At 67.5% G+C, this 98,170-nt stretch carries 80 protein-coding genes, 1 tRNA gene and 1 pseudogene; 53 read left to right on the top strand and 29 right to left on the bottom strand.

Translation table 11 applies throughout. The annotated features are described in order from the left end of the window. Positions 1 to 141 precede the first annotated feature (141 nt). The 5 genes from GORHZ_RS07160 to benA all read right to left on the bottom strand — a co-directional run bounded on the left by GORHZ_RS07160 (position 142) and on the right by benA (position 8,205). Positions 142 to 2,808 (bottom strand): helix-turn-helix transcriptional regulator, encoded by a 2,667-nt coding sequence (locus tag GORHZ_RS07160; RefSeq protein ID WP_040530527.1) that lies wholly within the window; start codon positions 2,806 to 2,808, stop codon positions 142 to 144. A 132-nt stretch (positions 2,809 to 2,940) separates the two neighbouring features. Continuing rightward, positions 2,941 to 3,147 carry a cold-shock protein gene (locus GORHZ_RS07155; protein WP_006331564.1) on the bottom strand — a complete coding sequence of 69 codons (207 nt, stop codon included), beginning with the start codon at positions 3,145 to 3,147 and terminating at the stop codon, positions 2,941 to 2,943. A 304-nt stretch (positions 3,148 to 3,451) separates the two neighbouring features. Then, positions 3,452 to 6,214: a benzoate 1,2-dioxygenase electron transfer component BenC gene (gene benC, locus GORHZ_RS07150; protein WP_006331557.1), complete on the bottom strand. Its 2,763-nt coding sequence runs from the start codon at positions 6,212 to 6,214 to the stop codon at positions 3,452 to 3,454. A gap of 10 nt (positions 6,215 to 6,224) precedes the next feature. Then, positions 6,225 to 6,752 (bottom strand): benzoate 1,2-dioxygenase small subunit, encoded by a 528-nt coding sequence (gene benB, locus GORHZ_RS07145; protein ID WP_006331556.1) that lies wholly within the window; start codon positions 6,750 to 6,752, stop codon positions 6,225 to 6,227. Between the two features lie 79 nt (positions 6,753 to 6,831). After that, a complete protein-coding gene (gene benA, locus GORHZ_RS07140; RefSeq protein WP_006331555.1) occupies positions 6,832 to 8,205 on the bottom strand; it encodes a benzoate 1,2-dioxygenase large subunit in 1,374 nt (457 codons plus the stop codon). 228 nt (positions 8,206 to 8,433) lie between these two features. Between benA and GORHZ_RS07135 the strand changes: the two genes are divergently transcribed. From GORHZ_RS07135 to catA, 4 genes are read left to right on the top strand one after another with little or no spacing between them, the layout of a single operon-like run. Continuing rightward, positions 8,434 to 9,339, top strand: coding sequence for a LysR family transcriptional regulator (locus tag GORHZ_RS07135; protein WP_006331554.1), 906 nt, complete (start codon positions 8,434 to 8,436; stop codon positions 9,337 to 9,339). Then, positions 9,336 to 10,439, top strand: coding sequence for a mandelate racemase/muconate lactonizing enzyme family protein (locus GORHZ_RS07130; RefSeq protein WP_040530525.1), 1,104 nt, complete (start codon positions 9,336 to 9,338; stop codon positions 10,437 to 10,439). Before GORHZ_RS07135 ends, GORHZ_RS07130 begins: the two co-directional genes overlap by 4 nt. Positions 10,440 to 10,467: 28 nt before the next feature. After that, on the top strand, positions 10,468 to 10,752 hold the full coding sequence (gene catC / locus GORHZ_RS07125; RefSeq protein WP_006331552.1) for a muconolactone Delta-isomerase: 285 nt from the start codon (positions 10,468 to 10,470) through the stop codon (positions 10,750 to 10,752). A gap of 53 nt (positions 10,753 to 10,805) precedes the next feature. After that, positions 10,806 to 11,678, top strand: coding sequence for a catechol 1,2-dioxygenase (gene catA / locus GORHZ_RS07120; protein ID WP_006331551.1), 873 nt, complete (start codon positions 10,806 to 10,808; stop codon positions 11,676 to 11,678). A 159-nt stretch (positions 11,679 to 11,837) separates the two neighbouring features. Here catA and GORHZ_RS07115 read toward each other — a convergent pair whose 3' ends face one another. Next, positions 11,838 to 13,421, bottom strand: a complete 1,584-nt coding sequence (locus GORHZ_RS07115) for an AAA family ATPase (RefSeq protein WP_006331550.1) — start codon at positions 13,419 to 13,421, stop codon at positions 11,838 to 11,840. 159 nt (positions 13,422 to 13,580) lie between these two features. Between GORHZ_RS07115 and GORHZ_RS07110 the strand changes: the two genes are divergently transcribed. After that, a complete protein-coding gene (locus GORHZ_RS07110; RefSeq protein ID WP_006331549.1) occupies positions 13,581 to 14,123 on the top strand; it encodes a hypothetical protein in 543 nt (180 codons plus the stop codon). A gap of 247 nt (positions 14,124 to 14,370) precedes the next feature. Here the strand turns inward: GORHZ_RS07110 and GORHZ_RS07105 are convergent, their stop codons facing one another. Together GORHZ_RS07105 and pruA are read right to left on the bottom strand one after the other, a co-directional pair. Next, positions 14,371 to 15,321, bottom strand: a complete 951-nt coding sequence (locus GORHZ_RS07105; RefSeq protein ID WP_006331548.1) for a proline dehydrogenase family protein — start codon at positions 15,319 to 15,321, stop codon at positions 14,371 to 14,373. A 142-nt stretch (positions 15,322 to 15,463) separates the two neighbouring features. Further along, the gene (gene pruA / locus GORHZ_RS07100) at positions 15,464 to 17,101 is read right to left on the bottom strand and encodes an L-glutamate gamma-semialdehyde dehydrogenase (protein WP_006331544.1); all 1,638 of its coding nucleotides are present in this window, start codon (positions 17,099 to 17,101) and stop codon (positions 15,464 to 15,466) included. Positions 17,102 to 17,204: 103 nt separating this feature from the next. On the opposite strand from pruA, the gene GORHZ_RS07095 reads away from it, so the two are divergent. After that, entirely contained in the window at positions 17,205 to 18,815 is a 1,611-nt protein-coding gene (locus GORHZ_RS07095) for a PucR family transcriptional regulator (RefSeq protein ID WP_006331542.1), read from the top strand. A 155-nt stretch (positions 18,816 to 18,970) separates the two neighbouring features. Here GORHZ_RS07095 and GORHZ_RS07090 read toward each other — a convergent pair whose 3' ends face one another. The 3 genes from GORHZ_RS07090 to GORHZ_RS07080 form a co-directional block, all read right to left on the bottom strand. Next, positions 18,971 to 21,142: a glutamine synthetase III family protein gene (locus GORHZ_RS07090; protein ID WP_006331540.1), complete on the bottom strand. Its 2,172-nt coding sequence runs from the start codon at positions 21,140 to 21,142 to the stop codon at positions 18,971 to 18,973. A gap of 159 nt (positions 21,143 to 21,301) precedes the next feature. Then, positions 21,302 to 22,699 (bottom strand): MFS transporter, encoded by a 1,398-nt coding sequence (locus GORHZ_RS07085; RefSeq protein WP_006331539.1) that lies wholly within the window; start codon positions 22,697 to 22,699, stop codon positions 21,302 to 21,304. A 16-nt stretch (positions 22,700 to 22,715) separates the two neighbouring features. Then, positions 22,716 to 23,780 (bottom strand): FUSC family protein, encoded by a 1,065-nt coding sequence (locus GORHZ_RS07080; RefSeq protein ID WP_051998787.1) that lies wholly within the window; start codon positions 23,778 to 23,780, stop codon positions 22,716 to 22,718. 128 nt (positions 23,781 to 23,908) lie between these two features. On the opposite strand from GORHZ_RS07080, the gene GORHZ_RS07075 reads away from it, so the two are divergent. From GORHZ_RS07075 to GORHZ_RS29430, 4 genes are all read left to right on the top strand, one after another. Next, positions 23,909 to 24,406: a MarR family winged helix-turn-helix transcriptional regulator gene (locus tag GORHZ_RS07075; protein ID WP_006331536.1), complete on the top strand. Its 498-nt coding sequence runs from the start codon at positions 23,909 to 23,911 to the stop codon at positions 24,404 to 24,406. Between the two features lie 52 nt (positions 24,407 to 24,458). Beyond that, positions 24,459 to 25,124, top strand: a complete 666-nt coding sequence (locus tag GORHZ_RS07070) for a nitroreductase family protein (protein WP_040530522.1) — start codon at positions 24,459 to 24,461, stop codon at positions 25,122 to 25,124. 41 nt (positions 25,125 to 25,165) lie between these two features. After that, positions 25,166 to 25,381, top strand: a complete 216-nt coding sequence (locus GORHZ_RS07065; protein ID WP_006331534.1) for an SRPBCC family protein — start codon at positions 25,166 to 25,168, stop codon at positions 25,379 to 25,381. 132 nt (positions 25,382 to 25,513) lie between these two features. After that, entirely contained in the window at positions 25,514 to 25,981 is a 468-nt protein-coding gene (locus GORHZ_RS29430) for a UbiA prenyltransferase family protein (protein ID WP_006331533.1), read from the top strand. Between the two features lie 23 nt (positions 25,982 to 26,004). Here GORHZ_RS29430 and sigC read toward each other — a convergent pair whose 3' ends face one another. Next, the gene (gene sigC / locus GORHZ_RS07055) at positions 26,005 to 26,568 is read right to left on the bottom strand and encodes an RNA polymerase sigma factor SigC (RefSeq protein ID WP_006331532.1); all 564 of its coding nucleotides are present in this window, start codon (positions 26,566 to 26,568) and stop codon (positions 26,005 to 26,007) included. A gap of 112 nt (positions 26,569 to 26,680) precedes the next feature. On the opposite strand from sigC, the gene GORHZ_RS07050 reads away from it, so the two are divergent. Further along, entirely contained in the window at positions 26,681 to 28,945 is a 2,265-nt protein-coding gene (locus tag GORHZ_RS07050; RefSeq protein WP_245551363.1) for a heavy metal translocating P-type ATPase, read from the top strand. A gap of 31 nt (positions 28,946 to 28,976) precedes the next feature. Here the strand turns inward: GORHZ_RS07050 and GORHZ_RS07045 are convergent, their stop codons facing one another. Continuing rightward, positions 28,977 to 30,968 carry a cytochrome c oxidase assembly protein gene (locus tag GORHZ_RS07045; protein ID WP_051998786.1) on the bottom strand — a complete coding sequence of 664 codons (1,992 nt, stop codon included), beginning with the start codon at positions 30,966 to 30,968 and terminating at the stop codon, positions 28,977 to 28,979. A gap of 221 nt (positions 30,969 to 31,189) precedes the next feature. On the opposite strand from GORHZ_RS07045, the gene GORHZ_RS07040 reads away from it, so the two are divergent. Both GORHZ_RS07040 and GORHZ_RS07035 read left to right on the top strand, forming a co-directional pair. Continuing rightward, positions 31,190 to 32,647, top strand: a complete 1,458-nt coding sequence (locus GORHZ_RS07040) for a PepSY-associated TM helix domain-containing protein (RefSeq protein WP_006331527.1) — start codon at positions 31,190 to 31,192, stop codon at positions 32,645 to 32,647. Beyond that, on the top strand, positions 32,644 to 33,306 hold the full coding sequence (locus GORHZ_RS07035) for a DUF5134 domain-containing protein (RefSeq protein ID WP_006331525.1): 663 nt from the start codon (positions 32,644 to 32,646) through the stop codon (positions 33,304 to 33,306). The genes GORHZ_RS07040 and GORHZ_RS07035 overlap by 4 nt, the downstream gene beginning before the upstream one ends. Before the next feature lie 44 nt (positions 33,307 to 33,350). Here the strand turns inward: GORHZ_RS07035 and GORHZ_RS07030 are convergent, their stop codons facing one another. The 4 genes from GORHZ_RS07030 to GORHZ_RS07010 all read right to left on the bottom strand — a co-directional run bounded on the left by GORHZ_RS07030 (position 33,351) and on the right by GORHZ_RS07010 (position 37,300). Further along, positions 33,351 to 34,037 (bottom strand): zf-HC2 domain-containing protein, encoded by a 687-nt coding sequence (locus GORHZ_RS07030; RefSeq protein WP_083877210.1) that lies wholly within the window; start codon positions 34,035 to 34,037, stop codon positions 33,351 to 33,353. Positions 34,038 to 34,365: 328 nt separating this feature from the next. Beyond that, entirely contained in the window at positions 34,366 to 35,457 is a 1,092-nt protein-coding gene (gene nicT / locus GORHZ_RS07020; RefSeq protein WP_006331521.1) for a Nickel transporter NicT, read from the bottom strand. A gap of 404 nt (positions 35,458 to 35,861) precedes the next feature. Continuing rightward, positions 35,862 to 36,539: a 3-oxoacid CoA-transferase subunit B gene (locus GORHZ_RS07015; RefSeq protein ID WP_006331519.1), complete on the bottom strand. Its 678-nt coding sequence runs from the start codon at positions 36,537 to 36,539 to the stop codon at positions 35,862 to 35,864. Next, positions 36,536 to 37,300, bottom strand: a complete 765-nt coding sequence (locus GORHZ_RS07010; protein ID WP_006331517.1) for a CoA transferase subunit A — start codon at positions 37,298 to 37,300, stop codon at positions 36,536 to 36,538. The genes GORHZ_RS07015 and GORHZ_RS07010 overlap by 4 nt, the downstream gene beginning before the upstream one ends. 170 nt (positions 37,301 to 37,470) lie before the next feature. Here GORHZ_RS07010 and GORHZ_RS07005 point away from each other — a divergent pair, with 170 nt between their 5' ends. Further along, entirely contained in the window at positions 37,471 to 38,250 is a 780-nt protein-coding gene (locus tag GORHZ_RS07005; protein ID WP_040530515.1) for an IclR family transcriptional regulator, read from the top strand. On the opposite strand, the gene GORHZ_RS07000 is transcribed toward GORHZ_RS07005, so the two are convergent. The 3 genes from GORHZ_RS07000 to GORHZ_RS06990 all read right to left on the bottom strand — a co-directional run bounded on the left by GORHZ_RS07000 (position 38,194) and on the right by GORHZ_RS06990 (position 41,368). Beyond that, positions 38,194 to 39,480: a cytochrome P450 gene (locus GORHZ_RS07000; RefSeq protein ID WP_006331514.1), complete on the bottom strand. Its 1,287-nt coding sequence runs from the start codon at positions 39,478 to 39,480 to the stop codon at positions 38,194 to 38,196. The genes GORHZ_RS07005 and GORHZ_RS07000 overlap by 57 nt on opposite strands. A 65-nt stretch (positions 39,481 to 39,545) precedes the next feature. Then, the gene (locus tag GORHZ_RS06995; protein ID WP_006331512.1) at positions 39,546 to 40,505 is read right to left on the bottom strand and encodes a PDR/VanB family oxidoreductase; all 960 of its coding nucleotides are present in this window, start codon (positions 40,503 to 40,505) and stop codon (positions 39,546 to 39,548) included. A 101-nt stretch (positions 40,506 to 40,606) separates the two neighbouring features. Continuing rightward, positions 40,607 to 41,368: an IclR family transcriptional regulator gene (locus GORHZ_RS06990; protein WP_006331510.1), complete on the bottom strand. Its 762-nt coding sequence runs from the start codon at positions 41,366 to 41,368 to the stop codon at positions 40,607 to 40,609. A gap of 308 nt (positions 41,369 to 41,676) precedes the next feature. On the opposite strand from GORHZ_RS06990, the gene GORHZ_RS06985 reads away from it, so the two are divergent. From GORHZ_RS06985 to cobF, 3 genes are all read left to right on the top strand, one after another. Further along, positions 41,677 to 41,752, top strand: a tRNA-Arg gene (locus GORHZ_RS06985). A gap of 150 nt (positions 41,753 to 41,902) precedes the next feature. Further along, positions 41,903 to 42,724 (top strand): SDR family oxidoreductase, encoded by an 822-nt coding sequence (locus GORHZ_RS06980; RefSeq protein WP_006331508.1) that lies wholly within the window; start codon positions 41,903 to 41,905, stop codon positions 42,722 to 42,724. 7 nt (positions 42,725 to 42,731) lie between these two features. Beyond that, complete coding sequence (gene cobF, locus GORHZ_RS06975; RefSeq protein ID WP_006331507.1) at positions 42,732 to 43,490, top strand: precorrin-6A synthase (deacetylating); 759 nt, start codon at positions 42,732 to 42,734, stop codon at positions 43,488 to 43,490. Between the two features lie 74 nt (positions 43,491 to 43,564). Here cobF and GORHZ_RS06970 read toward each other — a convergent pair whose 3' ends face one another. Beyond that, positions 43,565 to 44,305 carry a 3'(2'),5'-bisphosphate nucleotidase CysQ gene (locus GORHZ_RS06970; RefSeq protein WP_006331506.1) on the bottom strand — a complete coding sequence of 247 codons (741 nt, stop codon included), beginning with the start codon at positions 44,303 to 44,305 and terminating at the stop codon, positions 43,565 to 43,567. Between the two features lie 25 nt (positions 44,306 to 44,330). On the opposite strand from GORHZ_RS06970, the gene GORHZ_RS06965 reads away from it, so the two are divergent. Together GORHZ_RS06965 and GORHZ_RS06960 are read left to right on the top strand one after the other, a co-directional pair. Beyond that, positions 44,331 to 45,218, top strand: coding sequence for an Fpg/Nei family DNA glycosylase (locus tag GORHZ_RS06965; RefSeq protein WP_006331505.1), 888 nt, complete (start codon positions 44,331 to 44,333; stop codon positions 45,216 to 45,218). Positions 45,219 to 45,419: 201 nt separating this feature from the next. After that, a complete protein-coding gene (locus GORHZ_RS06960; RefSeq protein WP_040530541.1) occupies positions 45,420 to 46,091 on the top strand; it encodes a response regulator transcription factor in 672 nt (223 codons plus the stop codon). Here GORHZ_RS06960 and GORHZ_RS06955 read toward each other — a convergent pair. Beyond that, complete coding sequence (locus GORHZ_RS06955) at positions 46,070 to 47,548, bottom strand: sensor histidine kinase (RefSeq protein ID WP_245551362.1); 1,479 nt, start codon at positions 47,546 to 47,548, stop codon at positions 46,070 to 46,072. The genes GORHZ_RS06960 and GORHZ_RS06955 overlap by 22 nt on opposite strands. A gap of 301 nt (positions 47,549 to 47,849) precedes the next feature. Between GORHZ_RS06955 and GORHZ_RS06950 the strand changes: the two genes are divergently transcribed. From GORHZ_RS06950 to GORHZ_RS06930, 5 genes are all read left to right on the top strand, one after another. Then, the gene (locus tag GORHZ_RS06950; RefSeq protein ID WP_006331501.1) at positions 47,850 to 49,523 is read left to right on the top strand and encodes a thiamine pyrophosphate-binding protein; all 1,674 of its coding nucleotides are present in this window, start codon (positions 47,850 to 47,852) and stop codon (positions 49,521 to 49,523) included. After that, positions 49,520 to 50,182 carry a hypothetical protein gene (locus tag GORHZ_RS06945; protein ID WP_006331500.1) on the top strand — a complete coding sequence of 221 codons (663 nt, stop codon included), beginning with the start codon at positions 49,520 to 49,522 and terminating at the stop codon, positions 50,180 to 50,182. The genes GORHZ_RS06950 and GORHZ_RS06945 overlap by 4 nt, the downstream gene beginning before the upstream one ends. After that, complete coding sequence (locus GORHZ_RS06940; protein WP_006331499.1) at positions 50,179 to 51,210, top strand: 3-oxoacyl-ACP synthase III family protein; 1,032 nt, start codon at positions 50,179 to 50,181, stop codon at positions 51,208 to 51,210. Before GORHZ_RS06945 ends, GORHZ_RS06940 begins: the two co-directional genes overlap by 4 nt. Then, a complete protein-coding gene (locus tag GORHZ_RS06935; protein WP_006331498.1) occupies positions 51,207 to 52,256 on the top strand; it encodes a pyridoxal phosphate-dependent aminotransferase in 1,050 nt (349 codons plus the stop codon). The genes GORHZ_RS06940 and GORHZ_RS06935 overlap by 4 nt, the downstream gene beginning before the upstream one ends. Before the next feature lie 109 nt (positions 52,257 to 52,365). Then, positions 52,366 to 53,115 (top strand): SDR family oxidoreductase, encoded by a 750-nt coding sequence (locus GORHZ_RS06930; protein ID WP_040530514.1) that lies wholly within the window; start codon positions 52,366 to 52,368, stop codon positions 53,113 to 53,115. On the opposite strand, the gene GORHZ_RS06925 is transcribed toward GORHZ_RS06930, so the two are convergent. Continuing rightward, positions 53,096 to 53,761, bottom strand: coding sequence for a hypothetical protein (locus tag GORHZ_RS06925; RefSeq protein WP_245551361.1), 666 nt, complete (start codon positions 53,759 to 53,761; stop codon positions 53,096 to 53,098). The two genes, GORHZ_RS06930 and GORHZ_RS06925, sit on opposite strands and share 20 nt — an antisense overlap. A 19-nt stretch (positions 53,762 to 53,780) precedes the next feature. On the opposite strand from GORHZ_RS06925, the gene GORHZ_RS06920 reads away from it, so the two are divergent. Then, positions 53,781 to 54,314, top strand: coding sequence for a hypothetical protein (locus GORHZ_RS06920; RefSeq protein WP_040530511.1), 534 nt, complete (start codon positions 53,781 to 53,783; stop codon positions 54,312 to 54,314). A gap of 121 nt (positions 54,315 to 54,435) precedes the next feature. Here the strand turns inward: GORHZ_RS06920 and pgi are convergent, their stop codons facing one another. Together pgi and GORHZ_RS06910 are read right to left on the bottom strand one after the other, a co-directional pair. Continuing rightward, positions 54,436 to 56,127, bottom strand: coding sequence for a glucose-6-phosphate isomerase (pgi, locus tag GORHZ_RS06915; RefSeq protein WP_006331488.1), 1,692 nt, complete (start codon positions 56,125 to 56,127; stop codon positions 54,436 to 54,438). Positions 56,128 to 56,182: 55 nt separating this feature from the next. Next, positions 56,183 to 56,527, bottom strand: a complete 345-nt coding sequence (locus tag GORHZ_RS06910) for a chorismate mutase (RefSeq protein ID WP_040530537.1) — start codon at positions 56,525 to 56,527, stop codon at positions 56,183 to 56,185. A 46-nt stretch (positions 56,528 to 56,573) separates the two neighbouring features. Between GORHZ_RS06910 and GORHZ_RS06905 the strand changes: the two genes are divergently transcribed. Beyond that, the gene (locus GORHZ_RS06905) at positions 56,574 to 58,448 is read left to right on the top strand and encodes a hypothetical protein (RefSeq protein WP_006331486.1); all 1,875 of its coding nucleotides are present in this window, start codon (positions 56,574 to 56,576) and stop codon (positions 58,446 to 58,448) included. Between the two features lie 16 nt (positions 58,449 to 58,464). Here the strand turns inward: GORHZ_RS06905 and GORHZ_RS06900 are convergent, their stop codons facing one another. Then, positions 58,465 to 60,057, bottom strand: coding sequence for a hypothetical protein (locus GORHZ_RS06900; protein ID WP_040530510.1), 1,593 nt, complete (start codon positions 60,055 to 60,057; stop codon positions 58,465 to 58,467). 173 nt (positions 60,058 to 60,230) lie between these two features. Here GORHZ_RS06900 and GORHZ_RS06895 point away from each other — a divergent pair, with 173 nt between their 5' ends. Continuing rightward, entirely contained in the window at positions 60,231 to 62,744 is a 2,514-nt protein-coding gene (locus GORHZ_RS06895; RefSeq protein ID WP_006331484.1) for a UvrD-helicase domain-containing protein, read from the top strand. Between the two features lie 86 nt (positions 62,745 to 62,830). On the opposite strand, the gene GORHZ_RS06890 is transcribed toward GORHZ_RS06895, so the two are convergent. Next, positions 62,831 to 63,913, bottom strand: coding sequence for a M23 family metallopeptidase (locus GORHZ_RS06890; protein WP_040530509.1), 1,083 nt, complete (start codon positions 63,911 to 63,913; stop codon positions 62,831 to 62,833). A gap of 431 nt (positions 63,914 to 64,344) precedes the next feature. On the opposite strand from GORHZ_RS06890, the gene sucC reads away from it, so the two are divergent. From sucC to GORHZ_RS06870, 4 genes are all read left to right on the top strand, one after another. Next, a complete protein-coding gene (gene sucC, locus GORHZ_RS06885) occupies positions 64,345 to 65,508 on the top strand; it encodes an ADP-forming succinate--CoA ligase subunit beta (RefSeq protein WP_006331482.1) in 1,164 nt (387 codons plus the stop codon). A gap of 13 nt (positions 65,509 to 65,521) precedes the next feature. Further along, the gene (gene sucD / locus GORHZ_RS06880) at positions 65,522 to 66,412 is read left to right on the top strand and encodes a succinate--CoA ligase subunit alpha (RefSeq protein ID WP_006331481.1); all 891 of its coding nucleotides are present in this window, start codon (positions 65,522 to 65,524) and stop codon (positions 66,410 to 66,412) included. A 245-nt stretch (positions 66,413 to 66,657) separates the two neighbouring features. Next, the gene (locus GORHZ_RS06875) at positions 66,658 to 67,398 is read left to right on the top strand and encodes a hypothetical protein (protein WP_006331480.1); all 741 of its coding nucleotides are present in this window, start codon (positions 66,658 to 66,660) and stop codon (positions 67,396 to 67,398) included. Continuing rightward, the gene (locus GORHZ_RS06870) at positions 67,391 to 67,852 is read left to right on the top strand and encodes an RDD family protein (RefSeq protein ID WP_040530504.1); all 462 of its coding nucleotides are present in this window, start codon (positions 67,391 to 67,393) and stop codon (positions 67,850 to 67,852) included. The genes GORHZ_RS06875 and GORHZ_RS06870 overlap by 8 nt, the downstream gene beginning before the upstream one ends. 26 nt (positions 67,853 to 67,878) lie before the next feature. Here the strand turns inward: GORHZ_RS06870 and GORHZ_RS06865 are convergent, their stop codons facing one another. Then, positions 67,879 to 68,340: an SRPBCC family protein gene (locus GORHZ_RS06865; RefSeq protein WP_006331478.1), complete on the bottom strand. Its 462-nt coding sequence runs from the start codon at positions 68,338 to 68,340 to the stop codon at positions 67,879 to 67,881. 100 nt (positions 68,341 to 68,440) lie between these two features. Between GORHZ_RS06865 and GORHZ_RS06860 the strand changes: the two genes are divergently transcribed. The 4 genes from GORHZ_RS06860 to GORHZ_RS06845 are packed head-to-tail and all read left to right on the top strand — an operon-like array spanning position 68,441 to position 71,623. Beyond that, positions 68,441 to 69,871, top strand: coding sequence for a carboxyl transferase domain-containing protein (locus tag GORHZ_RS06860; RefSeq protein WP_006331477.1), 1,431 nt, complete (start codon positions 68,441 to 68,443; stop codon positions 69,869 to 69,871). Continuing rightward, positions 69,868 to 70,266, top strand: a complete 399-nt coding sequence (locus GORHZ_RS06855) for an NUDIX domain-containing protein (RefSeq protein ID WP_006331476.1) — start codon at positions 69,868 to 69,870, stop codon at positions 70,264 to 70,266. The genes GORHZ_RS06860 and GORHZ_RS06855 overlap by 4 nt, the downstream gene beginning before the upstream one ends. A gap of 45 nt (positions 70,267 to 70,311) precedes the next feature. Continuing rightward, complete coding sequence (locus GORHZ_RS06850) at positions 70,312 to 70,938, top strand: nitroreductase family protein (protein WP_006331475.1); 627 nt, start codon at positions 70,312 to 70,314, stop codon at positions 70,936 to 70,938. 52 nt (positions 70,939 to 70,990) lie between these two features. Further along, positions 70,991 to 71,623 (top strand): TetR/AcrR family transcriptional regulator, encoded by a 633-nt coding sequence (locus GORHZ_RS06845; protein ID WP_006331474.1) that lies wholly within the window; start codon positions 70,991 to 70,993, stop codon positions 71,621 to 71,623. Positions 71,624 to 71,793: 170 nt separating this feature from the next. Here the strand turns inward: GORHZ_RS06845 and GORHZ_RS06840 are convergent, their stop codons facing one another. Further along, a complete protein-coding gene (locus tag GORHZ_RS06840) occupies positions 71,794 to 75,357 on the bottom strand; it encodes an indolepyruvate ferredoxin oxidoreductase family protein (RefSeq protein ID WP_006331473.1) in 3,564 nt (1,187 codons plus the stop codon). A gap of 220 nt (positions 75,358 to 75,577) precedes the next feature. On the opposite strand from GORHZ_RS06840, the gene GORHZ_RS06835 reads away from it, so the two are divergent. From GORHZ_RS06835 to GORHZ_RS06750, 18 genes and pseudogenes are all read left to right on the top strand, one after another. Next, positions 75,578 to 77,188, top strand: coding sequence for a carboxyl transferase domain-containing protein (locus tag GORHZ_RS06835; RefSeq protein WP_006331472.1), 1,611 nt, complete (start codon positions 75,578 to 75,580; stop codon positions 77,186 to 77,188). Positions 77,189 to 77,192: 4 nt separating this feature from the next. Next, positions 77,193 to 79,304: an acetyl/propionyl/methylcrotonyl-CoA carboxylase subunit alpha gene (locus GORHZ_RS06830; protein WP_006331471.1), complete on the top strand. Its 2,112-nt coding sequence runs from the start codon at positions 77,193 to 77,195 to the stop codon at positions 79,302 to 79,304. Then, complete coding sequence (locus tag GORHZ_RS06825) at positions 79,304 to 80,449, top strand: acyl-CoA dehydrogenase family protein (RefSeq protein WP_006331470.1); 1,146 nt, start codon at positions 79,304 to 79,306, stop codon at positions 80,447 to 80,449. The genes GORHZ_RS06830 and GORHZ_RS06825 overlap by 1 nt, the downstream gene beginning before the upstream one ends. Beyond that, the gene (locus GORHZ_RS06820) at positions 80,446 to 80,931 is read left to right on the top strand and encodes a MaoC family dehydratase (protein WP_006331469.1); all 486 of its coding nucleotides are present in this window, start codon (positions 80,446 to 80,448) and stop codon (positions 80,929 to 80,931) included. The genes GORHZ_RS06825 and GORHZ_RS06820 overlap by 4 nt, the downstream gene beginning before the upstream one ends. A gap of 2 nt (positions 80,932 to 80,933) precedes the next feature. Further along, a complete protein-coding gene (locus GORHZ_RS06815; protein ID WP_051998784.1) occupies positions 80,934 to 81,830 on the top strand; it encodes an HpcH/HpaI aldolase/citrate lyase family protein in 897 nt (298 codons plus the stop codon). Between the two features lie 44 nt (positions 81,831 to 81,874). Then, on the top strand, positions 81,875 to 83,506 hold the full coding sequence (locus GORHZ_RS06810) for an AMP-binding protein (protein ID WP_006331467.1): 1,632 nt from the start codon (positions 81,875 to 81,877) through the stop codon (positions 83,504 to 83,506). A 46-nt stretch (positions 83,507 to 83,552) separates the two neighbouring features. After that, positions 83,553 to 85,511 (top strand): acetoacetate--CoA ligase, encoded by a 1,959-nt coding sequence (locus tag GORHZ_RS06805; RefSeq protein ID WP_051998783.1) that lies wholly within the window; start codon positions 83,553 to 83,555, stop codon positions 85,509 to 85,511. A gap of 113 nt (positions 85,512 to 85,624) precedes the next feature. Then, the gene (locus tag GORHZ_RS31305; protein ID WP_006331465.1) at positions 85,625 to 86,821 is read left to right on the top strand and encodes a hypothetical protein; all 1,197 of its coding nucleotides are present in this window, start codon (positions 85,625 to 85,627) and stop codon (positions 86,819 to 86,821) included. A gap of 168 nt (positions 86,822 to 86,989) precedes the next feature. Beyond that, positions 86,990 to 88,426, top strand: coding sequence for a cell division protein PerM (locus GORHZ_RS06795; protein ID WP_006331464.1), 1,437 nt, complete (start codon positions 86,990 to 86,992; stop codon positions 88,424 to 88,426). A 123-nt stretch (positions 88,427 to 88,549) separates the two neighbouring features. Continuing rightward, positions 88,550 to 89,128: a phosphoribosylglycinamide formyltransferase gene (gene purN, locus GORHZ_RS06790; protein WP_006331463.1), complete on the top strand. Its 579-nt coding sequence runs from the start codon at positions 88,550 to 88,552 to the stop codon at positions 89,126 to 89,128. Further along, on the top strand, positions 89,125 to 90,726 hold the full coding sequence (gene purH, locus GORHZ_RS06785; RefSeq protein ID WP_006331462.1) for a bifunctional phosphoribosylaminoimidazolecarboxamide formyltransferase/IMP cyclohydrolase: 1,602 nt from the start codon (positions 89,125 to 89,127) through the stop codon (positions 90,724 to 90,726). Before purN ends, purH begins: the two co-directional genes overlap by 4 nt. A 12-nt stretch (positions 90,727 to 90,738) precedes the next feature. After that, on the top strand, positions 90,739 to 91,482 hold the full coding sequence (locus GORHZ_RS06780; protein ID WP_006331461.1) for a sulfite exporter TauE/SafE family protein: 744 nt from the start codon (positions 90,739 to 90,741) through the stop codon (positions 91,480 to 91,482). A 364-nt stretch (positions 91,483 to 91,846) separates the two neighbouring features. Further along, entirely contained in the window at positions 91,847 to 93,685 is a 1,839-nt protein-coding gene (locus GORHZ_RS06775) for an AMP-dependent synthetase/ligase (RefSeq protein WP_040530500.1), read from the top strand. 328 nt (positions 93,686 to 94,013) lie between these two features. Further along, positions 94,014 to 94,391: an ArsR/SmtB family transcription factor gene (locus GORHZ_RS06770; protein ID WP_006331459.1), complete on the top strand. Its 378-nt coding sequence runs from the start codon at positions 94,014 to 94,016 to the stop codon at positions 94,389 to 94,391. After that, positions 94,388 to 94,882, top strand: coding sequence for an SRPBCC family protein (locus GORHZ_RS06765; protein ID WP_006331458.1), 495 nt, complete (start codon positions 94,388 to 94,390; stop codon positions 94,880 to 94,882). The genes GORHZ_RS06770 and GORHZ_RS06765 overlap by 4 nt, the downstream gene beginning before the upstream one ends. 3 nt (positions 94,883 to 94,885) lie before the next feature. Beyond that, complete coding sequence (locus tag GORHZ_RS06760; protein WP_006331457.1) at positions 94,886 to 95,464, top strand: maleylpyruvate isomerase family mycothiol-dependent enzyme; 579 nt, start codon at positions 94,886 to 94,888, stop codon at positions 95,462 to 95,464. A gap of 74 nt (positions 95,465 to 95,538) precedes the next feature. Then, a complete protein-coding gene (locus GORHZ_RS06755; protein ID WP_006331456.1) occupies positions 95,539 to 96,984 on the top strand; it encodes a sigma 54-interacting transcriptional regulator in 1,446 nt (481 codons plus the stop codon). 31 nt (positions 96,985 to 97,015) lie between these two features. Continuing rightward, positions 97,016 to 98,170: pseudogene (locus tag GORHZ_RS06750) on the top strand (hypothetical protein); the annotation flags it as partial.

The raw sequence follows: 98,170 nt of genomic DNA, 5'->3' as shown, positions 1-98,170 counted from the left end.
TCGACTCGCCCCCGCTGGTCGACTCGCCCCCCGCTGGTCGATACGCCGGCTCGCAAGCTCGCAGGCTACTCGACCAGCGGACGGGGTGCTCCTCGATCGGGTGGCGGCGAACGGAGTGAGTAGCGAGTGGGTGGTGAGCTGTCAGCGCAATGACGCCGCGAGTTCGGATCGTGACCGCAGGCCGAGCTTCGCATAGATCCGAGTCAGGTGATATTGCACCGTCTTCGGGGAGATGTAGAGTTCGGCGGCGACCTCTCGATTGGAGAGGCCGCGCGCGACCAGAGCGGTGACCGCTTCTTCCTGCGGGGTCAGCCCGACTCGGTCCGGATCGACGCGCGAGGTGGTGAGGCCACCCGCCTTGAGTTCGCGCTCGCACCGCTCGACATAGGTGGTGGCGCCGAGCGACAGATAGATCTCGCGAGCCGTGCCGATGACAGCATCGGCGGCCCGGCGTTTGCCTGCCCGGCGCAAGGTCTGTCCGTATGCGAAGTTGACTCGCGCCAGGTCGTAGCGCAGGGGCAGCCCGTCGAGGAGCTCCAACGCCTCATCGAATGTCCTTCTGGCAGCATTGATGTCGCCGGTGGCGCCAAGGAGGCGGCCGCGCGCATATTTGACGCGAGCACCCGCGGATCGGTGGCCGCGTTCGGCGATCCGGTCCTCGTATGAGCTGAGCAGGTTGTCGGCGGCATCGAGGTGACCGTCGACGACGAGCGCGTTGGCCAGCACGTCGACCCAGGGCCACCAGCCCGGCTCGGCGAGAGCCGGCACGTCCTGGGCCATGTGGACCAACGGCTCCAGGGTCCGACGGACCTTGCCGTAATCGGCGGCGGCCTCGGCGAGGTGCGCTCGGGCGAGCACCGCGGGGATGCGCATGATCTCGTAGTCGCCGATGCCCGTGGACGCCTCCGCGATGCTGCGTTCGGCGTCGTCCCAGTTGCCTCGCAGCGAATGGATCTGGGTGGCAGTCCAGTTCAGCAACGGGGTGGCGAGTTCGATCCCGCTGGTACGGGCGATGGCGCGTCCCTGCTCGACCGACAGCAGCGCTGGATCCCAGTCGCCGGTGAGAAACTGCACGCGCGCCAGCCATCCCAGGGCCCACAGCGAGATCCTTCTCGAACCACCGAGATTGGCCATCGACACGGCTGTCTCCAGGTGGCTGCGCGCGGCGTCGACATCGTCGAGGCCGAGTTCGAGCCAGCCGCGACCCATCGTCGCGCGTTGCGCCTGGGCGCCGAACTTGATGCGGTCGGTGAGTGACGTGTATTCGGCGACGGCTTCGTCGGGATGGCCCGACCAGGCCAGCCCGAGACCGCGGATTGCGGCCGCCTCGATGCCGGCCGGGGACTGGCTCCCTGCCATCGCGATGGCCCGGTCGGCCCATTGCACGAGTTCGGATCCCTGACACCGGACCAGGTTGTGCAATACATAGCGTTGCGCGATCACGGCGGCCGTGTCAGGTTCGCGTTCGAAGTTGACGATCGACCAGGCGCGGTCCAGCCGGACCCGAGCTTCTGCCGATCGGCCTCGCAGAATTGCGAGATACGCCAGGGTGGCGTTGCGCATCGGGGTCTCCCGAAGACTCTCCACCAGCGGAACCAACGCACCGGCGCCGACACAGTCGCCCGCGGCCAACAGCGCGTCTGCCGCCTTGGTGACCCGCACATCGTGGAGGAGTGGGTCGGCAGTGAGGCGGCCGGCCTGCCGGAAGAGTTCGGCTGCCTCGGCCCACGCGCCCTCGGCGCCGCGCTGCTGGGCCAGTCGATCGAGATCGTCGGCCAGAGCCGGATCGGCAGTGGGTGTGGCGGCAACCTGGTGATGCAGGCGGCGCGCGGGGTCGGTGACGATCGACGCGGCACGTCGGTGCGCGTCTCCGACCGCACGGACACCCATGACCTCCAGGATGGCCGTCTGGACCATCGAATCAGCCAGGTGTGGTTGGGTTTCCGCGGGTGTCAGGCCAACCGGATCGACGACGAGCCCGCTCGCGAGCGCTTCGTCCATTGCGCTCAGTGGATCAACGTCGATCTCGGCGAGTGTCACGGCGGTGTCGAGCGTGTCGGCATCATCGAGGATCGCCAGCGCCTCGACCAGTGAGCGTGCGGGCGCACTGCACGCCGCGAGTCGCGCACGGATGTCGTCGACGACGTAGGAGGGAGCGGGTAGCTCCTGATGGGCACTCGACCACACAGAGCTGGGCAATTCGTCGAAAAGGGCGATGACGGCCCGCGGGTTGCCGCCGGTGTGGCGGGTCAGGATGTCGACCATGGTGGGGTGAAGGGCGAGTCCGCGGGTCGCGGCGAGTTCGGCGACAGCGGTGGTGTCCAGCCCGGTGAGGTGGATCTGGTCGGTCAGGAGATCGGCGAGTGGCATGGTCGCATGGGTCATCGCCGCGACGATCAGGAAGCGGAGCGATCGGTGGGTGCGCGTCAGGCTGATGAGTGATTGAAGTGATTCGGCATCTGCGTGCTCGGCGTCGTCGATGACGATCAGGGTCGGCTCGACCTCGTCGAGAAGGGTCCCCAGGACGTCGACGGGGTCTGTGTCCCCGGAAGGCCCGGCATCCTGGATGAGCTGGCCCAGGATGCCTCCCGCGTTAGCGGTCTCCCACGGCGCGGCCTGTGCCCACAGCGTGCGACCCGTGTCGCGTCGATCCTGGTGCAGCCGCGTGAGTCGAGCAAGCAGCGTGGTCTTGCCAATCCCGGCCTCCCCGCGTACGAGGACGAGATCGGGGCCCGTGGACGTGTCGAAGCGGGCCTGGAGTTCGCTGAGCTCTCGTTCCCTCCCAACACATTCCGACGTGACCATCATCGCTTCATCTTACGATGAACGGTCGATCACATCGGATGGATCAATGCGGAAGTTGCTGCGCGAACGAAGGGACAGAACAACAAAACGCCGCGCGAGACGAGTCTCGCGCGGCGTTCGAAGTGTGTGTGATCCTTAGAGCACGGTCACCGATGTCGCCTGAGGTCCCTTGGGGCCCTGCTCGACTTCGAATGTGACACGCTGCTGCTCCTCGAGGTTGCGGAATCCGCTACCTTGGATCGCCGAGTAGTGGACAAAGACGTCCCCACCGTTGCTGTCATCGGGAGCGATGAAGCCGAAGCCCTTTTCGCTGTTGAACCACTTGACGGTTCCTTGAGCCATGATTCTGGATACTTCTCTCTGAATATGCACGCGGTATTCATGTGAATGTCGCGGCTAGAGCATGGCAGAATTTCGGACGAAAAGCAAAATCGGAGGGATTCCGATCTTCTGAAGCGGCATCTCTTCGCGCGCTACCCGAACTCCAATTCCTCAGCGAGATAGTCGTTTTCGCGTTTGGCCACCCGATTCTCGTCCTGGGCGCATGTGAAATTCTCCAAGAACACACGGAAATTGGGATCTCGAATCGGCATGTCAGGACGTGCGCCGCCGGCCGGACGAGGCCACCGACCGGCGACGCCGGGGATCAGCCCAGATCACCGCCCGCCACCGGGAGAACGGTCCCGGTGATGTAGGACGCCTCATCCGACGCCAGGAAGCAGATTGCGGCGGCCTGCTCGTCGAGCGTGCCGTAGCGGTGCATCAACGACGCCGACAACGTCTGGTCGATATGGGCCTGATACCAGTCGGCCTCGGTCGCGGTGGTCGGCTGCGGCGTCCCGCGTGAGATGCGACGCGGCGGCGCCTCGGTCCCGCCCGGCGCGGTCGCGACGACGCGGATACCCGAGTCGGCGTATTCCATGGCCAGCGACGCGGTGATCGCGTTGATGCCACCCTTCGCCGCCGAATACGGGATGCGGTTGATACCGCGCGTCGCCGCCGACGACACGTTCACGATGACACCACGGCCACGGTCGATCATCGACGGCAGGACCGCGCGACAGGCGAACAGCGTGGTCATGAGTGAACGGTCGATCTCCGCGCGGATCTGCTGATCGGTGAACTCGGTGAACGGCTTGAAGTTGATCGCCCCGCCGACGTTGTTGATCAGCACGTCGACACGCCCGTACTCCGCGATCGCGGCGTCGATCACCGCGCCGGCGCCGTCGTAGTTTTCGAGGTCGGAGATCGCGGCGATCGCCCCCGGCCCGGTCGACGCGAGTTCGTCGGCGATCTCCCCGACGTACTCGGACCGGTCGGCCAGCACGAGTCTGCCGCCCTCGGCGCTGATCCGCCGCGCGGTCTGGGCGCCGATACCCTGTGCCGCACCCGTCACGACGACGACCTTGCCGGCGAACCGACCAGGCGTCACGAAACGTGGCCGACGGGCGGCCATCTCGTCTTCCATCGCACGACGCATGGTCTGCTTGGAACGGTCGGCGTGCGCAGTGATGAGCGCGCGGGCCGCATCCCGGTCGCCGGACTCGAAGGCCGCGACGATGTCAATGTGGTCCTGCGCGCACAGCGGATGACACCAGGTGGCGTTGCGCAGCACCTCGCTCATCCGGCCCTTCACCCCGAGTGCCGAATACGCCTCGAGCAGATGACTGTTGCCGGTGAGGGTGAACAGGTAATCGTGGAAGTTGGCGTTGGTCTCGGTGTACTCGGCGGCGTCCACAAATCGGTCACCGTCGACGAACGGCAATGTCGCCTCGGCGAGCAGCCGGTATCCGGTCAGTTGGCGGTTGGTGAGACGGCCGAAGGTCAGCTCAAGCGCACCGAGTTCGAGGGCGGCTCGCGCCTCGAACAGCGCATCGGACTCGTGGACTCCCGGATGCTCTTCGCCGATCTGGTAGCCCTGGGACCCGACCGTCGCGGTGCCCGGAACCGACTCTGCGACAACCTCGTCGGCCGGCGGCGGGGGAGCGGCGCTCGGTTCGGAGGCGTGAAGCGGATCGATCTGGCGCGCGCCGAAGACCTCCTGGCCGGCGATGGCCCGCGCCGGGACGGGAACCAGCGCGCCCTCATCGGGATCCAGCGTCGACTCCGAGGCGTCGGCGGTCCAGACCTGCTGTCCGGCGATCCGCAACCGGGTGTCGTCGTCGGCCGGGACTCTCGCCGACACAGGCCAGGGCTCGATGTCGGTGGGCGGCAGCGTCATCTGTCCGGCTATCGCGCGCGCGTCGCCGACCGGGAGGATGGCCTCGTCGGCGCCTGCCGTCGTCACCGATACGGTCGTGTCGGAGGGGATCTCGGCGACGGCCGCCGCAGCGGGAACGGCCAGCGCGAACTTCTCGTAGTAGAAGCCGACCGGCTCGATCTCGGCGTCGGCGACGTGCTTGCGCACCGACTCCACCATCGGTGGGGGGCCGCAGAGGTAGATGGCGACGTCACCGTCGTAGAGGTGCTCGGGCTCGATGAGGCTCATCACGTAGCCCTTGTTGACCGCCGAACTGTTGGGGTCGGAGACACAGTGATCCCAGCTGAATCCGGGGAGTTCGCGGGTGAAGTTCTCGATCTCGTCGAGGGCGACGAGATCGGTGTCGGTGGACACCCCGTAGATCAGGTGCACTTTGCGTCGGCTGTTGTCGTCGTGCAGTTTGCGCAGCATCGACAGGATGGGTGCGAGCCCCGTACCGCCGGCGAGCAGCAGGATCGGACGGACCGACTCACGCAGGAAGAACGATCCATGCGGTCCGGTGAAGGTGATGGACTCGCCACGCTGCGCCCGTTCGGTGAGATAGGTCGACATCGCGCCACCCGGCGTGATCTTGACCAGGAAGATCAGGCGTTCCTCATGCGGACCGTTGGCGAACGAATACGACCGGGTGACGTTGCCGCTCTCACCGTTGTCGGTGCCGGGCACGGCGATGTTCACGTACTGGCCTGGTAGGAACGCCAGATCAGCCCGATTGGGGATGGTGATGCCCACCCGCATCGTCGACTCCGACAACCGATCGAGCTCGACGATGGTCCCGGTGAACGTCGCGGCCTGGGTCTTGGCGATATCGGAGGTCGCCGAGATCTGCAGCACCAGGTCCGACTTGGGTTTCATGCAGCAGGGCAGGGCGTACCCGGCGGCGGATTCGTCGTCCGACAGTGCATCGGAGATGTAGGTTCCGCCGTCGTAGTCGCCGGATTCGCAGAACGCCTTGCACGTTCCGCAGGCACCGTCGCGGCAGTCGAGCGGGATGTTGATGCGCTGTCGGTAGGAGGCGTCGGCGACGGTCTGGTCCTCGCGGCAGGTGATGAACCGGGTGACACCGTCCTCGAAGGCGAGTGCCACCTGATGGGACGGGGCATCGGTGCCGGCAGGTGCCGTGGCGTCGCGGTCTGTGGTGACGGTCATCGGGTGCGTCCTAGAAGTGGTAGATGTCGACGACGTGATGGATGTAGTCGTTCTTGAGCACGATCGTCTTGCGTCGGATCAGTGGTGATTCACCCGAGAAGTCGATCGTGTAGAACGACGTCCCGTAATAGGGGTCGATGGTGTTGTAGCGGAAATACATGGTGTGCCAGTTGAATCGGACGTCCACGAGGTCGCCGCGACGCTCGATGACCTCGACGTTGGTGATGTTGTGGCTGGTGCGCGGCTCCGGCAGCGAGGTCGCCGACGACCGTTCGGTGCGGATGCGGAACACCCGATCCTCCAGACCGCCCTTGTTTCCGTAATAGATGAGGGAGATCTCGCGCTGTGGGTTTTCGGTCAGTCGGTCGCTGTCGTCCCACGACGGCATCCAGTAGACGACGTCGTCGGCGTAGCACTCGAGCCACTTCTCGAACTCGCGGTCGTCGAGATAGCGGGCCTCGCGATAGAGGAACTGCTCGATCATGTTCTGGGTGATGAGCTTGTCGGTGTTGGTGGTTGTGGGCTGGGTGGAGGTCATCGAATCATCCTGTCTGCGAGATGTCTTCGGGGAGTGGTCTCGATACGCCGCTCCTTCGTCGCGGCTAATCGACCAGCGGTCAGGAGGCCGCTGCTTCTTCCGCGTCGGCGGCTTTGCGCATGGTCTCGAGCCAGTAGCCGTGTTGCACGGGGTAGAGGCCCTCGTCCTCGTTTTTCACACCGGCGGAGACGATTCCCGTCATACCCAGGCTTTCGGCCACCGGGTCCGGCCCCGAGAGCCAGTGCTCGGCACCGCGACTCATGTCGTTCCACGGCGCGGCCTGTGCCCGGAAGGTGAGCTGGCAGGAACGGAACTCCTCGAGATCGTCGGGCGTCGCCATGCCGGAGGCGTTGAAGAAGTCCTCGTACTGGCGGATACGGTGTGCGCGTGCCGCGTCGCTCTCTCCCTTGGGTGCGATGCAGTAGATGGTCACCTCGGTCTTGTCCGGCGCGATCGGTCGGAAGTGCCGGATCTGCGTGGAGAACTGGTCCATCAGGTACACGTTCGGGTACAGGCACAGGTTGCGCGAACCCTTGACCATGAACTCGCCCTTGGCATCTCCGAACTTCTTCTTGAGTTCGTCCATCTTGTCCCACAGTGGCCGGTCCTGGGGGTTGGCGGCCCAGGTCCACAAGCAGAGATGACCGTTGGGGTAGGACCAGTAACCGCCACCGGATTTGCCCCACCCGCCGGCGTCGAGTGCCTTGGTGTCGTTCTTGGACTCGCCGGTGCTGCGCCGGGAGGTGGTCGCGGCATAATTCCAGTGCGTCGCGGTCACGTGGTAGCCGTCGGCGCCGTTCTCCGCCTGCACCTTCCAGTTTCCGTCGTAGGTGTAGGTCGACGCACCGCGCAGCACTTCCAGCCCCTCGGGCGACTGATCGACGAGCATGTCGATGACGACGCGGGTATCGCCGAGGTGGTCGTCGAGTTCCTGTACGTCCGGGTTGAGGCTGCCGAAAAGGAATCCGCGGTAGTTGCCGAACTTCGCGACCTTGGTCAGGTTGTGGGAGCCATTGACGTTGAAGGTTTCCGGGTAGCCGGCGCCCTCGGGATCCTTCACCTTGAGCAGCGTGCCGTCATTACGGAACGTCCAGCCGTGGAACGGGCATGTGAGGGTCATACGGTTGTCGGTCTTGCGGCGGCAGATCATCGCACCGCGGTGCGCGCACGCGTTGATCAGGCAGTGCAGCTCGCCGTCCTTGTCACGCGTGATCATCACCGGCTGCCGGCCGATGTAGGTGGTGAAGTAGTCGCCCGGGTTGGGTACCTGGCTCTCGTGTGCCAGGTAGATCCAATTGCCCTCGAAGATGTACTTCATCTCCAGTTCGAAGATGTCCTCGTCGGTGAAGATCCGACGGTTGGCCCGGTAGATGCCGGCTTCCCGGTCGTCGATGACGGCATCGGCCAGGACGGAGTGCACGTGCTGCAGGTTGTCGGTGATGGACGCTGTCATGGTCTACCTCCAAGGATGTGGGCTGTCTCTTGCACCTTTCCACTGCGTGGCATCAGTCACACCGGGTTAATTACTAGTCCTGACCTAGCATGCGATTGATAATAAGAATCGATCAATAACGTCAACACCTGTCCTTGTCTCGTATGGATCAACGTCCTACGGTGGATACAAGCGTGGCGCCGATCACATCGGGGATGCCACCGTGTTCAGGACAGAGGAGGTCGGTCGTTGGAGCTTCGGCACCTACGCTACTTCGCGGCCGTGGCCGAGACCTGTCATTTCGGGCAGGCCGCGGTGCAACTGCACGTCGCGCAGCCGGCGCTGTCCTACGCCATCCGGCAGCTCGAGGCGGAACTCGACGTCACACTGTTCACCCGCACCACCCGTCAGGTGTCGCTCACGCCGGCCGGTGAGTACCTGAAGGTCGAGGCCACACGCATCCTGGCCGACGTCGACGACGCGGTCGACGGTGTGCGACGAATTGCGGCGGGCCGTAGCGGACTGGTCCGCGTCGGCCTCACGGGTATCGCGGCGTTCTCGCACCTCCCGCGCATCGCGCGGGCGGTCAAACGCGAGTTGCCCGACGTCGACCTGCAGGTGCGCTCGGACATGCTGACGCCCGTCCAGTGCGAGGGGCTGCGGAGCCTGGAACTCGACCTCGGCCTGCTGCGTCCGCCCGTCGTCGGTGAGGGCATCGCGGTGCGCACCATCGACATCGAACCGATGGTGCTGGCCGTGTCGGTCGATCATCGACTCGCCGTCGAGCCCGTCGTCTCCGTCGACGACCTCCGCAACGAGATGTTCGTGATGTACGACAGCCGGGATTCGGCCGTCAACGACGCGGCGATCCGCAGCTGTCACCGCGCCGGTTTCGTGCCGCAACGAGCCCACGAGGCCTCGGGGACCTCGGTCCTGCTGGCGCTCGTCGCCGCGGGTCTGGGCGTGGCCGTGCTGCCGGGATCGGTGCGGTCGCTGCCGCTGGAAGGGATCGTGATCCGGGAACTGGTCGACGGCGGCACAGTCGAACTGGCATTGGCGTGGCGCACCGGCGAGGACAACCCCGTCGTCGAAGGTGTCGCCGATATCATCATGTCCGCCTTCGCGCTCGAGGCAAACGTGGGAGAGAACCTGTGAAAATTACTGCGGTGGAGGCGATTCCGTTCGCAATCCCGTACATCAAGCCACTGAAATTCGCATCCGGCGAAGTGCATGTCGCCGAGCATGTGCTGGTGCGAGTACACACCGACGACGGTGTCGTGGGGGTCGCCGAGGCGCCACCTCGGCCGTTCACCTACGGCGAGACGCAGGACGGCATCATCTCCGTCGTCGAGAAGATCTTCGCCCCTCAGGTGATCGGCCTGACTCTCCTCGAGCGCGAGGTCATCGGCGCGCGAGTGGCCCGCACCGTAGGGAACCCGACCGCGAAAGCGGCACTGGACATGGCGATCTGGGATGCGCTGGGCAAGACGCTGGGCCTGCCGGTGACCGATCTGCTGGGCGGCTACACCGACCGCATGCGGGTCAGTCACATGCTCGGGTTCGACGATCCCGCCACGATGGTCGCCGAGGCGCAGAAGATGCGCGACACCTACGGCATCAGCACCTTCAAGGTGAAGGTCGGACGCCGGCCGGTGGGCCTGGACATCGCGGTGGTCCGCGCGCTGCGCAACCATTTCGGCGACGACGTGGAGCTCTATGTCGACGGCAACCGCGGGTGGACCGCAGCCGAATCCGCGCGAGCCATGCGGGAGATGGACGATCTCGGGCTGCTGTTCGCCGAGGAACTCTGCCCCGCCGACGACGTGCTCGGACGCCGCTGGCTCGTCGGGCAGATCGATGTACCGTTCATCGCCGACGAATCGGTGCCGACCGCGGCCGACGTCACCCGCGAGATCCTGAGCGGGTCGGCCACGGCGATCAGCATCAAGACCGCCCGCACCGGCTTCACCGGGTCACGTCGTATCCACCACCTCGCCGAGGGACTCGGACTGGAAATTGTAATCGGCAATCAGATCGACGGTCAGGTCGGCACCGCGTGCGCGCTCGCGTTCGGCGCGGCATTCCAGACGACCTCGCGCTACGCCGGTGAACTCTCCAACTTCCTGGACATGAGCGACGACCTGCTGGCCACCCCGTTGCAGATCCGCGACGGCTTCCTGCACCGGTCGTCGCGGGCTGGCATCGGTTTCGAGATCGACCCGGACAAACTAGACCACTACCGACAAGACCGGTGACCCAGCGAGATTGGAGTACGACACGACCATGCTCTTCCACGTACGGATGGACGTCGAGATCCCTCACGACCTGGACCCGGATATCCGGGCCGAGACCGTGGCACGGGAGAAGGCGTACTCGCAGGAGCTGCAGCGGTCCGGTAAGTGGCCGCACATCTGGCGGATCGTCGGCGAGTACTCGAACTTCTCGATCTTCGACGTCGCGGACAACGACGAACTGCACGCCATCCTGTCGGGGCTTCCGTTGTTCCCCTACATGAACATCAAGGTGACCCCCCTGGCCACCCACCCATCTGATATCGCTGCGGGCTGACCGGCCCTCACCCGAAGCGTCAGCCCTCAGGCCAACACAAAGGAGTAGCAACAATGAGCACAAGTTTCGAATCCGAAGTCACCGCGAAGGCCGCCGAGTCCGGTGCCGAGGCCTCGGCGCGCTTCCAGGAGCGCATGGCCGCGGCCGGTGGACGGTCGGGCGTCGTCGACACCGCGCGCGTCAACTATCTGGCCAGCAAGGTCATCAAGGGCCTCAACGACATCGTCATCGAGGACAAGGTCTCCTACGAGGAGTACAACGCGCTCAAGGCGTGGCTGATCAAGGTCGGCGCCGACGGCGAATGGCCGCTGTTCCTCGACGTGTGGCTCGAGCACTCCGTCGAAGAGGTGGCCAGCGCACATCGCGAGGGCAGCAAGGGCACCATCGAGGGGCCGTACTACCGCGAGGGTTCACCAGAACTCGAGTGGAACGGAACCATCCCGATGCGCGACGACGAGCCCGGCAACCCGCTGGTGTTCTCCGGACAGGTGCGCGCGGTCGACGGAACCCCGTTGTCGGGCGCCAAGATCGAGCTCTGGCATGCCGACGATCTCGGCTTCTACTCGCAGTTCGCGCCCGGACTTCCGGAATGGAACCTGCGCGGCACCTGGATCGCCAATGAGGACGGCCGATTCGAGATTCACACGCTGCGCCCCGCGCCGTACCAGATCCCGACCGACGGTGCGTGCGGTCAGCTCATCGCCGCCGCCGGCTGGCATGCGTGGCGTCCGGCGCACCTGCACTTCAAGGTGAGCGCTCCGGGCTACGAGCTGATCACCTCGCAGCTCTACTTCCCCGGTGACCCGCACAACGAGGACGACATCGCCTCGGCGGTGAAGCCCGAACTGATGCTCGACGTGAAGGACAACCCGGCCGGCGAGGGCTTCGTCACCGAGTACGACTTCGTGCTCGATCCCGAGAGCTGATCGCACGACAGCGCGGGCCCCTTCGTCGGTGACGAAGGGGCCCGCGCTCTGCTGTTGTGGCGCAGGTGGATACGTCTCTCATTTCGTTCGCGCGCTTTCCCGCTGATCGAGTAGCGTCCGAGGCGCCAGCCGAGATCGAGACCACTTCCCAGCGGCGAACTACTTACGCGCAGACGACGGAACGTAGTGCAGCCCACGGAACCTGGCGCTGCTCGCGAACACGGATGAGTCGGGCTGGACGCCGCGGTGTCGGGCCATCCGCAGTGCCAGACGAAGCAGCATCTTGATGTCGCGCGGGGTGATGTCGGGGAAGCCGCCGACCAGGTCGTCGAGGAGATCCTCGTCGAGGGTCACGTCGTTGCCGGCTGCGAGGATCTGCCAGACCTGCCGGGCGTCCTTGGGTCCCGGCGGCTGGTACTCGATGACGGCCGCGCATCGCGCCAGGATGGCCTCGTCGACGCCGTCGATGCGGTTGGTGGTGAGGAACAGCAGGCCGTCGAAATACTCCAGGGTGCGCAGGAATTCGGCGACGATCGCGTTCTGGCCGAGGTCTAGTCCGCGCTCCATCACGAACACGTCGGCCTCGTCGAGCAGCAGGACGGCATCCCAGCGCTTCGCACGGTCGAAGATCACCTCGAGGTTCTTGCGCACCAACTCCGCGGTGATGCCCAGCGAGCCCGAGTGGATCGAATACAGAGGCCGGCCGGTGACCTCGGCGTAGACCTCTGCGGTGAGTGTCTTCCCCACGCCGGGGCGACCCTTCGCCAGAATCACGTTGCCGGCGGACTTGCCGTCGATGATGTCGCCGGTGAAGACCGAGATGTCGGTGGTGAGGATGTTCAGCAACTCGCGCTGGTCGTCGGGCAGGACGAGTTTGTCCTGCAGGTGCGCGTCGTAGGCGTACTCGGTGAGGTCACCGGTGTTCACGTCCAGGAAGTCCTGCGCGCCCAGATCGAAGACCCGCACCGCGGTGATCACCGGCACTGAGCCGTACTCTTCGGCCGAGAAAAGGATCGACGGTGCCACCATCCGGAGCGCGGCGATCTCTTCGGGTGCGACGTCGTGGACGACCTTCCGGTTCTCGCGTTTGTTCGGTGCGCGGTAGTCGTCTGTGCGGATGGCGCGGCCGCTGAAAGTGTACTGCTGTCCGAAACCGTCGTCGATGATGCTCTGATACTCGTCACGGCGGGCCTGGTATTCGGCCTTCAGGTCCGCGGTTTCCTTGTACGCACCTCCGGCGACCAACACATCGGCAGGCGATTTCCCGACGATCTCGGTCTCCTCGAAATACAGCACACGAGGTTTGCGGGAGGGGCGCTTGACGGTGGCGTTGTCGGCCTCCATCGTGAACTTGATCCGCGGTCCGTGCGTACGGTCCGCGTGCTCCATCGTGAGATTCATGACGAGATAGGGATGTAGATACCCGTCGGACTCGCGGACATACAGCCAGCCGTCGATGAGGTCGTGACGCAGAAAGCTGCGGAAGATCTCGGTGGCCGCGTCGATGTGCGGGATGACCGGGAAGCTGCCGGCCCGCGCGGCTTGGATGGCGGTCACCGCACGGGCGAACGAATCCTCGGCGGTCTCCCGGGCGGTGGCCACGAGGTCGGCCAGCGCGGCGTCGGTGAGGTCCCGGTCGACGATGGCCATCTCCGGCGACCGCCACGATCGGGCCTGTGTGCGGGCGGCCGCGAGATCGTCGGAGGACGTGGCCGCGACCAGGCTGGTGGGTGCAACGAGCATGGTGTTCCTTCGTCGGGCGGCCGTGGCGGCGGGCGGGTATCCTGCCAGGCTATCCACAGGATTTGTTCTGCACCAGTATTCAATTTGCGCGTCACTGATACACGTTGTTTATGAATGGCGGGGGCGGTCGGGCCGGACTGATCCACCTATGCTGGCCGTGTGGAATACCGCTTCGAGATCGTGGCGCTCTTTGTGTCGCCCGCGCACGCTTACTTCGGGCGGCCCAAGGACGGACCGGCGGATGCCGCCGAGACGTTCGCGCCGGATCAGGTCGATGTCGTGGCGGACAAGGGGATTCGTGGGGACCGGTTCTTCGGCGTGCGCGCACACACCGAGGCTGCGGCCACGTTTCTCGCCATCGAGGCATGGCAGGCGGCGGCCGGTGATGTCGATCCGGTCGTCGCGCGCCGCAACATCGTGGTTCGCGGTCTCGAGCTTGATCCGCTGCGCGGACAGGACTTCGAGATCGACTCCGGTGATGGTGGCATCCTCTTCCGAGGTGGTCGTCCCGCGCATCCGTGTGCCTGGATGGACACGATGGCGGGCCACGGTGTCCGCAAGGCACTCATAGGTCGCGGTGGCCTACGGGCACAACCGCTGTCGTCGGGGGTGCTGCGTCGGGGGCTCGCGGTGATCAGAGTCGACGTCGAACTCGATGCAGCTCGGGCCGCCGCCCAGGTGCGGCGCGCGCAACCCATGTGAGTCGAGCGCAGCCGGGTCTCCCAAGAAGTGGGTACGAGCTCCATCCCGTGCACGATCGGCGCCGGGGCGCGCACGGTCGACGAATCCGAACTCGTCGACCGTGCACAGTTTTACGTCGACCGTGCGCCCCCGACTTGGCGCGGGCGCACGGTCGACGGTGGGGTGCGCACGGTCGACGGAATTCGCCTGGGGAGGTGTGCGCGGTGGACCGGGTTGGGGGAAGTGTGGGCTGGTGCGGGTGTGCGCGTCAGCCGACGAGCGATCGGAGGAAGAACTTCAGGTTCGCCGGCTTCTCGGCCAGGCGGCGGACGAAGTAGCCGTACCACTCGGTTCCGTAGGGGATGTAGACCCGCACACGACGCCCCTCGGTCGCCAGTCGCACCTGCTCGTCAGTGCGGATGCCGTAGAGCATCTGGTGTTCCCACGAGTCCGGAGCGCGATGGCATTCGGTCGCGAGTTCCTGCGCAGCGCCGACCATCGTCGGGTCGTGGCTGGCCACCATCGGATATCCGTTGCCTTTCATCAGGATTCGGAGGCATCGCAGGTATGATTCGTCGATTTGGTCGCGTCCGGTGAACGCGACGGTGGGCGGCTCGGCATAGGCCCCCTTGCACAACCGGATCCGCGCCCCCGACGACGCGAACTCACGGCAATCGTCCTCGGTGCGACGCAGATAGGCCTGCAATACCGTACCGAGATCGTCGAACTCGCGTCGCAGCGACCGCACGATGTCGAGTCGTTCGTCGACGCTGGAATGGTCCTCGGCATCGACGGTCACCAGCACCCCGGCGGTCCGAGCCTCGGCGCAGATCATGTGCGCGTTCTCCTCGGCGATCTTGCGGCCGTGCCGGGGCAGGGTCTGGCCGAGGGCGGTCAGCTTGAGCGAGACCTCCAACGAGCCCGGCGCGGGCGCAGGGAGCTGTGCCATCTGCCGGATCAGGGAAAGGTACGCCTCCACGGTCGCGGTGGCCTGGGCCTCCTCGGTGGTGTCCTCGCCGAGGTGGTCGATGGTCACCGACAACCCCTGCTCGAGGGACTCCCGGATCGCCGCCAACACGTCGTCCTCGGTCTCGCCGGGCACGAACCGCTCGACGACGCGCCGGGTCACCGAGAGTCGCTGTGAGGTTTCCTTGATGCGCTCGCTGCCGGCGGCGGCGGTGATCATCGGACGCAGGGCGGTGTCGAAAAAGGTGCTCATGGGGCGTCTTTCGGTGTCTGAGGGAGTGGTCTCGATACGCCACTCACTTCGTTCGCGGCTACTCCGCCGGATCGAGTAGGTACCGAGCGAAGCGAGGCACCATATCGAGATCGACCGGCGGGGTGGATCACTTCGCTTGTGGCTACTCGACCGGCAATTGGTGTGTATAGCCGGATTCGGTTGGGGGGACGAAGGTTTCCTTAATCGTGCGGGTGGACGTCCACCGCATCAGGTTAGCCTTGGAACCGGCCTTGTCGTTGGTCCCCGAGGCGCGGGCTCCGCCGAAGGGTTGCTGTCCCACGACGGCACCGGTCGGCTTGTCGTTGATGTAGAAGTTGCCGGCAGCCTGCCGCAGCCTCCGTGAGGCCGTGGCGATCGCCGCGACGTCACCGGCGATCACGGATCCGGTCAGCGCGTACTTCGCCGTCGAATCCACCAGCTGCAGTGTCGGTTCCCAGTCATCGTCGTCGAAGACGTGCACCGACAGGATCGGCCCGAAGTACTCGGTCGAGAACGCCTCGTCGGTCGGATCGTCCGACAGCAGCACGGTCGGGCGGACGAAGTAGCCGACGCTGTCGTCGCACTCGCCGCCGACGGCGACGGTCATGTGCGGCGCGGTCTTCGCCCGGTCGATGGCCGCGACCTGCTTGTCGAAGGCGCGGCGGTCGATCAGCGCGCCGCCGAAGTTGCCCAGATCCCGCACGTCGCCGTAGGCCAGTTCGTTTGCCTCGGAGAGTAAATCGTCACCCATCTTCTCCCACACCGACCGCGCGATGTAAGCACGGGAGGCGGCCGAGCACTTCTGCCCCTGATATTCGAAGGCGCCACGGATCATCGCGGTGCGCAGCACATCGGGGTCGGCGGAGGCGTGCGCGACGATGAAGTCCTTCCCGCCGGTCTCGCCGACGAGTCGAGGATAGTTGCGGTACCGGTCGATGTGGCTCCCGACCTCGCGCCACAAGTACTGGAAGGTCTTGGTGGACCCGGTGAAATGGATGCCGGCGAGGTTCTCGTCGGAGAGTGCGACATCCGACACCGCGACGCCGTCGCCGTGGACCAGGTTGATCACCCCGTCGGGTAGCCCCGCGGCGCGCAGCATCTCCATGGTCAGCTGTGCCGAATATGCCTGCGTCGGGGACGGTTTCCAGACGACGGTGTTGCCCATCAGCATCGGCGCGGTGGGCAGATTCCCGGCGATGGCGGTGAAGTTGAACGGCGTGATCGCGAGCACGAAGCCGTCCAGTGGCCGGTGGTCAAGGCGGTTCCACACCCCGGGTGCGGAGTTGGGCTGTTCGGCGAGAATCTCGCGGGCGAACGCGACGTTGAAGCGCCAGAAGTCGATGAGCTCGCACGGCGCATCGATCTCGGCCTGCTGGACGGTCTTGGACTGACCCAGCATCGTCGCGGCCGCGATCTTCTCCCGCCACGGACCGCTCAGCAGGTCGGCGGCGCGCAGCAAGACCGCCGCACGGTCGTCGAACGAGGTGTCGGCCCACCCGGGTGCCGCGGCCATCGCGGCGTCGACGGCGGCGCGCGCGTCGTCGTGAGTGGCATTGGTCATCGTGCCCAGCACCTCGCGATGGGCGTGCGGCTGGACGACGCTGATGCGGTCGCCGCGACCGACCCGAGGAGAACCGCCGATGAGGTGGGGCAGCTCGACGGGTTCGGCGGACGACTGCGAGGTCAGCTCGGCGACGATGCGTGCTCGTTCCGGTGCTCCGGGCGCATAGGTGTGGACCGGTTCGTTGGCGGGGCGTGGGGGAGAGGTGATCGCGTCCATGACGACAGTTCACCCGGCCGCGGCGGCGAAGACCATGTCGGATCGGCAAAACCACGCCCCAGATGATTGTCCGATCAGACAAACACCGTGGATACTGGTCCGTATGACCACACCCGGCGGCGTGACCTTGGGACGGTTGCTGCTCGCTCTCGACCGCACCGTCGCAACGCTGCTCACCGCCCCGCGCGGGCTCGATCAGCGCGTCTCGTCGGCGGCGCTGCTCGACCTCGACGACATCCATCTGGGTCTCGGCCGTGCCGCCCGTGGTGCCGAGCTGTTTCTGTTCGTCGGGGTCCCCGACGACGCGGTGCTCACCTGGCTGTCCGGGCTGGGCACACATGTCCCCGTGGCCATCCTGTGCAAGGCGCCGACGGACGCGGTGATCGGCCGGGCCGAGTCGGTCGGTGTCGCGGTGGTCGGAGTCGACCCGCACGCCCGGTGGGAGCGGATCTATCACCTGGTCACCCGCGTGCTCGACGCCGCGGGCATCGGCGAGGCGACGCCCGGCGAGGAGTCGATGAGGTCCGGGGTCACCGGTGATCTGTTCGAACTCGCCGCGGAAATCGCGCGGCAGACCAACGGGCTGGTCAGTATCGAGGACGAACGATCGCATGTGCTCGCCTACAGCAGCGCGGGCGACGAGGCGGATGAGCTTCGGCGGCTGTCGATCCTGGGCCGCGAGGGTCCGCCGGAGATGATGGCGTGGCTGCGTCAGTGGGGCGTCATGGACGTGCTGCGGACATCGGCGGCGGAGGTCGTCACCGTGGACGAACGCGCGGATCTGGGGTTACGACCACGGCGGGCGGTGGCCATCCGCAGCCCGCGGTCGGTCGGTCCGGGCGAGTTCCTGGGCACGATCTGGCTGCAGCAGGGGCCCTCAGACTTCAGCGACGACACCGACGAGGTGCTCGTGGGCGCGGCGGCGGTGGCCGCCCGGATGATCTCACGACGACGTGACGCCGGGTCCGGGCACGCCGACCTTGTGCGGCGGCTGCTCGGTGTGTGGGGCGAGGTCGTCGACGCGGAGCATCTCGGTGCCGAGCTGGGGATCACCGCCGGCGCTCCGGTCGTCGTCGTCGGGTTCGCGACGCCCATCGATTCCGAACCGGAGGTCGCCGGGGTGGTGTCGGCGGTGACGTTGCACGCCAGCGCCTTCAGCCCGTTGTCGGTGACCACCACGATCCGTTCGAGGATCTACGTGGTCGCCCCGACCGTCACCGTCGACGCCACGGTGGCGTGGGCCGAGTCGGCCTCGGCCGCGGTGTATCGGCATTTCGGGGTGCGGCTGCGGGCCGTCGTCGGCGGGCCGGCCGTGGGGCTGGCCGCCGTCCCGACGGTGCGCACCCAGATCGATCGGGTGCTCGATGCGGCCGCAAACGAGAGTGAACTCATCGCCGACGTGACGACCGTGGCCGATTCGCAGACCGGTGTCCTGCTCGGCGAGATCGTCGCCCATCTGGCCGCCAACCCGGACCTGGTGGACAGCCGAGTCGTCGAACTGGCGGATCTGGACGAACGCACCGGTAGCGACTTCAGCATGTCACTGAGGGCGTATCTCGATCACTTCGGCGATGTACGTTCGGCCGCAAGGGCATTGCATGTTCATCCCAACACGCTGAGGTACCGTATCCGACGATTGCAGGCCCTGACCGGGATGGACCTCGACGACCCGGCGACCCGCCTCGTCGTCGCACTGTCGTTGCGGACCCGGTGACGCCGACAGCGCCACGACCCTCGCGGGTCTGGGCGCTGTCGATGGTCGGCTGCTGAAAGTGGCGCTGTGAGGGCCGTCCGAGGGGATATCCCCTCGGACGGCCACGGCGGGGCCACTTTCAGTCGGCCTAAACGGCCCCGCTCAACCGGCAACCGTCAGAGGATGGTGAGCATCTCGTTGTAGGTCGGCAGCGGCCAGAGGTCGTCGGCGACAACGCCTTCGAGCTTGTCCGTGATCGCGCGTACCGCGGTCATCGCCGGGATCAGCTTCTCGAGCGCGTACTCGGCCTCCGCTTCGACGGTGTCACCGTGGAAGCTGTCGATGGACTCCTCCAGCTCGTTCATCGCCGAGTAGAGATCCTTGATGCTCTTGGTCACCGACATCAGGACCGGGTTCTCCGCCTCGATACCGGCGGCCTTGAGGCTGGCCGCCGTCCCGGCGAGCTCACCCTGATAACGGCTGGCGGCCGGCAGGATCATCGTCTTGGCGATCTCCAGCGTCTCTTTCGCCTCCACGAGCAGCGCGAGGGCGTACTGCTCGAGCACGACCTCCTTGCGTGCCAGCAGCTCCCGATTGCTCAGGATGCCGTAGCGGCTGAGCACATCCTTGATCGCGGGTTCGTCGAACTGCGCCATCGCGTCGACGGTCGTACGCAGGTTGAGCAGGCCGCGTGTAGCAGCCTCCTCCTGCCACTCGTCGGAGTAGCCGTTGCCGTTGAACACCACCTTGCCGTGCTCGATGATGATGCCCTCGAGCAGCTTCTGCACCGCGGCGTTGAACTCGGTGCCGGCTTCGATCTCCTTCTCGAGGAAGCTCGCGACATAGTCGAGCGAATCGGCCAGCATGGCGTTGATCGCCACCATCGGGTCGGCGATGGACTGATTCGAACCCGGTGCGCGGAATTCGAAGCGATTGCCGGTGAAGGCGAACGGGCTGGTCCGGTTGCGGTCGCCGGCGTCGGCCTTGAGCGGCGGAAGCGTGTCGACGCCGAGTTCGAGCACCCCGGTCTCCTTGCTGGCCTTGGCGCCGCCCTTGGCGATCTGGTCGAAGACGTCCGCCAGCTGTTCGCCCAGGAAGATCGAGATGATCGCCGGCGGGGCCTCATTGGCGCCGAGCCGGTGATCGTTGGACGCCGACGCGATCGATGCGCGCAGCAGGCCGCCGAACTTGTGGACACCGCGAATGATCGCGGCACAGAAGACCAGGAACTGCTCGTTCTCATGCGGGGTGTCGCCAGGATTGAGCAGGTTGCCCTGGTTCGAGTTGCCCAGCGAGAAGTTGACGTGCTTGCCGGACCCGTTGACACCGGCGAACGGCTTCTCGTGCAGGAGACAGACCATTCCGTACCGCTCCGCGACGGCCTTCATGGTCGTCATCATCAGCTGCTGGTGGTCATGGGCGAGATTGGACTTCTCGAACACCGGCGCAAGCTCGAACTGGCCGGGCGCCACTTCGTTGTGTCGGGTCTTGGCGGGGATACCCTGCTTGAACAGTTCACGGTCGAGTTCGATCATGAACGCCAACACGCGGTCGGGGATCGCACCGAAGTAGTGATCGTCGAACTCCTGGCCCTTGGAGGGCTTCGCGCCGAACAGGGTTCGGTTCGAGGTCATCAAGTCGGGCCGGGCGAAGTAGAAGTGGCGGTCGATCAGGAAGTACTCCTGCTCGGCGCCCGCGTAGGACACGACGGTGTCGATGTCGTCGTGACCGAAGAGCTCGAGCACCCGCATCGCCTGCTTGCTCATCGCCTGCTGGCTGCGCAGCAGCGGGGTCTTCTTGTCGAGGGCCTCACCGGTCCACGAGATAAAGATGGTGGGGATGCACAGCGTGTTGCCGTTTGGGTTCTCCAGGATGTAGGCCGGGCTGGTGATATCCCAACCGGTGTAGCCGCGGGCCTCGAAGGTGCCGCGGAGGCCGCCGTTGGGGAAGCTCGATGCGTCGGGCTCGCCCTGCAGCAGGGTCTTGCCCTGGAATTCGGCGAGGGAGGCGCCCGACGAGTCGGGCTCCAGGAAGGAGTCGTGCTTCTCCGCGGTGAACCCGGTCAGCGGGTAGAAGACGTGGGCGTAGTGGGTGGCGCCCTTCTCGATCGCCCAGTCCTTCATCGCCACCGCGACATAGTCGGCCAGCGTCGGATCGAGCGGCGCACCCTTGTCGATGGTCGCGGACACGGCCTTGAACACGTGCTTGGGCAGCCGGGCCTTCATCACCGACAGCGTGAAGACGTTGCGGCCGAACGTATCGGCGAGGGGTTCGGGGAAACCGTCGGTGTCCACCGCATAGGTCGTCACTGCTTCGATCGCCTGTCGGCGGGACATGCTGCCACTCATGGGATAACTCTCCTCGTTCGTTTCCTCGGCGCTCGTTTCCTCGGCGGATACGCGAGGTTTCGATGACGTTTTGCAAGCGATACGACGCTATGAGCGTGACGTACCCGGTCCGTTTCCCTTGTGTGACGGGCATGAAAACAGGTATCGCGGGTGTGCAGATCACATTCGGCCCAGCGAGCGCAGCCCGACCACCGTCCCGACCAGCGCGAGCAGGGCGAACCCGAACATCAGAAACCGGGCCGACGACACCTCGGAATCACCGAGGCTGACCAGCAACCCCGCGGCCGCGGTACCGAACGTGTTGGCGATCATCTGCACGGTGTTGACGCCCGCCGAAGCCCGCGCGGCCTCCGCCTCATCATCCGTGATGGTCATCGCGGCGGCGGCCACATGCGGGAACGCCATCCCGATCCCGGTTCCGGCGAGCCCGAGCGTGACGAACCAGCCGATCATCGCCACCGGTGAGGTGTACGCCTGCATCAGGCCGTAGCCGGTGAGGCCGGCGGCGAGTGCGAGCGGGCCGACGACGCGGACCGCATTCGCCCGTCGGCCGGTCGCCCAGGTCGAACTCACCAACTGCGCCACCGTCCAACCCCAGGAGAGGGCGGCACCGAGGAGCCCGGCGACGAACGGCGACATGCCACCGATCCGCTGTCCGAACAGGGGGATGAACAACTCCGACGTCGAGCCGATCGCGAGGATCGCGATGGACAGATAGATCCATTTCAGCGGGTTGACGATGCGGAAGGCGAGCCGGGGAAGCAGACCGATCCGGCGTCGTCGATCCGCGACGAGGAACTCCCCGAAGAGCAGCACGCCGATCACGACCAGCAGTGTGGTGGCGCTCCGGGTGTGCACGACCGCCGCCACCGAGACCGCGGCCGTCGCCGCCGCGACGAGGAGCAGCGACGTCAGCGGCAGTGGCTGCGCCGCGGGTGTCGACGGCGGCCGCTCGGGGATCGCACGCGTCACCGGCACGGCGACCGCGACGGTGACGAGCACCAGCAGCCAGAACGATCCGCGCCACAGACCGATCTGCGCGAAGAAGCCACCGGTCACCGGGCCGACCAGGTTGCCGACACCCCACATGGCCGAGAACAGGCCGACCGCCCGCAGCCACAGCACCTCGGGCAGCGCCACCCGCACCACCGCGAACGCCAGACCCGTCAACAACCCGCCGCCCAACCCCTGGATGGTCCTGCCGCACAGCATGATCGGCATCGTCGGACTCAGCGCACACACCGCGGAGCCGAGGCCGAACAGGCCGAACGCCCACAGGTAGGCACCGCGCGGCCCGGCCTGCTGCAGCACGCGCGTGACCGTCATGGACGCGACGACGGAGGCGAGCAGGTAGACGGTGCTCACCCACGCGTAGAGCGACTGTCCACCGATCTCGGCGATCGCGCTCGGCAGAGACGCCGCGGTCAGGTAGGTGTTCATCGCGAACACACCGATCCCGCCGGCGAAGACGATCACGACACCGCGGTGCCCATGACCCAGCAGCGCGCGCCACGAGTCGGCCCGGATCTCGGGGGCCGGCTCGCCCGCATCGCTCATACGGTGATTGTCGCGGCTACGAGGGCGAACCGACCAGTCCGTGGGCGTCGTCGGCGGCGATGGTGAGCGCGGCGACGACGATTCCCACGATCACTCCGATCGCGGTGTCCACGGCACGATCGACCGCGACCTCCGGGGAGAGTCCGACGTTCAATCCGGTCAGCAGCAGTGCCATCGGGGTGACCGCGAGGGTGGTGATCGTGTAGTTGATCGTCGAGGCCACCTCGGCGACGATCTGGAACACGACGATCGCCGCGACGGCACCCCAGTAGCCTAGCGGGACGGCGAGCATGGCCGCGGCGATGACAGCGCCGAGGACGTTGCCGATCAGTCGTTGCACACCCCGGGTGACCGTCCGGTGATAGGCGACGCCCTGCATCGCGGCCACCGCTCCCATTGCCGCCCACAGCGGGTGTGACAGCCCGGCGGCGCCGGCGAGGGCGGCGCTGACCGCGGCGGCGGCGGTGACGCGCATCCCGGTGGCGAGAAGGGCGCGGTCGGTGACGCGGGCCAACGCCCGCCAGACCGATTCGTGCTGCGGGCCCGCCTCCGCCCGGGTTCCGAACCCGGCCGCGATCCATGGCGCGAGTGAGGCAAGGACGCCACATGTTGCCCCGATTGCGGTGGCGACCAGCACCCGTGTGACATCGGTGGCGGTGTGCGCGAATCCGGCGGCCCCCGTGGCGGCGAAGGCGAAGATCACCGCACCCGGCCCCACGATCCGCAGTGCCGACAACACGACCACCGCCACCCCGGCGAGCTCCGAGATGACGGCAACCTCGGTCGGTGCCGAGGCGTCGGCGACACCGACGGCGGCGCCGACCGCGACCGCGATGACGGTGGCCACGGCGAGGACGACAAGTCGCGGCCACCGCTGCGGGTAGGGGTCGGGCCGGCAGAACGCCGACACCAGCGCGCCCAGGGAAGCGAAGCCGGCGACGTCGTGGTGCCCGAGCAGTCCGCCCGCGACCAGCATCAGCGCGACCGCGACGCCGACGCGGACGGGTGCTCCGATGCCGACCCGGCCGATATCCAGCGACATGGCGTCGCGCCACACCCGGGGCCGGACGGCATGGGTCATCGCGACGCGGACCCGAACGGGTCGCGGGAAAACGGTGGTGGGGAAGGGCACGGTTGGTAAAGGCACGGGGAAGTACTTTACCACTATTTTATCTATGAAATAAATGTCGTGGGTCCTACCATGGGTCCGTGAATACAGCAGGCGCGCCGGACCTCGTCGACCGCATCCAGCGCGAGTGGCAGCTGGCCTACCCGGGTCTCGACATGCGCCCGATCGGAGTCCTGAGCCGCATCCAGCACATCGCCACGCTCAGCAACCACCGGCTCGATCGGAGCCTCGAACCGCATGGTGTGAGCCGCTCGGAGTACGACGTGCTCGGTGCGCTGGCCCGGGCCGACCGCCCGCTGCGGGCGAGTGAAGTGGTGTCGACGACACTGCTCTCCGGGGCCTCGATCACCAAGATCACCGAAACCCTCTCGCGGCGAGGGCTGCTGGAACGACGCAGGTCCGAACGTGACGGCCGGGTGGTGTTGCTCCAACTCACCGACGAGGGTCGCCGGGTCGTCGATGTCGAACTGCCCCGACGACTTGCCGACGACGAACGTGCGCTGTCGGGCCTGACCGCCGCCGAACGGGAGACACTGTCGACCCTGCTGCGCAAGGTGTCGTCGGCATTCGGAGGTTGAGGCTCCTGAGGCGCAGCCCTCGCTCCGGCCGCTGCGCGGCATAGTGGGACCCATGGAACTCGATGAGGTCATGCGCACCACCTTCGCCGCACGGGAATTCACCGACGATCCATTACCCGACGACGTCCTCGGGCAGATCCTCGACAACGCGCGGTTCGCCCCGACCGGCGGCAACCGGCAGGGGGCGCACATCGTCGTCGTCCGTGACCCCGGCACCAAGTACCGGCTGAGCGAACTGGGAGAGCCGACGGTGCGGCGCTACGTCGCCCAGAAGAAGGCCGGGGAGTCGCCGTGGAATCCGGTGCGGCCCTGCGCGGTTGCGCAGGACGTCATCGACGCGACGCGGGTGCCGGACAGCTTCGTCGAACCGATTCGGCGGGCCCCGGTGGTGTTGGTCGTCTCCGTCGACCTGTCGGTGGTGGCCGCGGTCGATCAGGACCTGAACCGGGTGGGTCTGGTGAGCGGAGCGTCGGTGTATCCGCTCGTGTGGAACATCCTGCTCGGCGCGCGGCAGGCGGGTTTCGGCGGCACCATCACCTCGATGGCCGTTCCCCAGGAAGGCGAGGTCCGCGACCTGCTCGGCCTGCCGGAGACCCACGCCCTGGCCGCGGTCGTCCCGCTCGGCCGACCGGTGCGGCAACTCACCAAACTGCGACGCCACCCGGTCGACGAGTTCGTGACACGAGAGCGCTTCGACGGCCTACCGTTCACCGTGTGAAGATCTGACTACATATATGGTCAGATGTATTCGTTCTCCGGGTGGTCGGGGAAGTTCAGCCGAAAGGAGTCACCGCGGCGACGATCTGGCGGTTCGCCGACGCCGAGGGTGGCACCGAGGTCGACGTGGAGTTCGAATACCGACTGCCCGGTGGACTGGCCGGACGTGCACTCGGCACCCTCCTGGAACCCTTCATCGGGCAGGCGATCCGACACACCGAGTCGAAGCTTGCCGAACAGGTCGGGCGGCTCGGCTGACCGTCGACTTTTCTCACCTCTCGGCGCGCGAAGAGGATCATGGACAGCGGAGGGCGCGCATCGGGAACCTCGTCGCCCGGTGTTCCGACTGATATACCGATGGTTCGGGCAGGCGGGCGTGGAGGAGCAGCAATGATCTCATCGGACCACTTCGACGTCCCGATGGCCAAGATGTTGCGGAAGATCGAGCGCGACGTGTTGGCGGAGGTGCCGCTGCAGCGCCGCGCGGTCACGAAGGTGTCCGCGTCGACCGCGGTGCTCCTCGCCGTGTCGGTGGGTGCGTGGGCGCTCTGCGCGGGTACGACGCTGTCGATGGTCGCGGTCGCCATCGGGTGCGCTGCGGCGGTGGCATCGACGGTGGCCCTGCTCCGACGCCGTTTCCTGTGGTGCTGGCTGGCCTCCGCGATCAGCGGGATCGGGGTGCCGCTGTCGATTCTGGGATTCTGGTCGGTGCAGACCGGGGAACCGGGCCGGCCGTGTTACTGGCTGCTGGTGTCGGCGATCTGCCAGATCCACCTCGTGGCGAATTGGGTGCAGTGCGGGCTGCCGCCGCAACGGCACATGCCGAGTCCCTCCGGTGTCGCTCACCCGCGCGGGTGACGTCCGGTCCTGGAGACACACCACTAGCCGGTGGTGCGGTGCTCGCCGGCCCGATAGGCGGCCTGCAGGTCGTCGCGGGCCCGCGCCACCCGTGAGCGGATCGTGCCGACCGGGCAGCCGCACACCGCGGCGGCCTCGGCGTAGCTCATCCCGAGGATCTGGGTCAGCACCAGCGCCTCGCGGCGCGGTTCGTCGAGAGCATCGATCAGCATGCGGAGTTCGACGTTGTCGTCGTGCCGTTCGGTCAGTGAAGTGATCGAGGCGATCGTCTCCGACGACGCGTGCAGGTCCATCCGTGGTCGCGACGTCTCGTAGCGGATGTGGTCGACGACGACCCGCCGCGCGATCGACAGCAGCCACGTGCGTGCCGTCGACCGGCCGGAGAACCGGGCCAGGGACTTGACGGCGCGGAGATAGGTCTCCTGGGTGAGATCGTCGGCGTGGCGGTCATCGCTGAGGAAGCGCACGAAACGCCATACATCGTTCTGGGTCGCGCGGATGAAGTCGGTCAGTGCCCGAGCGTCGCCACGACCGGCGGCAAGGGCGAACGCGGTGATCTTGTCCTCGTCGCCACCCCGGTTTTCCACAGGCCAACCCTAACTCACGGCTGACGGGAACTTTCCAACCAGGTCCTCCGACCTGTACCAAGAAGAGAGGTCTGCCGCAGGGAAGGGCCGATTAGTGAACGTGGGAGGCACGGTGGCAACCGCCATCTCGGGACAGATCGGGTCTGACCACACGAAACGTGTGGAACTCGATGTGTCGGGTATGACTTGTGGTGCCTGCGCGGCACGCGTGGAACGCAAACTCAACAAGGTCGAGGGTGTCCACGCGTCGGTGAACTACGCCACACGGGTGGCGACGATCGACGCTCCGGACTCGCTCGGCATCGACGATCTGTGTTCGGTCGTGGACACGGCCGGTTATGCGGCGACCGAACGCGTTCGTGCGGCATTCGACCCCGACGACGACCCCGATCGCCGCTACGCGGCCTCCATCTTCCGCCGCCTCGTCGTCGCCCTGGTGCTGTTCGTGCCGCTGGCGGACCTGTCGATCATGTTCGCGACGGTCCCCGCCACCCGCATCACGGGCTGGCAGTGGATACTGATCGCGCTCGCCGCCCCAATCCTGACGTGGTGTGCGTGGCCGTTCTACAAGGTGGCCGCGCGCAACCTGCGCGTCGGTGCGCTGTCCATGGAGACGCTGATCTCGGTCGGCGTGCTGGCGGCGACGGTCTGGTCACTGATCTCCATGTTCGGCGAGCAGCCGCCGACGTCCGACGACGGCGTGTGGCAGGCGATCCTCGGCAGCGACTCGATCTACCTCGAAGTGGCCGCCGGTGTGACGGTGTTCGTGCTGGCCGGACGCTATTTCGAGGCGCGGGCCCGCTCGCGCGCCGGGGGTGCGTTGCGTGCCCTCGCCGCCCTCGGCGCCAAGAACGTGTCCGTGCTGCTGTCCGACGGCACGGAGATGCGGCTACCCGTCGAGGAACTCAAAGAGAACCAGCGGTTCGTGGTGCGGCCCGGCGAGACGATCGCGGCCGACGGGCTGGTCATGTCGGGTACGGCGTCGATCGACATGAGCGCGATGACCGGCGAGTCCCGCCCGACCGACGTCGCGGAGGGCGACAGCGTCATCGGCGGCACTGTCTCGCTGAACGGCCGGCTCGTCGTCGAGGCCGCCAAGGTCGGCGACGACACCCAGTTCGCCGCGATGGTGCGGCTGGTCGAGGAGGCACAGAGCGGCAAGGCGAAGGCGCAGCGGCTCGCCGACCGCATCGCCGGGATCTTCGTGCCCGTCGTCATCCTGATCGCCATCGCGACGGTGGGGGCGTGGCTGCTGGCCGGCGCCGACACGGACAAGGCCTTCGCCGCAGGTCTGGCGGTCCTGGTCATCGCGTGCCCCTGCGCGCTCGGACTGGCGACGCCGACTGCGCTCATGGTCGCCTCCGGTCGCGGCGCCCAGCTCGGCATCTTCCTCAAGGGTCATCATGCGCTCGACGCGTCCCGCGAGATCGACACGATCGTGTTCGACAAGACCGGCACCATCACCCGCGGTGAGCTGACCGTCGTCGGCACCTTCGTCTCCGCGGGCCACGACGCCGACGACGTGCTGGCGACGGCCGCCGCGGTCGAGGTCGCCTCCGAGCACGCGGTCGCGAAGGCGATCGTCGACGCCACGACAGCCGATGCCCGCCCCGAGGTCCATGAGTTCGTCGCCGACGCCGGCAAGGGGGTGTCCGGTGTGGTCGACGGACACCGGGTCGTCGTGGGTTCGCCGCGCTGGGTGGCGCGTGGGATCGCCGTCCCGGCAGATCTCGCTCGGGCCCGGCGCGACGCGGAGGAGCACGGCCGCACCGTCGTCTATGTGGCGATCGACGGCGCCGTGTGCGGTGCGATCGCGGTGTCCGACACCGTCAAGGACTCGGCGGCGCCGACGATCACCGAGCTGCGCCGCCTCGGCATCCGGACGCTGATGGTGACCGGCGACAACGCCGCCGCCGCGCAGGCCGTGGCCGACGAGGTGGGGATCGACGAGGTCCTCGCCGAGGTACTGCCGAGCGAGAAGGTCGCCCGCATCGAACGGCTGCGCGGTGAAGGGCGCGTCGTCGCGATGGTCGGCGACGGCATCAACGACGGCCCCGCCCTGGCCACCGCCGACCTGGGGCTGGCCATCGGCCGCGGCACCGACGTCGCGATCGCCGCCGCCGACATCATCCTGGTCCGCAACGACCTGGGTAGCGTCGTCGAGGCACTCGGGCTGGCCCGCGCCACGCGGCACACCATCCGCACCAACATGGTCTGGGCGTTCGGCTACAACGTCGCCGCCATCCCGATCGCGGCCGCCGGACTGCTGAACCCGCTCATCGCCGGTGCGGCGATGGCGTTCTCGTCGTTCTTCGTGGTGTGGAACAGCCTGCGGCTGCGTCGCTACGCCGGCGAATCGCGCTGGGAAGGGAACTGACGCCCCGACGCCGACCCGACCCGGAATCGGGTCAGCCGCGGTCGCGCGACATCTCCGCGAGCATGCGGTTGTAGGCGTCGAGCTCGTCGTCGTGGTAAACGTCCACGCGACGATCCTGCTGCTTGGCCTGACGCCGATCCTGGCCGGCCCACTGGCTGACCAACGCGATCACCACCAGCACCGCGGGCACCTCGCTGGAACCCCACGCGATCGCGCCCCCGAGGAACTGGTCGCGGGACAGATCGGCGAGCCAGGGCAGGTCCAGGTACCGGTAGAAGGTGCCGCCGATGATCGAGTTCATCGTCATCGTCGCGATCCCGAAGAACGCGTGGAATGGCATGACCGCCAGCAACAGGCCGAGCCGGGCGAGGTAGGGGAGGCGTTTGGGACCCGGGTCGGTGCCGATGATCACCCAGTAGAACAGATAGCCGGTGATCAGGAAGTGCAGGCTCATCAAGTCATGGCCCCAGTGATACCGCGCGAGGGTGTCGAACAGGCTCGTGAAGTACACGCCGTAGAGCGACAACACGAAGATCAGCAGCGCGACGACCGGATTGGTCAGGATCTGCGTGAACCGGGAGTGCACCATCCAGACGATCCATTCCCGCGGGCCGGGCAGTGCGCCGTGCTGCGCGGTCGGGAAGACCCGTAGCGCCAGTGTCACCGGGGCGCCGAGCACCAGCAGGACCGGGACGAACATGTTGAGTGCCATGTGTTCGGCCATGTGCACGCTGAACATCGCCATCCCGTAGGTCCGCACCCCCGACGACGTCACGATCAGCAGCGCCACACAACCGGCGAGCCACGACGCGGTGCGGCCCATCGACCACTCGACGCCCTGTTGCCGCAGCCGCACGACGCCGACCACATAGGCGGTGCCCAGCACGATCGCGCCGACCCCCAGGAACATGTCGACGCGCCAGTCGAGCGCGAGCGTCGCCACCGTCGGCGGGTCGGGCAGCTCGTAGCCGAGGAACACATCCCAGGCGGTGAACTCGTGCAGCAGCAGGCCGGGCGCGGTGCGCGTCGCCATCGCGGCCAGGGCCGCCGACAGCAGGGTGCCCAGGGCCGCGCCGACCATGAGCGACGTTCCCGCCGAGACCGGCAGCGTATCCGTGCCACGAACCCGGCGCCAGGCGACGATGTCGACGATCAGCCCGGCGACCAGCAGTGCCGCGGCGACGAGCGACCAGCGTCCGTAGGCCGTCGTGGCGAACTGCGACAGCGGCACCAGGAAGGTGAGCAGCAACGCGCCGTACACGACGCCGATCGATTCCAGCGCGATGGCGACGCCGAGCACGCGACGGGCCACCGCGGGCCGGTCGGCGGGCGGGGTGTCACGGCCGACGGTGACCGCGGCGGCGATCTTGAGCCCGATCATCGCGGCCACGGCCGCGGCGAAGACGATGACTGCGCTGGTCGTGTAGTCGTGATTCGGGCCCTGACCGGCGTTGCCGGCGACCGGCAGCGTGACGGCGGCGATGAACCCGGGGATCAGCATCAACGCATGGCTGACCCAGGTCAGCTTCAGCCGCGTCACGATGGTGATGATCAGCGCGAAACAGCCGGCGACGATCCAGGCGACCGACTGCTCGGAGGCGTCGATGACTGCCATCGTTCCGGCGTTGGTGAGCAGGGTGCCCACCGGGACGCCCGAACGATCGGCGGCGGTGACGACCACCATGACCGCGCAGACGAGCAGCCAGACCGGTGCTGCCCATTCGACGATCCGGTGGGCGCGGAACGTCTCGACCCCGATCGTGCCGTCCTTCTCCGGGCGAGCGCAGAGCACGACGTAGGCCAGCGCACCGAAGACCAGCGCGCCGAGGAAGGAGCCCATGAAGAACCCGAGCGGCGTCGCCACGGCCGTGAACCATCCGGGGAAGCTGTCGCCGGTCTCGACGAACCTCGACGACCCCGAGATCAGCGAGTAGACGACCAGGCCGAGCGCGCCGACGGCGGCCGCACCGACGATCACCGTCGAGGCGGCGGGCCGAGACGCCCGGAGTGCTGAAACAGACATGTGACCTACGTAACCATTGTTCCTTTGACCTGCAGCGTTCGCAGAGGTCGCCCGTCCAGACTACGACGCGTCGTCGTTGCCTCCCAACCGCGCTTCCGGTCAGCTCGGTCGATCCGTGGGAACCAGGTCGGCAAGCGGTCCGACCACTGGTGAGAACGCCGGGCGAAACGGCGCCGCCACCGATGGCTCGTGCCGGCCATCCAGACCCTCAGGGAGATCGAGTGACCGCGACGCCGCCCACCGACACCGGGCCCGCGCCAACACCGACAACGGAGCCCCCGAGCCCACCGGCGGATCGCGGTGCCTGGAACCGATGGCGGCCGCTATTGCTGCGCTGGCACTTCTACGCCGGGATCCTGATCGGACCCTTCATCCTCGTGGCGGCGGTGACCGGGCTGCTGTATGCGGTCATTCCGCAGGTCGACGCGGCGGTCTACCGCCACGAGCTGACGGTCGACCATGTCGGCACACAGCGGATACCGCTCGGTGAACAGATCGCGGCCGCGAGGTCGTCCCATCCGGAGGGCACCATCACCGCGATCACGCCGGCGACCGCCGCCGACGACACGACCCGGGTGATGCTCGCGGTCGACGACGTACCCGTTGACCACGGGCGGACCGTGTTCGTCGATCCCTACACCGGTGAGGTGCGAGGTGCGCTGACCACCTATGGCCAATGGCTGCCGGTCCGCGCCTGGTTCGACGAGTTGCATCGGACCCTGCATCTGGGGGAGATCGGTCGCAACTACAGCGAGTTGGCGGCCAGCTGGCTGTGGGTGGTCGCCCTCGGCGGGTTGGTCCTCTGGATCGGGTACCGGCGCAGAACCCGCAAACTACGGCGGTTGCTGGTGCCTGACCGGGCCGCGCCGACCCGGCAGCGGACCCTCAGCTGGCACGGTGCGGTCGGTGTGTGGATCGTCGTCGGATTGATCGTGCTGGCCGCATCGGGGCTGAGCTGGTCACGCCATGCCGGTGCGAACATAGCGGATCTGCGGTCCGCGATGGCATGGACCACGCCGTCGGTGTCGACCTCGGCGGTCGAGCCGGATACCGCGGACACCGGACACGACGGTCACGATCATGGTGGGGCCGGCGGCCCATCGTCGGAGGGGGACGCACTCGAGGGGGTCGATGCCGTGGTGCGGACCGCCCAGGAGGCCGGACTGCAAGGCCCGATGAACCTCACCCCACCGTCGGAGCCCGGCGCGGCGTGGGTCGTGAAGGAGAACAAGCGCGACGCCCCGACCCGCTTCGATGCCGTGGCCATCGACTCGGACACGCATCAGATCGTCGACCGCGTGGACTTCGCACAATGGCCGTTCATGGCCAAGATGACCAGCTGGGCGATCAACGCCCACATGGGAGTCCTGTTCGGACTGGTCAACCAGATCGTGCTGGCGCTGCTCGCGGTCGGCCTCATCACGGTCATCGTCCGCGGATACCTGATGTGGTGGCGTCGTCGTCCGACCAGACTGTCGCACCGCACACTGCCGGTCGCGCCGCGACGCGGGGCGTTGACGACCCTGAAGCCCGGCGAGGCGGTCGCGGTGGTGGTCGTGGTCGCGGCCGTCGGCTGGTTCGTGCCACTGTTCGGCATCCCCCTGGTCGTCTTCGTGGTCGTCGATGCCCTCCGGGGTCTGATCGGATCACACCGGAACGCAACAGAGGTGACCCAATGATCGACGACCTGTTGCTGCGATGGGTGGTCACCCTGCTGTTCGGCCTCGCCGCGGTCGAGTGCCTGTTCTCGTTCCGATCGCACCGGATGCCGTGGTACGGCCAGGTCGGCCACGTGCTCCACCTGATCATGGCGGCCGCCATGCTGGTGATGGCGTGGCCGTTCAGCATGAGCTGGCCGACCGTGGCGCCGATGGTGTTCTTCCTCCTCGCCGCGGTGTGGTTCCTGGTGGCGACCGTGGCCTGGGCACGCACGTGGACCGACCGGGCCGCCGACCTCTACCACGTGGTGATGATGTCGGCGATGGCCTGGATGTATGCGGTGATGAACGGGACGATTCTGCCGGGAGGCACACAGTCCGGCGACCCCGAGATGGGGCACGACGGCGTGCACGGCTCCGGCATGGCCGGGATGGACATGGGACACGCGGGTACCGGCGATGCGATGACGGCGCACGCCGGCGCCGAACCGGGTTACGTCGAGCCGATCAACGTGGCACTCGCGATCGGCTTCGCGGTCGCGGCGGTCGTGTGGCTCTACGTCTACTTCTCGAGGCGACAGGCTGCCGAACACCCGTCGTCGTTGCTGACGCATGCCGGCGAGATCTGCCAGGTTCTCATGGCGGCGGGAATGGCGATCATGTTCTTCGACATGGTATGAGGCTCCCCGCCGGGTGTCGGGGATCAGAGGCGGCGTCCCGCGGATCAGGCCGCGGGGTGATGGCTGACGACCGCGCCCGCCTGACCGTGACGCGCGTCCGCTGCGCCGATCGTCGTCGGCGAGTCGTCGCCGGGGCGCCGCACTGACAGCGCCGCGAAGACGAGGCCGAGCAGCACGGGCAGGTGGGATGCGATCCGGGCCGCGGTGATGGTGTCGGTGACGGCGTCGTGGACGACGTAGCCGGCGAGGACGGCGGTGAAGACGGCGAGTACCACGAGGAGCCCGGCGCGGGCCGGGCGCCACCAGGCCGCGACGATCATGCCGACGCCCAACGCCATTGCCCAGGCCGTGGTCTCGTTGAGCACGTGACCGGCGGACGTCGGAGACATGCCGAAGTCGTAGCCGGCCATCTGTGCCATCGCGACACCGATCTGCCCGCAGCCGGACATCGTCAGACCTGCACGGACGAGGTTGCGGCGCAGCAGTTCCCGGGTCTGTACGGCACGCGACACCGGGTTGACACCCACTCCCGCAAGGATCGATGCGGTGAGATCGTCGGACCGCGTCCCACCGAGTGCCCCCAGCGAGGAGGCTTGAGTATCGGCCCGGATGTACCAGGCACAGCACTCCGAGCACTCCTCGAGGTGCTCGTCCACCCGCGCGGCTGGGACGCCCTCGTACTCGCCGTCGAGCCGAGCCGACAGCGCTTCGCGGGCCACCTCACATCTCATCCTCACGATGATGACCCACCCGTGCGGTCACGCCAACTCACCGATGCCCGGCTCAGCCGTCGGTCATCGTGTTGACAAGTCCAGATCCCGGCCATGTGCGACTTCTCCTCCGCAGGAGTAGTCGCACGGGACCGCTGTGTGGTTCCGGGTCTATTCGTCTTTCGACCCGCAGGTGCAGTTCTCGCCGCACTGGCAGTTCTCGCACGTACAGTTCGGGTTGTCGCAGCCGGGTCGTGGTGCGTTTGATGAGATCATCATGGTTCTCCAGTCTATCGCCGGGATCACGCCGGTCGACGCCTTTCGTTGGCACGCTCGCCGACTCGTCTGATCAGGGTTCGGTGGGCTCCGGGACGGTCCAGCGATGCTCCACTTTGGCGAGTTTCCAGTAGGCGACGGCGACGATCCACGCGACGACGAACATGACGACGATGGCGATACCGGCGGTGTTGAGATCAAGGCCGCTGATCCAGGTGGTGACCCCGTCGTCCCACCCCATCTTGTCGTGCAGCACGCTCACCAGCTCGATCGTGCCGATGAGCATGGCCACCGCGACCGAGAGCGCGGTGATGGTCAGGTTGTAGTAGATCTTGCGCACCGGATGCGCGAAGGCCCAGTCGTAGGCGACGGTCATGAACATGCCGTCGAGGGTGTCCATCAGGCTCATCCCGCTGGCGAACAGCAGCGGCAGGACCAGGATCGCGTACCAGGGGAGGCCGGCGACGGCGCCGGTCCCGGCGAGTGCGAGCAGCGCGACCTCGGTGGCGGTGTCGAAGCCGAGCCCGAACAGCACGCCGACCGGATACACCTGGATCGGGTGTTTGATCCGGCGCATCACCGGCCCGAGCATTCGGGACAGGAAGCCGCGCCCGTCGAGGGCCTGTTCGAGTTCGTCGTGGTCGAACCGGCCGGCCCTCAGGGACCGGTACACCCGCCAGATCCCCATCAGGGCGACGACGTTGATCAGCGCGATGAGATAGAGGAAAGTGCCCGATGCCAGGATGCTGACGGTGCCCAGGGTGTGTCGCACCGGTGACTGTTCGTCGGTCAGGGTGGTGACCGCCCGGGCCCCGCCGATCACCAGCAGGGCCAGCGCGAACACGATCGTCGCATGACCCATGGCGAACCAGAAGCCGACCGACTTGGGCCGTTTCCCGTCGCTCATCAGCTTGCGGGTGGTGTTGTCGATCGCGGCGATGTGGTCGGCGTCGAAGGCGTGCCGAAGGCCGAACGCGTACGCGGTGAAACCGAGGCCGGCGCTGAAGACCTGCGTGCCGAGGTTGTAGTCGTGCGGGACGATGACGGCGAACAGGACGCCGAACCCGACGATGTGCATGGCGGCGACCACCGCCATTTGGATGCCGGCGTGTAACCAGTCGGTGCGGGTCCACCGCTGCGACCGGATCGGTGCTGATGTGCTCATGGCCTCACTCCTGGGAATTCGCGTCCCGATCAGATGGTGTGGGCCAGGGTCTGACTTCCCGTGCCGTCCGAGGACGGGCACGGGTCACAGTGGCGCGACCGCTCCGGATTTCCGCCGGATTCCTGGTGATGCCCACGCGTGAGGTGTGATGCTACACGCCGCGTTGTGCCTGGTCTGCCAGACTCGCGTTCTTACGGTCGTCCGTCGGAAGTGGCCGAAGGACGGTCGCACGTCCGGGAGACGAACCGCAGGTCAGGCCGACGTGAACGTCAGATACTGCCGGAACGGTATGGGCCAGTCCGCGCCGACGGCGATCCAACAGACTGCGACGACCACTGCTTCAGGTCTGATTCCCCGCATGGCTACCCCCCGATATGCCAACAACTGTTGTCACTGTAAGTGACCTAGGTCGTCCGACTCAACTCGGCGGGGTCGGCGACGGCCAGTGGGGCGTCGGTGGCGGCGGTGACATCGGCCGCCGTCACACCCGGAGCGAGCTCGCGGACCACCAGCGAACCGTCGTCGGTGACGTCGATGACCGCGAGGTTGGTGATGATCCGATCGACGACGCGTGCCCCGGTCAGGGGCAGGGTGCAGGTGTCGACGATCTTCGACGATCCGTCACGTGCGGTGTGCTCCATGACGACGATGACGCGTGCCGCGCCGTGCACCAGGTCCATCGCGCCGCCCATGCCCTTGACCATGGCGCCGGGCACCATCCAGTTGGCGAGGTCACCGCGCCGTGAGACCTGCATGCCGCCCAGGATGGCCGTGTCGACGTGGCCGCCGCGGATCATGCCGAAGGAGAGCCCGGAGTCGAAGAACGCCGCTCCCGGGTTCACGGTCACCGTCTCCTTGCCGGCGTTGATGAGGTCGGCGTCCACGTCGTCGTCGGCGGGGTAGCCGCCGGTGCCGAGGATGCCGTTCTCCGAGTGCAGGATCACGCGGATGCCGGCGGGCACGAAGTCGGGGACCAACGTGGGCAGCCCGATTCCGAGGTTCACGTATTGCCCGTCGCGCAGCTCGGCGGCCGCCCGTGCGGCCATCTGGGGGCGGGTCCAACCGGTGGGTGTGGTGCTCATGATCGTGCTCCTGACGATGCGACGGTGCGCTTCTCGATCCGTTTGTCCTGGAGTCCGGTGTGCACGACGCGGTTCACGAACACGCCGGGCAGATGCACCGAGGCCGGGTCGATGTGGCCCGGCTCGACGAGCTCTTCGACCTGCGCGATGGTGATGCGCCCGGCCATCGCGGCCAAGGGGTTGAAGTTCATGGCGGTCTTGGCGAAGACCAGGTTTCCGTCGGTGTCGCCGAGCCGGGCGTGGACGAGCGCGAAATCCGTGGTGATCCCGTGTTCCAGCACGTATTCGCGGTCGCCGAAGATGCGTGTCTCCCGGGGTGGTGAGGACACCGCCACCGAGCCGTCGGCCGCGTACCGCCAGGGGATTCCGCCGTCGGCAACGGGTGTGCCCACACCCGCGGGAGTGAAGAAGGCGGGGATGCCGGAGCCGCCGGCGCGCAGACGTTCGGCCAGTGTGCCCTGCGGGGTCAGCTCGACCTCGAGTTCACCGGCCAGATACTGGCGGGCGAACTCCTTGTTCTCACCCACATACGACGCGGTGACCCGGCGTATCCGCCCCAGCGACAGCAGGATTCCGAGTCCGTGATCGTCGACGCCGCAGTTGTTGGAGAACACCTCCAGATCGGCGGCGTCGCACTGCGCGATCGCTTCGATGAGCGCATCGGGTATGCCGCACAACCCGAAACCGCCCACGGCGAGGCTGGCCCCGTGACCGATGTCGGCCACCGCCGCTGCGGCGGAGGCGAAGATCTTTGATGCCATGGTTCTCCCTACCGACGACCATTCAACGGACGTCACGTTCTAGTCCGGCCCATTCTGTGGGCGTGGGGATGACCTGGGAAAGGGGGAGGACCGAGAATCCATCGTGTTTGCTCGCGGTGTGGTCGCGCGGTCGCGGGAGCGTCCACTGAGTGAACACCTACACTGGGCTGATGAAGTCGAGCGAGTCCGGTGTCGGCGTCGTCGCCCGGGCCGGTGCGGTGCTGCGTGCGGTGGGAACCGCTGAACCGGAGGGGTTGTCGACCACCGAGGTCGCCCGTCTGTCGGGCATCGCCCGACCGACCGCACACCGCCTGCTCAGCGCACTGTTCGACGAGGGTTTCGTCGACCGCGATCCGCGGACGGGTGTCTGGTCGTTGGGGCCCGAGCTGTACCTGCTGGGCATGAGTGCCGCGAACCGGTACGACATCACCGACCACGCGAACGACGTGCTCCGCGTCCTCGCCCGGGAGACAGGTGAGAGTTCCTTCCTGTCGGCGCGGCGCGGCGACGAAACCGTCTGCCTGGCAAGTCAGGAGGGCAGCTTCCCGCTGCGTTCACACGTGCTGCACGAAGGTGTCCGGTTCCCCCTCGGCGTGGCGTCGGCCGGTCTGGCGATCCTCAGCCACATGCCCGAGCGTGAGATCGACGACTACTTCCGGCGTACGGATCTGACGGCGCAGTGGGGAGCCGATCACGCGGAGGCTCCCGTCCGGACACGGATCGCGACCACCCGGCGACACGGCTACGCCGTCAACCCGGCACTGCTGGTGGAGGGGAGCTGGGGTATGGGTGCGGCGGTCTTCGACCGCTGGGGCCAGCCCGCGTGGGCATTGAGCCTCACCGGTGTGGAGACCCGATTCAAGGCCGTCCGGCGTCGTGAACTCGGACGGCTGTTACTCGAACAGGCGCATGTGCTCTCGACACGACTGAACAGTGTCGCCGGACGGTGATGCGGAGCCGTCGACTGACATGCGCCTGACCGGCGTCACCCGGATGGGCAGGGATTCCCATGACCGCAGCGTGTTGTTGAGGCGGCGTCGAGCGGGTGCGGTGAACTCGATGGTTTCGACCCGGTTGGCCAGCGCGGTGAGCAGCGCCTCGGATTCCAGGCGTGCCACGTGCTGTCCGACGCACTGGTGGATTCCCATCCCGAACCCGACGTGTCCGGACGGATCTCGCGCCAGGTCGAACTCGTCGGGGCGATCCCACCGCCGTGGGTCGCGGTTGGCCGCGCCGAGGAACATGAGGATCTTCTGCCCATCGCCGATGGTGGTGCCGCCGATCTCGACGTCGCGCGTCGCGGTGCGGAAGAAGGTCTGGACCGGCGACTCCCACCGGACCGCTTCGTCGAAGGCGGTGCGCGCCAGCGCCGGGTTCTCCCGCACCCGCTGCCACTGGTCCGGATGCGAGGCGAAGGCGTACAACACAGCCGCCAGTCCGTTGACCGTCGTGTCCACGCCGGCGGTCAGCAGCGAGCGGACCACGAGGGGTGCCTGCTCGGCGGTGATGTCCCCGCGGTCACTCGCCGCCCAGATCTGCGCGCCGAAACCGTTGTCGGACAGGACGTCACGCTGGCATTGGGCATTGATCCAGGCGGACAGCCCCGGCACACGGGACGCTCCGGCCTCGACGAGGGAGTTGGTCGGCCCGAACGCGTTGAACACGTGGTTGCCATACGGCAGCAGGTTCTCCCGGCCCGGGACCGGGATGCCGACGGCGTCGGGGAACACGCGGAGCGGAAAGGCCTGTGCGAGTTCGGCAACGGCATCGAATTCGACGGCGCGGTCGAGTACCTCGTCGACGAGCCGCTCCGCGTCGGCGATCCAGTCCTCACGCAGCCGGCGCAGCGCACGCGGCCCCAGGATCGTGGAGAGGACCGCCCGCGGTGAATCGTGGTGAGGCGGGTCGGCCTCGAGGAGCAGGCTCGGTGGCCGCCAAGGCTTTTCATACCGGAAGTTGCTGAGTCCGACGCCGGCGGCGGACTGGAAGGACTGCCAGTCGGTCAGAGCGGCGTGCACCTGGTCGTAGCGGGCCATCGCGTAGACGCCGTAGGTATCGAGAAGGACGACGGGCCCCGCTTCGCGCAGCTCGTGTTGAAACCGGAGGGGATCGGCGAGGACCTCGAGTACGAAGGGATCGGTGTCGATGGTGGGGATGGGTGTCGTCGGCGGTGCGGACATCACGGAGGCTTCCTTGCGTTGTTCAGAGAGTCGGCGTTCAGAGTTCGTTGTTCAGGGATCGTTGTTCAGAGATCGAGGACGAGCCGGTCGGACCGCGACCGCGATACGCAGACGAACATGCATGTGCCACTGTCTCGTTCGTCGTCGTCGAGGATCGAATCGCGATGCTCGGGTTCCCCGGCGAGCACCGTGGTCTCACATGTTCCGCACAGTCCCTCGCGGCATGACGACAGGACGCCCACACCGGCATCGGCCAGCGCGTCGAGGACGGTGCGCTCCGGGGTGACGGGGAGGGTACGGCCCGACCGGGCCAGTTCGAGGACGAACGGTTCGGTGCGCGCGGGTGTGTCAGACCGTTCGGCACGGAATCGTTCGACGCGCAGCCGGCCGGGAGGCCAGGTCGTGGCTGCGGCGACGGCGTCGTCGAGCATCGAGCACGGTCCGCAGACGTAGACCCGGCTGTCCCCGCCCGCATCGGCGAGCAGTGCGCCGATGTCGATCCGGCCGCCCTCGTCGGTCGCGACAATGCTGACGCGGTCGCCGTAGGGGGCGAGCTCGTCGGTGAAGGGCATCGTCGCACGCGAATGCCCGGTGTAGACGAGCTTCCAGGTGGCCCCGACGAGCTCGGCCTGATGGATCATCGGAAGCATGGGGGTGATTCCGATTCCGCCGGCGACGAAGACGTACTTCGCGGCAGGCACCATGCGGAAGTTGTTGCGCGGGCCCCCGACACCGACGAGATCGCCGACAGCCAGGACATCGTGCACGTAGGCCGATCCGCCGCGTCCATCGGACTCGCGTCGAACCGCGATCCGGAAGGTGTGGGCATCCCACCGGTTTCCGCAGAGCGAGTACTGCCGGGTGAGGCCGGTGGGCAGGATGAGGTCGATGTGCGCGCCCGGCGCCCAGTCCGGAAGACGTCGGCCGTCTGGATGTTCGAGCGTGAGGGCGATGACGTCGTCGGCGACGGCGTCCCGGGCGGTCACGCGCAACAGGCTGGTCGTCCCGGATGGGGGCTGCTCCATGGGTCGTCTCCTCGAATCTGGTGGTCGACTCAGGATGGCGTCCCGCGAGTCGACGACCACAGCCCCTTCTCAATGATTGAGAGAGAACCTTGTGGGCCAGATCATGAAGTCCGGGTGGATGTCGAGGCCATCACTCGGGAGATACCGCGGGCGCACGCCTGAACCGCGGGCACCTTGGCGAACGCCGAGTCGTCGTTCGGCATGATCAGCCCCAGGGCTGCGACGACGGTGCCGTCGCGTCCGCGGACCGGGGCGGCGATACCGGTGGTGTCGGCGTAGATGTGGCCGGGACAGAGGGCATAGCCCTCGCGACGGATCCGTGCGAGCGTGGTCCGCAACTGCGCCGGTGTGTGGATGGTGTTGCGGGTGAACGCCTTCATCGGGGCGGCCATCGCCAACTCCTGACCGGCGGGGTCGGCGTGCGCGAGCAACACGAGCCCCGATGAGGACGCGTGGGCGGGTAGGCGTCCGGCAATCCGGGAGTAGTTCACGACCTCGCCGGGCGAGGACAGGCGCTCGACGAACAGCACCTCGGTACCCTCGAGGATCGCCAGTTGCACGTCGTAGCCGATGACCTGATGCAGATCCTCCATGAACGGCATGGCGGCCTCGCGCAATCCGAGCGTCGGTGATGAGCGGGAGGCGATCTCCCACAATCGCATCCCGATACGGACGTCCTTACCGTTCCGTTCGAGCCATCCGACGCGCACCAATTCCTCGATCAGTCGCGACGCGGTTGCCACATGGAGCCCGGTGCGGCGTGCGATGTCCCCGACGGTCAGCGCTTCATCGTCGATCCCGAAGGCCTCGACGACGCGCACCGCCCGCGAGACCACCGACTCGCCGGTCGCCACACGCGGCATCCATCCAGTCCGATCTTCCGTCGCCGATCATCCACCGCCACGATAACGCGGGGTCAGGCCATCGCAGCCGCTTGCGGCCGAGTCACTGGGTTCCTGTGCTCGCGCTGACGGTGTCCGACACGCGCGGTCGTTTCGTGCCCGTCGGGTCGGTGAGCGCGGCAAACCACACTGAACCACTCGTCGGTCGGTGCCGTAGACTTCGGAAGGTCTGATCGGCGCCGCCTTGGCTCGGTCAGACCGTGATTGTCGCGATCGTCGCGGCCAAACCCGGCTGACCGGGAGATTCGGCCACGAGATCCGCCAGTCCCGCTCTCGTAGCTCAGGGGATAGAGCACGGCTCTCCTAAAGCCGGTGTCGCAGGTTCGAATCCTGCCGGGAGCACCACACCGTCGAGCGTGCGCACGCTCGACGATGAGCCGTGCACGCTCGACGATGGGCTGCGCACGGTCGACGAGGACGGGGTCGCGGCGTGGTGGTGTGGGGTGGCGCGTCGGGGGTGGTCCCGACACAACGACGGCGCGCTACCGTATCTGCATGAGCGCTGCAGCGGGGTCCAAGGTCGTGTTGGTCACGGGTGCATCGAGCGGGATCGGGGCCGAGGTGGCGCGTCAGTTCCTCGAACGCGGCCACACCGTCTACGGGACGAGTCGGCATCCCGAGACGGTGACCGACCCGATACCGGGGGTGCGGTATGTGCGCCTCGACAACGCCGACTACCAGACCGCGACCGCCTGCGTCGCCGAGATCGGCGCCGTCGACATCCTGATCAACAACGCGGGGGAGAGCCAGGCCGGCGCCCTCGAGGACACACCGATCGAAGAGATCGAGAACCTCTTCCGCACCAACGTCTTCGGGCCGGTGGCCCTGACCAAGGCGGTGCTGCCAGGCATGCGTGAGCGCCACAGCGGGACCGTCGTGATGGTCGGGTCCATGCTGTCGAGCTTCCCGGTCGCCTTCCGATCCAACTATGCCGCAACGAAATCGGCTCTCAAGGCTTTCGCGCTGGCCACCCGCCGTGAGGTCGCGCCCTACGGGATCCGGATGATCTCGGTCGAGCCGGGCACGATCGCGACGGGGATCGGCGACCGGCGCAGCATCCACATCGGCGCCGACTCGCCGTACCGGGGCGAGTACGAGACGCTCGCGGCCGCCACGAGACACAACGAGGAGTCCGGGATCGACGCGGCCACGATGGCGGCCGTCATCGTCGACGCTGCCCTCGCCGAACATCCCAAACCCTTCTATGCCAAGGGAAACCGGGCGGGCCTCGTCTTCACCCTGCGGCGCCTGATGCCGCGTCAGGTCATCCTCGACATGACCGCGCGCATCCACGGCCTGTCCCGGGTCAAGAGCTGAGCCGACGATGCGAATCACGCTGCGGGTCATCGGGATCGGCCCGGGCAATCCCCGCCAGATCACCCTGCAGGCGATCGACGCGTTCGCCGACGTCGATGTGTTCCTGCTGTTGGACAAGGGTAGCGAGAAGCAGTCACTGGCCGCCTTGCGTCACGAGATCCTGTCCCGGCATGCGCCCGAAGGACACCGCGTCGTCGAGGTCGCCGATCCGCCGCGCGACCGCAACCCCTATGACTACCGCTCCGAGGTGACCCGCTGGCACGCCGCCCGTGCGGCCCTGTTCACCGATGTGCTGCGCACCGAGCTCCCCGCGGGCGGGGTCGCGGCCTTCCTGGTGTGGGGCGACCCCGCGCTCTACGACAGCACACTACGGATCGTCGACGACCTGTCTGCTCAACCCGATCTCGACCTCGACGTCGAGGTCATCCCGGGCGTGACCAGTGCTAGCGCGCTGACCGCGGCGCACCGGATCACCGCCAACCGAGTCGGCGAACCCGTCCATATCACCACCGGTCGCCGGCTCGCCGACACACCACACGGGGCCGACGCAAATCAGATCGTCATGCTCGACGGCGATCTCGCCTTCCGCCGAACCGCCCGTCCCGACGACCACATCTGGTGGGGAGCCTATGTGGGCACCGACGACGAGATCCTGATCAGCGGTCGGGTCGCCGACGTCGGCGAGCAGATCGCGGCCGCCCGCGAGGAGGCACGACGGCGGATCGGCTGGATCATGGATATCTACTTGTTGCGAAAGATGCACTGACCCGCCGAGTCGGCCGTCGACGGGTTCGCGGGCAGGTCGACGGCGTTGCGCGGGGCGCGACGTCGCCCGGCGCTTCACCAGATCTCGTCGAGCGCGGTGAGCAGGTCGTCGCGGATCTCGGTGCGGCAGATGACGAAGTCGGGCATGTACGGCTGCGGCTGGTTGTAGACGATCGGCGAGCCGTCGAGCCGACTGCAGTGCAGACCCGCGGAGAGCGCGACACCGACGGGTGCGCAGTTGTCCCATTCGTACTGACCGCCCGCATGCACGTAGGCGTCGACATCGCCGCGCACGACGGCCATCGCCTTGGCACCGGCGGACCCGATGCCGATCATGTTCAGCGACAACCGCCGCGACACCCAGGCACTCTCGTACGACCCGCCATAGCGGGAGGCAGCCATCCTCCCGGTGAGCGGGGTGACCGGCGGGTCGACGGTGTCGCTGCGGAACAGCTCGCCGACGGCGGGCAGCGACACCGCCGCGGTGGTGACCGCGCCACCCTCGGTCAGGGCGACGTGCACCGCCCAGTCAGCCGTCCCGGACGCGAACTCGCTGGTGCCGTCGAGCGGATCGATGATCCACACCCGATCCGTCGAGGACCTGTCACCGATGTCAGCGCCTTCCTCGGAGAGCACCGCGTCGTGCGGGCGATGACGGACCAGCACGTTGGAGATCCACGCCTGAGCCATCGCGTCACCGACGTCGCCGAGGTGCCGCCCGCCCAGCAGCCCGCCATGCCGTACTCCGAGCAGGATCTGCCCCGCACCATCGGCGATGTGCGCCGCCAGGTCGGCATCGGAATGGCGGGAGATCATCCCCTTACTAGAGCACACTGGAGACATGCCCGAGCTTCCCGAGGTGGCGGCGATCGCCGAGTACATCGACTCTCGAGCGGCCGGATTCCCGATCCGGCGTGTCGACGTGGCGTCGTTGGCGGTGCTGAAGACGGCGGATCCGCCCTACACCGCACTCGCCGACCGCGTCGTCGAATCGGTCGGCCGGATCGGCAAGTACCTGATCATCCGAACCGTGCCCGGCACGTCGGATGGATCCGAGTCGGTGATCAACCTGGTCATCCACCTCTCCCGCGCAGGCTGGCTGCGCTGGAGCGATCAGCTCTCGCAGACCCCACCGAAACCCGGGGGCAAGGGGCCGATCGCGCTGCGCGTGCACTGCGGTTTACCCGGAGAGGGGTTCGACGTCACCGAGGCCGGCACCCAGAAGCGGCTTGCCGTATGGGTCGCACGGGACGTGACCGACGTCGACCGCATCGCCACCCTCGGCCCGGACGTGCTCGCGCTGACGCGGGCGGAGTTCGGTGATCTGCTCGCCGGCAGCTCCGGCCGGATCAAGAACGTCCTCACCGATCAGCGCACGATCGCCGGGATCGGCAACGCGTACTCCGACGAGATCCTGCACACCGCCAAGCTCTCGCCGTTCGCGACGGCCAAGACGTTGAACCCGGAGCAGGTGGACACCCTGTACGACGCGACGAGGTCGGTGCTCGCCGACGCGACGAGCCGGCTCGAGGGTCAGGAGGTGGCGCGGCTCAAATCGGAGAAGCGGACCGGGTTGCGGGTACACGCCCGAACGGGTCTGCCGTGCCCGGTCTGCGGCGACACGGTCCGTGAGGTCTCCTTCGCCGACCGATCTTTCCAGTACTGCCCGACGTGTCAGACCGGTGGCAAGGTGCTTGCCGACCGACGGATGTCGCGGCTGCTGAAGTAGACCGGCGCGCGGTGAATCCGAGAACGCCGGGTCTCGCTGTGGCGGAACAGCGCTGAGCAGGCAAAACCGCACCGGCACCGCACAGGGCGTAGGGTCGGACCTGGGTCGGATGGGTGAAGAATGCGGATTCTCGTCGCGGCCCTATCGCTGTGTCATCGCGTCGGGTCCGCATGGGGGCCGTCCGATGTGAACGAGGTGGCCGTGAGAGTGCTGGTGGTCGACGACGACGTGCGTGCGGCCGAGACGGTCCGTCGGGTCCTGGCCAGCGAGGGCTGGAGTGTCGTCGTGGCCGCCGACGGCGCGGAGGGCCTGTGGCGGGTGACCGAAGAGCCGTTCGATGCGGTGGTGCTCGACATCATGCTGCCCAAACTCAACGGGTACCGCGTCATCGAGGAGATGCGTCGGCGCGAGATCTGGACACCGGTCGTGATGCTGAGTGCCAAGGACGGCGAGTACGACCAGGCCGAGGCCCTCGACTGCGGCGCCGACGACTATCTGGTCAAACCGTTCTCCGTGGTGGTGCTCAAGGCTCATCTTCGCGCGGTACTACGGCGCGGGGAACGCGAGCGACCGGCGGTGCTCGCCGCGGGCAGCCTCACGCTGGACCCCGCCGAGCGCAGGGTCGCCCGCGGCGACACACCGGTCACCCTGACGCCCCGCGAGTTCGCGTTGTTGGAGTTCCTCATCCGCAACAAGGGCACTGTCGTGTCCAAGACGCTGATTCTGAGGTCGATCTGGGACGAGAACTATGAGGGGGACGAGAACATCGTGGAGGTCTACATCCGGTATCTGCGCAAGCGCATCGACGACCCGTTCGGGGTGCACTCGATCGAGACGGTTCGGGGCGCGGGCTATCGGCTCTGCGAGGTCTGAGGGTCCGGGTTCCCGCGGCCACGCGTCGTCGAGCGCCCCGGCGTCACGGCCATATCGCTCAGTTCGCTCTCCGCTTCGCGCGGTCGTTCTGGCGCGGCAGCAGGGGCGCTCAGCGGCACCCTGATGGTCACCGCCGCACCACCGGTGGCGGCCTCGCCGACCTCGACGGTTCCGCCGTGGGCGTGGACGATCTCGGCCACGATGGCGAGCCCGAGCCCGGCACCGAACTGATTGCGCCGATCCACGTCGATACGTGCGAATCGTCGGAACACGAGGGCCCGGTCCTCCGGCGGGATTCCCGGACCGTCGTCGGCGACCGTCACCGAGGCGAAACCGTGGTCGGTGCGCATCGTCACCGACACCATCGAGCGGGCATGCCGGACGGCGTTGTCGATCACGTTGCGCACGGCCCGTGCGATCTTGTCGCCGTCGCCGACGAGCCGGATCGGGGTGACGTGGGCACGGATCCGAGCCGCACCCAACGACCGCACCCGGGCGACTTCGGCGGTGACGATGTCATCGAGATCGATCTCCTCGGCGTGCAGTTGCAGCCCGTTCTCGTCCGCGCGGGCGAGGGTGAGCAGATCGTCGACCATCACCTGCATTCGCGTGGCCTCGGGTAGCAGGATGGTGCGCACGGTGTCGAGATCGACCTCGGAGTCGGTGTCGTCGGCCAGCCCGAGAATCCCGACGACGGTCGTGAGCGGGCTGCGGAGTTCATGCGAGGCATCCGCCACGAAACGCAGCTGTGCCTCCCGGCTGTTCTCGAGGCGCGCCAGCATGCCGTTCATGGTCGTCGCGAGGGTGTGGATCTCGTCGTCGGCCTCCGGCACCGGCACCCGTCGCTCCAGGTCCTTGGCGGTGATGTCGTTGACCTGGTGGGTGATTCGGGAAACAGGACGGAGCGAGCGGCCCACCAGGAGATAGACCGCCCCCGCTGCGACGAGGACGAGGATCGGGATCTCCGCCAGCAGGATCGTCGCTGTGACCAGTTCGCTATGGCGCAGGCCCGACGAACGCTGCAGGGCGACCACTGTGTAGTAGGCGCCGTCGTGCTCGGCGCCGACAGCGGTCGCACAGAACTCGCCGTCGACCCCTGGGACGACGACGCCGTCGAAGTAGCGGTACACCTGCGGAGGTTGATTCCCCTCCACGACTGGAGACGTCGGGACTCCGGGGGATCTCGCGACCACCTGACCGCCGGAGTCGATGACCTGGATGATGTCGGCACCCGCGCCCGGCATGAGGTCGTCGCGTGAGAGGCCGCCGATCCCGTCACGGTCGATGGTGGCGGCGACCTGGTGGGCCTCGCGCTGCGTCGACTGATACATGGCCTCGTTGTTGGCCGACCGCAGCATGTACAGCATGGCGGCGCCCCCGACCAGAAGGGCCACCGTCACCACCACGGCGGCGATGATCGTCGCCTGCATGCGCATGCTGCCGCGCGATCGAACCAAGCGCGGCAACCTGTTCCGCACGTTCACCATGGTCAGACAGCCCTTCGCCCTGCGAGGGCATGTCTCCCAATTCCCTTTGCGGGTCTTGGCGGCTCGTTGGTCCTCTGGCGGCGTTGTCGTCGGTCACGATAGCTGCCGCTTCGCTCCCTCCTCCGCCTTGCCAGAGAACCAACGACTCCGCCAATACCTCGCAGAAGAATTGGGAGACACGCCCTAGTGGACGATGATATTCCGACGAACGCATGACGGCGAGGACCGTTTTTTCAGCAATCCTTCAGGAGCACCGGCGCATGGTGGGCGCATGACCGCCATGAAGTCGACCGCGTGGCACCTGATGCAGGTGTTGCATGCGCGCGGCGTACGCACCGTATTCGGTGTGCACGGCGCGAACATCGAGGACATGTACGCCGCGGCACACGCCGTCGGCGTCACCGCCGTGGTCGCGAAACACGAGTTCGCGGCGGGTGCGATGGCCGACGGCATCACCCGACTGACCGGCCGCCCCGGCGTCGTGATGACGACCTCCGGTGGGGGTGCGATGAACGTCGTACCCGCCCTCGCCGAGGCCTACGACAGCCGGGTCCCGGTGCTCGCCCTCATCGGGAGCGCACCGACGACCCTGGCCGGCCAGGGTGCGTTCCAGGACATGCTGAACCCGCCGGACACCATCGACCTCGTGGGCCTGTTGGCCGCGGTGACCGGCTCGTGTTCGGTGATCGCGGCGTCCGAGTCGGCGCCGGGCGCGCTCGCGACCGCTTTCGCGACCCTCGATCGGGGGCTGCCCGCCGCACTGGTGATCCCCAAGAACATCCAGGCCGAGCCCATGTCGCCGGTCGCCGTGATCCACCACGAGGGAAACAGCCCGGTCGACGAGTCGGTCGACGTCCGGCTCGAGGCGCTCGCCGAGCGGATCGCCGCGGCCGCGACGACACCGGGACGCGTCTGCCTGTGGGTCGGCGAGGAGGCCTCCTGGCAGCGGCTCGGTCCCGCCATCGCCGGACTCGCCGACCTGATCGGCGCGAGCGTGGTGGCCTCACCCGGCGGGCGGGACGTGATGGCCGCCGAAACCGGATTCGCCGGCCTGACCGGCGTCATGGGTCACCCCAGCGCCGCCGATGCGGTCCGCGCCGCACACGTGTGTGTCGCCGTCGGATGCCGGATGTCGATCACCGACCGGGCCGGGCTCGACGACGCCCTGCACTCCACGGACGTGACCTACATCGGCTCTCACCGAGCGCGGTTCTCCGGATGCGCGGAGATCATCGGCGACGATGTCGCCCGATCGGTCCGGATGCTGGCGAAGTTCGTCGCCGCCCGGCTCGATACGGCCGTGGGCCGACCCGCGACGCCGCTGCGGTACCTGCCGGCGTCCCCGCCGGCGCCCGGATTCCAGGGCCTTGGTGCGGTGATCGAGACCATCGGCGCGCAGCTGCCCTCACCGTGCGCGGTCTTCGCCGACGCCGGCAACGTCGGCGCCGCCGCCCTGCACCATCTGCCGTTCTCACCGATGCAACGATTCGTTGTGGCGCTCGGCATGGGCGGTATGGGGTACGGGATCGCCGCCGGCGTCGGCAACGCGGTGCGCTGCGCCGCCGAGGGGGACCCCACCCGCACCGTCGTGATCGCCGGGGACGGTGCGTTCTATATGCACGGCATGGAGATCCACACCGCCGTCGAACATTCCGCCCCGCTCACCCTGATCATCCTCAACAACGACGCCCACGGCATGTGCGTGACCCGTGAGCACCTTTATTTCCCGGACACACCGACGGTGAACCGATTCAGGCCGGCGGCGCTCGCCGACGGACTCGACGCCATGTTTCCCGACCTCGTCGTCCGGCACGCGGGCAGCGTAGACGACATCGAAACCTGTTGTGCCGAACTGTTCTCCGATACCGGACCCAACTGTCTCGTGATCGACGTCGATCCCGAGGAAGTACCCCCGTTCGCCCCGTTTCTGGAAGGACTGCGATGACCGTGACAACCCCGTTGGCCGATCTCGGCGATCAGGCGATGACCCTGCCCGGCATCACGCGGATCGAATCCCATCCCCGGAAGGTGGCGACCCCGATCCTCGTCGACCGGCTCCGATCGGTCTACCCACACCAACAGATCTACGGTGATTTCTGCCCGGTCCAAGGATATGTGGACGCGCCGCCCCGGGATCTCTACAACTGGTTGTCGGACACCCGGTCATTGGAGGAATGGACCTACAGTCTGCGCGGGTTCACCGAGACCGACGAGCCGGGACTGTGGGTCGCCCACGACCGGCTCGGCGACCACACCGAGATCTACACCCGCACCATCGCGAACCCGCATGCGATGACCGTCGATTACCACTGCGCGTGGGACCAGGGCAATCACCTGTGGATGATCTACCTGATGCGGGTGGTCGACGCCCAGGTCGTGCTCGACAAGCCCGGATCGGTGGTGTTGTGGACGAACTGCCACCACCCGTTCTACGACGATAACCCCTATCCCGAGACCGCGCCCCCGGAGCGGCCGGTGTGGGTCGGTGACTTCTGGGACATGTTCTCCGCGGGCCACCAACTCGAACTCGAAAACCTCACGGCGATCGCCGAGTATCGCCACCACAACGGGCTGCCGCTCTGCCCGGATTGGATGCGATCATGACCACGACCACACCGCAGGAGTCGATCCTGGACCTCGCCACCTACCTCCCCGAAACCAGGGTTCCTGCAGACTATTTCGTCCAGTACGCCGAGGACGACGCGCTCATCGACAATGTGATGTTCCGGGCGCCGGAGTTCCGGCATCACGCCGCCGACGGCGAGACTTCCGCGGACATGATGGTGACGGCGGCCCATGTGCTGACCGACCGGCACGGCGACGACTTCTTCGACGACGTCGACGCCGTCCTCACCCACAGCCAACTCCCCGAGGTGCCGATCCGCGGATGCGGCGGAGAAGTGGCACACCGCTTGGGGCTACGACCGTCCACAGTCCTCGACGTACACAACGGCGGCTGTGTCGCCTTCATCCACCTGATCGACCTGGCGGGGGCGTTGCTGCGCGCGAACGGCGGCCGCCGGGCCCTCATCGCCCTCGCGCAGAACAGCGCCGCACAGATCTTCACTCAGGAACAGGTGCGCGGCAAGGCGCAGGCCGCGATCCCAGGCGACGGCGCCGCGGTGGCCGTCCTGACCGCCGAAACCGACTCTGGCAGCCCGATCCTGGGACTATCGTGCCATTCCTACGGCCAGTACTCCGGCGACATGACCGGTGTCACCGAACCGCCCCGCAAGTACTGGGAGGCGGGCACCGGACAGCTCCACATCGGGTTCACCGAGGCGAAGATCGCCAAGGTCCTAGCCCGCGGCAACCGGATGGTGCCCGAGGCCGCCATCGAGGTGGCCGACTCGGTCGGTATCGCACCCGCCGACCTCGACTGGCTGGTGACCAATCAGCCCAACCGGATATTCCTGCGGAACTGGCGTGAAGCACTGGAACTTCCAGAAGAACGTCATCCGGATACCTTCGACGAGTGCGGAAATATGTTCGCCGTCGGCATTCCCGTCACTCTGGACACCGCGATCAGCGATGGGCGGATCCGCGAGGGCGACGTGGTGATGATGGCCGCGTTCGCCCACGCCGGCGACTTCGCCGGCGCCGCGGCGCTCCGGTGGGCAGGTCGGCGGTGAGCCCACCGGCGGGGCCGAGGGGACCGGCGTGCGCCGACGACGCGGTGGTACGGCTGGGCCTCAACGAATCCGCCTACGGTCCGCTGCCGGCCGTCGCCGAGGTCCTGCGGGAGGGTGTGTCCGACACCAACCGTTACCCCGACTTCCTGCCCGACGACACCCGGGCGCGGATAGCGCAGCATCTGCGCCTGCCGGGTGCGCAGGTCACAGTGGGCGCCGGTGCCACCGGCGTGGCTCTGGCCGTGTTGCAGGCCGCACTGCGGCGGGGCGCCGCCCGCGGTGTCGATGCGCCGGAGATGCTCACGGCCACACCGACCTTCGACGGCTACCCGATCCTCGCCGAGATGCTCGGGATGCGGCTGGAGGCCGTGCCGCTCGACGACGTCGGCCGGGTCGACCTGGCGGCGATGCGTGCCGCGGTGACCGCGCGCACCGTCGCCGTCGTCGTGTGTTCGCCGCACAACCCGACCGGATCGGTGGTCGACGAGTCCGAGCTGCACGAGTTCGTGCGTTCCCTGCCGGCCGGTGTGATCACCGTGTTCGACGAGGCGTACGTGGAGTTCTCCCGGCACTCACCCGACCTGTGGCGGCTGATCCGGACCTTCGACGACCTGCTGGTCCTGCGCACGTTCTCCAAGGCGTACGGGCTCGCGGCGCTGCGGGTGGGATACGGGGTTGGCGGGCGACAGATCGTGACCGAGGTGCGACGGTTCGAGCTGCCGTTCGGGGTGGGATCGGCGGCGATCGCCGCGGTACCGGTCGCGTTGGCCGCGGAAGATGAACTGGCCCAGCGAGTCCGGTCGATGCGTGCGGAGCGTGACCGGATGGCGGACATGCTGAGGGCGATCGGGTGCCCGGTGCTGCCCAGCGAGGGCAACTTCCTGTTCCTGCCCGGCATCGAGGGCGTCGCGATCGGGCACCTGCTGCGCGGCTGCGGGGTATCGACGAAGGAGTGCCGCGGCCACGGCACCCGCATCACCGTCGGGGACCGCTCCAGTACGGACTATCTCGTCGCGTCGCTGCGGTTGACCGCCCAGACCGCCTGAGCGGTAGGCCCTGAAGTCGACGCGTCAGGGGTGCGCTGACGCGTCGGTGTCGATGACTGCCCGGTGTCGTGAGGTCTTCAGGGCCGGAAGGTTCGGTAGGTTGGCAGCCGTGAGCCCAACGACACGTCAGAGGATCCTGATCACCGGCGCCAGCTCCGGTCTCGGCGAGGGGATGGCCCGGGCCTTCGCGGCGCAGGGGCGGGCGCTGGCCCTGTGCGCGCGGCGTCTCGACCGTCTCGACGCGCTGGCCGACGAATTGCGCCCCGCCGCGGCCCAGGTGGCGACGGCACGCCTCGACGTCACCGACACCGACTCCGTGCCACGAGTGATCGGCGGACTCGCCGATGAACTCGGCGGCCTCGACCGCGTCGTGGTGAACGCCGGACTCGGGAAGGGAGCGCGAATCGGCACCGGCAACGCGGCGGCGAACATCGAGACCGTCCAGACCAACCTCGTCGGCGCGCTCGCCCAGATCGAGGCCGCCCTCGAGATCTTCCGGGCCCAGAACGCCGGGCACCTCGTACTGATCAGCTCGATGAGCGCCATCCGCGGCCTGCCGGGGGCGCAGGCCGCCTACTCGGCGTCCAAGGCCGGGCTCTCGGCGCTCGGGCAGGGATTGCAGGCCGAACTCGCCGGTTCGCCCATCCGGGTGTCGGTTCTGCTTCCCGGCTACATCGAGACCGACATCAACCGTGGGGTCAAGACCGCGATGATGACCGACACCGACAAGGGCGTCGCGGCGATGGTCGCCGCGATCGAGAAGGAGTCGGGGTGGGCACCGGTGCCCCGCTGGCCGTGGGCGCCGATCGCCGTCGCGTTGCGCTACCTTCCCGCAGGCATCACCCGGCGGATGGTGTGACGCTCGCCGACGGCGGCGTCGGCAGCGACCACACCACCGGGTCCGACTTGTAGTCGAGGGCGGAGTTCGAGGTGGTGTCGGCCCAGTAGATCACCTGTCCGAGACGCTGATCGGGGTCCGCGACCGACACCAGACAGGTCGAATAGGAGTCACCGCGTCGCATCCGTTCGGGCACGGTGGTGACCGGACATCCCGGCAGGCCCGGTGTGGATGCGAGTGTCAGCGCGGCGTCCCGGCCGTCGGCGCTGCCCGCGAAGCCCACCGTCGTCGGTGCCGGCGCGACGCGCGACGACAGCGACGTCACCGTGACGTAGAAGAAGTAGGCCGTGCCCCCCTTGGTGATTTCCTCCGGCACGCCCTGCGCGACGGTGATCCCGGTGACGGTGAACATCGCCCGAGAACCGTTGGCAGCGAAGGCATCGGCCGGCAGAATCGCGCTCTCGCCGAAGGTCAGGGCGGTGCCCGGGCCGGTGCGGACCGGCTGGCCCGGTGGGGGCGTGACCGCGGCGCTCATGGGTACCGAGGTGGGTGTCTCCCGATCGTCGGACGACGAGGACGACGCGCACGCCGCGGTCATGGCGGCGACGACGCACAGGGGCAGGCACACACGCCCGAGCGCGCGCAGTGCAGTCGGTGTCGGTCTCACGTTGCGTAAGGTAACCGATGTGACGGCAAAGCAAGGGCAGGTGGTGGCCCATGGCGCGTTCGCGTTGTTCAGCGCGCGTCGTCGGGACGAGGTCGGCGAACTGCTGACCGACATCTTCGGTCGCGACGACGTGTCGGCGTTCGGCGCGGACTGGCGCGGCATCGTCTACTTCACCCTCCATGACGACCCGGAGATCGCGTCCGACACCCTCGTCGGATTCGATCCGTCCAGTGGTGCGTCGGGACCGTTGGCGTCTGTGGACGATGTGCTCGGGGCGGTACGGTCCGGCGAGATCGCCGACGCCGTGGACGGTGCCTCGTTCGATGCGTGGCGGGTCGCGACCGGTCAGCGTTCGCTGGACATGGGCGACTGCGTGCCGCCCGCGGTGTTCGAGTTCATGGGCGGCGATCCCACCGAACGATCCAGCGAACCGCAGGATCTCGTCACCTTCATCGCGGTCGCCGCCGCGTTGATGGGCCGACTGGAGGCCCTCGGCGTGCAGCCCGGCGACGAGATCCCCGACGAGGTCTTCGACGAATCCCGCTGGCAATAGCGGACTTCCCGCTTGCGGCAGGTCAGGTGGTTCCTCCCCGGAAATCGGGCCATCCGCCACCTGCAGAGGGGGACGACCCGAGTTCCGGGGGACGAACCGAGTTCCGGGGGACGAACCTGGGTTACGCCGTGCGGCCGCGGTGCGTGCGGTACCAGCGGACGAGCTCGTCGGTCGACGAATCGTCCTGCGGCGCAGGTGATTTCGCGTCGACGATGACGCCGAGCAACTCCTTGGCCTGGGTCTTGCCGAGTTCCACACCCCACTGGTCGAACGGGTTGATCCCCCAGATCGAACCCTCCACGAACACCTGATGCTCGTAGAGGGCGACGAGCTGGCCGATCACCGACGGCGTCAGTGTCGGCGCGAGGATCGACGTGGACGGCCGGTTGCCCGGCATCACCTTGTGCGCCACCACATTCGGTGCGACCCCCTCGGCGGCGATCTCGTCTGCGGTCTTGCCGAAGGCCAGCACCTTGGTCTGGGCGAAGAAGTTGCTCATCAGCAGGTCGTGCATGGACCCGGTGCCGTCCGCCGTCGACAGGTCGTCGGTGGGTTCGGCGAAGCCGATGAAGTCGGCCGGGATCATCCGGGTGCCCTGATGCAGCAGCTGGTAGAACGCATGCTGACCATTGGTGCCCGGTTCACCCCAGTAGACCTCGCCGGTGTCGGCAGTGACGTGATGCCCGTGTGCGGTCACCGATTTGCCGTTGGACTCCATCGTCAGCTGCTGCAGGTAGGCGGCGAAGCGCGCCATGTCGTTGGAGTAGGGGAGCACCGCGCGCGACCCGGCATCCCAGAAATTGTTGTACCAGAGACCGATCAGGCCCAGGATGACCGGAGCATTCTGCTCGAGCGGAGCGGTGCGGAAATGTTCGTCGACGATGTGGAAACCGGACAGGAACTCGCCGAAACGCTCCTTGCCGATGGCCGCCATCACCGAGAGTCCGATGGCCGAATCCACCGAGTAGCGACCGCCGACCCAGTCCCAGAACCCGAACATGTTGGCCGTGTCGATCCCGAACTTCGCCACCTCGGTGGCGTTGGTACTCACCGCGACGAAGTGTTTGGCCACCGCGTCGTCGCCGGCGCCGAGCTGCTCGAGCACCCAACGTCGCGCGGCCGACGCGTTGGTCAACGTTTCCAGCGTGGTGAAGGTCTTGGAGGCGATGATGAACAGCGTCGTCTCGGCGTCGAGGCCGGCGAGCGTGGCGACCATGTCGGCGGGATCGACGTTGGACACGAAGTGACAGCGGATGTTGGCGTCCACATAGTGGCGCAGCGCCTGATACACCATCACCGGACCCAGATCCGACCCGCCGATGCCGACGTTGACGACGTCGGTGATCGCTTTGCCGGTGTGGCCCTTCCACTCACCGCTGCGCAGTTTGTCGGTGAACGCGCCCATCGCGTGGAGCACCTCATGCACGTCGGCGACCACGTTCTGCCCGTCGACGTGCAGCGTGGCATCGGCCGGCAGGCGCAGCGCGGTGTGCAGGACGGCCCGGTCCTCGGAGGTGTTGATGTGGGCGCCGGCGAACATGTCGTCGCGACGATCCTCGAGGCCGACCTCACGGGCCAGAGCGGTGAGCAGATCGAGTGTCTCGCGCAGCACGCGGTGCTTGGAGTAGTCGATGTGCAGATCGCCCACGTCGATGATGAGTTCGCTGCCGCGGCCGGGGTCGACCGCGAAGACCTCACGCAGATGCATCGCAAAGACGTGGGGCTGATGGGCGGCGAGCGCCTGCCAGGACTGCGTCGCCGTGATGTCGTCGTGGTCGCTGGTGTCGAAGTCGCTGCCGGAGACGTCACTCATGGGACTCACCCTATGCGGTCGGTGACCCGCCTGCGATGCCATCCGAGGTGAACGTTCAGCGTCCCAGTGGGCCGCGGCCCAGACGCAGCAGCAGCATCGCCAGCGTGTGGCCCTCCTGGCCGAGCTCGGCGAAACGATCGAGCACCTTCACCTCGCGACTGTGTACCAATCGCGGACCACCCGACGCCATCCGCGCGGCACCGATCTTCTTCGACACCGCCGAACGACGTTTCACCGAGGCCAGGATCATCGCGTCGAGCCGGTCGATCTCCAGACGCAGCTGGTCGATGTCGTCGGGGAGCGCGGCCACATCGTCGGACAGGTCATAGTCGTCCACGTCGAACGCGATGGCAGTGGCCTGGTCGCCGGCCTGTTCGTCGGGTGTCTTCGCGTCAGTCACCCGACCGATTTTGCCACGGGGTCGGTGGGCACTGAGACTGGAGCCCATGCTGAGCAGGGGGACGGTGTCATCGGTGGCCCTCGTGGCGATCGTCGCGCAACTCGTCGTTCGAGGGTGGCTGGCCGCCACCGGGAACTTCTACTGGGACGATCTCGTGTTGATCGGGCGGGCATCGGACTACCCGGTGCTCAGCTGGGATTACCTCGGTCACAGCCACGACGGGCACTTCATGCCGGCGGCTTTCCTGGTCGCCGGGGTGTCGACGGTGATCGCGCCGGTCAACTGGGTCGTCCCCGCACTGACGCTTGTCGTGTTGCAGGCCATCGCCTCACTGTCGGTGTGGCGGATGATCCGGGTGCTCGCCGGGCCGTCGGCGGGCGTCGGGGCCCTCGCCGCCCTTGTCTTCTACCTCTTCACCCCGATGACGGTGCCCGCCTTCGCCTGGTGGTCGGCCGCACTCAACTCGCTCCCCATGCAGGCGGCGATGGCCTGGATCGTCGCCGACGCGGTGATCCTGGTCCGCGAGCGCGGCAGCCACCCGCGCGCCCGGGCCATCGTCATCCGGTCGACGGTGGTGTTCGTCGTCGCGCTGGCCTTCTTCGAGAAGTCGCTGTTCATCCTCCCGGTCGCCTTCGTCGCCGCGGTGCTCGCCGCGCGCTTCGGCCCGGCGGCGCCGACGCCCATCGGTTCGACGGGCGGCGACGAGCAGGAGCCCCGGTTGACCGACACCACGCTGACCCGGACGTTCACCGCGGCCCGCACCCTGTGGGCGGCGCTCGGCATCATCTTCGTGCTGTGGACTCTCGTCTTCTTCACCGTCTCCGACGCGACCGCCGGTGAACACTCCGTGTCGCAGACACTCGCCCTGGTCTGGCGGTCGATCAACAACGCGGTGGTCCCGTCGCTGGTCGGTGGTCCGTGGGAATGGGATCGCTGGGTCCCCAGCCCACCGATGGGTTTCCCACCGACCTGGATGATCGTGGCCGGATGGGGAGTGCTCGCCGCGCTGGTGTGGTGGGCGGTGGCGACCCGGCGCGGCGCGGTGGCCGTGGTGGTCAGCGCGGCGGTCTACGTCGTCGTCGCGCAGCTCCCGGTCATGTGGAACCGCTCAAGCGCCAACACGGCACTCGAACTCGCGCAGACGATGCGCTACCTGCCCGACTCGGCGCTGGTCATCACCGTCGCGATCGCGCTGATCGTGGGGTCGCCGGCGACCGCTCGAGCTCACCGTGCCGCGGGCGGCAGCCACGCCGGCACCGCCGACCGGGGTCGACTCGGGCCGGTGGTATTGGCCCTCGCCGCGGCGTTGGCGGTCACGTCGGCGTTGATCTCGCTCACGTCGTTCTCGCGGTCCTGGCGCGACGACCCGACCGCCGACTATCTCGCCAACGCGAAGCGGTCGCTCGCCGCCCATCGGGACCAGCCGATGTTCGATCAGTCGTTGCCGCTCGAGGTGCTCCTTCCGGTCGCCTACCCGAACAACCAGATCAGCCGGACCTTCGGTCGAGTGCGCGACCGGCCGGAATTCGTCGGCGTCACCGACCGCCTCGACGTGCTCGACTCCACCGGCCGGCTCGTGCCCGGCTCGGTCACCCGGGCTCGCACGATCCCGGCCGGGCGGGGCACCTGCGCCCAGCCCGAGATCACCGGTCCGGCCCGGCTATCCCTCGACGGCCCGCTGATTCAGTGGCGATGGACAGTCGCCATGGGCTATTGCGCAGACCGCGACGGTGTGGTGACGATGGCGCTCGACGGCGGGCAGGCCGTCCGGGTGCCGGTGCGCAGCGGGCTGAACGTCGTCTACGTGCAGCTCGAGGGTCACGGCAGCGAACTCGCGCTCACCCCGGTCACGCCGGGGCTGTCGCTGCACACGGGGGAGGCCCGGGTGGGTGAGGTGGCCGAAGCCCGGTTGGTGGGGTGAGTCGGGGCGCAGTGCGTCAGTCGGCGGTGAGGGGGGTTGCGAACACGCCGACCTTGCCCGGGGCGATGCCCTCGGCGACCACGAGCGCGCGGAGCGCCGCGGCCGTCGCGGGTTCGGCGGCCACGTAGGTGACATCGCGGTCACCGGCCGCGGCCACCTGCTTTGTGAGCTGCTCGGTCAGTAGGGCGGTGCCGGGCCATGCCGGGTCGAACCGTCCCGCCGTCACATGCTCGGCGTAGCCGGGCGCGAAGGACACGATCAGGTTGCCCTCCGGGCCGACGCCGTCGAACAGGTAGTCGCCCTGGCGAACCACATAGCTGCTCGGGAATCCGACGACCTGATCGTTGTAGCGCGCGGCGTCGCCCTTCTTGGCACCGGTGCGCTCCATGGTGATCGGTAGTTCGCTCGACTGTTCCTGACTGTCGAGGTAGGAGGCCAGATCCGCCTCGGTGGTGTCGATGAACGGCAGGTACTCGATCGCGGTGTTGGGCCTGACCACGCGGGTACCGGCCGGAAGCCGGGTCGCCGCGCAGGTGGTCTGGGTCCGGCCCCCGAACGGGGCGCTGACCACGCGGGTGCAGGTCCCGCCGACGGCGCCCGGCGCCGCATCATCGACGGTGAACGTCGTCGTCAAACCGTAGTTGACGTGCCCGGTCACGCCCCGCATGTCCTCCGCGACCTCGGCGTCCAGCGTGCCGGTGGCCGTGATGAGGAACGGACACGACGCGGGGGTGCAGGCACCGACCCCGCGGGCGGTGACGGCGTCGGACGCGAGGGGCACCGCAGGGGCGGGCACACTCGTCAGATCGGGGAGCAGGGACCGTTCGTCGGTGAACATCGCGGTGAGGTCGTCGGCGCCGAGCAGCGTCACGTCGGCGTCGATGTCGACCTGTGTGCCCGACGAGGCGAACTCGCCCTCGATGTGGGTGACCTGCTTGGTCTGCGGGTCGAACGTCGTCGCCAACGTGCCGACACGGATCGTGTCGTCGTCGATCGCGGTGATCTCGGGATCGCTCGTCGGCCAGAACCTCGCGTCGGGCAGACCCTGATTCGGTGCCGGGAGTTCCGGTCCCGCACTCGGCGCCCGGATGCGTTCGGCGTTGCCGATCCGCCCCGCGAGGAGAGCCGGGGACAGCAGGTAGCCCAGGTCGGGCAGCCCCGAGTAGCGCAGGTTGGTCCATCTGTTCTCGGTGACCTTCAGGTCGAGCTGTCGGAGAATCGGGGCCCCGTCGAACAGATCGGTCCACAGTTGGGCCGGGCCCTTGAGGTAGCGGTAATTGCCGATCTGCCGGTACTGCGCCGTACTCGTGTCGTAGGTGATGTCGCCCTCCGCGTTCTTGGTGGACGCGACCGTGAGGTCGGTGAACTCCACCTTCCGCGGCGGGCCGCCGGCACCGGTCGTGGTGAGCGTTCCCGAATACCGCGCGCCGGGGCTGCCGCCGAGTTCGAACGCCACGGCGTCGAGTTCCTGCTGGGCCCGGAATGCGGAGGTGGGGCCGGCGGAGCCGTCGGTGGCGAAGGGGATGAGTGAGACGACGAGCGCGGCGACCAGGACAACCACCGAAAGTACGAACACGAGCGTCGCAACGACGATGGACCTGCGTTGCATGACATCCCCTCGGCCGGCCGGGAGACCCGCGGTGGTGCGAACCCCGGATTCGAGTATGTGGATTCGGGCACATACTAGCCCCCGCGCCACAGGGGCGGTCCACCCCGGAGGGCGGTCCGGGCGCGCTCGCCCATGCCGGGACCTGTCGTGACCCGGTAGTAGCCTGAACCCTGATGACAAGCTCCACCAGCGCGCCGGCCCATTCCTCCCCACGACCTTCCCGTGCGCCCGCAGACGCCGGCACACACGCCGACGAGCGGGTCGCGCGACTCCTCGAGGGACTCAACCCGCAGCAGCGGGCGGCAGTGCTGCATGCCGGTTCGCCGTTGCTCATCGTCGCCGGGGCGGGATCGGGCAAGACCGCTGTCCTGACGCGGCGGATCGCCTACCTGCTCGCGGCGCGGGGCACGACGCCCGGACAGATCCTCGCGATCACGTTCACCAACAAGGCGGCCTCCGAGATGCGCGAGCGGGTCATCGACCTCGTCGGTCCGCGCGCCGCCTACATGTGGGTGTCGACGTTCCACTCGACCTGTGTGCGCATCCTGCGGGCCCAGTCGGCGTTGCTGGAGTCGATGAACTCGAACTTCTCGATCTACGACTCCGATGACTCGAAGCGTCTGCTGGGCATGATCGTGCGCGACATGGAGCTCGACCCGAAGAAATTCAGTCCGCGCGGTGTCGCGGTGCAGATCTCCAATCTGAAGAACGAGCTGATCGACCCCGAGCGAGCCCTCGCCACCGCCGCCGACGGTGAACCGTCCGTGCTCGTCGTCGCGCAGATCTACGCCGAGTACCAGCGGCGGTTGCGGGCGGCGAACGCGTTCGACTTCGACGACCTCATCGGCGAGACCGTCGCACTGCTTCAAAATCATCCCGACATCGCCGAGTACTACCGGCGTCGGTTCCGCCACGTCATGGTCGACGAGTATCAGGACACCAACCACGCGCAGTACATGTTCATCCGCGAGCTCGTCGGCGATGTCGCCGACGACGAGGCCGCGGTGCCGCCGTCGGAACTGTGCGTCGTCGGCGACGCCGATCAATCGATCTACGCGTTCCGCGGGGCGACGATCCGCAACATCGAGGAGTTCGAACGCGACTTCCCGAACGCGGAGACGATCCTGCTCGAGCAGAATTACCGCTCCACGCAGACGATCCTGTCGGCCGCCAACGCGGTCATCGCCCGCAACGAGAAACGCCGCGAGAAGCGACTGTGGACCGATTCCGGGGATGGCGAACTCATCGTCGGGTACGTGGCCGACTCCGACCGCGACGAGTCGGTGTTCATCGCCAAGGAGATCGAGGAGCTCACCGACTACTCGATCGGGGGATCTTCGAGCCAGACCTACTCCGACATCGCGGTGTTCTACCGCACCAACACCGGGTCGCGTGCCCTCGAGGAGGTGTTCGTCCGCCACGGCATCCCGTACAAGGTGGTCGGTGGGACGAAGTTCTACGAGCGCAAGGAGGTGCGCGACATCGTCGCCTACCTGCGGGTGGTGGCCAACCCCGACGATTCTGTGAGCCTGCGGCGCATCCTCAACACGCCGCGCCGCGGGATCGGCGACCGCGCCGAGGCGTGCGTGGCGGTGCACGCGGAGAACCGCGGGATCGGCTTCTATCAGGCGCTCCTCGACGCGGCCGAGGGCAAGGTGGCGCTGCTGAACACGCGTGCGGTCAAACAGATCGGCGGATTCGTCGAGCTCATCGAGGGACTGCGCAACGACTTCCTGGCGACCTTCGGGGCCGTCGGCGACGCGGGCGAGGATGTGGCGGTCATCGACGCCGGCGAGGAGGGTGCCGACATCGGGGAGCTCGTCGACGCGATCGTCGAACGCACCGGGTACCGCGCCGAACTGGAGGGATCGCGCGACCCACAGGACGGAGCCCGGCTCGACAACATCAACGAACTCGTGGCGGTGGCCCGGGAGTTCAGCGCCGATGCCGCCGGGGCGGCCGCAGACGAGATCGAGGACCTCGACGACCCGGACGCCGTCGGTGACGACGAGGGTCTGCCCGAACCGGGTTCGCTGGCCGCATTCCTGGAGAAGGTGTCACTGGTCGCCGACGCCGATCAGGTTCCCGACGAAGGCGACGGCGTGGTCACGCTGATGACCCTGCACACGGCGAAGGGCCTTGAGTTCCCTGTCGTGTTCGTCACCGGCTGGGAGGACGGACATTTCCCGCACCTGCGGGCGCTGGGCGACCCTGCCGAACTCAGTGAGGAACGCCGGCTGGCCTATGTCGGGATCACCCGCGCCAAACAACGCCTCTACCTGACCCGCTCGATCACCCGAGCATCCTGGGGTCAACCGGTCTCGAACCCGGAATCCCGTTTCCTACAAGAGATTCCGCAGCACCTCATGGACTGGCGGCGGACCGAACCGCGGCGCTCACCGAGTCGCCACCTCGGCTCGGGCGGTGGCGTGTTCGGGCGCGGAGACTCCGGCTTCGGCGGTGATCGCCGGGGTCGGTCGGCCTACTCGTCCGACCCCGCCCGGGGTCGCAACAAGCAGGTCGACTACCAGGTCGGGGACCGCATCAACCACCCGAAGTACGGCATGGGCAAGGCGGTGGCCAAGGAGGGTAGCGGTGTGACCGAGCGGATCGTCTTCGACTTCGGCGGCAACGTCGGCCGGGTGACCCTGCTGACCGCAGGGGGCCTCCCGGGGGAGAAGCTGTAGCCCATCGTCGAGCGCGGGCCTCAAGACTGCCGAGAGAACCCAGAATTCCACCGAGGGAACCCTCCGGTGCCGCCCTTGAAAACCGGCTAGCCCGTGTAGCCCGACAAGCGCACGCCGTGCGCGGCGAGCCAGGGCGCGGGATCGATCTTCGTCGTCCCGCCCTTCCACACCTCGAAATGCAGGTGCGGTCCGGTGGAGAAGCCCTGGTTGCCCACGAGTGCGATGACGTCGCCGGCGGTGACGTGCTGGCCCTTCTGCACGAGGACGCCCGACGAGGCCATGTGGCCGTACATCGTCACGGTGCCGTCGTCGGCGCGGATCTGTACCCAGTTGCCGTAACCGGAGGCCGGGCCGGCCTCGATGACGACGCCATCGGTGGCGGCGTGGATCGGGGTGCCGAGCGGAGCAGCCATGTCGATGCCGCCGTGGAAGCTGCCCCAGCGCATCGCGAACGTCGACGTGAACTGGTACTGGCCCACCGGGATGGGCGACGTGAAGAGCGGGCGACGCAGCAGGTTCTCGCGGGCGGCCTCGGCGGCTGCCAGGTCCTTGCCGACCGCGAGCTGGTCGGTGAAGGTGCTCATGTCCTTCGCAGGCGAACCGGCGACGACGCCGGGGCCCAGGTCCGGCGTGGCCGCCGGTGTGTCGATGTTGGCGGCGTTCGTGGGAGTCGGCGCATTGTCGGTCGCCCCGACCTGGGCGACCGCGGCGACTGCCGCTCCGGCGGCCATCGCGATCAGGGCCGCGCGGCCACCCTTGAGGGCGGTGGGCGGCGCGCTGATGCGGTGCTTGCCGCGGCTGCGGGCTCCGGCGGTGCCCGGGCGGGTGCGGAACGGCTTGTCGGCCGTGTCTGCGGGCGCGTCGTCCGCCTCGTCGAGGGTGTGTACGGCGTCGTCGGCGGTGCTGTCGAGGACGAAGTCCTCGTCGAACTCGAAGTCGTCGAACTCGCTCTCGGGCAGGACGATGTCCTGGGTGATCTCCGAGCGGGTCGGGCGATAGTAGCGATCCCAGGTGGTCGAATCCCACGCGATCTGGTCGTCGGCGCTCGAGTCGATCGGGATGATCGTCGTCACTTCCATCGCGGAGTGGTCGTCGTCGAAACGGGCAGAACGTCGCCCGGTGGCCGTGACCGAGGCGGTCGTGTCACCACGTCCCGTCAAGTCCCCCACCTCATCCCTTGTGCTCAATTGGACTACCGCGACTGCCGTGTCCGTAATACTTCTGTGACCTGCTGATAGCCGACGGTAACGAAATGATTGCGGCAAGTCCAACGATCTGACCCGAAAACCTGGCCTTTTGTGAGTTCGATCACAGAAGCGTGTACGGTAGGTCGTTGTCGCGGATCGAAAATCCACTATGTCGAAGCATTCGGCGGCGCGGGTCCGCGTCGTCGACGACCCATCACACCATGTCCCGATCGGCTGCTGCCGGGCGGGTCGAAGGGTTCGGCGACGCCACCCGAGCGAGTGATCTGTCGCACAAGCGGAGGGTGCGCTGACCAAGTGTTTTCGTGGCAGGTTTAGAGTCCGATATGGCCCGCGTTACACACCCTGCGGTGATCATCCCTCCGCGCGGGCAAACCTACGAGATGGTGAGCTGAATGGATCTCTTCGAATACCAGGCGAAGGAACTGTTCGCCAAGCATGGGGTTCCCACCACACCCGGGCGTGTGACCGACGATGCCGCCGATGCGCGGGCGATTGCCGAGGAAATCGGCAAACCCGTGATGATCAAGGCTCAGGTCAAGACCGGTGGACGTGGCAAGGCCGGCGGCGTGAAGTACGCCGCCACCCCTGATGACGCACAGTCGCACGCCGAGAACATCTTGGGCCTCGACATCAAGGGGCACATCGTCAAGAAGTTGCTGGTCGCCGAGGCCAGCGATATCGCCGAGGAGTACTACATCTCCTTCCTCCTCGATCGCGCCAACCGGACCTACCTGGCAATGTGCTCGGTGGAGGGTGGCATGGAGATCGAAGAGGTCGCCGCCACCAAGCCCGAGCGCCTCGCCAAGGTTCCGGTCGACGCGGTGAAGGGTGTCGATCTCGCGACCGCGCGCTCGATCGCCGAGCAGGGTCACCTGCCCGCCGAGGTGCTCGACGCCGCTGCGGTCACCATCGCCAAGCTGTGGGAGGTCTTCGTCGCCGAGGATGCGCTCCTCGTCGAGGTCAACCCGCTGGTGCGCACACCGGACGATCAGATCCTGGCTCTCGACGGCAAGGTGTCGCTCGATGCGAACGCCGACTTCCGTCAGCCGGGCCACGAGGAGTTCGAGGACCGCGACGCCACCGATCCGCTCGAGCTCAAGGCCAAGGAGCACGACCTCAACTACGTCAAGCTCGACGGTCAGGTCGGCATCATCGGCAATGGCGCCGGCCTGGTCATGTCGACCCTCGACGTCGTCGCCTACGCGGGCGAGAGCCATGACGGGGTCAAGCCGGCCAACTTCCTCGACATCGGCGGCGGCGCCTCGGCCGAGGTGATGGCCGCGGGTCTCGACGTCATCCTCAACGACGAGCAGGTCAAGTCGGTGTTCGTCAACGTGTTCGGCGGCATCACCTCCTGCGACGCGGTGGCCAACGGCATCGTCGGAGCGCTGGAGAAGCTGGGCGACGAGGCCAACAAGCCGCTGGTCGTCCGTCTCGACGGCAACAAGGTCGACGTGGGCCGCAAGATTCTGGCCGATGCGAATCACCCGCTGGTGACGCTCGCCGAGACCATGGACTCCGGCGCCGACAAGGCTGCCGAATTGGCGAGCAAGTAAGGGAGCCAGAGCAATGTCGATCTTTCTGAACAAGGACAACAAGGTCATCGTCCAGGGCATCACCGGCGGTGAGGGCACCAAGCACACCGCACTGATGCTCAAGGCCGGTACCAACATCGTCGGTGGCGTCAACGCCCGCAAGGCCGGCACCACGGTCACCCACGAGGGTGGCGTCGAACTGCCGGTGTTCGGCACGGTGGCCGAGGCCATCAAGGAGACCGGCGCCGACGTGTCGATCGCATTTGTCCCGCCGAAGTTCGCCAAGGACGCGATCATCGAGGCCATCGACGCCGAGATCGGTTTGCTGGTGGTCATCACCGAGGGAATCCCGGTGCAGGACACCGCCTATGCGTGGGCCTACAACCAGTCCAAGGGCGAGAAGACCCGCATCATCGGACCGAACTGCCCCGGCATCATCACGCCGGGCGAGGCGCTGGCCGGCATCACCCCCGCCAACATCTCCGGCAGCGGCCCGATCGGTCTGGTGTCGAAGTCGGGCACCCTGACCTACCAGATGATGTACGAACTGCGCGATCTCGGCTTCTCGACCGCGATCGGCATCGGTGGCGACCCGGTCATCGGCACCACCCACATCGACGCCATCGAGGCGTTCGAGAAGGACCCCGACACCAAGCTGATCGTGATGATCGGTGAGATCGGTGGTGACGCCGAGGAGCGTGCGGCCGACTACATCAAGGCCAACGTCTCCAAGCCGGTCGTCGGCTACGTCGCGGGATTCACTGCGCCGGAAGGCAAGACGATGGGTCACGCAGGCGCGATCGTGTCCGGCAGCTCGGGCACCGCGCAGGCCAAGAAGGAAGCGCTCGAAGCCGCCGGCGTGAAGGTCGGCAAGACGCCGAGCGAGACCGCCAAACTGGCCCGGGAGCTGTACAACAGCCTCTGATCGGGTTTCGATCCCTTCAGGCATGGCAGCCCGTCGCGACCTCGTGTCGCGGCGGGCTGCTGCGCTCTTTGGTAGCGACCATCACGGTGTCGGCGGATACGTGTGCCCGGAACCGACGCGAGACCTCAACGGAGAACTAGTATTCAACCGTGGACGATGACAGTGGCGTCGCTGCGCCGCGGAGTGGGGAAACGACCCCGGGTCCGCGGAGCGCAGAGATGATCCCGGAGCAGCGGAGTGGGGAGATGGTTCCTTCGCCTGGTGACGGTGACGCGCCGCTGCTCAGCGGTGACGTGTTCGGCGGTCCGGTGCCGCGCGAGGTGGCGCTGGCCGTCGGGGCCGCCGCGCTGGTGGGCAAAGCAGCCGTCGTAGGCGGTCAGCTGGCACGGGCGGGGGCGAGGCGCGTGATGCGACTGCCCATCGTCGGCCCGCTCGCCCGGGCTGGTGCCGATCGGCTCTCCGCGGAAGGGGAGCGGCTGTTGACCGACGTCGGGCCGGTGGCTGTCGAGAGCGCCTTTGACCTGATCTCCCGCGTCGTCACCGAGATCGTGGGCCACCTCGACATCACCTCCGTGGTGCGTGACGACGTGGACCTCGATGCCATAGCCGCCGATCTCGACATCGACGCCATCCTGGCCCGCGTCGATCTGAACGCGATCATCCGTGAGCGGGTGGACATCAACGCGGTGATCCGCGACAGCGTGAACCTCGACGAGATCGCCAAAGGGATCGACATCGGTGCCATCGTCGAGCGGGTCGACGTCGACGCGATCCTCGCCCGGGTGGATCTGATCGCGATCGCCAACGACGTGATCGACGGGGTGGACCTCACCGAGATCATCCGCGAGGCGAGCACATCGGTGACCGCGGACGTGATGACCGACGTCCGCTCGAGCGGCGAACGCGCCGACGACGCCGTCGCCCACCTCGTCAGTCGTGTCCTGCACCGTCGCTCCGAGGAGAAGCCCGGTGACACGCATGACTGACGGTCGCCCGGACGCCGATCACCACCTCATCCACGACAGCGAGAAGACCGCCGGCATCGTCAGCCGAGGGATCGGGGCTGTGGTCGACCTGGTCACGGTCTGGCTGATGCTCGGTGCCGGCTACGTCGGCCTGGCGTTGGCACAGATGGTCATCAGGGGAGCCGACCTGAACATCCCGAAACCCGGCCTCGTGTTCACCACGGCCGCCTTCGTCCTCGTGTCCATCGCATACAACACGGCGTGCTGGGCGATCTCCGGGCGCACCGCGGGGTGTGTCGTGATGGGGTTACGAGTCAAGGGCCGAAAGCGTGAGCGGATGCGACCGGCGGTGGCCCTGATCCGGGCGGTGCTCTACACCTTCTTCGCCATCGGGTTGTTCTGGGTCGCCCTCGACCTGCGTCGGCGATCCATCCAGGACATCCTGCTCGGGACCCGCGTGGTGTACTCGCGCTGACTCGCTGCCGTGGTGCCGGGGGCCGGTCAGGGTTTCTCGCACACCGCTTTCAGCGTGGTCAGGCCCTTCTCGAAGTCCTTGCCGATGAACCTGTCCATCAGACCGAGCGGCCCTGCGATGCGGCTCAACAGCGAATGCGGACCGGTCATCGTCCAGGTCACGGTGGTGGCGTCGCCCCGGGGTTCGAGCGTGAGGACGCTGGTGCTCGAGGACTTCATCGGCTTCTCGAACGTCACGTTCACCGCGACCCTTTCGGGCTCGGAGACCTCGGCGACCTCCATCGTGCCCTTACCGGCCTTGCGGTTTCCCGACCACGCATATTTCGCGCCGACACCGCGCTCGGCGCCCGTGTACTCCCGCTGGAGATCGGGATCGAGGTCCTCCCAGGGAGACCACTGCCGCCACTCATGGAGATCGACGAGGAGCGGGAAGATCCGTTCCGGTGCCGCCCCGATGGTCTGGGTCCGTTGCACGGTGTAACCGGCCATGTCGACCTACTTTCTCCCGGTGTTGGTATGAAGTATGACCGCTGCACGGTGATTCGCGGTATCGACCAGCGGGTGCCACGCACGGTTTACGGTGGAGTGCGTGGCTGATCCTGAGTACCGCACGGCGCGTCAGTGGATCGACGACCTGGTCGACGAGGGCAGTTGGGAGTCCTGGGACACCGATCCCGACCGGGCCGGACTCGACCCCGACTACGCCGCCGAATTGGCACGGGCAACCGAACGGACCGGTGCCGACGAATCGGTGATCACCGGTGCCGGCATGGTCGGCGGCATCCGGGTTGCGCTGGTGGTCAGCGACTTCCGGTTCCTGGCCGGATCGATCGGGCGTGATGCCGGTGTCCGTGTCGTCGGCGCATTGCAGCGGGCGACCTCGGAGCGGCTGGCGGTGGTGGCGCTGCCGTCGTCGGGCGGGACCCGCATGCAGGAGGGCACACCCGCGTTCCTGCAGATGACCGCGATCGCCGCGGCGGTCAATCGGCACAAGGCGTCCGGACTTCCGTATCTGGTCTACCTCCGTCATCCCACCACCGGAGGGGTGTTCGCGTCGTGGGGGTCGCAGGGGCATATCACCTGGGCGCAACCCGGTGCGCTGGTGGGTTTCCTCGGCCCGCGGGTCGTCGAGGCGCTCACCGGTGATGCGATGCCCGACGGAGTGCAGACGTCGGAGAATCTACATCGTCAAGGGCTGGTCGACGCCGTGGTCGCGTCGGCGGAACTCGCCGCGATCATCGCAAAGACGCTGTCGCTCTTGCATGTCCGGCCCGATACCGGATCGACCCTGTGGACGCCGGGTGGTCGGGCCGCGGAAAGCGCACCGACGGCTTGGGACGCGGTGACGGCCACCCGGGCGCCGGGCCGGGTCGGTCTGCGTGAACTACTGGACCGGGTCGAGACGGTGACGATCTCCGACGACGGGCCGGTCTGGTTGGGATTCGCCCGATTCGGTCGGCACCCTGTGGTGGTGGTCGGCCACGACCGGGTCGTACAGGAGTCGGGCCGGCTGATCGGGCCGGCCGATCTGCGTCGGTGTCGTCGAGGGATCGCGCTGGCGGCCGGGCTGCGGCTACCGCTGGTCACCGTCATCGACACCCCGGGCGCCGAGCTGTCGGCGGCCGCCGAATCCGGCGGTATCGCCGGTGAGATCTCCTGCTGCACAGCCGAACTCCTCGAATCCGCGACAAGGACGGTGTCGGTGCTGCTCGGGCAGGGCGGCGGCGGTGCCGCGCTCGCGTTGTTCCCGGCCGACCGCGTCGTCGCCGCATCGGATGCCTGGCTGTCACCGCTGCCGCCCGAAGGTGCCAGCGTGATCGTGTATCGCGACACCGACCACGCGGCTCAGATGGCCGGTCGGCAGGGGATTCTCGCCCGCGAGCTCGCCGACCGGGGCGCGGTGGACGTCGTGGTCGATCTCGCGCGGGACGGTCTCGACGGGCTCGCCGCCTGCATCGTCGAACAGCTCGACGCCGAGGTGTCGGGCGATCACCGCGCGCGGGTGCTGGGACCGCGATGACCCGCCGCATCCGGGCGGTGGGGGCGATTATCCGTGACAAACAGGGGCGGTTCTTGCTGGTGCAGCGGCGCAACGAACCGCAGGCCGGGCGCTGGACGGTGCCCGGCGGCAAGGTCGAGCCCGGAGAAACCCTGGCCGAGGCCGTGATTCGCGAGGTCTGGGAGGAGACCGGGCTCGTCGTCGAGGTCGGGGAGCGAGCCTGGGTCGTCGACATCCCGACCGGGCACGGCGACGTGTTCGAGGTCCACGACTACTACGCCTCGGTGCGCTCGGGTCGGCTCGCGGCGGGCACCGATGCCGCCGATGCCCGCTGGTACGCCGCGGCCGACTTGTCCGACGTCGACACCACGACCGGTCTCGTCGGACACCTGCGGCGGGCCGGTCTGCTGCCGTAGCCGGAAGTGGTTGAATCCTGCCCGTGGTCGCGAGAGGGTGAAGAGATGGTCGCCGAATTGCTCCCGCTCAATCCCGATGAACTCCTCACCACCACCCGCTCGGTGCGCAAGCGTCTCGACCTCGATCGTCCGGTGCCGCTCGACGTCATCCACGAATGCCTCGACATCGCGCTGCAGGCACCGTCGGGGAGCAACACCCAGAGCTGGCACTGGATCGTGCTGACCGATGCCGACCTCAAACAGAAGGTCGCCGACCACTACGCGCGCTCGTACAATGACTACGCGGCGTCGCGTCCGAAGACCGACGACGCGACGATGGGGCGCATCCGGTCGAGTTCGCAATACCTCGCCGACGTCATGGGCCAGGTTCCGGTTCTCGTGCTCGGTGCGATCGATACCGGCAGTGACCTGCCGCCCGGCAATCAGGCGAGCATGTGGGGGTCGCTGCTGCCCGCGGCGTGGAGCTTCTCGCTGGCGCTGCGGGCACGTGGGCTGGGGTCGGCGTGGACGACGCTGCACCTCGTCTACGAGCGTGAGGTCGCGCAGATCCTCGGCATCCCGTCGACCGTCCATCAGGGGGTCCTGCTGCCGGTCGCCTACACCAAGGGCACCGATTTCCGCCCGGCACCGCGCCGGCCGCTCGACGACGTGCTGCACCTCAACGGGTGGTGATCGGCTCGGCGCTCCGCGTGGCGCCGGTGCGGCTGTAGAGTGCGAACTCATCATGTCCACGCAGTCCACTCCGTCCTCCGAGCCGGTCGCCCGCACGCGACGCGGGCAGGCGAAGGCGGCCCGGCGCGCCGAACTGTTGGAGGCCGCTGCGCGGCTGATGGCCGATCGTGGCTTCGCGGGTGTGACGCTCGAGGACATCGGCGGGGCGGTCGGGGTGAGCGGCCCGGCCATGTACCGGCACTTCTCGTCGAAGATCGACCTGCTCGATCAGATGCTCGTCGACATCAGCCAGCGGTTGCACGACGGTGGTGCCGAGGTGGTCGGTCGCGCGGAGTCGCCCGAGCAGACGCTGCGCGACCTCATCGGCTTCCACATCGACGTCCTGGTCACCAAACCCGATCTGATCGCGGTGCAGGATCGCGACCTGTCGTCGATGACCCCGGACGCCAACCATCAGGTGCGGTCGCTGCAGCGGCGCTACGTCGAGCAGTGGGTGGACGTGTTGTTGGCGGTGCATTCCGAGTCGGGCACCGCGGAGATGACGCGGGAGGAGGCCAGGGTTCGCGTCCACGCGACCTTTGGTCTGCTCAACTCGTCGCATCGGTTGCCGCCGTATCCGCGGGCCGCGCTTCGAGAGCTGTTGACCTCGATGGCCTGGTCGGCCTTGCTGGCGCGGCGATCCTGAACACTCGGATTCTCGGTGCGGTGGTGGTCTCGATACGCGTCGGGCTCGCTTCGCTCGCTCGTCGCACTCGACCAGCGGTGGGGGTGTCCCTTCCGCTGGTCGAGTAGTCGCGAACGGAGTGAGTGGCGTATCCGCCGGATCGAGCTTGTCGAGACCGAGGTCCCTTGCGCTCAGATACCGAGTGTGGCGCGCCGGCGGGCGACCTCCTCCCGGTATCGGGCGACGTTACGCATCTTGATGCTCTCGTAGCCACGAACCATGTCGGGCAGATCGGCGAGATCGACGGCGGCGGGAAGTTGGTCCGCCCCGATCCGTCCGCTCGCCAGCCCACCCAGGATGGCGTCGACGATCTCCCGGTACTCGACGATCAGAGCGCGCTCGGTCCGCCGGACCTCGCTGCGGCCGAACGGGTCCAGCTTCGTTCCGCGCAGTCGCTTCATCTTGGCCAGGCCGGCCAGCGGGCGGTCGGCCCACGCGCCGAGCGACATCTTCTCCTTCATGCCCATCTCGCGCAGTGTCGGCGGGTGCAGCCGCACCGCGACCTGCGCGTCGTCGCCGAATTGTTCGGCGATCGTGGCGGCGAAGTCGGGGTCCGCGGTGAGTCGCGCGACCTCGTACTCGTCCTTGTAGGCCATCAACTTGTACAGGTTGCGTGCCACCGCGTCGGTCAGCGCGTTCCCGTTCTCGCTGCCGTGCACCTGGGCGACCAGGTCGAGATAATCACGCGCATAACGCTCGTCGGCGTAGGCGATCAATTCGTCGTAGCGGATCGCGACCGTGCGCGACAGCTCGTCGCCGAATCCCAGCCGTGCCACCTCCGCCAGCGCGTGCTCACTCGGGGTGAGTTCAGACGATGATGCACCGTGCATCGACGCCAGGGCCTCCGACACCGCATCCGGATCGACGACAACCTGCCGCCCCCGACGGAACGCCTGGATGTTGGCCTCGACCGCGACGCCGTTGAGCTCGATGGCCCGTTCGATGGCATCCGCCGAGATGGCGAGCGCGCCGGCCTGATACGCGGCCCCGACCATGACCATGTTGGCGTACTGCTCGTCGCCGAACAGGCCCGTCGACAGCGCACCGGGATCGAGATACACTGCCCGGTTCACCTTCGCGTCGATCGCGGAGTGGACCTGGGCGTCGGCGGGGAAACCGACTGTGGTGTCGATGACCATTGCGCCCGTGGGGATCTGCGTCGTCGAGACGACGGCCACGGTCTTCTCCGGCGCGGCGACCTTGAGGTTGACCGGATCGGTGCCGACCAACGGATCGCACGCCAGATAGAGATCGCATTCGTCGGGAGCGACCTTGGCGGCCTGTTCGACGACTGTCGGGGAGACCTTCACATCGCTCACGACGGCGCCGCCCTTCTGGGCGAGCCCGGTCATGTCGACTGTGCGGGCCGCGTGGCCGTCGAGCACCGCGGCAGTGGCGAGCACCTGCGACACCGTGACCACGCCGGTACCGCCGATACCGGTGACGCGCATCGAGAACGTGTCCCGCAGCGTCGGCATCATCGGAGCGGGAAGCACGGTGGCGTCGATGTCTTCGGCGCGGGCACGGTCACGTCGTGTCCCGGGGGTGACTTTGACGAACGACGGGCAGTCTCCCTTGAGGCAGGAGAAGTCCAGGTTGCAGGAACTCTGGTCGATACGCGTCTTGCGTCCGAACTCGGTCTCGACCGGGTGCACCGACAGGCAGTTGGACTTCTCGCCGCAATCGCCGCAGCCCTCACAGATGCGCTCGTTGATCATCACCCGCTGGTTCGGCGTGTCCAGGGTGCCCCGCTTGCGCTTGCGGCGCTTCTCCGCGGCGCAGTACTGGTCGTGTACGAGCACGGTGACCCCGGGTACCGCGGCGAGTTCGGTTTGCACGTCGAGCGTCTCGTCGCGATGGCGGACCTCGACCTCCTTCCGGAGCCCGAGCGCACTGGTGCGCTTGGGATCGTCGGAGGTGACCACGACCCGCGCCACCCGTTCGTCGAGAAGCAGTGACGTCAGACGCGGCAGATCCATGGCGCCCACCGGATCCTGTCCGCCGGTCATCGCGACGGTGCCGTTGTAGAGCAGCTTGTAGGTGATGTTCTCGCCCGATGCCACCGCGGCGCGCAGTGCCAGCGAAGCCGAGTGCATGAACGTGCCGTCGCCGACGTTCTGCACGAAGTGGTTCTGGGTCACGAACGGGGCCATGCCGAGCCACTGTGCCCCCTCGCCACCCATCTGGGTGACCCCGGTGACGTCGCCGACCTGCTTCGGGTCCATCAGCAGCACCATGACGTGACAACCGATGCCGGCTCCGACCAACGTGTCATCGGAGACCTTGGTCGAGCTGTTGTGCGGGCAGCCCGAGCAGAAATAGGGGCTGCGCACGGCGAGCGGCAGGTCGATGCGGGTCGGCCGGGCGGCCTTGCGGTCGAGCCAGTCCCGGGCCGCGTCGATGTCATGGTGTCGGGCGAGACGGTTGGCGAGGCCGCGGGTCACCGCGTCGACGTCGAGTTCGCCGAACCGGGAGAACAGCGTCGAACCGTCCTCGTTGACCTTGCCGACAATGCGCGGGGCCCGCGGATGCCGGAAGAGGATGTCGCGCATCATCGTCTCGATGAAGTCGCGCTTCTCCTCGACGATGATCACCTCGTCGAGGTCGCCGGTGGCCGTGTCGAACATGAAGCGGTTCAGGATGTCCCGCTCGATCGGATAGACCATCCCGAGCTTGAGGATGCGGATGCCGAGACGGTTCAGATCTGCATCGGTGATACCGATGAGCCGCAACGACTCTCGAAGATCGAGATAGGTCTTTCCGGCGGCCACGATACCGATGCGGTCGTCGGAGCTCGACACGACGATCCGGTTGAGGCCGTTCAGGCGGGCGTACTCCAGTGCGCGGGGTATCCGGGTGGTCTGCTGATTCTGTTCGAGCTCCTTCAGATTCGCGCCCAGGAGGTTGCCGCTCGGAACGTGCGGGCTGCGGCCCAGATCGCCGTAGACCGGCATGATCCGTGTCGGATCGACCTCGGCGGTCGATGCACCGTCGGCGACGTGCGCGGAGATCTTCAGCGACGTCCACAGGCCACTCACCCGGCTCATGACCGCAGCGTGCACACCGAGGTCCAGGATGTCCTGCGAATCAGCGGGATACAGGATCGGCATGTAGAAGTCGGCGAGCGCCATCTCCGATGCGCAGGGCAGCGTCGAGCTTTTCGCGCCCGGGTCGTCACCGACGATGGCGACGGCTCCGCCCGACGGGTGGGTGCCGATCATGTTCGCGTGCCGCAGCGCATCGGCGGCCCGGTCCAGACCGGGAGCCTTGCCGTACCAATATCCGACGACGCCGTCGCGTGCGTTGCCGTCGGGGTCGGGTGCGAGGTCGGTCAGCTGTCCGGCGATCTGCGAGCCCATCACCGAGGTGGCGGCGAGCTCCTCGTTGAGGCCCGGGCGATGCACGATGTCGAGAGGTTCGAGGTAGTTCTTGCGGCGTGCGATCTCGAGGTCGTAGCCGGCCAGCGGGGAGCCCTCGTAGCCGGAGATGAAGGAGGCGGTGCGCAGATTCTGGCGCCGGTCGATGCGAGCGCGGTCCCGGACCATCCGGACGAGGGCCTGGATGCCGGTGAGATAAATGGTGCCCGACTCGCGTGTGTAGCGGTCGTCGAGGGAGAACGAGGCCCCGGTGAACGGGGTGGTCTCCGGCTCGGAATAGGTGCCGAGTCTGTGGGCGCGGTCGTCTGCGAGGGTCATGGGGTTACCTGGCCTTCTGTTCATATTTCGGTCCCCGACAGCCATGGGTGGTGGTGTCGCGGGCATCTGTTGTGACGGGCCCAGGGGTGGCGGGCCTCTCTCCACAGTACGGAATTCCGTGATCCACGTCACCTTGGCTGACAGAATGTGAAGGCAGGTGACAAGTGCCCCCGTTCTGTCGTACGATGCATTCAGTTAATAACCACTAACTGAAAGGTTGATGGTGACCAGCACCTTCAGTGCAGAAGCATCCGCCGGGCCCTCGGACACCGGCTCCCGCGAGGCTCACCTGTCCGGCGTCGCATTGCTGCGGGACCGGCTGCGGGAGGCCCGCCAGGGAGGCGGGGAGAAGGCCCGTGAACGACACATCTCGCGGGGCAAACTGCTCCCGCGCGACCGGGTCGACCGACTCCTCGACGTGGGTTCGCCGTTCCTCGAGGTCGCGCCGCTCGCCGCGCACGGAATGTACGACGGGCGGGTGCCCTCGGCGGGCGTCGTCGCCGGCGTGGGTCGGGTCGCCGGTCGCGAATGCATGATCGTCGCCAACGATGCGACCGTGTCCGGTGGCACCTACTACCCGGTGACGGTCAAGAAGCATCTCCGCGCCCAGGAGATCGCCGCGGCCAACCGGCTGCCGTGCATCTACCTCGTCGATTCCGGCGGCGCGATGCTGTTGCAGCAGGACGAGGTGTTCCCCGACCGCGAGCACTTCGGCCGGATCTTCTTCAACCAGGCGACGATGAGCGCGGCCGGTATCCCGCAGATCGCGGCGGTGCTGGGGTCGTCGACTGCAGGCGGTGCCTACGTGCCCGCGATGAGCGACGAGACGGTCATCGTGCGTAATCAGGGCACCATCTTCCTGGCCGGCCCGCCGCTGGTGAAGGCGGCCACCGGCGAGGACGTGACGGCCGAGGAACTCGGCGGCGGAGCGATGCACTCGTCGGTCTCCGGGGTCACCGACCACCTCGTCGACAACGACGAGCAGGCGCTGGCCAAGGTCCGTGAGATCGTGGCGACGCTCGGCCCCCGTGAACGGCCACAGTGGGAGACCGTTGGCGCGCGCGACCCGCTGCGCGCGCAGACCGACATCTACGACGTCGTGCCGACGGACTCGCGCATTCCCTACGATGCACGCGAGATCATCGAGATCATCAGCGACGCCGGTGAATACACCGAGTTCAAGGCGAACTACGGTACCACCCTGGTGACTGCGTTCGCGCGCATCCACGGCCATCCCGTGGGAATCATCGCCAACAACGGCGTGCTGTTCAGCGAATCCGCTCTCAAGGGAGCGCATTTCATCGAACTCTGCGACCAGCGCCGCATTCCGCTGATCTTCTTGCAGAACATCACCGGCTTCATGGTCGGCCGCGCCTACGAAGAGGGCGGCATCGCCAAGAACGGCGCGAAGATGGTCAACGCGGTCGCGACCGCGCGGGTACCCAAGTTCACGGTCATGGTCGGCGGCTCCTTCGGCGCCGGCAACTACTCCATGTGCGGGCGGGCCTACTCGCCGCGGTTCTTGTGGATGTGGCCCAACGCTCGGATCTCGGTGATGGGCGGTCCGCAGGCCGCCGACACGCTGGCCACGGTGCGCCGCAACCAGATCGAGCGATCCGGCAAGGACTGGACGGCCGAGGCCGAAGAAGAGTTCAAGGCCCCGATCCGCCAACAATTCGAGACGCAGTCCGACGCCTACTATTCGACGGCACGACTCTGGGACGACGGGATCATCGATCCGGCCCAGACCCGGACCGTGCTCGGATTGGCCTTGGAGACATGTCGATACGCGCCGCTCGCCGATCCCGGCTACGGCGTCTTCAGGATGTGACCCGATGATGACACAGACAACCCGCCCCAACACCACTGCCACGCGGCCGATCCGCAGCGTGCTCATCGCCAACCGCGGTGAGATCGCCTGCCGGGTCATCGATACGTTGCGCCGCATGGGAATCCGCAGCATCGCGGTCTACTCCGATGCCGACGCCGACGCGCGCCACGTCCGGGAGGCCGACGTCGCCGTGCGGATCGGTCCTGCCGCGGCCACCCAGAGCTATCTCGACATCGACGCGGTGGTGCGTGCGGCCACCGAGACCGGCGCCGACGCGGTCCATCCCGGCTACGGATTCCTCTCGGAGAACCAGAAGTTCGCGGCCGCACTCGCCGACGCCGGGATCGTCTTCGTCGGACCACCGGCCGAGGCAATCGCGACGATGGGCGACAAGATCACCGCCCGCGCCGCGGTCACCGAACGCGACGTGCCGGTGGTGCCGGGTCTGTCCCGCCCCGGTCTCGCCGACGAGGACCTCATCTCCGCGGCGCCCGACATCGGGTTCCCGGTGCTGATCAAGCCGAGCGCCGGCGGTGGAGGCAAGGGCATGCATCGGGTGGAGGATGCCGCAGACCTGCCCGCCGCCCTGCAACGCGCCCGCCGCGAGGCCGGGTCCGCGTTCGGCGACGACGCGCTGTTCCTCGAGCACTTCGTGGACACCCCGCGCCACATCGAGGTGCAGATCCTCGCCGACGAACACGGCAACGTCATCCACCTCGGCGAACGTGAATGCTCGCTGCAGCGCCGGCATCAGAAGGTCATCGAGGAGGCGCCGTCGGCGCTGCTCGACGAGGCCACCCGCGCCCGGATCGGACAGGCCGCCTGCGACGCCGCCCGCAGCGTCGGCTACACCGGCGCCGGCACGGTCGAGTTCATCGTGTCCGCGCACCGCCCCGACGAGTTCTTCTTCATGGAGATGAACACCCGCCTGCAGGTCGAACATCCGGTGACCGAGCTCGTCACGGGAATCGATCTGGTGGAGCAGCAGATCCGGGTCGCCCGCGGCGAGGTGCTCGGCCTGGCCCAGGACGATATCGTGCTGACCGGCCACGCCATCGAGGCCCGTGTCTACGCCGAGGATCCGGCAAACGGGTTCCTGCCGACCGGCGGCACGATCACCCATCTCGTACACCCCGACAGCTCTGCGGCGGGCGCTGGGAGCGAAGCGAGCGGGCCCAATGCGTTCCGCGGAGTGCGCGTCGACTCGGCGATGGCCGAGGGGCTCGTGGTGGGCAGCGACTACGACCCGATGCTGGCGAAGGTCATCGCCCACGGACACGACCGGGACGAGGCCCTCGAACGCCTCGATCAGGCGCTCGCGCACACCCGGGTCCTCGGCGTGACGACCAACGTCGATTTCTGCCGCTTCGTGCTGGCGCAGCAGGCGGTGCGTGACGCCGACCTCGACACCGCCCTTCTCGATCGGCTCGTCGTCGACTATGCGGTGGCGGAACCGGTGCCCGAGGCTCTCGCGCTCGTGGGGGTGGCGCGTATCGGCCCCCGCGTCCGCGGCGACGTGTGGCAGGCCGCGGTGGGCTGGCGGATCGGCGAGGTCGAACCCGTGGTGACCCGGTTGACCTGGGGTCCACACCATTTCACCGTGTCCACCCTGGTGGAGTCCGCGACCGAGGAGATGTTGACCGGGCACGCCACCGTGATCTACGAGGACGCCGACCGTGAGCCGTGGGAGGCGTCGGTCACCTACCGGCGCACACAACGGGCCGGGGACCAGACGCGGCGGCTCATCGTCAACGGGGTCAGTCAGTCGTGGTCGAAAGCCGAGGTCGACGGGTCGTGGTGGGTCGCCGGCCCACACGGCACATGGGTGCTCGACGTCGCCCGGCCGCTGCTGGAAGAGGCCGCCGACGAGCACGCCGGTGACATCCTGTCCCCGATGCCCGGCACCGTCGTCGCTGTCCTCGCCTCGGCCGGGAACACCGTGACCGCGGGCAGCCCGATCGTCGTCGTTGAGGCGATGAAGATGGAACACACACTGACCGCACCCATCGACGGTGTCGTGGCGATCGCGACCCGCGTCGGTGAGAAGGTCGCGGCCGGGCAGGCGCTCGCCCAGGTCGCTGCCGAACAGCAGACCGAATCCGAGAAGGAGGACTGATGGAACTCAGTCAGGAGTACACCGACCTCATCGCGTCCGTGCGTGACTTCGCCCAGCAGGTGGTCGCGCCGGTCGCGGCGAAACACGATGCCGAACACAGCTTCCCGTACGAGGTCGTCGCTCAGATGGGCAAGATGGGCCTGTTCGGGCTGCCCTTCTCCGAAGAGTACGGCGGCATGGGTGGCGACTACTTCGCGCTCGCGCTCGCGCTCGAGGAACTCGGCAAGGTGGACCAGTCGGTGGCCATCACGCTCGAGGCAGGTGTCGGTCTCGGCGCCATGCCCATCTACAAGTACGGCACCGAGGAACAGAAGCAGCGGTGGCTGCCCGACCTGACGGCGGGCCGCGCACTGGCCGGATTCGGTCTCACCGAGCCGGGCGCGGGTTCGGATGCAGGCGCGACGGCGACCACTGCGAAGGACGACGGCGATTCGTGGATCGTCAACGGCGCCAAGCAGTTCATCACCAACTCCGGCACCGACATCACCTCGCTGGTGACCGTCACGGCCGTCACCGGTACGAAGGAGAACGGCCGCAAGGAGATCTCCACGATCATCGTGCCGTCCGACACTCCCGGTTTCACCGCCGAACCCGCCTACAACAAGGTCGGCTGGAATGCCTCGGACACCCATCCGTTGACCTTCACCGACGCCCGGGTGCCGGCCGAGAACCTTCTCGGTGAGCGGGGACGCGGCTACGCGAACTTCTTGTCGATCCTCGACGAGGGGCGCATCGCGATCGCCGCGCTGGCCACCGGCGCCGCGCAGGGCTGTGTCGACGAGAGCGTCAAGTACGCCAAGGAGCGTCAGTCGTTCGGCAAACCGATCGGCGAATACCAGTCAGTGTCGTTCGCGATCGCCCGTATGGAGGCCCGCGCCCACGTCGCGCGCACCGCCTACTACGACGCGGCGGCCAAGATGCTGGCCGGCAAACCATTCAAGAAGGAGGCGTCGATCGCCAAGATGATCGCCAGCGAGGCGGCGATGGACAACGCGCGGATGGCGACGCAGATCCACGGCGGCTACGGCTTCATGAACGAGTATCCGGTCGCCCGCCACTACCGCGACTCCAAGATCCTCGAGATCGGCGAGGGCACCACCGAGGTCCAGCTGATGCTGATCGCGCGGGAACTGGGGTTCGCATGAGCGAGGCGATCCGGGTCGTGCAGCGCGGCCTGTGGTTCGAGGAGTTCGACGAGGGCACCGTCTACGAGCACCGCCCGGGCCGCACCGTCACCGAGGCCGACAACGTTCTGTTCACCACGCTCACCATGAACACCCAGGCGCTGCACCTCGACGCCGCCTGGTCGGCCCAACAACCCGGCTTCGGCGGACAACGTCTCATCAACTCGATGTTCACGCTGTCGACGATCGTCGGGCTGTCGGTCTCCCAGCTCACCCAGGGCACCCTGGTCGCCAACCTCGGGTTCAGTGAGGTCGCGTTCCCCGCACCGCTGTTCGCGGGCGACACGCTCTACGCCGAGACCGAGTGCACCGGCAAGCGTGAATCGAAGTCGCGACCGGGTGAAGGTGTGGTGAACTTGACCCACATCGGACGAAACCAGCACGGCGAGGTCGTCGCGCGGGCCGCGCGGGCCACGCTGGTGCGTAAAGACCCAGTGGGATAGTGATGCCTTCCAACCCCCAGAAACTCGCCAACGCGTGGACACCGCCCGGACCTGCACTGTTGTTCTGTCCGGCCGACCGGCCCGAGCGATATCAGAAGGCGCTCGACCGCGCCGACGTGGTGATCCTCGACCTCGAGGACGCGGTTTCCCCCGAGAACCGCGTAGCGGCCCGAGAGGCCCTCATCGCCCACCCGATTGATCCCGACCGCGCCATCGTGCGGATCAATCCGTCCGGCACCGGCGACTACCGGCGCGACCTGGCCGCCATCGCCGACACCAACTATCGCGTGGTGATGCAGGCCAAGGCCGAGGACCCCGACTCCATCATCGCGACCGCGTTGCAGACCATCGCGCTCATCGAGACACCGCTCGGCGCGACCCGAGCCCACGAGATCGCCTCCGCGGTCAACTGCATCGGACTGATGTGGGGCGCCGAGGACCTCGTCGCCGGCCTGGGCGGCAAGTCCAGCCGATTCGGCCCCGACGAGATCCGGCCCGGCGAGTACCGTGAGGTCGCCCGCTATGTGCGATCACTGACCCGGATCGCGGCCGCCGCGCACGACAAATTCGCAGTCGACTCGGTACACATCGACATCAACGACACCGCGGGGCTGATCGCCGAGGTGCGTGACGCGGTCGCAGTTGGCTACACCGCGACCGCGTGTATCCACCCGTCCCAGGTGCCCTACATCCGGGACGGATACCGACCATCGGAGGACGAAATCGACTGGGCGCGTAAGGTCGTCGAGGGATCCGAGGCTCACCATGGCAGCGTGTTCAGTCTCGAAGGCCAGATGATCGACGGCCCGGTGCTGCGTCAGGCGGAGGTGGTGCTCGCGAGAGCCGTTGCCGCCCTGGACGTTCCGGTGGGCGACAACGCGACGCCCGACCAGACCTGACCTGACCATTCGGCAACAACGACATGGAGAAACCGGAGTAAGACATGACCGAACTTGCCTATGCCGTCGGCGAGGACACCCCGGCACTGCTGAGTGAGACCATCGGCGCAACGCTGGCGCGGACCGTCGAGAACTACGGCGACAATGTGGCTCTCATCGACGCGGCCGCCGGACGACAGTGGACCTACACCGAGTTCCACCGGGATGTTCGTGCCCTGGCGGCCGGCCTGCTGCGGCTTGGAGTCACGACCGGTGACCGGGTCGGGCTGTGGGCACCCAACCGTTTCGAATGGGTGCTCACCCAGTATGCGACCGCCGAGATCGGTGCCATTCTGGTCAATCTCAACCCCGCATACCGGCAGAACGAGATCGAGTACGCACTCGGCCAGTCGGAGATCGGTTTCGTCTTCGCGGCCGAGCGCTTCAAGGACTCCGCCTACGCGTCGATGTTGGCCGAGGCCCGGCCGAACTGCCCCGACCTGCGTGAGGTCGTCCTGTTCGAGGCCCCCGAGTGGACCGCGCTGCTCGCCGACCCGACCGCCGACGAACTGGCCCGGGTGGCCGAGATCGGCGCGTCGTTGACCCCCGACGACCCGATCAACATTCAGTACACCTCCGGCACCACAGGATTCCCCAAGGGTGCCACCCTGACCCACCGCAACATCGCCAACAACGGCTACCTCGTCGGCGAGCTGATCAACTACACCGACGCCGACCGGATCTGTCTGCCGGTGCCGTTCTACCACTGCTTCGGCATGGTGATGGGCAATCTGGCGGCGACCAGTCACGGTGCGGCCATGGTCATCCCGGCCCCCGCATTCGATCCCGCGGCCACGCTGCGCGCGGTGTCGGAATACCGCTGCACCAGTCTCTACGGGGTACCGACGATGTTCATCGCCGAACTCGCCCTCCTCGACAGCCACGGAGACGCAAGCGATTACGATCTGTCGAGCCTGCGCACAGGGATCATGGCCGGATCGCCCTGTCCCGAACACACGATGCGGCAGGTCGTCGACCGGATGCACATGCGCGAGGTCTCCATCTGCTACGGCATGACCGAGACGTCGCCGGTGTCCACACAGACGCGTATCGACGATCCGTTGGAGCTGCGGGTCGGGACCGTCGGACGCGTGGGACCGCACCTCGAGATCAAGGTCGTCGATCCGGCGACCGGGGAGACGTTGCGTCGCGGTGAAACCGGCGAGTTCTGCACCCGCGGCTACTCGGTGATGAAGGGCTACTGGAACCAGCCGGAGAAGACCGCCGAGGCCATCGACACCGACGGGTGGATGCACACCGGTGACCTCGCCGTGATGGACGACAACGGGTATGTCCGCATCACCGGCCGGATCAAGGACATGGTGATCCGCGGCGGCGAGAACATCTACCCTCGCGAGATCGAGGAGTTCCTCTACACCCACCCCGACATCCTCGACGCCCAGGTGATCGGGGTGCCGGACGCGAAGTACGGGGAGGAGTTGATGGCGTGGGTGCGGCTGCGTGACGGGGTCAGCGATTTCACCGAGGACGACCTGCGGGAGTTCGCCACCGGCAAGATCGCCCGTCACAAGATCCCGCGTTATGTGCATGTCGTCAAGGACTTCCCGATGACCGTGACGGGTAAGGTCCGCAAGGTGCAGATGCGTGCCGAGTCCGTCGAGATCCTGGGCCTGTGAGCGGTTTTCACCAGTGACAACTGAAGAGGACCCAGCCGACACCCAGATGGCGTCGTTCACCGAGCTCGCCCGGAGCCGGTCGGGGCGCCCGCTCGCAGACTACGACGCGTTGTGGCGCTGGTCGGTCGACGAGCCCGCCGGATTTTGGCATGCGGTATGGGATTTCTACCGGCTCGACGACATCGCCGAGACCACCGACGGCCGCCCGATCGCCGGAGACGCCGACATCCTCGCCGACTCCACCATGCCGGGCGCGAAGTGGTTTCCGCGGGTACGCCTCAACTATGTGTCGGCGATCCTGCGTCACGCGCAGCGCCCCGGCGCGGCGATCGTGGGGATCGACGAGACCGGTGACCGCACCGAGATCGCCTGGTCGGACCTGCCCGCACTGGTGGCGGGATTCGCCAGGACCCTGACCGGGCTCGGTGTCGGCCAGGGTGACGTCGTCGCCGCATATCTGCCCGACATCCCGGAGGCGGTGATCGCCTTCCTCGGCACCGCCCATGTGGGCGCGATCTGGTCGGGCTGCGGACAGGACTACGCCCCCGAGGGTGCCGCCGGGCGGCTCGCTCAACTGTCGCCGAAGGTGCTGGTGAGCGCGCAGGGCTACCACTACAACGGCAAATCGGTCGACAAGTCCGCCGACAGCGGCGAACTGGCCCTCCTGCTGCCAGAGCTGGTGGCGCACGTCGTGGTCGGCGAGAAGACCGACACGGCTGCCGACGGAACGTCGGGGGTGCGGCGGATTGCCTACCCCGATGCGGTCGCAGCGGCAGGCCCACCGATCGAGCCGGCGTCGGTGGCCTTCGACCACCCGCTGTGGGTGTTGTTCAGCTCGGGCACCACCGGTAGGCCCAAGGGGATCGTGCACGGTCACGGCGGGGTCGTCGTCGAACATCTCAAGGCGGCCGGGCTCCACGGCGATCTGGGTCCCGACGACGTGTTCTTCTGGCAGACCGCGCTGAGCTGGATGATGTGGAACTTCCAGGTCGCCGGATTGCTCTGCGGCGCACGGATCGTCTGTTACAGCGGCTCACCTCTGTACCCCGACGCCGACCGGCTGTGGCAGATCGTCGAATCCGAGGGCGTCACCTACTTCGGCACCAGCCCGGGTCAGCTGCAGGCCTCCCGCAAGGCGAATCTCGCGCCCGGTACCGACCACGACCTTTCGGCGCTGCGCACCCTGGGCAGTACCGGCTCCACCCTGGCCGCGGACCTGTTCACCTGGGTCGACGACAACGTGAAATCGGGGCTGCCGATTTCGTCGATCAGCGGCGGCACCGACGTCGTCACCGCCTTCGCCGGCGGTTCGACCGGGGTGCCGGTGGTGGCCGGCGAACTGTCGGTGCGCTATCTCGGGGTCGCCCTGGAGAGCTGGGCGCCCGACCGCACCCCGCTGGTCGGCGAGGTGGGGGAAATGGTCATCACGGAACCGATGCCGTCGATGCCGGTTTCGTTCTGGAACGACGCCGACGGCGCCCGGTATCGGGCCGCCTACTTCGATCATGAATGGCAGAACCCGCCGCCGCGGCCGGTGTGGCGGCACGGGGATTGGGTCACGGTCACCGACCGCGGCTCGTTGATCATTCACGGACGCAGCGATGCCACCCTCAACCGGCACGGTATCCGGATGGGATCGGCCGACATCTATGAGGTCGTCGAAGGTATCGACGAGATCGCCGAGGCCTTCGTGCTCGGTGTCGACGGGCCCGGCGGCGCCTACTGGATGCCTCTGTTCGTCACGCTGGTCCCGGGGGCGAGGCTCGATGACGAGCTGCGCACCCGTGTCGCCGCTGAAGTGCGTTGGAGGCTGTCGCCACGGCACGTGCCCGACGAGATCATCGAGGCGCCCGGCATCCCGCACACGCGTACCGGCAAGAAGCTGGAGGTTCCCGTCACCGGCATCCTCGCAGGGCGGGCCGAGGTCAACGTCGACCCCAAGTCCGTCGACGACTATGACCTGATCGCGTGGTACGCGCAGCAGGGGACGGCTCATCGCTGGTAACTGTGGAGGTTGGACCCCACGAGCCCGCACCGAGAATTCCGGCAGGGAACCTGTAGCGTTGGGCGCGGCTACATGCGCTCATGTGGGGGCGAGACGACTGAGCAGGAGATCCGATGACTTACCAACCGGGATCCGGGCAGCAGGGCTACGGCCAGTACGGCGGTTACCCGCAGTCCGGCCAGCAGGAGTCCGGCGGCTACGGCCAGCAGGGCTATGGCCAACAGGGATATGGCCAGCAGGGCCAACAGGGCTACGGTCAGCCGGGCCAACAGGGCTACGGTCAGCCGGGCCAACAGAGCTACGGTCAGCCGGGATACGGCCAGCAGAGCTATGGACAGCCGAGTGGTCAGCAAGGCTATGGACAGCCGAGTGGCCAGCAGGGCTACGGCCAGCCGAGTGGCCAGCAGGGTTATGGCCAGGCGAGCGGTCAACAGGGTTATGGCCAGCTGTACCCGCAGGGCTACGGTCAGCAATATCCGCAGGGCTACGGACAGTACGGCTACACGGCCCCCAAGCCGGCGAGCCAGGGGTTGCCGGCCAACATCGGTGACATGCTGGCGATCGGCGTCACCCTGGTCGCGGCCACCGACGTGATCGTGAGCTTCTGGAACCTCGGGAGCTTCCTGCTGTCGATGGCGTTCGTGGCGGTGCTGGCGCTGCTGACACTGGCCCGGTTCGTCGAGTCGAAGGTGTCGGTGCCGGTGATCGCGGCCGCCGCGGTCTCGACCGCGATTCTCGACCTGTACGCGGTCATCCACACCGCCGCCCAGAGTTCGCGTTTCATCTCCAACGCGGGCATCGACTACGCCCAGCTGACCCTGGCGCTGATCGTCGCGGCTCTCTCGGTGTTCTGGCTGTTCGTCGCCGCGGAGAAGGTCAAGGTGGCGCCGGGCGCCGAAGCCGCGACGGCAAGCGCCGCGACCGCGACCGCCGCCGCACCGACCCAGGTGCAGCCGCAGGCTCCGGCCGCGGCGCCCGACACCCAGGTGACGTCGTCGGCCTACGGTGATGCCCAGGCCGCGAGCGGGGCGCAGACGCAGTCGCCGTCCACCTCCTACCTGGACAAGTACGGCAGCACCTACGGCAGCGCGAGTTCGACCGGCAGTGCGAGTTCGACCGCGTCGTCGCCGTACAGCGCCTACGGATCGTCGTCCTCGTCGCCGTCGGCGGCCGGCTACACGCCGACGGCGGGGACGACCGACAGCTCCTCCTCGGCCGGCTACACCGCCGAGAACACCGGATCGTCGGCCGAGAAGAGTCACGACGCCACCACGGCGTTCAAGAAGTCGGAGCCGCCGACCGGGCAGTGACGCCCGCGACCGCAGGTCACCGCGAACGCCCCGCCGAGTCGTCGGCGGGGCGTTCGCGTCGGAGGGGACCGGCGCAGCATGCGGCGTCCCTGCGACGCATGTCGCTTTCTGAGGTTGGCGCGGCGCGTCTGCCGGGTGTGACGGTTGTGGCGTGTCAGGCTCGTAGCGATGTCCTCGCCAACTGCCGACAACCTCGCGTCGCGCCTGCGTCAGGTGCGGCGACTCAGCCGTGCCCAACGCTCGATGGTCGACGGCTCCGCGCGGGCGCTGGTCGTCGTCGCGTTCGCGGTTCCGATGATCACGCTCGTGGTGTCGGTGCTCGTCGTGTTGTCCGTGCTGCTCCTCGCGGGCAGCGGGATCGCAGGGGTCGGGCCCGCAACCGGCGCCGTGTGGCTGGCCATCCATCAGGTCCCGGTCACCATCAGCGGTGTCACGATCGGGGTGCTCCCGCTCCTGCCGACCCTGATCATCGGCGCCGCCTCCGCCCGCATGGCCGCGTCCGCGGCCGCATCGAAACGCTCGGGCGCCGAGTTGATCGCGGTCTTCTGCTCCGCGATCGGCGGGCCGATGCTCATCACCGCGCTCTCGTTGGCGGTGATCATGGACGGATCGTCGGTGCTGCCGATCCAGAGCCCACTGCCGCTGACCGCATTCGCCTACACCCTCGGCATCCACGGCGGCGCCGCGGCGCTCGGAATCCTGTGGAGTCGACGCCGTGACTGCTATGAACGTTTCGGCGTCCCACGATCGGTGCGTCGCGGGGTCCGCGGCGGCGCCATCGCCGTGGTCGCGCTGCTCACCTGCGGTGCCGTGGTCGTCGTGGTCCGGATCGTGCAACGCTGGGACGTCATCGGTGAGCTGATCGCAGGCGGTCACGACTTCGACGGTTACCTCGGGCTGACCGGACTGTCGGTGTTGTATCTGCCGAATCTCGTGGTCGGTGCCGCCGGCATCCTCATCGGTACCGACGTCCACATCGGTACGGCCTCCGTGGACCTCCTCGACGTCCAGGCCGGTCCGCTCCCACCGCTGCCGATCCTCGGCCTGTTGCCGGAGTCGGGCCTGGGTACGTGGGGCGTCATCGGCTTCGGTATCCCGTTGGCGATCGCGGTGGTGGTGGCCGTGCGTTGCCGCGACCTCGATCCGCTGGCGAACGTCCGATCGGTCGCCGTCGCGGGTGCGGTCGCCGCCTCGACGATGGTGCTGCTCGCCACCATGGCCGGCGGCGCACTCGGTGAATTCGGCGACGCCCGCATCACCGTCCCGACCCTCGGGGTCTTCACGCTCGGCTGGATCGTCGTCGTGGGACTGGTCGTGGCACTCGTCTACGGCGTCCTGCCGTCGACGCGGGCGGCCCGTCGGTTCGGCGTCGACGAGTTCGACGACGACCTCGACGAGTACGGCTATGCAGACGACTACCTCACCGACGAGTACGACGACCGCGACGACGAGTACGACTACGGCGACGCCGACTGGGAAACCGACGAGATCGAGGAACCGGCCGGCGACGAGCCGGACGGCGTCGGAGTCTCCGATCCGATCGAGGCGGGCGGTCCGGCCGATCTCGACCTCGATGAGGTCGAATACTCCTCGGATCACCACTGAGCACCGGGCTCTTCGCGGGGCGACCCGACGACCCGGACACCGAAGCCGCCCACTAGGCTCGTCGTTGTGAACGCAGCCCCACCACGCCCTCCCGCGTCGGGGCAGCGCGTACCCATCGTCGTGATGGCGTCGGGCACCGGCTCTTTGATGGAAGCCCTGCTCGAACGCGCCGATCGGGACGCCCCGTTCCGGGTCGTGGCCGTCGTCACCGACCGCGACTGCCGCGCTGCCGACATCGCGCGCGAATGGTCGATTCCCGTACTGCGGTGCCGGGTGTCCGATCACACCGATCGTGCGGCCTGGGACGCCGACCTCACCGACGGGGTCGCCGCCTTCGAACCGCAATGGGTCGTGACGGCCGGTTTCATGAAGATCCTCGGGCCGCTGTTCCTCAGTCGCTTCGGCGGGCGGATCGTCAACTCGCATCCGGCCCTGCTGCCGTCGTTCCCCGGTGCGCACGGGGTGGCCGACGCGCTCGCGCACGGCGTCAAGGTCACCGGCACCACGGTGCACCTCGTCGACGACGGAGTCGACACCGGCCCCATCCTGGCGCAGCGCGCCGTCGAGGTCCGGGCCGACGACACCGAAGCGTCGCTCCATGAACGAATCAAGTCGGTCGAGCGGGTACTGCTCGCCGACGTGGTGACGGATGTCGTCACCAAAGGTGTAGTGATCGACGGACGAAAGGCCTCCATCCCGTGAACGCACAGAGTCCCTCCGGCAACTCCCGCAGACCGATCCGCCGTGCGTTGGTCAGCGTGTACGACAAGGCCGGGCTCGCGGAACTGGCGACGGCGCTGAACGCCGCCGGGGTGGAGATCGTCTCCACCGGCTCCACCGCGAAAACCATTGCGGACACCGGTGTGCCGGTGGTCGAGGTGTCCACGCTGACCGGCTTCCCCGAATGTCTCGACGGACGTGTCAAGACGCTGCACCCGAAGGTGCACGCGGGCATCCTCGCCGACAGCCGCAAGCAGAGCCACGTCGATCAGCTCGCCGAACTCGGTGTCGCGGCTTTCGATCTCGTCATCGTCAACCTGTATCCGTTCACCGCGACCGTCGCGTCGGGTGCGTCGCCGGACGAGTGCATCGAGCAGATCGACATCGGCGGCCCATCGATGGTGCGCGGCGCCGCCAAGAACCATCCCAGTGTCGCCGTGGTGGTCGATCCGTCCGACTACGAGGCCGTCGCCACCGCCGCGGCCTCGGGCGGTTTCACCCTCGCGCAGCGGCAGCAGTTCGCCGCCAAGGCCTTCCGGCACACCGCCGACTACGACGTAGCCGTCGCCTCGTGGATGTCGAGCGTCGTCGCACCCGCCGCGGCCGCGGAGGACGAGCAGGCCGAGCCGTCGGTGTTCCCGGAGTGGGTCGGCGGCACCTGGACGCGGTCGTCGGTCCTGCGCTATGGCGAGAACCCGCATCAGGCCGCGGCTCTCTACCTCTCCAACGACAATCCGGTCGGGCTGGCCTCTGCCGAACAGCTGCACGGCAAGGAGATGAGCTACAACAACTACACCGATTCCGACGCCGCCTGGCGCAGCGCGCACGACTTCGATGTGCCCGCGGTGGCGATCATCAAGCACGCCAACCCGTGCGGTATCGCGGTCGGCGCCGACATCGGTGAAGCCCACCGCAAGGCGCACGCCTGCGACCCGGTCAGCGCCTACGGTGGTGTCATCGCGGCCAACCGTGAGATCACCGTCGAGATGGCCGAGCAGGTCGCCGAGATCTTCACCGAGGTCATCATCGCGCCGGGATTTGCCGACGGCGCGCTGTCGGTCCTGATGCGCAAGAAGAACATCCGCATTCTGCGTGCGGTTCCGCCGCACCCTGGCGGGATCGAGATGCGTCCTGTCTCGGGCGGCATCCTGCTGCAGCAGCGCGACATCCTCGACGCCGACGGCGACGATCCGGCGAACTGGACGCTGGCGGCCGGGGCCCCGGCCGATCCCGACATGCTCGCCGACCTCGAATTCGCATGGCGCGCTTGCCGGTCGGTCAAGTCCAATGCCATCCTGCTGGCCAGTGGCGGTGCGTCGGTCGGCGTCGGCATGGGGCAGGTCAACCGCGTCGACTCGGCGCACCTGGCGGTCAACCGCGCCGGTGACCGCGCGGCCGGCAGTGTCGCCGCCTCCGACGCGTTCTTCCCTTTCCCGGACGGGCTGCAGGTGCTCATCGACGGTGGCGTCCGCGCGGTGGTGCAGCCGGGCGGGTCGATCCGCGACAACGAGGTGATCGAAGCGGCCTCGGAAGCCGGTGTGACCCTGTACCTCACGGGTGCCCGACATTTCGCGCACTGAGTCGCCGCGCCGGTGAGCGCGGCGGAACTCGCCTTCCTGGTCGCCGCGGGGTTCGGTGCCGGACTGATCGGTTACATCACCGGGCTGGCGTCGGTGGTGAGCTACCCGGCGCTGCTCGCGGTGGGCCTCAACCCGATTGCCGCGAACGTCACCAACACGGTGTCGTTGGTGGCGGTCGGCATCGGCAGCACCGCACAGTCCGGCCGGGTGCTGCTCGACGGTGATCGGCGCCGGCTGATCAGTGGCGCGGTCGCCTCCCTCGTCGGCGGGACGATCGGCGCGGTGACGCTGCTCATCACCCCGCCGGGGGCCTTCGAGGCCATCGTGCCGTTCCTGGTTGCTCTGGCGGCGGTGTCGTTGCTGTGTCAGCCGGTGCTGCGTCGGTGGGCCACGAGCCACTCCGACCGCCCGTGGGCGTGGCTGGTCGGGCTCACCCTGATCTCGGTATACGGCGGCTACTTCGGCGCGGGCGCCGGCATCATGGTGCTCGCGCTGATGCTGGTACTCACCAGTGAACCGCTGTGGCGCGCGGCGCTGTCGAAGTCGGTGTTCCTGGGGATCGCCAACACCGTCGCCGCCGTCGGCTTCATGATCTTCGGTCCGGTGCACTGGACGGCCGCTCTCGCGATGGCCATCGGCTGCCTCGCCGGTGGGTGGTGCGGTCCGCCCGTCGTGAAACGCCTTCCGGCAGAGCCGTTGCGCATCGTCGTCGGGATCGGCGGACTCGCCCTCGCCGTCTGGCTCGCCGTCGGCTGACCCCGCCCTCGCCGACGGCACCCGGTTTCTCGCCGACGGCACCCGAAATCTCGTCGACGGCACCCGAAATGCCGCCGACGGCACCCGGAATGCCGCCGAGAGCACCCGGAATGCCGCCGAGAGCACCCGAAATCTCGCCGAGAGCATGAGGGGCGCGGAAGCACGAGCGGCTCGCCATTGGTCAAGTCAAATATGGGCTTCGGGTTTTCCTGCTGTGCTTGTCATTCGACCATTCAATTCATCCTCCACGACCGGGTGAAAGCGATACCCTGAACCTCGAGACCTCCGAAGCTCACTGACTACGACGATCCCATCGTCCGCGCCTGTCCTCGTTCGACCACCCACGAAATGGCCAGTATCGCTGATGGATCAGTCGACCGAACGCATAACATATCCGCACGAGAGCGGCGCCGACGTGGCAACGCTGCCCGAGGCCTTTCAGGAAACGATCCGTATTCGGCCATCCGCAGTGGCGTTGCGGACCGTCGGCGGCATTCAGGAGATCACCTGGGCGGAGTACGGCCGACGGGTTCATAGCATCGCACAAGGGTTGGCCGCGTTGGGGATCGGTCACGGCGACACGGTCGGCATCATGCTGACCAACCGTCCCGAGTTCCATCTGGTCGACACCGCCGTGCTACATCTCGGCGCGACCCCGTTCTCCATCTACAACACCAGTTCGCCCGAGCAGATCGAATACCTCTTCAAGGATGCCGCGAACACGGTAGTGATCACCGAGCAGGTGTTCCTGCCGGCCATCCGCGCCGCCGACACCGCAGTGAGCACCACGATCGTCGTGGACGGTGCGGCCGGCGACGCCATGACGCTGGCCGATCTCGAGCAGGCACCGGCGCCCGAGGGCTTCGACTTCGAGGCGTCGTGGCGCGCCGTGCAACCCGACGATCTCGCAATCCTGATCTACACCTCGGGCACCACCGGCCCGCCCAAGGGAGTCGAGATCAGCCACCGCAACGTGGTCGCGTGCGGCCTCGCGTCGCGACCGATCATAAAGCCCACCTTCGACGACCGGGTCATCTCCTATCTGCCTGCGGCACATATTGCCGAGCGTGTCTTCTCCCACCTGATCAACATGGTGTTCGGCACTCAGGTGACAACGGTGCCGGACCCGAGGGAGGTTGCAGCGGCCCTGCCGGAGGTACGGCCGACCATCTTCTTCGGGGTCCCGCGGGTGTGGCAGAAGATTCGAGCGGGCATCGAGGCGAGACTCGCCGAGGAGACCAGTCCGGTGAAGCAGAAACTGGCCACGTGGGCGCTGGGCGCGGGCGCGGCTTCGGCCGCCGCGTACGTTGACGGACGTCAGCAGGGTCCGATTGGCAGGATTCAGCACGCCCTGGCGGACAGGCTGATCCTGCAGAAGGTCCGCGCGGCACTGGGCATGGACGATCTTCGTTCCGCGATCTCAGGCGCGTCTGCTATTCCGCCTACCGTGTTGCAGTTCTTCCTCGGTCTCGGCATCCCGGTGCTGGAGGGATGGGGGATGTCGGAGACGACTTGCGTCGGAACCATGAACACCGCCGAGGATTTCAGGCTCGGCTCAGTGGGTAAGCCACTCACCGGTGTGGAAGTGAAGGTGGCTGACGACGGCGAGTTGTTGATCCGAGGTGCGGTGGTGATGCGTGGTTATCGCAATATGCCCGAGAAGACCGCGGAGACGATCGATGCCGACGGGTGGCTGGCCACCGGCGACATCGCGACGATCGACGCCGATGGATTCGTGACGATCGTGGACCGTAAGAAGGAACTGATCATCAGCGAGGCGGGTAAGAACATGTCGCCCACCAACATCGAGAACACGATGAAGGCGGCGTCCTCGCTGATCGGCCAGGTCGCCGCCATCGGCGACGACAAGCCATACATCTCGGCGCTGGTGGTGCTCGACCCGGACGCGGCGGCGGCGCGGGCGAAGATGCTCGACATGCCCGATGCCGATGTCGCCACACTGTCCACGCATCCGTCCGTCGTGGAAGAGGTGACCGCGGCCATCCGGAACGGAAACGGCAGACTGTCGAGGGTTGAACAGATCAAACGGTTCACCATCCTGCCCGTGGCCTGGGACCTGGGTGGCGAAGAGCTGACGCCGACGATGAAGCTGCGCCGCAAGCCCATTTCCGCGAAGTACGCCGACGAGATCGCCGCGCTGTACGACGACACTCCCGGCGACAGGGTCGTTGACCTCCGGTAATCGGGCGCCGGGCCGTCGGGCAGGAGACCGCTGACGGAACCCGAGAGTTCGTCGACGGCATCGGTCGTCGGAAGTCGTCGCGTGACGGCATGGTTCTGGCGGCGAGAATTCGGGTGCTGTCGGCAACATTCTGGGTGCCGTCGGCGACATTCTGGGTGCCGTCGGCGAGATCCCGGGTGCCGTCGGCGAGATTCGGGGTGCTGTCGGCGAATTGTTGGGTTCTGTCGGCAGATTTGGTGCGTCGGTCGGATCCTTATTCAACCAAGGGGTTGACAACGTGACGATGCGGGCGCAGGCTTGTATTCAACCAAATGGTTGAGGAGGTTCGGTGGCAGACGAGTTGTCGAAGGTGTTCGCCGCCTTGGCGGACCCCACCCGGCGTGACATGGTTGCGCGTCTGGCGGCGTCCGACGCGACGGTCAGTCAGCTCGCCGAGCCCTACGACGTGAGCATCCAGGCGGTGTCCAAGCACCTCAAGGTGCTCGAGGACGCCGGCCTGGTGACCCGAAGCCGGGAGGCGCAAACCCGCCCGGTCCACCTGGAAGCGGAGGTGTTCGACCTCATGACCAAGTGGATCGAGCGGTACCGCCGGCAGGCGGAGGAGCGGTACCAGCGCCTCGACGCCCTGCTGGCAGAAATGAACGAAGGTCCCGCGGCGCAGCGCCACACGGACGAGAAACCACCGAGGAAAGGAAAGGCGTCATGAGCGCAGTACAGACCCGCTACCCCGAGGCCGTGATCGAGGCCGATCGGGAAGTTCCCATCATCCGCATCACCCGCGACTTCCGGGCCACACCCGCCCAGTTGATGAAGGCGCACACCGACCCCGAACTGTTCGTCCGGTGGGTGGGACCCGACTCGATCAGCAGTCGCATCGTCGACTGGGATGCCCGCGACGGCGGCAGCTGGCGCTACGTCTCGTCGCGGGGTGACGAGGAGTTCGGGTTCCGCGGGTGCTTCCACACCGTCTCCGACGAGAAGATCGTGCAGACCTTCACCTTCGAGGGCATGCCCGACCACGTCGCGCTGGAAACCCTGTGGTTCACCGACCTCGGCGACGGCATGACCCGGTTGCATGCCCAGTCGCTGTGTGACAGCTTCGCCGACCGCGATGGCTGGCTCGCCTCCGGGATGGAAACGGGCGTCAACGAGGGCTACGCCAAGCTCGACGGCCTGCTCTCGTCGGGAGAGGTGTGAGGCGTGGCCGCATCAATCATCGGTCTGTCGCCGGCGGACCGGCATCGCGCGGTCGCGGCCGGCTTCACCGAACAGGTTGGCGCGGTGACCAATTGGGACGCCCCGTCGCCGGTCGACGGGTGGGTGGCGCGCGACGTCGTCGCCCACCTCGTCGAGTGGTTCCCGGGCTTCCTGGCCGGCGGGGGAGTGCAACTGCCACAGGGGCCTTCGGTGGCCGATGATCCGTCGGCCGCGTGGGCGAGCCAGGTGGCGGCTGTGCAGGCGTTGCTCGACGGCCCGTCCGCCGACGACCTGTTCGCGCACCCGATGGCCGGTGAACATCGCCTCGCCGACGCCGTCGACCGCTTCTACACCGCAGACGTCTTCATGCACACCTGGGACCTCGCGACCGCCGCAGGCCGCCCGGCCGACCTCGACGAGGAGTTCGCTCAACAACTCCTCGACGGCATGATCGGGATCGAGGACCTGCTGCGGTCGTCAGGGCAGTACGGTCCGCCGGTGGCGGTCCCCGCCGACGCGGACCCGGTCACCCGGCTCATCGGGTTCATCGGGCGCGACCCGTACTCGCACGTCGCGTCCTGAGCGCTGCCCCGATCCGCGCGGGCCGTTCTCGCCGAGGAATTTCCCGACGTGCGGCCCACGGGAGGCGGAGTACCGTGGAGAAGGTGCCAGAGGAGAACTTCACCAGCCCTACCTCCCAGACCACCGAAACCCGCCACCCGTCCGCCCGTACCCTGGGTGAACTGCGTGCCAGCGGCCATGTCCAGCGCAGCGTGCGCGACGAGATCCGCAACAACCTGTTGACCGCCCTGCGGGAGGGCCGGGACCCGTGGCCGGGCATCGTCGGTTTCGAGGCCACCGTCATCCCACAGCTCGAACGGGCGCTGATCGCCGGCCACGACGTGGTGATGCTCGGCGAACGCGGACAGGGCAAGACGCGCATCCTGCGGACCCTGGTCGGCCTGCTCGACGAGTGGACACCGATCATTGCCGGGGCGGAACTCGGCGAACATCCGTACGAGCCCATCACGCCCGCGTCGATCCGCAAGGCGGCCAACCTGCTCGACGACCTGCCGATCGAGTGGCGCCACCGCAGCGCGCGCTACAGCGAGAAGCTCGCCACCCCCGACACCTCGGTGGCCGACCTCGTCGGTGACATCGACCCGATGAAGGTGGCCGAGGGTCGCAGCCTCGGCGACCCGGAAACCATCCACTTCGGCCTCATCCCGCGGGCCCATCGCGGCATCGTCGCCATCAACGAGCTGCCCGACCTCGCCGAACGCATCCAGGTGTCGATGCTCAACGTGATGGAGGAGCGCGACATCCAGGTCCGTGGCTACACGTTGCGGCTACCGCTCGATGTGCTCGTGATGGCAAGTGCCAATCCCGAGGACTACACCAACCGCGGCCGGATCATCACCCCGCTCAAGGACCGCTTCGGAGCCGAGATCCGCACGCACTACCCGTTGGAACTCGACGACGAGATCGCCGTGATCGAGCAGGAGGCCGATCTCACCGCGACGGTGCCGACGTTCATCACCGAGATCCTGGCGCGGTTCACCCGCTACGCCCGTGACCATCCGTCCATCGACCAGCGGTCGGGTGTGTCGGCGCGGTTCTCCATCGCCGGGGCGGAGACGGTCGCGGCGGCCGCACTGCACCGGGCGACGGTGGCCGGCGAGGAGGTGCCGGTGGCGCGGGTCGTCGACCTCGAATCGGTCGTTGAGGTGCTGCGCGGCAAGATCGAGTTCGAGTCGGGTGAAGAGGGCCGCGAACTCGAGATCCTCGAGCACCTGATGCGGAAGTCGGTGGCCGACACCGTCCGTGCCCACCTCGGCGGTATCGACATGGCGCCGCTCGTGACAGCCCTGGAGAACGGTGAGCCGGTGGTCACCGGCGACCGGGTGCCCGCCGCGGACCTGCTCGACTCGATCCCCTCGCCCGACATCACCGCCGAGGTCCTCGACGAGATCGCCGAACGCCTCGACGCCGAGATCGACGGCGAACGAGCCAGCGCCGTCGAACTCGCGCTCGAGGGCCTGTTCCTGGCACGGCGGATCGGCAAGGAGGCCGATGAAACCGGGCAGACGATCTATGGCTGAGCTCAACCAACCGACCTAAGGGGCACAAGCTATGGCCCGCAGAACATTTCACCGTGCTCAATACCAGCGCTACACCGGTGGGCCGGATCCGCTTGCGCCCCCGGTGGACCTGCGGGAGGCGTTGCGCGAAATCGGCGACGACGTGATGGCCGGCACGTCGCCGCAGCGTGCGTTGCGGGAGTTCCTGCGTCGGGGCTCGCAGGACACGCGCGGGCTCGACCGGCTGCGCGAGCAGGTCAACCGGCGTCGTCAGGAGCTGCTCAAGAAGCGCAACCTCGACGGTACGTTCGCCGAGATCCGCGAACTGCTCGACCATGCGCTCCTCGAGGAGCGCAAGCAACTCGCCCGGGACCTCGACGACGATGCGCGCTTCGCCGAGATGCAGATCGGTAGTCTGCCACCGTCGACAGCGCAGGCCGTTGAGGAACTCGCCGACTATGATTGGCGCAGCCCGCAGGCCCGGGAGGACTACGACAAGATCAAGGACCTGCTCGGGCGCGAACTGCTCGATCAGCGTTTCGCCGGGATGAAAGAGGCCCTCGAAGGGGCGAACGACCAAGATCGACAACGCGTCTCGGAGATGCTGTCGGATCTCAACGAGTTGCTCGACGCGCATAACCGGGGCGAGGACACCACCGAACAGTTCAACGACTTCATGGAGAAACACGGTGACTTCTTCCCGGAGAACCCCCGCAACACCGAAGAACTCATCGACTCGCTGGCCCAGCGGGCCGCGGCCGCGCAGCAGTTCTACAACTCGCTGACGCCCGAACAACGAGCCGAACTCGATCAGCTCGCGCAGCAGGCCTTCGGTTCTCCTGAGCTGATGAGTCAACTCGCACAGATGGATTCGGCGTTACGGCAGGCGCGTCCGGGTCTGGACTGGGACAATGCCCAGTCGTTTCAGGGGGATCAGCCGATGGGACTCGGCGAAGGTGCCGCGGCGTTGCGCGACATCTCCGAACTCGAGGCCCTCAGTGAGCAACTCTCCCAACAGTATGCGGGTGCGCAGCTCGACGACATCGACATCGACGCGCTGGCACGGCAACTGGGTGACGAGGCGGCCGTCGACGCACGACGACTCGCCGAGTTGGAGAAGGCGTTGTCGGAGCAAGGCTTCTTCGACCGCACTTCCGACGGGCAGCTGCGGCTGAGCCCGAAAGCGATGCGGCAGCTGGGGCAGACC

This window comes from Gordonia rhizosphera NBRC 16068, assembly GCF_000298195.1.
GTDB classification, from domain to species: Bacteria; Actinomycetota; Actinomycetes; order Mycobacteriales; family Mycobacteriaceae; genus Gordonia; species Gordonia rhizosphera.
This window is presented reverse-complemented; position numbering and strand designations above follow the sequence as displayed.

Bases quoted from the DNA above. Each gene is read 5' to 3' on its own strand.
- GORHZ_RS07160 (WP_040530527.1), bottom strand. From the start codon at position 2,808: ATGATGGTCACGTCGGAATGTGTTGGGAGGGAACGAGAGCTCAGCGAA.
- GORHZ_RS07155 (WP_006331564.1), bottom strand. From the start codon at position 3,147: ATGGCTCAAGGAACCGTCAAGTGGTTCAACAGCGAAAAGGGCTTCGGC.
- benC (WP_006331557.1), bottom strand. From the start codon at position 6,214: ATGACCGTCACCACAGACCGCGACGCCACGGCACCTGCCGGCACCGAT.
- benB (WP_006331556.1), bottom strand. From the start codon at position 6,752: ATGACCTCCACCCAGCCCACAACCACCAACACCGACAAGCTCATCACC.
- benA (WP_006331555.1), bottom strand. From the start codon at position 8,205: ATGACAGCGTCCATCACCGACAACCTGCAGCACGTGCACTCCGTCCTG.
- catC (WP_006331552.1), top strand. From the start codon at position 10,468: ATGCTCTTCCACGTACGGATGGACGTCGAGATCCCTCACGACCTGGAC.
- catA (WP_006331551.1), top strand. From the start codon at position 10,806: ATGAGCACAAGTTTCGAATCCGAAGTCACCGCGAAGGCCGCCGAGTCC.
- GORHZ_RS07115 (WP_006331550.1), bottom strand. From the start codon at position 13,421: ATGCTCGTTGCACCCACCAGCCTGGTCGCGGCCACGTCCTCCGACGAT.
- GORHZ_RS07105 (WP_006331548.1), bottom strand. From the start codon at position 15,321: ATGAGCACCTTTTTCGACACCGCCCTGCGTCCGATGATCACCGCCGCC.
- pruA (WP_006331544.1), bottom strand. From the start codon at position 17,101: ATGGACGCGATCACCTCTCCCCCACGCCCCGCCAACGAACCGGTCCAC.
- GORHZ_RS07095 (WP_006331542.1), top strand. From the start codon at position 17,205: ATGACCACACCCGGCGGCGTGACCTTGGGACGGTTGCTGCTCGCTCTC.
- GORHZ_RS07090 (WP_006331540.1), bottom strand. From the start codon at position 21,142: ATGAGTGGCAGCATGTCCCGCCGACAGGCGATCGAAGCAGTGACGACC.
- GORHZ_RS07085 (WP_006331539.1), bottom strand. From the start codon at position 22,699: ATGAGCGATGCGGGCGAGCCGGCCCCCGAGATCCGGGCCGACTCGTGG.
- GORHZ_RS07080 (WP_051998787.1), bottom strand. From the start codon at position 23,780: ATGACCCATGCCGTCCGGCCCCGGGTGTGGCGCGACGCCATGTCGCTG.
- GORHZ_RS07070 (WP_040530522.1), top strand. From the start codon at position 24,459: ATGGAACTCGATGAGGTCATGCGCACCACCTTCGCCGCACGGGAATTC.
- GORHZ_RS29430 (WP_006331533.1), top strand. From the start codon at position 25,514: ATGATCTCATCGGACCACTTCGACGTCCCGATGGCCAAGATGTTGCGG.
- GORHZ_RS07045 (WP_051998786.1), bottom strand. From the start codon at position 30,968: ATGTCTGTTTCAGCACTCCGGGCGTCTCGGCCCGCCGCCTCGACGGTG.
- GORHZ_RS07035 (WP_006331525.1), top strand. From the start codon at position 32,644: ATGATCGACGACCTGTTGCTGCGATGGGTGGTCACCCTGCTGTTCGGC.
- GORHZ_RS07030 (WP_083877210.1), bottom strand. From the start codon at position 34,037: ATGAGATGTGAGGTGGCCCGCGAAGCGCTGTCGGCTCGGCTCGACGGC.
- nicT (WP_006331521.1), bottom strand. From the start codon at position 35,457: ATGAGCACATCAGCACCGATCCGGTCGCAGCGGTGGACCCGCACCGAC.
- GORHZ_RS07015 (WP_006331519.1), bottom strand. From the start codon at position 36,539: ATGAGCACCACACCCACCGGTTGGACCCGCCCCCAGATGGCCGCACGG.
- GORHZ_RS07010 (WP_006331517.1), bottom strand. From the start codon at position 37,300: ATGGCATCAAAGATCTTCGCCTCCGCCGCAGCGGCGGTGGCCGACATC.
- GORHZ_RS07005 (WP_040530515.1), top strand. From the start codon at position 37,471: ATGAAGTCGAGCGAGTCCGGTGTCGGCGTCGTCGCCCGGGCCGGTGCG.
- GORHZ_RS07000 (WP_006331514.1), bottom strand. From the start codon at position 39,480: ATGTCCGCACCGCCGACGACACCCATCCCCACCATCGACACCGATCCC.
- GORHZ_RS06995 (WP_006331512.1), bottom strand. From the start codon at position 40,505: ATGGAGCAGCCCCCATCCGGGACGACCAGCCTGTTGCGCGTGACCGCC.
- GORHZ_RS06990 (WP_006331510.1), bottom strand. From the start codon at position 41,368: ATGCCGCGTGTGGCGACCGGCGAGTCGGTGGTCTCGCGGGCGGTGCGC.
- GORHZ_RS06980 (WP_006331508.1), top strand. From the start codon at position 41,903: ATGAGCGCTGCAGCGGGGTCCAAGGTCGTGTTGGTCACGGGTGCATCG.
- cobF (WP_006331507.1), top strand. From the start codon at position 42,732: ATGCGAATCACGCTGCGGGTCATCGGGATCGGCCCGGGCAATCCCCGC.
- GORHZ_RS06970 (WP_006331506.1), bottom strand. From the start codon at position 44,305: ATGATCTCCCGCCATTCCGATGCCGACCTGGCGGCGCACATCGCCGAT.
- GORHZ_RS06965 (WP_006331505.1), top strand. From the start codon at position 44,331: ATGCCCGAGCTTCCCGAGGTGGCGGCGATCGCCGAGTACATCGACTCT.
- GORHZ_RS06950 (WP_006331501.1), top strand. From the start codon at position 47,850: ATGACCGCCATGAAGTCGACCGCGTGGCACCTGATGCAGGTGTTGCAT.
- GORHZ_RS06945 (WP_006331500.1), top strand. From the start codon at position 49,520: ATGACCGTGACAACCCCGTTGGCCGATCTCGGCGATCAGGCGATGACC.
- GORHZ_RS06940 (WP_006331499.1), top strand. From the start codon at position 50,179: ATGACCACGACCACACCGCAGGAGTCGATCCTGGACCTCGCCACCTAC.
- pgi (WP_006331488.1), bottom strand. From the start codon at position 56,127: ATGAGTGACGTCTCCGGCAGCGACTTCGACACCAGCGACCACGACGAC.
- GORHZ_RS06905 (WP_006331486.1), top strand. From the start codon at position 56,574: ATGCTGAGCAGGGGGACGGTGTCATCGGTGGCCCTCGTGGCGATCGTC.
- GORHZ_RS06900 (WP_040530510.1), bottom strand. From the start codon at position 60,057: ATGCAACGCAGGTCCATCGTCGTTGCGACGCTCGTGTTCGTACTTTCG.
- GORHZ_RS06895 (WP_006331484.1), top strand. From the start codon at position 60,231: ATGACAAGCTCCACCAGCGCGCCGGCCCATTCCTCCCCACGACCTTCC.
- sucC (WP_006331482.1), top strand. From the start codon at position 64,345: ATGGATCTCTTCGAATACCAGGCGAAGGAACTGTTCGCCAAGCATGGG.
- sucD (WP_006331481.1), top strand. From the start codon at position 65,522: ATGTCGATCTTTCTGAACAAGGACAACAAGGTCATCGTCCAGGGCATC.
- GORHZ_RS06875 (WP_006331480.1), top strand. From the start codon at position 66,658: ATGGTTCCTTCGCCTGGTGACGGTGACGCGCCGCTGCTCAGCGGTGAC.
- GORHZ_RS06870 (WP_040530504.1), top strand. From the start codon at position 67,391: ATGACTGACGGTCGCCCGGACGCCGATCACCACCTCATCCACGACAGC.
- GORHZ_RS06865 (WP_006331478.1), bottom strand. From the start codon at position 68,340: ATGGCCGGTTACACCGTGCAACGGACCCAGACCATCGGGGCGGCACCG.
- GORHZ_RS06855 (WP_006331476.1), top strand. From the start codon at position 69,868: ATGACCCGCCGCATCCGGGCGGTGGGGGCGATTATCCGTGACAAACAG.
- GORHZ_RS06850 (WP_006331475.1), top strand. From the start codon at position 70,312: ATGGTCGCCGAATTGCTCCCGCTCAATCCCGATGAACTCCTCACCACC.
- GORHZ_RS06845 (WP_006331474.1), top strand. From the start codon at position 70,991: ATGTCCACGCAGTCCACTCCGTCCTCCGAGCCGGTCGCCCGCACGCGA.
- GORHZ_RS06840 (WP_006331473.1), bottom strand. From the start codon at position 75,357: ATGACCCTCGCAGACGACCGCGCCCACAGACTCGGCACCTATTCCGAG.
- GORHZ_RS06835 (WP_006331472.1), top strand. From the start codon at position 75,578: ATGGTGACCAGCACCTTCAGTGCAGAAGCATCCGCCGGGCCCTCGGAC.
- GORHZ_RS06830 (WP_006331471.1), top strand. From the start codon at position 77,193: ATGATGACACAGACAACCCGCCCCAACACCACTGCCACGCGGCCGATC.
- GORHZ_RS06825 (WP_006331470.1), top strand. From the start codon at position 79,304: ATGGAACTCAGTCAGGAGTACACCGACCTCATCGCGTCCGTGCGTGAC.
- GORHZ_RS06820 (WP_006331469.1), top strand. From the start codon at position 80,446: ATGAGCGAGGCGATCCGGGTCGTGCAGCGCGGCCTGTGGTTCGAGGAG.
- GORHZ_RS06815 (WP_051998784.1), top strand. From the start codon at position 80,934: ATGCCTTCCAACCCCCAGAAACTCGCCAACGCGTGGACACCGCCCGGA.
- GORHZ_RS06810 (WP_006331467.1), top strand. From the start codon at position 81,875: ATGACCGAACTTGCCTATGCCGTCGGCGAGGACACCCCGGCACTGCTG.
- GORHZ_RS06805 (WP_051998783.1), top strand. From the start codon at position 83,553: ATGGCGTCGTTCACCGAGCTCGCCCGGAGCCGGTCGGGGCGCCCGCTC.
- GORHZ_RS31305 (WP_006331465.1), top strand. From the start codon at position 85,625: ATGACTTACCAACCGGGATCCGGGCAGCAGGGCTACGGCCAGTACGGC.
- GORHZ_RS06795 (WP_006331464.1), top strand. From the start codon at position 86,990: ATGTCCTCGCCAACTGCCGACAACCTCGCGTCGCGCCTGCGTCAGGTG.
- purN (WP_006331463.1), top strand. From the start codon at position 88,550: ATGGCGTCGGGCACCGGCTCTTTGATGGAAGCCCTGCTCGAACGCGCC.
- GORHZ_RS06775 (WP_040530500.1), top strand. From the start codon at position 91,847: ATGGATCAGTCGACCGAACGCATAACATATCCGCACGAGAGCGGCGCC.
- GORHZ_RS06765 (WP_006331458.1), top strand. From the start codon at position 94,388: ATGAGCGCAGTACAGACCCGCTACCCCGAGGCCGTGATCGAGGCCGAT.